This window comes from Janthinobacterium sp. GW822-FHT07H11 (genome assembly GCF_058798615.1).
Window position 1 is genome coordinate 685,151 of record NZ_CM179507.1, and the last position, 115,343, is coordinate 800,493.

General features: G+C 63.4%; 86 protein-coding genes, 4 tRNA genes and 2 riboswitches (2 of these 92 running past the window's edge). Of the genes, 55 read left to right on the forward strand and 35 right to left on the reverse strand.

Features of this window, described 5'->3' with window-relative positions; all coding sequences use genetic code 11:
* The 7 genes in view from AC3RCJ_RS03045 to AC3RCJ_RS03075 are tightly spaced (at most 58 nt apart) and all read left to right on the forward strand, a layout consistent with a single transcriptional unit that may run on beyond the window.
* A protein-coding gene (locus AC3RCJ_RS03045; RefSeq protein ID WP_492956968.1) for a type II secretion system protein M crosses the window boundary here: on the forward strand, nucleotides 1-179 show its end. Its footprint begins 355 nt before the window's first position; the window shows 179 of its 534 coding nt (coding positions 356-534); its start codon lies beyond the left edge, outside the window; the stop codon is at nucleotides 177-179.
* The gene (locus AC3RCJ_RS03050; RefSeq protein WP_492956967.1) at nucleotides 176-952 is read left to right on the forward strand and encodes a type II secretion system protein N; all 777 of its coding nucleotides are present in this window, start codon (nucleotides 176-178) and stop codon (nucleotides 950-952) included. The genes AC3RCJ_RS03045 and AC3RCJ_RS03050 overlap by 4 nt, the downstream gene beginning before the upstream one ends.
* Nucleotides 949-3,189 carry a type II secretion system secretin GspD gene (gene gspD, locus AC3RCJ_RS03055; protein WP_492956966.1) on the forward strand — a complete coding sequence of 747 codons (2,241 nt, stop codon included), beginning with the start codon at nucleotides 949-951 and terminating at the stop codon, nucleotides 3,187-3,189. Before AC3RCJ_RS03050 ends, gspD begins: the two co-directional genes overlap by 4 nt.
* 10 nt (nucleotides 3,190-3,199) lie before the next feature.
* A complete protein-coding gene (gene gspE, locus AC3RCJ_RS03060) occupies nucleotides 3,200-4,627 on the forward strand; it encodes a type II secretion system ATPase GspE (protein WP_492956965.1) in 1,428 nt (475 codons plus the stop codon).
* A gap of 10 nt (nucleotides 4,628-4,637) precedes the next feature.
* A complete protein-coding gene (gene gspF, locus AC3RCJ_RS03065; RefSeq protein ID WP_492956964.1) occupies nucleotides 4,638-5,858 on the forward strand; it encodes a type II secretion system inner membrane protein GspF in 1,221 nt (406 codons plus the stop codon).
* A 16-nt stretch (nucleotides 5,859-5,874) separates the two neighbouring features.
* Nucleotides 5,875-6,444, forward strand: a complete 570-nt coding sequence (locus AC3RCJ_RS03070) for a type II secretion system protein N (protein WP_492956963.1) — start codon at nucleotides 5,875-5,877, stop codon at nucleotides 6,442-6,444.
* 58 nt (nucleotides 6,445-6,502) lie between these two features.
* Complete coding sequence (locus AC3RCJ_RS03075) at nucleotides 6,503-8,752, forward strand: patatin-like phospholipase family protein (protein ID WP_492956962.1); 2,250 nt, start codon at nucleotides 6,503-6,505, stop codon at nucleotides 8,750-8,752.
* Here AC3RCJ_RS03075 and AC3RCJ_RS03080 read toward each other — a convergent pair.
* Nucleotides 8,725-9,510, reverse strand: coding sequence for a helix-turn-helix domain-containing protein (locus AC3RCJ_RS03080; protein WP_492956961.1), 786 nt, complete (start codon nucleotides 9,508-9,510; stop codon nucleotides 8,725-8,727). The genes AC3RCJ_RS03075 and AC3RCJ_RS03080 overlap by 28 nt on opposite strands.
* Nucleotides 9,511-9,678: 168 nt before the next feature.
* On the opposite strand from AC3RCJ_RS03080, the gene AC3RCJ_RS03085 reads away from it, so the two are divergent.
* Nucleotides 9,679-10,293: an outer membrane protein gene (locus AC3RCJ_RS03085; protein WP_492956960.1), complete on the forward strand. Its 615-nt coding sequence runs from the start codon at nucleotides 9,679-9,681 to the stop codon at nucleotides 10,291-10,293.
* A 152-nt stretch (nucleotides 10,294-10,445) separates the two neighbouring features.
* On the opposite strand, the gene AC3RCJ_RS03090 is transcribed toward AC3RCJ_RS03085, so the two are convergent.
* The 8 genes from AC3RCJ_RS03090 to AC3RCJ_RS03125 all read right to left on the reverse strand — a co-directional run bounded on the left by AC3RCJ_RS03090 (nucleotide 10,446) and on the right by AC3RCJ_RS03125 (nucleotide 17,955).
* Nucleotides 10,446-10,640: a hypothetical protein gene (locus tag AC3RCJ_RS03090; RefSeq protein WP_492956959.1), complete on the reverse strand. Its 195-nt coding sequence runs from the start codon at nucleotides 10,638-10,640 to the stop codon at nucleotides 10,446-10,448.
* Between the two features lie 18 nt (nucleotides 10,641-10,658).
* Nucleotides 10,659-12,011, reverse strand: coding sequence for an ATP-dependent protease ATPase subunit HslU (gene hslU, locus AC3RCJ_RS03095; protein ID WP_492956958.1), 1,353 nt, complete (start codon nucleotides 12,009-12,011; stop codon nucleotides 10,659-10,661).
* A 136-nt stretch (nucleotides 12,012-12,147) separates the two neighbouring features.
* A complete protein-coding gene (hslV, locus tag AC3RCJ_RS03100; protein ID WP_010394217.1) occupies nucleotides 12,148-12,684 on the reverse strand; it encodes an ATP-dependent protease subunit HslV in 537 nt (178 codons plus the stop codon).
* A 221-nt stretch (nucleotides 12,685-12,905) separates the two neighbouring features.
* On the reverse strand, nucleotides 12,906-13,358 hold the full coding sequence (gene dksA / locus AC3RCJ_RS03105; protein ID WP_492956957.1) for an RNA polymerase-binding protein DksA: 453 nt from the start codon (nucleotides 13,356-13,358) through the stop codon (nucleotides 12,906-12,908).
* Nucleotides 13,359-13,837: 479 nt separating this feature from the next.
* Complete coding sequence (locus tag AC3RCJ_RS03110) at nucleotides 13,838-14,944, reverse strand: CobW family GTP-binding protein (RefSeq protein WP_492956956.1); 1,107 nt, start codon at nucleotides 14,942-14,944, stop codon at nucleotides 13,838-13,840.
* 138 nt (nucleotides 14,945-15,082) lie between these two features.
* The gene (locus AC3RCJ_RS03115; protein WP_492956955.1) at nucleotides 15,083-16,030 is read right to left on the reverse strand and encodes a tyrosine recombinase XerC; all 948 of its coding nucleotides are present in this window, start codon (nucleotides 16,028-16,030) and stop codon (nucleotides 15,083-15,085) included.
* Between the two features lie 7 nt (nucleotides 16,031-16,037).
* A complete protein-coding gene (locus AC3RCJ_RS03120; protein WP_492956954.1) occupies nucleotides 16,038-16,715 on the reverse strand; it encodes a DUF484 family protein in 678 nt (225 codons plus the stop codon).
* A 157-nt stretch (nucleotides 16,716-16,872) separates the two neighbouring features.
* Nucleotides 16,873-17,955, reverse strand: a complete 1,083-nt coding sequence (locus AC3RCJ_RS03125; protein ID WP_492956953.1) for a porin — start codon at nucleotides 17,953-17,955, stop codon at nucleotides 16,873-16,875.
* A gap of 443 nt (nucleotides 17,956-18,398) precedes the next feature.
* On the opposite strand from AC3RCJ_RS03125, the gene AC3RCJ_RS03130 reads away from it, so the two are divergent.
* Entirely contained in the window at nucleotides 18,399-19,892 is a 1,494-nt protein-coding gene (locus AC3RCJ_RS03130; protein WP_492956952.1) for a tetratricopeptide repeat protein, read from the forward strand.
* Nucleotides 19,893-19,903: 11 nt separating this feature from the next.
* Here the strand turns inward: AC3RCJ_RS03130 and dapF are convergent, their stop codons facing one another.
* The 3 genes from dapF to AC3RCJ_RS03145 are packed head-to-tail and all read right to left on the reverse strand — an operon-like array spanning nucleotide 19,904 to nucleotide 22,523.
* Nucleotides 19,904-20,767 (reverse strand): diaminopimelate epimerase, encoded by an 864-nt coding sequence (dapF, locus tag AC3RCJ_RS03135; RefSeq protein WP_492956951.1) that lies wholly within the window; start codon nucleotides 20,765-20,767, stop codon nucleotides 19,904-19,906.
* 11 nt (nucleotides 20,768-20,778) lie between these two features.
* On the reverse strand, nucleotides 20,779-21,657 hold the full coding sequence (locus AC3RCJ_RS03140) for an LpxL/LpxP family acyltransferase (RefSeq protein WP_492956950.1): 879 nt from the start codon (nucleotides 21,655-21,657) through the stop codon (nucleotides 20,779-20,781).
* The gene (locus AC3RCJ_RS03145) at nucleotides 21,654-22,523 is read right to left on the reverse strand and encodes a lysophospholipid acyltransferase family protein (RefSeq protein ID WP_492956949.1); all 870 of its coding nucleotides are present in this window, start codon (nucleotides 22,521-22,523) and stop codon (nucleotides 21,654-21,656) included. The genes AC3RCJ_RS03140 and AC3RCJ_RS03145 overlap by 4 nt, the downstream gene beginning before the upstream one ends.
* Before the next feature lie 187 nt (nucleotides 22,524-22,710).
* On the opposite strand from AC3RCJ_RS03145, the gene metK reads away from it, so the two are divergent.
* From metK to metF, 4 genes are all read left to right on the forward strand, one after another.
* Nucleotides 22,711-23,877 (forward strand): methionine adenosyltransferase, encoded by a 1,167-nt coding sequence (gene metK, locus AC3RCJ_RS03150; RefSeq protein ID WP_034783537.1) that lies wholly within the window; start codon nucleotides 22,711-22,713, stop codon nucleotides 23,875-23,877.
* A 132-nt stretch (nucleotides 23,878-24,009) separates the two neighbouring features.
* A riboswitch (S-adenosyl-L-homocysteine riboswitch) is annotated at nucleotides 24,010-24,078 on the forward strand.
* 24 nt (nucleotides 24,079-24,102) lie between these two features.
* Nucleotides 24,103-25,527, forward strand: coding sequence for an adenosylhomocysteinase (gene ahcY / locus AC3RCJ_RS03155; protein ID WP_492956948.1), 1,425 nt, complete (start codon nucleotides 24,103-24,105; stop codon nucleotides 25,525-25,527).
* Between the two features lie 195 nt (nucleotides 25,528-25,722).
* Nucleotides 25,723-26,079, forward strand: a complete 357-nt coding sequence (locus AC3RCJ_RS03160; protein ID WP_492956947.1) for a phage holin family protein — start codon at nucleotides 25,723-25,725, stop codon at nucleotides 26,077-26,079.
* Complete coding sequence (gene metF / locus AC3RCJ_RS03165) at nucleotides 26,066-26,896, forward strand: methylenetetrahydrofolate reductase [NAD(P)H] (RefSeq protein ID WP_492956946.1); 831 nt, start codon at nucleotides 26,066-26,068, stop codon at nucleotides 26,894-26,896. Before AC3RCJ_RS03160 ends, metF begins: the two co-directional genes overlap by 14 nt.
* Before the next feature lie 19 nt (nucleotides 26,897-26,915).
* Here the strand turns inward: metF and AC3RCJ_RS03170 are convergent, their stop codons facing one another.
* Entirely contained in the window at nucleotides 26,916-27,518 is a 603-nt protein-coding gene (locus AC3RCJ_RS03170) for a 5-formyltetrahydrofolate cyclo-ligase (protein WP_492956945.1), read from the reverse strand.
* A gap of 65 nt (nucleotides 27,519-27,583) precedes the next feature.
* On the opposite strand from AC3RCJ_RS03170, the gene AC3RCJ_RS03175 reads away from it, so the two are divergent.
* The 4 genes from AC3RCJ_RS03175 (at nucleotide 27,584) to AC3RCJ_RS03190 (ending at nucleotide 32,173) form a co-directional block, all read left to right on the forward strand.
* Nucleotides 27,584-29,527 carry a lytic transglycosylase domain-containing protein gene (locus AC3RCJ_RS03175; protein ID WP_492956944.1) on the forward strand — a complete coding sequence of 648 codons (1,944 nt, stop codon included), beginning with the start codon at nucleotides 27,584-27,586 and terminating at the stop codon, nucleotides 29,525-29,527.
* A 32-nt stretch (nucleotides 29,528-29,559) separates the two neighbouring features.
* A complete protein-coding gene (locus AC3RCJ_RS03180) occupies nucleotides 29,560-30,276 on the forward strand; it encodes a glutathione S-transferase family protein (RefSeq protein WP_492956943.1) in 717 nt (238 codons plus the stop codon).
* Between the two features lie 12 nt (nucleotides 30,277-30,288).
* Nucleotides 30,289-31,386 carry a tRNA nucleotidyltransferase/poly(A) polymerase-related protein gene (locus AC3RCJ_RS03185; RefSeq protein WP_492956942.1) on the forward strand — a complete coding sequence of 366 codons (1,098 nt, stop codon included), beginning with the start codon at nucleotides 30,289-30,291 and terminating at the stop codon, nucleotides 31,384-31,386.
* Between the two features lie 85 nt (nucleotides 31,387-31,471).
* On the forward strand, nucleotides 31,472-32,173 hold the full coding sequence (locus AC3RCJ_RS03190) for a GNAT family N-acetyltransferase (protein ID WP_492956941.1): 702 nt from the start codon (nucleotides 31,472-31,474) through the stop codon (nucleotides 32,171-32,173).
* Here the strand turns inward: AC3RCJ_RS03190 and AC3RCJ_RS03195 are convergent, their stop codons facing one another.
* Entirely contained in the window at nucleotides 32,174-32,698 is a 525-nt protein-coding gene (locus AC3RCJ_RS03195) for an Lrp/AsnC family transcriptional regulator (RefSeq protein ID WP_034753092.1), read from the reverse strand. It abuts the gene before it with no gap.
* 125 nt (nucleotides 32,699-32,823) lie between these two features.
* Here AC3RCJ_RS03195 and hppD point away from each other — a divergent pair, with 125 nt between their 5' ends.
* From hppD to kefC, 10 genes are all read left to right on the forward strand, one after another.
* The gene (gene hppD, locus AC3RCJ_RS03200; protein ID WP_492956940.1) at nucleotides 32,824-33,951 is read left to right on the forward strand and encodes a 4-hydroxyphenylpyruvate dioxygenase; all 1,128 of its coding nucleotides are present in this window, start codon (nucleotides 32,824-32,826) and stop codon (nucleotides 33,949-33,951) included.
* Between the two features lie 299 nt (nucleotides 33,952-34,250).
* Nucleotides 34,251-37,847, forward strand: a complete 3,597-nt coding sequence (locus AC3RCJ_RS03205; RefSeq protein ID WP_492956939.1) for an indolepyruvate ferredoxin oxidoreductase family protein — start codon at nucleotides 34,251-34,253, stop codon at nucleotides 37,845-37,847.
* Between the two features lie 149 nt (nucleotides 37,848-37,996).
* Complete coding sequence (locus AC3RCJ_RS03210; RefSeq protein WP_492956938.1) at nucleotides 37,997-39,496, forward strand: S41 family peptidase; 1,500 nt, start codon at nucleotides 37,997-37,999, stop codon at nucleotides 39,494-39,496.
* Nucleotides 39,497-39,652: 156 nt separating this feature from the next.
* On the forward strand, nucleotides 39,653-42,373 hold the full coding sequence (locus AC3RCJ_RS03215) for a TonB-dependent receptor plug domain-containing protein (protein ID WP_492956937.1): 2,721 nt from the start codon (nucleotides 39,653-39,655) through the stop codon (nucleotides 42,371-42,373).
* A gap of 162 nt (nucleotides 42,374-42,535) precedes the next feature.
* Nucleotides 42,536-44,311 carry a M14 family metallopeptidase gene (locus AC3RCJ_RS03220; RefSeq protein WP_492956936.1) on the forward strand — a complete coding sequence of 592 codons (1,776 nt, stop codon included), beginning with the start codon at nucleotides 42,536-42,538 and terminating at the stop codon, nucleotides 44,309-44,311.
* A 97-nt stretch (nucleotides 44,312-44,408) separates the two neighbouring features.
* The gene (locus AC3RCJ_RS03225) at nucleotides 44,409-45,572 is read left to right on the forward strand and encodes an MGDG synthase family glycosyltransferase (RefSeq protein WP_492956935.1); all 1,164 of its coding nucleotides are present in this window, start codon (nucleotides 44,409-44,411) and stop codon (nucleotides 45,570-45,572) included.
* Nucleotides 45,569-46,054: a hypothetical protein gene (locus AC3RCJ_RS03230; protein ID WP_492956934.1), complete on the forward strand. Its 486-nt coding sequence runs from the start codon at nucleotides 45,569-45,571 to the stop codon at nucleotides 46,052-46,054. Before AC3RCJ_RS03225 ends, AC3RCJ_RS03230 begins: the two co-directional genes overlap by 4 nt.
* Nucleotides 46,051-46,635, forward strand: coding sequence for a dual specificity protein phosphatase family protein (locus tag AC3RCJ_RS03235; RefSeq protein WP_492956933.1), 585 nt, complete (start codon nucleotides 46,051-46,053; stop codon nucleotides 46,633-46,635). Before AC3RCJ_RS03230 ends, AC3RCJ_RS03235 begins: the two co-directional genes overlap by 4 nt.
* On the forward strand, nucleotides 46,632-47,216 hold the full coding sequence (locus tag AC3RCJ_RS03240; RefSeq protein ID WP_492956932.1) for an SRPBCC family protein: 585 nt from the start codon (nucleotides 46,632-46,634) through the stop codon (nucleotides 47,214-47,216). The genes AC3RCJ_RS03235 and AC3RCJ_RS03240 overlap by 4 nt, the downstream gene beginning before the upstream one ends.
* 84 nt (nucleotides 47,217-47,300) lie before the next feature.
* Entirely contained in the window at nucleotides 47,301-49,115 is a 1,815-nt protein-coding gene (gene kefC / locus AC3RCJ_RS03245) for a glutathione-regulated potassium-efflux system protein KefC (protein WP_492956931.1), read from the forward strand.
* Between the two features lie 96 nt (nucleotides 49,116-49,211).
* On the opposite strand, the gene pepF is transcribed toward kefC, so the two are convergent.
* Together pepF and AC3RCJ_RS03255 are read right to left on the reverse strand one after the other, a co-directional pair.
* Nucleotides 49,212-51,101 (reverse strand): oligoendopeptidase F, encoded by a 1,890-nt coding sequence (gene pepF, locus AC3RCJ_RS03250; protein ID WP_492956930.1) that lies wholly within the window; start codon nucleotides 51,099-51,101, stop codon nucleotides 49,212-49,214.
* 135 nt (nucleotides 51,102-51,236) lie between these two features.
* Nucleotides 51,237-52,577: an amidohydrolase gene (locus AC3RCJ_RS03255; protein WP_492956929.1), complete on the reverse strand. Its 1,341-nt coding sequence runs from the start codon at nucleotides 52,575-52,577 to the stop codon at nucleotides 51,237-51,239.
* A 184-nt stretch (nucleotides 52,578-52,761) separates the two neighbouring features.
* Here AC3RCJ_RS03255 and AC3RCJ_RS03260 point away from each other — a divergent pair, with 184 nt between their 5' ends.
* Nucleotides 52,762-54,459 (forward strand): methyl-accepting chemotaxis protein, encoded by a 1,698-nt coding sequence (locus AC3RCJ_RS03260; protein WP_492956928.1) that lies wholly within the window; start codon nucleotides 52,762-52,764, stop codon nucleotides 54,457-54,459.
* 49 nt (nucleotides 54,460-54,508) lie between these two features.
* Here the strand turns inward: AC3RCJ_RS03260 and ttcA are convergent, their stop codons facing one another.
* The 3 genes from ttcA to AC3RCJ_RS03275 form a co-directional block, all read right to left on the reverse strand.
* Nucleotides 54,509-55,471, reverse strand: coding sequence for a tRNA 2-thiocytidine(32) synthetase TtcA (gene ttcA / locus AC3RCJ_RS03265; RefSeq protein ID WP_492957023.1), 963 nt, complete (start codon nucleotides 55,469-55,471; stop codon nucleotides 54,509-54,511).
* A 5-nt stretch (nucleotides 55,472-55,476) separates the two neighbouring features.
* Nucleotides 55,477-55,875 carry a dihydroneopterin aldolase gene (locus AC3RCJ_RS03270; RefSeq protein ID WP_492956927.1) on the reverse strand — a complete coding sequence of 133 codons (399 nt, stop codon included), beginning with the start codon at nucleotides 55,873-55,875 and terminating at the stop codon, nucleotides 55,477-55,479.
* A 62-nt stretch (nucleotides 55,876-55,937) separates the two neighbouring features.
* On the reverse strand, nucleotides 55,938-56,726 hold the full coding sequence (locus AC3RCJ_RS03275) for an SDR family oxidoreductase (RefSeq protein ID WP_492956926.1): 789 nt from the start codon (nucleotides 56,724-56,726) through the stop codon (nucleotides 55,938-55,940).
* Between the two features lie 74 nt (nucleotides 56,727-56,800).
* Here AC3RCJ_RS03275 and AC3RCJ_RS03280 point away from each other — a divergent pair, with 74 nt between their 5' ends.
* The 17 genes from AC3RCJ_RS03280 (at nucleotide 56,801) to rpoC (ending at nucleotide 76,906) form a co-directional block, all read left to right on the forward strand.
* Complete coding sequence (locus AC3RCJ_RS03280) at nucleotides 56,801-57,952, forward strand: class I SAM-dependent methyltransferase (protein WP_492956925.1); 1,152 nt, start codon at nucleotides 56,801-56,803, stop codon at nucleotides 57,950-57,952.
* A 139-nt stretch (nucleotides 57,953-58,091) separates the two neighbouring features.
* Complete coding sequence (locus AC3RCJ_RS03285; RefSeq protein WP_492956924.1) at nucleotides 58,092-59,183, forward strand: J domain-containing protein; 1,092 nt, start codon at nucleotides 58,092-58,094, stop codon at nucleotides 59,181-59,183.
* Between the two features lie 62 nt (nucleotides 59,184-59,245).
* Complete coding sequence (locus AC3RCJ_RS03290; RefSeq protein WP_492956923.1) at nucleotides 59,246-60,841, forward strand: DUF3369 domain-containing protein; 1,596 nt, start codon at nucleotides 59,246-59,248, stop codon at nucleotides 60,839-60,841.
* Between the two features lie 125 nt (nucleotides 60,842-60,966).
* Nucleotides 60,967-62,613, forward strand: a complete 1,647-nt coding sequence (locus AC3RCJ_RS03295) for a response regulator (RefSeq protein WP_492956922.1) — start codon at nucleotides 60,967-60,969, stop codon at nucleotides 62,611-62,613.
* A gap of 233 nt (nucleotides 62,614-62,846) precedes the next feature.
* A tRNA-Tyr gene (locus AC3RCJ_RS03300) sits at nucleotides 62,847-62,931 on the forward strand.
* Nucleotides 62,932-62,987: 56 nt separating this feature from the next.
* Nucleotides 62,988-63,061, forward strand: a tRNA-Gly gene (locus tag AC3RCJ_RS03305).
* A gap of 43 nt (nucleotides 63,062-63,104) precedes the next feature.
* Nucleotides 63,105-63,179 (forward strand) — tRNA-Thr (locus AC3RCJ_RS03310).
* An 88-nt stretch (nucleotides 63,180-63,267) separates the two neighbouring features.
* Complete coding sequence (gene tuf / locus AC3RCJ_RS03315; RefSeq protein ID WP_101483553.1) at nucleotides 63,268-64,458, forward strand: elongation factor Tu; 1,191 nt, start codon at nucleotides 63,268-63,270, stop codon at nucleotides 64,456-64,458.
* Between the two features lie 66 nt (nucleotides 64,459-64,524).
* Nucleotides 64,525-64,600: transfer RNA gene (locus AC3RCJ_RS03320), tRNA-Trp, on the forward strand.
* 32 nt (nucleotides 64,601-64,632) lie between these two features.
* A complete protein-coding gene (secE, locus tag AC3RCJ_RS03325) occupies nucleotides 64,633-65,016 on the forward strand; it encodes a preprotein translocase subunit SecE (protein ID WP_492957022.1) in 384 nt (127 codons plus the stop codon).
* The gene (gene nusG / locus AC3RCJ_RS03330; RefSeq protein WP_492956921.1) at nucleotides 65,016-65,642 is read left to right on the forward strand and encodes a transcription termination/antitermination protein NusG; all 627 of its coding nucleotides are present in this window, start codon (nucleotides 65,016-65,018) and stop codon (nucleotides 65,640-65,642) included. The genes secE and nusG overlap by 1 nt, the downstream gene beginning before the upstream one ends.
* Before the next feature lie 116 nt (nucleotides 65,643-65,758).
* Entirely contained in the window at nucleotides 65,759-66,193 is a 435-nt protein-coding gene (gene rplK / locus AC3RCJ_RS03335; RefSeq protein WP_034753131.1) for a 50S ribosomal protein L11, read from the forward strand.
* Nucleotides 66,193-66,888, forward strand: coding sequence for a 50S ribosomal protein L1 (gene rplA, locus AC3RCJ_RS03340; RefSeq protein WP_492956920.1), 696 nt, complete (start codon nucleotides 66,193-66,195; stop codon nucleotides 66,886-66,888). The genes rplK and rplA overlap by 1 nt, the downstream gene beginning before the upstream one ends.
* 320 nt (nucleotides 66,889-67,208) lie before the next feature.
* Complete coding sequence (gene rplJ, locus AC3RCJ_RS03345; RefSeq protein ID WP_034753621.1) at nucleotides 67,209-67,748, forward strand: 50S ribosomal protein L10; 540 nt, start codon at nucleotides 67,209-67,211, stop codon at nucleotides 67,746-67,748.
* A 67-nt stretch (nucleotides 67,749-67,815) separates the two neighbouring features.
* Nucleotides 67,816-68,190: a 50S ribosomal protein L7/L12 gene (gene rplL / locus AC3RCJ_RS03350; protein ID WP_492956919.1), complete on the forward strand. Its 375-nt coding sequence runs from the start codon at nucleotides 67,816-67,818 to the stop codon at nucleotides 68,188-68,190.
* A gap of 258 nt (nucleotides 68,191-68,448) precedes the next feature.
* On the forward strand, nucleotides 68,449-72,555 hold the full coding sequence (rpoB, locus tag AC3RCJ_RS03355; RefSeq protein ID WP_076565138.1) for a DNA-directed RNA polymerase subunit beta: 4,107 nt from the start codon (nucleotides 68,449-68,451) through the stop codon (nucleotides 72,553-72,555).
* Between the two features lie 109 nt (nucleotides 72,556-72,664).
* Complete coding sequence (gene rpoC / locus AC3RCJ_RS03360; protein ID WP_034753138.1) at nucleotides 72,665-76,906, forward strand: DNA-directed RNA polymerase subunit beta'; 4,242 nt, start codon at nucleotides 72,665-72,667, stop codon at nucleotides 76,904-76,906.
* A 67-nt stretch (nucleotides 76,907-76,973) separates the two neighbouring features.
* Here the strand turns inward: rpoC and AC3RCJ_RS03365 are convergent, their stop codons facing one another.
* The gene (locus AC3RCJ_RS03365; protein WP_492956918.1) at nucleotides 76,974-78,431 is read right to left on the reverse strand and encodes an FAD-dependent oxidoreductase; all 1,458 of its coding nucleotides are present in this window, start codon (nucleotides 78,429-78,431) and stop codon (nucleotides 76,974-76,976) included.
* Nucleotides 78,432-78,532: 101 nt separating this feature from the next.
* On the opposite strand from AC3RCJ_RS03365, the gene AC3RCJ_RS03370 reads away from it, so the two are divergent.
* The 3 genes from AC3RCJ_RS03370 to AC3RCJ_RS03380 all read left to right on the forward strand — a co-directional run bounded on the left by AC3RCJ_RS03370 (nucleotide 78,533) and on the right by AC3RCJ_RS03380 (nucleotide 81,004).
* Nucleotides 78,533-79,147: a TetR/AcrR family transcriptional regulator C-terminal domain-containing protein gene (locus AC3RCJ_RS03370; protein WP_492965271.1), complete on the forward strand. Its 615-nt coding sequence runs from the start codon at nucleotides 78,533-78,535 to the stop codon at nucleotides 79,145-79,147.
* Nucleotides 79,148-79,395: 248 nt separating this feature from the next.
* On the forward strand, nucleotides 79,396-80,082 hold the full coding sequence (locus tag AC3RCJ_RS03375) for an ArsR family transcriptional regulator (RefSeq protein WP_492956916.1): 687 nt from the start codon (nucleotides 79,396-79,398) through the stop codon (nucleotides 80,080-80,082).
* 82 nt (nucleotides 80,083-80,164) lie between these two features.
* A complete protein-coding gene (locus AC3RCJ_RS03380; protein ID WP_492957021.1) occupies nucleotides 80,165-81,004 on the forward strand; it encodes an HDOD domain-containing protein in 840 nt (279 codons plus the stop codon).
* Nucleotides 81,005-81,075: 71 nt separating this feature from the next.
* Here the strand turns inward: AC3RCJ_RS03380 and AC3RCJ_RS03385 are convergent, their stop codons facing one another.
* The 4 genes from AC3RCJ_RS03385 to AC3RCJ_RS03400 all read right to left on the reverse strand — a co-directional run bounded on the left by AC3RCJ_RS03385 (nucleotide 81,076) and on the right by AC3RCJ_RS03400 (nucleotide 85,660).
* Nucleotides 81,076-82,896: a DUF885 domain-containing protein gene (locus AC3RCJ_RS03385; RefSeq protein ID WP_492956915.1), complete on the reverse strand. Its 1,821-nt coding sequence runs from the start codon at nucleotides 82,894-82,896 to the stop codon at nucleotides 81,076-81,078.
* Nucleotides 82,897-83,030: 134 nt separating this feature from the next.
* Nucleotides 83,031-84,134 carry a M48 family metallopeptidase gene (locus AC3RCJ_RS03390; protein ID WP_492956914.1) on the reverse strand — a complete coding sequence of 368 codons (1,104 nt, stop codon included), beginning with the start codon at nucleotides 84,132-84,134 and terminating at the stop codon, nucleotides 83,031-83,033.
* Entirely contained in the window at nucleotides 84,131-85,297 is a 1,167-nt protein-coding gene (locus AC3RCJ_RS03395) for an HPP family protein (RefSeq protein ID WP_492956913.1), read from the reverse strand. The genes AC3RCJ_RS03390 and AC3RCJ_RS03395 overlap by 4 nt, the downstream gene beginning before the upstream one ends.
* 66 nt (nucleotides 85,298-85,363) lie before the next feature.
* Nucleotides 85,364-85,660: a DUF3349 domain-containing protein gene (locus AC3RCJ_RS03400; RefSeq protein ID WP_492956912.1), complete on the reverse strand. Its 297-nt coding sequence runs from the start codon at nucleotides 85,658-85,660 to the stop codon at nucleotides 85,364-85,366.
* A gap of 148 nt (nucleotides 85,661-85,808) precedes the next feature.
* Between AC3RCJ_RS03400 and AC3RCJ_RS03405 the strand changes: the two genes are divergently transcribed.
* The gene (locus tag AC3RCJ_RS03405; protein ID WP_492956911.1) at nucleotides 85,809-86,312 is read left to right on the forward strand and encodes a thioredoxin family protein; all 504 of its coding nucleotides are present in this window, start codon (nucleotides 85,809-85,811) and stop codon (nucleotides 86,310-86,312) included.
* A gap of 62 nt (nucleotides 86,313-86,374) precedes the next feature.
* On the opposite strand, the gene AC3RCJ_RS03410 is transcribed toward AC3RCJ_RS03405, so the two are convergent.
* The gene (locus AC3RCJ_RS03410) at nucleotides 86,375-86,872 is read right to left on the reverse strand and encodes an Lrp/AsnC family transcriptional regulator (protein WP_492956910.1); all 498 of its coding nucleotides are present in this window, start codon (nucleotides 86,870-86,872) and stop codon (nucleotides 86,375-86,377) included.
* Nucleotides 86,873-87,034: 162 nt separating this feature from the next.
* Here AC3RCJ_RS03410 and AC3RCJ_RS03415 point away from each other — a divergent pair, with 162 nt between their 5' ends.
* The gene (locus AC3RCJ_RS03415; RefSeq protein WP_492956909.1) at nucleotides 87,035-89,068 is read left to right on the forward strand and encodes an aminotransferase class V-fold PLP-dependent enzyme; all 2,034 of its coding nucleotides are present in this window, start codon (nucleotides 87,035-87,037) and stop codon (nucleotides 89,066-89,068) included.
* Nucleotides 89,069-89,527: 459 nt separating this feature from the next.
* Nucleotides 89,528-98,098 (forward strand): glycoside hydrolase family 94 protein, encoded by an 8,571-nt coding sequence (locus AC3RCJ_RS03420; protein WP_492957020.1) that lies wholly within the window; start codon nucleotides 89,528-89,530, stop codon nucleotides 98,096-98,098.
* Here the strand turns inward: AC3RCJ_RS03420 and AC3RCJ_RS03425 are convergent.
* Together AC3RCJ_RS03425 and AC3RCJ_RS03430 are read right to left on the reverse strand one after the other, a co-directional pair.
* Complete coding sequence (locus AC3RCJ_RS03425) at nucleotides 98,095-98,328, reverse strand: hypothetical protein (protein ID WP_492956908.1); 234 nt, start codon at nucleotides 98,326-98,328, stop codon at nucleotides 98,095-98,097. The genes AC3RCJ_RS03420 and AC3RCJ_RS03425 overlap by 4 nt on opposite strands.
* Before the next feature lie 136 nt (nucleotides 98,329-98,464).
* Complete coding sequence (locus AC3RCJ_RS03430; RefSeq protein ID WP_492956907.1) at nucleotides 98,465-99,040, reverse strand: TMEM165/GDT1 family protein; 576 nt, start codon at nucleotides 99,038-99,040, stop codon at nucleotides 98,465-98,467.
* Nucleotides 99,041-99,048: 8 nt separating this feature from the next.
* Nucleotides 99,049-99,231, reverse strand: a riboswitch (yybP-ykoY riboswitch).
* A 143-nt stretch (nucleotides 99,232-99,374) separates the two neighbouring features.
* Here AC3RCJ_RS03430 and AC3RCJ_RS03435 point away from each other — a divergent pair.
* The 3 genes from AC3RCJ_RS03435 to AC3RCJ_RS03445 all read left to right on the forward strand — a co-directional run bounded on the left by AC3RCJ_RS03435 (nucleotide 99,375) and on the right by AC3RCJ_RS03445 (nucleotide 105,426).
* Nucleotides 99,375-101,789 (forward strand): M1 family aminopeptidase, encoded by a 2,415-nt coding sequence (locus tag AC3RCJ_RS03435; protein WP_492956906.1) that lies wholly within the window; start codon nucleotides 99,375-99,377, stop codon nucleotides 101,787-101,789.
* A gap of 117 nt (nucleotides 101,790-101,906) precedes the next feature.
* Nucleotides 101,907-103,766: a M1 family metallopeptidase gene (locus AC3RCJ_RS03440; RefSeq protein ID WP_492956905.1), complete on the forward strand. Its 1,860-nt coding sequence runs from the start codon at nucleotides 101,907-101,909 to the stop codon at nucleotides 103,764-103,766.
* A gap of 22 nt (nucleotides 103,767-103,788) precedes the next feature.
* On the forward strand, nucleotides 103,789-105,426 hold the full coding sequence (locus AC3RCJ_RS03445) for a serine hydrolase (protein ID WP_492956904.1): 1,638 nt from the start codon (nucleotides 103,789-103,791) through the stop codon (nucleotides 105,424-105,426).
* Between the two features lie 96 nt (nucleotides 105,427-105,522).
* Here AC3RCJ_RS03445 and AC3RCJ_RS03450 read toward each other — a convergent pair whose 3' ends face one another.
* The gene (locus AC3RCJ_RS03450; RefSeq protein WP_492956903.1) at nucleotides 105,523-106,350 is read right to left on the reverse strand and encodes a class I SAM-dependent methyltransferase; all 828 of its coding nucleotides are present in this window, start codon (nucleotides 106,348-106,350) and stop codon (nucleotides 105,523-105,525) included.
* An 86-nt stretch (nucleotides 106,351-106,436) separates the two neighbouring features.
* Nucleotides 106,437-107,096 (reverse strand): pyridoxamine 5'-phosphate oxidase family protein, encoded by a 660-nt coding sequence (locus AC3RCJ_RS03455; protein WP_492956902.1) that lies wholly within the window; start codon nucleotides 107,094-107,096, stop codon nucleotides 106,437-106,439.
* A gap of 109 nt (nucleotides 107,097-107,205) precedes the next feature.
* Here AC3RCJ_RS03455 and pdxR point away from each other — a divergent pair, with 109 nt between their 5' ends.
* A complete protein-coding gene (gene pdxR, locus AC3RCJ_RS03460) occupies nucleotides 107,206-108,678 on the forward strand; it encodes a MocR-like pyridoxine biosynthesis transcription factor PdxR (RefSeq protein ID WP_492956901.1) in 1,473 nt (490 codons plus the stop codon).
* Between the two features lie 10 nt (nucleotides 108,679-108,688).
* Here pdxR and AC3RCJ_RS03465 read toward each other — a convergent pair whose 3' ends face one another.
* The 6 genes from AC3RCJ_RS03465 to AC3RCJ_RS03490 all read right to left on the reverse strand — a co-directional run.
* A complete protein-coding gene (locus AC3RCJ_RS03465; protein ID WP_492956900.1) occupies nucleotides 108,689-109,468 on the reverse strand; it encodes a spermine/spermidine synthase domain-containing protein in 780 nt (259 codons plus the stop codon).
* A 58-nt stretch (nucleotides 109,469-109,526) separates the two neighbouring features.
* On the reverse strand, nucleotides 109,527-110,051 hold the full coding sequence (locus tag AC3RCJ_RS03470) for an FxDxF family PEP-CTERM protein (RefSeq protein ID WP_492956899.1): 525 nt from the start codon (nucleotides 110,049-110,051) through the stop codon (nucleotides 109,527-109,529).
* Nucleotides 110,052-110,287: 236 nt separating this feature from the next.
* A complete protein-coding gene (locus AC3RCJ_RS03475) occupies nucleotides 110,288-111,646 on the reverse strand; it encodes a sensor histidine kinase (protein WP_492956898.1) in 1,359 nt (452 codons plus the stop codon).
* Complete coding sequence (locus AC3RCJ_RS03480) at nucleotides 111,646-112,992, reverse strand: sigma-54-dependent transcriptional regulator (RefSeq protein WP_492956897.1); 1,347 nt, start codon at nucleotides 112,990-112,992, stop codon at nucleotides 111,646-111,648. Before AC3RCJ_RS03480 ends, AC3RCJ_RS03475 begins: the two co-directional genes overlap by 1 nt.
* A 46-nt stretch (nucleotides 112,993-113,038) precedes the next feature.
* Complete coding sequence (locus tag AC3RCJ_RS03485; protein WP_492956896.1) at nucleotides 113,039-114,274, reverse strand: ABC transporter permease; 1,236 nt, start codon at nucleotides 114,272-114,274, stop codon at nucleotides 113,039-113,041.
* A 29-nt stretch (nucleotides 114,275-114,303) separates the two neighbouring features.
* On the reverse strand, nucleotides 114,304-115,343 hold the 3' portion of the coding sequence (locus AC3RCJ_RS03490; protein WP_492956895.1) for an ABC transporter permease. It continues 271 nt past the right edge of the window; only the last 1,040 of its 1,311 coding nucleotides appear in the window; the start codon falls outside the window, past its right edge — the gene reads right to left on this strand; its stop codon occupies nucleotides 114,304-114,306.

Genomic DNA, 115,343 nt, shown 5'->3' on the forward strand with positions numbered 1-115,343 from the left:
GGGAATATGCGCGCGTGCAGCTGAACGGCGTGCCGTTCGCCAGCGTCATGCTGTGGCTGGACGGCTTGCGCCGCGAAGGCCGCATCGCGGTGCAGGAAGCGAAGATCACGGCGCAGGGCAAGGCGGGCCTGGTGGATGCCACCCTGAGCCTGCACCAGAGTCCGGGCGCGACGCGATGATGCGCCTGCTCGGATGGCTGCTGGCAATCCTGCTCAGCGTGTGCCTGACCCTGCTGGTGTTCTTCCCGGCCGGCTGGCTCGCTACCGTCGTGGAAAAGCAGACGGGCGGGCGTTTGACCTTGGGCGACGCGCAGGGTACCCTGTGGCGCGGCTCGGCCTTTATCGGCGGGGCGGCCAGCGCGAATGGCGCCGTGACGCCGCTGCTGCCCGGGCGTTTCAGCTGGCGCATTTCGCCCTCGGTGCTGTGGGCTGCGGTCGACGTGGAATTGCACAATCCGCAGGCGTTGTCGCAGCCGGTGAACCTGCGCGGCTCGTGGTCGCGCTGGCAGGTCAGCCCGGCCGCGCTGCTGCTGCCGGCCGACGGCCTCGGCGGTCTCGGCGCGCCGTTGAATACCGTGGCGCCGACGGGCAGCATGCGCCTGTCGTGGAGCACGCTGGAACTGGCATTGGAAAAACAGCAGTTTTCCGCCGTTGGCCGCACCACCTTGCAGATGACGGACATGGCCTCGCGCCTGTCGTCCTTGCGGCCGCTGGGCAGCTATGAACTCGATTTCGATTGGCAGGGGCAGCAGGCAGTATTGACCTTGCGCTCCATCAAGGGGCCGCTGCTGCTCGACGGCAGCGGCAGCCTGAACCAGGGGCGCATGCAGTTTTCCGGCCAGGCCCAGGCCGCAGCAGGATATGAAGAGACCTTGGCGAGTTTGTTGAATTTGCTGGGACAGCGCCGTAGCAATAGCGAAAAGAACATCATCGCCTTAGAGTTTAGACAATGAAAAAACCATCCGTGAGCCCAAATACTTCCTCCTTCTCGCTGCGCCGCCTGTCGGCCGCCGCCCTGCTGTGCTGTGCCGTGGCCGGCATGCCGGCGCCCGTCTGGGCCGCGCCCGGCGATGAAGCGGCGCTCAATTTCGTCGGCGCCGACATCGAATCGGTGATCAAGGCGGTGGGCCATTACACCAACATCAATTTCGTCATCGACCCGCGCGTCAAGGGCACGATCACGCTGGTGTCGGAAAAATCGATCAGCAAGACCCAGGCCTTCGCGCTGCTGGCCTCGGCCTTGCGCCTGCAGGGCTACGCGGTGGTCTCCGGCGACGGCTATGCCAAGGTGGTGCCGGAAGCGGACGCCAAGCTGCAATCCGTGCCGACCCAGGTGGGCAATGGCAGCAGCCAGGTGAAGGGCGACCAGATCGCCACCCAGGTGTTTTACCTGAACTACGAGTCGTCGGCCAACCTGCTGGCCGTGCTGCGGCCCCTGATTTCGCCGAACAACACGATCAACGCCAACCCGGGCAACAACTCGCTGGTGATCACCGATTACGCGGATAACCTCAAGCGCCTGGCGAAGATCATCGCCGCGCTCGACGTGCCCGCCTCGACGGACCTGGACGTGATTCCCGTGCGCTATGCCATCGCTTCGGACCTGGCCTCGATGGTGAACAAGCTGATGGAAGGCGGCGGCAGCGCCGCCGGCGCCACGGCCGACGCGGGCAAGGTGTCCGTGCTGGCCGACCCGCGCACCAATTCGCTGGTGCTGCGCGCGCCGTCGGCGGCGCGCGCCAACCTGGCCAAGTCGCTGATCTCGAAGCTGGACCAGCCCACCACGCAGCTGGGCAATGTGCACGTGGTGTACCTCAAGAATGCGGACGCCACCAAGCTGGCGCAGACCCTGCGCTCGGTGGTGACGTCGGACGGCACGGCGGCCACGGCGCAGCAGGGCAGCAACAACCTCGCCACGAACAACCAGCTCAGCCAGAACAACAGCGGCATGAACAGCACCGGCCTGGGCGGCGGCTCGCAAGGCGGCGGTACGGGCGGCGCTGCGCTGAACAATGCGCCGCAGCAACTGTCGTCGGGCGGCGCGGCCGGCTTCATCCAGGCCGACGCCTCGACGAATACCCTGATCCTGACGTGCAACGAAGCCGTCTACCGCAACCTGCGCGCCGTGATCGACCAGCTCGACGTGCGCCGCGCCCAGGTCTACATCGAGGCGCTGATCGTCGAAGTGACGTCGGCCAAGGCCTCCGAGTTCGGCGTGCAGTGGCTGGGACTGTCGGGCGACAGCAGCAGCAGCTACCGCGTGGGCGCGCTGCAGTCGTTCGCCAGCGGCACCGACAACAATATCGCCAAGCTGGCGCTGGGCGGCGGCAAGGTGCTGCCGACGGGCGGCCTGACCCTGGGCATCTTCAAGCAGATCAACGGCGCGCTGGGCCTGGGCGCCGTGGCGCATGCGCTGGAGTCGGACGGCAACGCGAATATCCTGTCGACGCCGAACCTGATCACCCTGGACAATGAGCTGGCGACCATCAAGGTGGGCCAGAACGTACCTATCCTGACGGGCCAGTACACGAGCACGGCCGGCACCAACACGAACCCGTTCCAGACCATCGACCGCAAGGAAGTGGGCCTGACCCTGAAGGTGCGCCCGCAGATTTCCGAAGGCGGCACCATCAAGCTGGGCATCTATCACGAGACCTCGAGCGTGGACAAATCCACGTCGACGGCCGTCAGCGGCATCACCATCAACAACCGCGTGATCGAGAACAATGTGCTGGCCGACGATGGCCAGATCATCGTGCTCGGTGGCCTGATCGAGGACAGCACGGGCGACAATGCGGAAAAAGTGCGCGGCCTGGGCGATATCCCCCTGTTGGGCAACCTGTTCAAGTACCAGACGCGCGAGCGCAAGAAAACGAATTTGATGATCTTCCTGCGCCCCGTCATCGTGCGCAACAAGGAGCAGAGCGGCAGCCTGGCGGCCGACCGCTACGACTACATGCGCTCGGCCGAGACGGCAGCCGTGCCGGCCACGGGCAATTTGATGCTGAAGGACCTCGGTACGCCCGTGCTGCCGGCCCTGCAGGATGGCCAGCCCGTGGGCGGCAGCATGGTGACGCGTCCCGTGCCGCCGGCGCCGGTGCCACCGCCAGGCGCGCCGGCCAACGCGGCCACGCCGCCGCAGTCGCTGCTGCAGCAGTATCAGCAACAGCCGCAGCAGCCGCAGAAGTGATGGGACAGTCATGAGCAATCTGCTTCCCTACGCCTACGCGCGCGATTTCGGCCTGCTGGCCCGGCCCGGCGCGCACGACGGCGCCCCGGTCGAGGTGCTGGTGGCCGCATCGACGGCACCGGCGGCCATTGCCGAAGTGTCGCGCCGTTTCGGCCAGATCCAGTTGACGGTGCTGCCGCGCCCCGAGCTCGACGCGGCCATTGCCGGCGCCTACGCGGGCGGCGGCGGCGATGCCTCGCAGATGGCCGATGAATTCGACGCCGACCTCGATCTCACCAAGCTGCTGCAGGACGTGCCGGCCATCGAGGACTTGCTCGAATCGTCCGACGACGCGCCCGTCATCCGCATGATCAACGCCTTGCTGACCCAGGCGCTGCGCGAAGGCGCGTCCGACATCCATATCGAGCCGTTCGAGCAGACCTCCGTCGTGCGCTTCCGCATCGACGGCAGCCTGCGCGACGTGGTGCGCCCCCGTAAAGCCATCCACGGTTCGCTGATCTCGCGCATCAAGATCATGGCGCAGCTCGACATCGCGGAAAAGCGCCTGCCGCAGGACGGCCGCATCACCCTGCGCGTGGGCGGCAAGCCCGTCGACGTGCGCGTCTCGACCCTGCCCACCGGGCATGGCGAACGGGCCGTCTTGCGCTTGCTGGACAAGGAAGCGGGCCGCCTCGACCTGCAGCACCTGGGCATGAGCGCGCCCATGCTGAAGCAGTTCGACGGCCTGATCACGCAGCCGCACGGCATCGTGCTCGTCACCGGTCCGACCGGCTCGGGCAAGACCACGACCCTGTACGCGGCGCTGTCGATGCTCAACGCCACCACCACGAATATCCTGACGGTGGAAGACCCGATCGAGTACGACCTGGCCGGCGTGGGCCAGACGCAGGTCAATCCGCGCATCGACATGACATTTGCCAAGGCGCTGCGGGCGATTTTGCGGCAAGATCCCGATGTGATCATGATCGGCGAGATCCGCGACCTGGAAACGGCGCAGATCGCCGTGCAGGCATCCTTAACGGGCCACCTGGTGCTGGCGACCCTGCACACGAACGACGCCTCGGCCGCCGTCACGCGCTTGCTCGACATGGGCATCGAACCGTTCCTGCTGTCGTCGTCGCTCTTGGGAGTGCTGGCGCAGCGGCTGGTGCGCAAGCTGTGCGGTTCCTGCAAGAGCTTCGATGGCCAAAGCGGATATTGGCAGGCGGTCGGCTGCGAGCAGTGCGGCCAGACCGGCTACCAGGGCCGCGTCGGCGTGTATGAACTGCTGCGCACGACGGAGCAGATCCGCGCGCAGATCCACAACCGCGCGTCGGAGGCGGACGTGCGCGCCGTCGCCCTGCAGGACGGCATGACGGGCATGCGCGAGGACGGCGAACGCTGGCTGCGCGACGGCACCACCACGCAGGCAGAATTGCTGCGCGTGACCAAAGACTAGGCCCGCCACCATGCCCGCATTCCGCTATGAAGCCGTCGACGCCCAGGGCGCCACCCGCAAGGGCGTGCTCAATGCCGACAGTCCCCGTTCCGCGCGCGCCGAGCTGCGCGTGCAAGGCCTGGTGCCGCTGGCCGTCGAACCGATCGCCGCGCAGGTCGACGCCGCCGGCGTGACCCGCCGGCGCGGCTTCGGCGAGCGCCTCTCAAACACCGAGCTGGCCCTGTTTACGCGCCAGCTGGCCAGTTTGCTCGAGGCGGGCCTGCCGCTGGAGCAGGCGTTTTCCGCCCTGCTGGAACAGGCCGAGCGGCCGTACTTGCGCGACCTGATCGCCTCGATCCGCTCGGAAGTGATCGGCGGCGCCGCGTTTTCCGACGTGCTGGCGCGCCACCCGCGCGATTTCGCCGAGATCTATCGGGCGCTGGTGGCGTCGGGCGAGCAGATCGGCCATTTGTCGCGCGTGCTCTCGCGCCTGGCCGACTACATCGAACGGCGCAACGCGCTGGTGCAGAAGGTCAAGCTGGCGTTTACGTATCCGGCCATCGTCACGGTGGTGGCGTTTTCCATCGTCATTTTCCTGCTCACCTATGTGGTGCCGCAGATCGTCTCTGTTTTTGCCAATACCAAGCAGAAGCTGCCCATGCTGACCGTGATCATGCTGGCGCTGTCGGACTTCGTGCGCCATTACGGCATCGTCGTGGCCGTGATCCTCGTCGGCGCCTGGTTCGCCTGGCGCCGCGCGCTGCAGCAGCCGGCCCTGAAACGGCGCTGGCATACCTGGCTGCTGACGGCGCCCCTGTACGGCAAGTTCGAACGCAGCCTGAACACGGCGCGCTTTGCCAGCACCCTGGCCATCACCACCGGGTCCGGCGTGCCTATCCTGCGCGCGCTCGACACCAGCCGCGATACGCTCACCAACGTGGCGATGCAGGAACTGGTGGCCGAGGCCAGCGGCGCCGTGCGCGAGGGCGTCAGCCTGGCGCGCGCGCTGTCGGCGCAAAAGCATTTTCCACCCATGCTGATCCACATGATACGCGCGGGCGAAATCACGGGCGAGCTGCCGGCCATGCTCGAGCGCGCCGCCAGCGCGCAGGAGCAGGACCTGGAACGCCGCACTCTGACGATTGCCGGCCTGCTGGAACCGGCCCTGATCCTGGCCATGGGCGTGGTGGTGCTGCTGATCGTGCTGGCCGTGCTGATGCCGATTATCGAAATCAATCAGCTCGTCCGATAAGAAACCCAAGGAAGCCATGAAGCGTTTGCCCCAATTTACAAGTTTGCTCGCCGTCGTGGCGCTGTCCGTGTCGCTGGCCTACTGGGCCATGCAGCTGTTCAAGGCGCCGCAGCGCCCCATCAATCCGCCTCCCGTGCCGGTGGTGCAGGATGCCAGCGTGGAGGCCGGCGCCTCGCTGTTCGGCGGCCAGGTCAGCGTGGCCACGGCCAGCAATTACCAGCTCAAGGGCGTGGTGGCGGCCGGCAATGGCCGCGGCAGCGTGGCCATCATTTCGACCGACGGCAAGCCCTCCGTGGCCTTGCCGGAAGGCGCCGAGGTGGCGCCCGGCGTGACGGTGCAGGAAGTGCATGCGCGCCACGTGCTGCTGCTGGACGGTGGCGTGAGCAAGCGCATCGACCTGGTGGCCGACGACAAGGCGCTGGCCCTGCCGGGGCAAGTGTCTGCCGCTCCGGCGCCAGCTGCCGCGCCCGCGCCGGCAACGAACCTGGTGCCGCCGCCGCTGCCGATGGAGCAGCAGCGCCCGGCCACCGTGATGCCGGCGCCGCCGCAGGTGACGACTGCCAGCGCGCCGTCACCGTCGCATTAACGCTGTTTTTATCGTGTTTTGCCGATGGTGCCGTGCCGCCATCGCCCCAGGAGTCTTCATGTTCTCGATCCGTGCCGTCCTGGCGGGCTGCGTGGCGGCGCTGTGCGCCTTGCCGCAAGCCGCCGTCGCTGACGTTCCCGTCGTCACGCCCCTCCCTGTTTCCGCCCCAGCGGTTCCCGCGCCCGCGCGTCCGCGCATCGCGCTGGTGCTGTCGGGCGGCGGCGCGCGCGGCCTCGCGCATATCGGCGTCTTGAAAGTGCTGCAGGAACTGCATGTGCCGATCGACATGGTGGTGGGCACCAGCATGGGCGGCGTGGTGGGCGGCGCGTATGCGGCCGGCGCTTCCGTGGCGGACCTGGAAAAGATGGCGCGCGAAACGAACTGGGCGCGCGTGGTGGCGGACCGGCCGCCGCGCGACGAACTGGCGTTCCGCCGCCGCGAGGAAGATTTATTGCTGCCGTCGCGCATCGAGTTCGGCACCAGCCGCAACGGCATTTCCACGCCGCCGGCCGCGGCCAGCAATGCGGCGCTGGAAATGGCCTTGAACCGGCTGCTGCCGGCCGGCATGCGCGACCGTCCCGCCAGCCAGCTGCCGCTGCCTTTCCGCTCGGTGGCCTCGGACCTGGTCAATGGCGAGCTGGTGGAGCTGGTCGATACGCCCCTGTTCCTGTCGATGCGCGCCTCGCTGGCCGTGCCGGGCGTGTTTGCGCCCGTGCGCGTGAACAACCGCCTGGTGGTCGACGGGGGCCTGGTGCGCAACCTGCCCGTCGACATGGCGCGCGCCATGGGCGCCGACATCATCATCGCCGTCAATGTGGGCACGCCGCTGGCGCCGGAAAAAGAGCTGGGCAGCGCCATCGGCGTGGCGCAGCAGATGCTGCAGATCCTCACCGAGCAGAACGTGCAGCGCTCGCTCAAGGAAATGCAGGCGCAGGATATCCTGGTGGCGCCGGACCTGACGGGCGTCAGCTTCCTCGACTTCGAAAACTATGCGCGCGCCATGCGCGCCGGCGAGCAGGCGGCGCAGGCCCTGGCCGCCCGCCTGGCGCCGCTGGCCCTGTCGCCGGAACAGTACGCGGCGCGCGAACAGCTGCGCCTGGCGGCGCCGGCCCTGCTGGACGTGGCCTTGCCGCTCACGCGCCTGGCCGTGGAGAGCGAGGGCGATATCAATCCGCGCATCCTGCAGGCGCAATCGGGCCTGCAGGAGGGGCAGAGCGTGAGCCAGGAAGACGTGCTCAAGGCGGCGGCCAGGCTGTATGGCCGTGGCGACGTGGCGCGCGTGGAAACGGAAGTGGTCGATGCCGGCGACCAGCGCGCCGTCACCATCAAGGCCGTCGAAGCGCCGTGGGCCAGCAGCCGTCTGCGCGTGGGCCTGGAAATGGCCAGCGATTTCAGGGACAGCAATACCTTTGCCCTGAAGCTGCTGCATGTGCGCTCGAATCTGAACAGCTGGGGCGGCGAATTGCGCAGCATGGTGCAGATCGGCACCGCGCGCAATTTCGGGGTGCAGTACTGGCAGCCGCTGGGCGCCGGCAACCCGTGGTATATCGCGCCATCGCTGCAGTACACTTCCCAGGCGGTCGACCTGTTCGACAAGGGCCGGCGCAATGCGCGCGTCGCTTACAGCGGCCAGGGCGCCAGCCTGGTGCTGGGGCGCCAGTTCGGTTACTGGGGCGATCTGCAGTTCGGCATCACGCGCAGCGAAGTCCAGGCCGACATCAGCATCCCCGCCGACCCGACCTACCCCAAGGAGCGGGCGCTGGGCACCAACCAGTTCGTCCAGTTCCGCGTCGACACGCTCGACTCGCCCGGCTTCCCCACGCGCGGCGTGCTGTTCGACGCCACCTGGACGCGCTCCGCGACCACCGGCACGGGTGAATCGGGCCTGGGGCGTTCCGCCGTCACGGGCCTGAAGGCTTTCGGCAGCGGCAACTGGGCCGGCCACGTGTACGGCGAATGGGCGCGCGCCCAGCGCGGCGAGGCGCCGCTCAGCCTGGGGGGCTTCTTGCGCCTGTCCGGCACGCAGTTCGAATCGGTGACGGGGCGCAGCGTGGCCCTGGCGCGCTTCGTGATGGCGCGCCGCATCGCTTCCCTGCCCAGCACCCTGGGCGGCGCCGTGCGGGCCGGGTTTTCGCTGGAAATGGGCGGCGGCTTCGATCAGAGCGAGCGCTGGAAGGCCAGCAAGTTTACGCAGGCCAGCAGTGCCTTCATCTCCGTCGATACGCGTTTCGGCCCCGTGTACGTGGCCTCGGGCGCGTCGAAGGGCGGCGAGAGCACGCTCTATCTGTTCCTGGGACCGGTCTGGTAAGGCGCCGCCGGGGCGGCCGAGGCCGTGCCGCGGCGCAGGGCCGTGAAAGCGGCAAATTCCCATGAGCGAAACCCCAGCAGCAGGGTAAAGCCGTCGCGCTCGGCGGGTGCCAGGCGCCGGTCGTTCTGGTGCAGGCGCGCCAGTTCCTCGGCCAGCTGGCGGATCTTCTGCACCAGCTCCTGTGCGCTCGACAGCGACAAGCGCGCCGGGATGCACATCAGGGTTTCGCCGGCGCCGTCAAAATGCCCGCTGAAATAATCGGCCACCACGTGTTCGCGGAAGTACTGCTGCACCGGGCCGTCGGCCAGCCAGTGGAAGGCGTTCGAGACGCGCAGGCTGTAGCGGTTCAGGGGCTTGAGTTCGATCAAGCCCAGGCGGTCCAGCTCGGCCAGGCAGACTATGCACTCGGCCTGCGTCAGCGCATACGTTTCCACCACCTGCTCCAGGCTCCAGTGGCCGAGGCAGCAGATCGCCACCAGCAGCAGGCGCGGATGCGCCACCAGCGACTTTTCCTGCACCAGGGTGAGCGTGTCGGCATGCGGCGTGATGTCGGCCGCGCCGCGCAGCACGTCTTCCATGGCGATGCCGGAAGCCTTGCAGATCAGGGCCAGGCGCGACAGCGACATGTCGTGCTGGCCAAACATGCGCTTGACGCTCGATTCGCTCATGGCGATGCGCTCGGCCAATACCTTATAAGTGATGCCGGCGGCGCGCAATTGGGTGCGCAGCACGCGTAAAACCAGTTCAGGCGAACTCACGATATATCCCTTTTTACAAGTCTGGTAGCGGATGACGGTACCGAATGTAGCCCTTAATGGCACTTTGCACAAGGTGATAGTACTTTGTGGCAAAAAAGATGACACTCCCGCTTGTGGCTCGCGCAGCGCGCTACAACCAGGCAATCCATCCACTTGTAGAGGTTATCCATGTTCCCATCTTTCCGTTTTTCCGCCGCGCTGCTGGCGCTGGCCAGCATCGCTCCCCTCCACGCTTCGGCGGCCGAAGCTGAACCGGGTCCCGTCTACGCGGGCGCCAGCTATGGCTTTCGCGCCAGTAGCGGCCTCGATTGCGTGTCCGGCCAGCGCGAGTGCGACAAAAGCAGCAAGCGCAATGGCAAGGCCTACGTGGGCTACAGTTTCGACGCGCTGCCGTTTCAGGGCGGCGTGGCCCTGCCTTCGATTGAGCTGGTGGGGTATCTGGGCGGCGAAGTCAAGTCCGGCTTCGATACCGGTGCGGGCAAAGTCGCCGGGCGCGGCAAGTTCACGGGCGCCGGCGTGCAGGGCGTGCTCGGCTACCAGTTCGACGCCTTCACCCTGAGCGGCCGCGCCGGCGTGGCCTACACGCAGGGCAAGGTCGACTACCTGGGCGGCGGTTCGGACAAGAAGAACAAGGCTGGCCTGATCTATGGTGTCGGTGCCGCGTATGCGCTGAACAAGAATTGGTCGCTGCACCTCGACTGGGACCGCGTGCCGGTCAAGTACAACAGCAAGCAGGACACCAAGGTCGACATGTTTTCGCTGGGCGCGTCCTACCGTTTCTAAGGGGATGCCGCCGCGGCAGAGAGTGGCCTGATGGCGGACGCCCCGGAACGGGGTGTCCGCGGGCGGCCTGAAATGCCCATGGCGGCGTTGCACGGCCTCGCCGTATTGCTCATACTGTCTTCGTCCATGCGCCTGGCCATGGACATTTCCGATCAGTCTTTGACGTCTACCTTCAGCAGCAATTTCGCCAGCAGGCGTTTTTCCTGCTGGCGCTGGCCGGAGACGGTCTTCCCGTGCGCCCCGGCGGCGCGCTGCAGGGCGGCAGTGGCGACCGGGTTGCGCGGTTTTTGCGAGGGTTCGACGCGGAACTGCATTTTCTGCCGCGTCGCCAATGCCTTGTTTGCCATCGGTTTCCCCCTTGCTTGCTACAGCACGTAGCGCGACAGGTCTTCGTTGACCGACAGCGCTTCCAGGCGTTCGTTGACGTAGGCGGCATCGATCACCAGCAGGTTTTCCGTCGTGCTGCTGCCTTCGCTGGCCGTAAACGACACTTCTTCCAGCAGTTTTTCCATCACCGTGTGCAGCCGGCGCGCGCCGATGTTTTCCGTGCGCTCGTTGACCGAATAGGCGATTTCCGCCAGGCGCGTGATGCCTTCCGGGGCGAATTGCAGTTTCAGGTTTTCCGTCGCCAGCAGGGCTTCGTACTGCATCGTCAGGCAGGCGTCGGTGCTCGTCAAAATGCGCTCGAAGTCCGAAATCGACAGCGATTCCAGTTCCACGCGGATGGGGAAACGCCCCTGCAGCTCGGGAATCAGGTCCGACGGCTTGGCCAGGTGGAAGGCGCCCGAGGCGATGAACAGGATGTGATCGGTGCGGATCATGCCATATTTCGTGTTGACGGTCGTGCCTTCGACCAGCGGCAGCAGGTCGCGCTGCACGCCGGCGCGCGAGACGTCGGCGCCGCCGGACTCCGAGCGCGAGGCGATCTTGTCGATCTCGTCGAGGAAGACGATGCCGTTCTGCTCGACGTTCTGGATGGCCTTCTGTTTCAGCTCATCCTCGTTGACCAGCTTGGCCGCTTCTTCCTCGACCAGCAATTTGAGCGCTTCGCGGATCTTGACCTTGCGCGCCTTCTTGCGCTGCCCGCCCACGCCCGAGAACATGGACTTGATCTGCTCCGTCATTTCTTCCATGCCCGGCGGCGCCATGATTTCCATTTGCGGGCCCGCCTCGGCCAGTTCCAGCTCGATTTCCTTGTCATCGAGCTCGCCCTGGCGCAAGCGCTTGCGGAAGGTCTGGCGCGTGCTGTCGCCGCTGCCCGTGTCCACGGCCGCCGGCGTGTTCGGCGTGAAGCCGAAGTCGCGCGCCGGCGGCACGAGGATGTCGATGATGCGGTCTTCGGCCGCGTCTTCGGCGCGCGCGCGCACTTTCTTCATTTCCAGCGCGCGCGTCTGCTTGATGCCGATGTCGATCAGGTCGCGGATGATGGTGTCGACGTCGCGGCCCACATAACCGACTTCGGTAAACTTGGTCGCTTCGATCTTGATGAACGGCGCCTCGGCCAGCTTGGCCAGGCGGCGCGCGATTTCCGTCTTGCCGACGCCCGTGGGGCCGATCATGAGGATGTTCTTGGGCGTGATTTCATGGCGCAGGGGCTCGGCCACCTGCTGGCGGCGCCAGCGGTTGCGCAGGGCGATGGCGACGGCGCGCTTGGCCTTGGCCTGGCCCACCACGTGCTTGTCGAGTTCGGTAACGATTTCCGACGGGGTCATGTTCATGATCATAGGTGGCTTTCTATCTTTCTTTTGCGTAGAGTGCCCGAAAAACGTTCAGGGCAAGGCGCTTGGCCGCAGGCAGTACGTTTTTGTACGCCCAGGCCAGGCAACGCAGCCATGGGCGTTTTCTCGGGGACTCTTAGTCCAAGGTTTCGATGATGTGTGACATATTGGTATAAATGCACAGCTCGGCGGCGATGGTCAGCGATTTCTTGACCACCTCGGCCGGCGACAAGTCCGTGTTTTCCTGCAGCGCCTTGGCGGCCGACTGGGCGTAGGTGCCGCCCGAGCCGATGGCGCCGATGCCGTCTTCCGGCTCCAGCACATCGCCATTGCCCGTGATGACCAGGGTCGACTCGCTGTCGGCCACCAGCAGCATCGCTTCCAGGCGGCGCAGCACGCGGTCGGTGCGCCAGTCCTTGGCCAATTCCACTGAGGCGCGCAGCAGGTTGCCCTGGTGTTTTTCCAGCTTGCCTTCGAAACGGTCGAGCAGGGTGAAGGCGTCGGCCGTGCCGCCGGCAAAGCCCACCAGGACCTTGCCTTGGTACAACTTACGCACCTTGCGGGCCGTGCCCTTCATGACAATGTTGCCGAGCGTTACTTGTCCATCGCCGCCCAGGGCGACCTGCTTGCCGCGCCGGACGCAGAGGATGGTGGTGCCGTGAAATTGTTCCATAGTGACCTCAAAAGATTCGTGCCGATGCGTGCAGCGTCATGCGCCTGCGCGCCCATGGCTCAAAAGTGGGGATGGAAAAGGCAATTGCAAGCGGCACTTGCCGCGGCCGCGCCTGCTTCAGTGTAGCCGGCGCGGGACGAAAAAAAAGCACGCAAGCGAAGTTGTGTGCTTTTTTATCGCCATCGCGGGGCCGCCGGGGCGGCCGCGCAAGGGGAGGGGGATCAGTCGCCGTACAGTTTTTGCTTCAGTTCGCGCCGTTGCTGGGCTTCCAGCGACAGGGTGGCGGTTGGACGGGCGATCAGGCGCGGGATGCCGATAGGCTCGCCCGTTTCTTCGCACCAGCCATAGTCGCCGGCGTCGATGCTGGCGATCGATTGCTGTACTTTTTTCAGCAATTTGCGTTCGCGGTCGCGCGTGCGCAGTTCCAGCGCATGCTCTTCCTCGATGGTGGCGCGGTCGGCAGGGTCCGGTACCAGCACGGTTTCACGCAAGTGTTCCGTGGTTTCGCCCGCGTTTTTCAGCAGGTCTTTTTCCAGCTGCTGCAGGCGCGCCTTGAAGAATGCCAGCTGCGCCGGATTCATATAGTCATCTTCGCCCATGGCGCGAATTTGCTCTTCGCTGATGAGAGGGATGTCTTGGTTGGCGGCCGGGGTCGATTTATTAGTTTTGGTCATAACTTCGCTTACCTTCGATACGACAGAGTTTTCAAATTGATCAGTTGATGCGGCGGTGCCGAGCAACTGTACAGGTTCCGCTTGGCATTGCTGTCCCGCTGTACTGCGTGCGACCTTGGCTGGCCGGCGGAAGCCAGGACTACCGGCCGGATGTGGTGCCATGTTGATAACTTTTTACCGCTCTATGCCAGTCGCGCTCGCGGCGTCGACCTGCGTGTTGGGTGGATCGCTTGCATGCCTGGCATGCGGCCAGCGGCAGTTTGCCAGCATTTCATGACAGGCGAACGACATGGGCCGTTTTCGTCGCTGATTTTGGCACGCTTTGCTTTATATTGCCATCCCGATTTGTTGACTAGCCGATCAGAGGCGGCCACTTGTTGGTTTATGCCAGCAAGATTGTCATCAGACAGCGGGAAAGCGCGCTTAACTTTCCCTTTTGTTTCATGTCTGCAACGGGTTCCTTGCAAAACCCGGCTAGTTTATACCAAACATTGTTCGAGTCCGCGAATAAAAATGTCTTTTGGTAGATTCTTGCCAATAAACACCATTTTGCTGCCGCGTACCTCGTTTTCGCCCCATTTGGCGCCCAGGTCGCTGCCCATCAGCTGGTGCACGCCCTGGAACACGACCTTGCGCTCGGCGCCCTGCATCAGCAGCACGCCCTTGTAGCGCAGCATGCGCGGACCGTACACCTGCACCAGGCCGCCGAGGAACTCGTCGAGCTTGGCGCTGTCGAACGGTTGCGTACTCTTGAACACAAAGGCGGCGATGTCGTCGCTGTGCTGCGCATGGTGGTGGTCCGCGTGGCCGCAATCGGTGGCGCAGGCGTCGCTGTGCTCATGCGCGTGTTCATGCTGGTGTGCATGGGTGTGGTCGTGGCCGTGCGCATCGTCGTGCGCCTTGTCGTGGTCATGCACGTGCGCCGTTTCCGTGGCCAGGAAATCCGGGTCCAGTTCCAGTTTTTCATTCAGGTTGAAGCCGCGGATGTCGAGCACCTCGGCCAGCGGCGCGCGGCCGAAATCGACCTTGGCGATGGGCGCGCGCGGATTGATGCGCTTCAGGCGGCGCGTCAGCACGGCCACCTCGTCTTCACTGACGAGGTCGGTTTTTGACAGCAGCAGCTTGTCGGCGAAGCCCACTTGCCGCTGCGCCTCTTCGTACTCGTCGAGTTGCTTCATGGCATGGCGTGCATCGACCACGGTGAGGATGGCGTCGAGCATGTAGTGGCTGCCCACTTCTTCGTCGACAAAGAAGGTTTGCGCCACGGGGCCGGGATTGGCCAGGCCCGTCGTTTCGATGACGACGCGGTCGAACGCCAGCAGGCCGGCGTCGCGCTTGCGCGCCAGTTCCGTCAAGCCCACGATCAGGTCGCCGCGCACGGTGCAGCAGATGCAGCCATTGTTCATCTCGATGATGTGCTCGTTGCTATCCTGTACCAGGATGTCATTGTCGATGTTTTCCTGGCCAAACTCGTTCTCGATCACGGCGATGCGCATGCCATGGTCTTCCTGCAGTATGCGGTTGAGCAGGGTGGTCTTGCCGGCGCCGAGGAAGCCGGTGAGGATGGTGGTGGGAATCAGTGCCATGGGAATGCCTATGCTGTAGTCGGTGGTGCTGCCGCGCAAGCGGGCGAATCCGGACGATTATGCCGGAATTTTGCAAATGCTTGCAAATGCGCGCCGATCCGCTTGATATGGATCAGGCCGGCCAACTGGCGCGGCTGTCTACTTGAACTTGGCGCGCGGGTGGGCCTGGTCGTACACATGCGCCAGGTGCTGGAAATCGAGGGCCGTGTAGACCTGGGTCGAGGTGATGCTGGAGTGGCCCAGCATTTCCTGCACGGCGCGCAAGTCGCCCGACGATTGCAGCAGGTGCGAGGCAAACGAGTGGCGCAGCACATGCGGGTGTACGTTGGCGGGAATTTCCGTGGCCAGCGCATGCGCCTTCAGGCGCAGCTGCAGCACGCGGGGCGAGATGCGCGTGCCGCGCGTGCTTAAAAACAAGGCAGCGCTGCCATCGGCCGCCGGCGGGCGCACGGCCAGCCAGGCAGTCAAGGCCACGAGGGCCGCCTTGCCGACAGGCACCTTGCGCATCTTGCTGCCCTTGCCCGTGACGATGACTTCGAAGCTGGCCATGTCGAGCCAGCCCAGCGAGGCGGGCTGGCCGTTCTCGGCCTTGCAGTAATGGGTGTCCAGGCTGGTCAGTTCGGAGACGCGCAAGCCGCTCGAGTACAGCAGCTCGAACATGGCGCGGTTGCACAGCTGTTCCGGCTCGGCGGCGCCCTGCTGGTGTTGCGCCGGTGCCACGAGGCGGACGGCATCGTCCACCGACAGGGCTTTTGGCAAGGTCTTGGCCCGTTTCGGCGCGCGGATGCCGTCGACGGGGTTGGCGTCGAGTGCCGTTTCACCGCTGAGCCAGTTGAAAAAGCCGCGCCAGGACGACAGCTTGCGCGCGATCGAGCGCGGGTCGAGGCCGCCAGCGTGCAGCTTGGCCGTGTAGCGACGTACTTCGTTGTGGGCAAGAACGGTCCAGGGCGTATTGCCGCTCAGTTCCAGCAGTTCGCGCAGGTCGCGTCCGTAGGCCGCGACCGTGTGCGGCGACAGCTTGCGCTGCGTGGCCAGCTGCGCCAGGTAGGCGTCCAGCCATTCGGCCTTGCCGCGCGCCTCGCCCATGGCCGGCTCAGGCCGGCGTGCCGGCACGCAGCGCGGCCAGCGCGGCGCTGGCCGTGGCGCCGATATGCACGAGGAAGTCGGTACCCATGCTGGAGGTAAAGCGTTCGCTGTCGGGCGAGCCGAGCACCAGCAAGCCGAAGGTGCCCGTGGTGCCCGGAGCGCGCAGGGCGATCATGACGGTCGAGTCGATTTTATCCGCCTGCAGCCAGTGCACGGCTTCGAAATCGCGGTTGCTGCCGCAGTACGGCGCCTGCAGGCTGTTGGCGAACATGCGCACGTCGGCCGTGACGTCTTCCGTGAACCAGCCATTGGCGTGCTCGGGCGCCAGTTGCCACAGGCGCAGGCTGACATACGGTACATTGAAATTGCTTTGCAGCGCATCGACCAGCACGCGCGGCATGCTGGCAACGTCGCGCACTTGCAGCATGGCCTGGTTCCAGCCATGGAATTTATTGGCGATATCGCCATTTTCCTCGGCCACGCGGCTCAGATTGGACATGCGCAATTCCAGCGCCTTGTATTTGTCGCGCATCACTTCCATCTGCCGCTCCTGCAGCGAGATGGTGCGTCCCGTCAGCGGGCTGCTCAGCTTGACCTCACCGAGCAGAGCGGTATGCTCTTCGAAGAAATTCGGGTGGTCGCTCAGGTACTGGGCGACGGTGCTGGAGTCGAGGGTGGCGGTCATTGATGGATTCGGTCAGTAGAAAGGTGAACGCCTGATTCTAACCGAGAGTGCGCTGCAAGGCGGAGCAAAAGCGTGCGCCCATGAAAAAAGCGGCATGGTTGCCCATGCCGCCTTGCATTCCTTGCTCAGCAATCACCCGCGGAGGGTGAGCGGGGCCTTAGAAATTGTGGTGTACGCCGATGCCCACGTAGTTGGTGGTGGTCGATGCATTGTAGTTGTTCGTGTTGGCCGCTTTTTTGTTCGAAATGTCTGCGTAGACATACGTGCGTTTCGACAGATTGTAATCGTAGCCCAGCGAAGCTTGCTTGGTCTTGACCGTGCCATCCGGCGTTTTCTGGCCGTAGCCGGCGCGGATCTTGCCTGGGCCGACGTCATAGTTGGCGCCGATCAGCCATGCCTTGGTATCGGTATTGATGATCTTGTAGTTGCCATCATCCTGATGCTGATACGACGCCATCAGTTTCAATTCGGCGATCGGATTGAACGATGCGGCAACCGACCACAGCTTGGCTTGCACGCCGTTGCGCTCGTAGGCGGCCATGGCGGCAAACTGGGCGTTGGTATAGGTGGCCGATACCGAGTATGGATTCGACGCTGGCACCGCGTTTGCCGGCACGGCATAGTTGCCGCTTGGATTCGTACGTATGGCCACGTTAGCAGGCGTTGGCTGGTTTAAGCCGATGCCGCCGAAGCCATTGGCTTCCTTGGCCGCGACGGTGGCGTTGAACTGGAAGCCGCCGATGACGGGCGAGTTGTAGAACACGGCGTTCGAGAAGCGGTTACGCGAGTTGCCGGCTGCGCTCAGCGGATCGCTGGTGTAACCGGCGACCGTGATGTCGGTCTGGAAACCGGCTTGCGTAGGCATGCCCGACCATGGTTCGAACGCGGTGCTCGATTCCTGGAAGGCGGTCAGGCCACGGCCCAGGCGCACGGTACCGAAGTCGCCTTGCAGGCCGACGCGGCTTTGGCCCTGGAACAGCGGACGGGTGTTGTTTTCCAGCGTGCCGGTGTCGGATTCATAGCGAATTTCCAGTTGGAAAATAGCTTTCAAGCCATTGCCCAGATCTTCCGTGCCCTTGAAACCCAGCTTGTTGTTGTCGCGCTTGGTGACCTTGGTGGTGTCACCAGTCGCTTTGCCCAGACCGGCATCGACCGTGCCGTAGATTTGGACGGACGACTGCGCTTGTGCGGTTGCGGCAAATGCGCCGAAGAGTGCGAGGGCAACGAGTGATTTTTTCATGTCTTATTCCCTATTAAAAGTGAGTTCCGTCAGAGATCCGAGCAGATTGAAAGGCGCCAATTGCCGCGTTTCGATGAATGAACCTTAATTCGTCGGCGCGCCAGGCGTGCGGGATTGGTCAAATATGCGTGAAAAGATTGGTGGAAAGCGCGATAAATCCGTGGCCCTGTTGTATTTTTGTAACGCGGACTTTCTTCCCCCGATGGCAACGACGATGCACTTTCCGCCTCTCCTTCCCCGTACGCGACGAGGAATATTGGCGCGGTATCGGCAAGGCATTGTTGCGTTTGATCAAGTTCCTGAGCCACCTTTGGCGGTTTTATGGTGCAGGGACGGTACACTATGGGACGGCTTGCACCGAGATGGACACCCTTGCGGGATGGACGCCGCTGCGAACCTGGAGACCCATACTATTAGAATCATTGACTCAATATCGAGAATCGATGGCAAATCGCGAAATACTAGGATTGATCAAGGGCGCGCGCGCGGGCGACGTGGCTTGCCAGCTGGCGCTGGGACGGGTGTACCTGTTCGGCCATGGCGTGCCGCAGAGCTTGCCGACCGCCCTGCATTGGCTGGCGCGGGCAGCGCAGGAAGACAGCGAGGAAGCCTGTATGCTGATCGGCATGCATGTGCCTTTCGAGGTGGCGCAGCCCGCTGCCAAGGCGCTGATCCCGTATTACGAGCAGGCGTTCGATGCGGGCCTGGAACAGGCCGGGCTGGTAATGGCCCAACTGGTGCTGGGCAATACGGGCAACAGCTGCGAAACCTTGCGCGCCAAGGCCAGGCTGGCGCTGGAGGCGGCGGCGCGTGCCGGCCTGCCCGATGCGCAATGGCTGCTGTCGCGGCAGGAGGGATGGTCCGCCGCGGCGGAGCCGGTTGATGCGCAAGCCGCGGCGGGCGGCATGCCGCCCCTGTATGCGTGGCTGGAACAGGCATGGGCGACGGGCGACCATGCCGGGTATTTGTCGCACGGCCTGCCGCTGGCGCGCGAACTGTTGCAGCGCCAGGCAGCCAATGGTGCGCGCACCATCGCTCTCGACGCGCAGCAGGTCATGCTGCTGTCGCGTTGTGCCCAGGCACTGGCGCCTGCCGGAGGCGCCGAAGGCTGGCAATGCTGTGAATTGGCGGCGCATGGCGGCGACCGCACGGCGCAACTGGAGCTGGGGCTCGGCTATGCACGCATGGATGCGCATGGCCAGCGCTTGGCCGCGCGCAATGGCGCCGCCAACTTCAAGCGTGCCGTGCGCTGGCTGACGCAGGCGGGCGAACAGGGCCTGGCCGAAGCCTGGTTCGTGCTGTCGCGTATTTATACCAAACCTGAATTTTCCCAGCGCAATGTGGTGGAAGCCCATTCCTGCCTGGAGCGGGCGGCCGATCTCGGCCATGGTCCGGCCCAGCTCGAGTGCGGCATGCATGCGTGGCGTAACCGCCGCGAAGGCATCAATAGCGACGTGCGCGCCGCCTACTGGCTGTTGCAGGCGCAGGCGCAAGGCAGTCCCGAAGCGGAGGCGGTGCTGGCGAAGATTGCGCCGCGCGGCGAACCCTGCGACTGGGGCCAGTGGGCGGCCGCGCAAGCGGGAGCGCTGCTGCGCCAACTGGACCAGAATCATCCCTTGCTGGCGGCACGGCTGGAACTGGCGCGCTGTTTCCACCTGTCGCGTGCCGAGGCGCTGCTGCTCGATGTGCCTGCGGCAGACCAGGGGCACTGCTTGCTGATCGATATCAGTGCCACGCATGGCCGCGGCAAACGGCGGCTGGTGCTGATCCGCACGGCGCAGGAACGGCAAGTGCTTGACCAGGTGGTGCGCCTGTTCGAACGCGTCGATTGCAGCGTGGCTGGTCCGGAAGGCAACTATCGGCAACGCCTGTACCGCCTGAAGTGCTACCTGGCCGAACTCGGCGTGCCGCAGGAACAGCAGTTCCTGGCGGCCTGAGCTTCACCGGCTTACAGCTCGATCGTGCCTTCGAACACTGTCACGGCCGGGCCCGTCATCAGCACGGGCTGGCCTTCGCCTTGCCAGGCGATCGACAGTTCGCCGCCGCGCGCGCTGATGCGCACGGGCGAATCGAGCAAGCCGCGGCGTATGCCGGCCACGGCGGCGGCGCAGGCGCCCGTGCCGCAGGCCAGGGTTTCGCCCGCGCCCCGTTCATACACGCGCAGCTTGACATGGTGGCGGTCCAGCACCTGCATGTAGCCGGCGTTGACCCTGCGCGGAAAGCGCGCGTGGCGTTCGATCAGCGGTCCCGACGCTTCCAGGTCTTGCGCATCGACATCGTCCACCACCTGCACGGCATGCGGATTGCCCATCGAGACGACGGACACCAGCACCGTGGCGGCCTGGCCCGGCAGTGCCAGGTCCAGCGGCCACACGGTGTCGCCGCCTTCGGCCACGCCGGCCAGGCCGCTGGCGTCGAATGGCACCAGTTGCGGTTCCAGCACGGGCGCGCCCATGTCGACCGTGATGCTGCCGTCCGCCTCCAGGCGCGGCGAGATGATGCCTGCCATGGTTTCCACGCTGATGGCGGCCTGGTCCGACAAGCCTTTTTCGCTGACGAACTTGACGAAGGCGCGCGCGCCGTTGCCGCATTGCTCCACTTCGCCGCCATCGTTGTTATAGATACGGTAGCGGAAGTCGCAGCCGGGCAGGCGCGCCTTTTCCACCACGAGGATCTGGTCGGCGCCGATGCCGAAACGGCGGTCGGCCAGGCGCTGCCACTGGGCCGGCGTGAAATCGATATGCTGGTTGATGGCGTCGATGACGATGAAATCGTTGCCGGCGCCATGCATCTTGGTAAAGTGGAGTTTCATGCTTTGCCGTATCACTTGTGCTGGTTGGAATAGAACGACGCTTCGCCCTGCGGGCGCGTCTTGAAGCGCTTGTGCGTCCAGAAATACTCGGCCGGTGCTTCACGCACGCGTTCCTCGATGAATTCGTTCATGCGGCGCGTGGCGGCCGTGATGTCGTCGCCCGGATAATCGTCCCAGGCCGGGTAATAGGTCACCTTCCAGCCCTGGTAGTTGGGCAAAAAGGTGGCGATGACGGGAATCACCTGCGCCCTGGCAGCCAGCGCCAGGCGCGCCGTGGCCGTCAGGGTGGCGGCCGGCACGCCGAAGAAGGGCACGAATTCCGCATCCTTTTCGCCGAAATCCATGTCCGGCAGCATAAAGTAGGGCAAGCCGTCGCGCAGCGCGCGCAGAATCGTCTTGATGCCATCCTGGCGCGTAAACAGCTTGGGCGGCTTGAAGCGCGAACGGCCGTTGCGCAAGGCCTGGTCGAAGGCGGGGCTTTTTTGCTGCACGTACATCGACGAGGCGGAGATTTCCATGGCCGTGGCGGCGCCGGCCACGTCGAGGCAGACGAAGTGCGGGCACAGCAAAATGGTGGGCCTGGCCGCGATCTGCTGGCCCGGGAAGGCGGGCACTTTTTTGATCAGGCGGTTCAATCGCGCTTCGGACGCCCACCACAGGATGCCGCGTTCCCACACGCTGCGCGAATACGCCTGGAAATGCTGGCGCGCCAGGGCCACGCGTTGCTGTTCCGTCAGTTCCGGCATGCACAGGCGCAGATTCGTCAGGGCGATGTCGCGCCGCTTGCGCATGACGATGAACAGCACGCTGCCCACGCCCACGCCGAAGCGGCCGAGGATGGGCAAGGGCAACCAGTGCAGCAGCCACATGAAGGCGATCAGCAGTCTCATGCCTGCTCCCCGGCAGCCTCGGGCGTGGCCGGCGTGGGCGGCGGCGCGCCGCGCGGCACCTTGTAGCGGTTGTAGCTCCACAGGTATTGCGCCGGGCTGCGCGCGATCAGTTGTTCCATGGCCGCGTTGATGGTGCGCGCCTGTTCGGCCGAGGTGCTGGCTAGCGACGCGGTGAACGGCACGAAGTGGACAACGTAGCCGCGCCCGCCCGGCAGGCGCTCGGCGTAGGTGATGATGACTTCGGCGCCGCCCATCTGCGCCAGCTTGGCGGGCAGGGTCATGGTGTAGGCGGGACGGCCGAAGAAATCGGCCCACACGCCTTCGCCTTCCTGCGGCACCTGGTCTGGCAGCAGGCCGATCGGTTGTCCCTTTTTCAGGCATTTGGCGAAGATGCGCACGCCCGACATATTGGCCGGCGCCAGCATCAGGTTTTCGCGCGCGCGGGCGCCTTCGATCAGCGGTTTCAGGGCGGCGCGCTTGGGCGGACGGTACATCACGGTGAGCGGCGTGCGCAACGCGATCTGCTGGGCGACGATTTCAAAGCAGCCCAGGTGCGGTGTCAGGAAGACAATGCCGCGGCCGTGCTGCAGCGCCTTTTCCACCAGTTCCCAGTTTTCCACGGTGGCATGGCGCGCCACGCGCTCGGCCGGCGCGCACCAGATGAAGGGCAGTTCCAGCACGCTCTTGCCCGCTTCGGCCACGGCCGCGTGCAAGTGTTGCGAAAACCCCGCACCCTGCATGTTCTCGCGCATGCGGCGCCGGTAGGACGGGGAAATGGCGTAAATCACCCAGCCGAGCGCAGCGCCCAGGCCGTGCAGGACGGGCAACGGGAAGATGGATAAGAAGCGGAAAATAGGGACTAGCATGAATGATCAGTTTCGACGAATGGCGTGTTGCAGTGCCAAAATTTTTTAAGAAGCGTAAAATACCACGTTGTAGTGCCCGCTGAGTTAATAGACAACTTGCGAAGCGGAATATAAATATCGCTAAAGCGTCGCAGGCAAATTCCTCTTTACTGCGACAGAACATTCACATAGTAAACAGGAGCTTGCAATGTCAAACGACTATCTCTTCACTTCCGAATCCGTCTCGGAAGGCCATCCCGACAAGGTTGCCGATCAAATTTCCGACGCCATCCTTGACGCCATCCTGACCCAGGACCCAGCAGCCCGCGTGGCTGCCGAAACCCTGTGCAACACCGGCCTGGTGGTGCTGGCTGGCGAAATTACCACGCACGCCAATGTGGATTATATTCAAGTTGCGCGCGAGACCATCAAACGCATCGGTTACGACAATACCGAGTATGGCATCGATTACAAGGGTTGCGCCGTGCTGGTGGCCTACGACAAGCAGTCGCCGGACATCGCGCAAGGCGTCGATGAAGGCGCGGGGATTGACCTGGATCAAGGCGCTGGCGACCAGGGCCTGATGTTCGGCTACGCCTGCGATGAAACGGCCGAGCTGATGCCCGCCGCCATCCACTACGCGCACCGCCTGGTCGAGCGCCAGTCGCAGCTGCGCAAGGATGGCCGTTTGCCTTGGCTGCGTCCGGATGCCAAATCGCAAGTGACCCTGCGCTACGTCGATGGCCGTCCCGTCGGCGTGCACACGGTGGTGCTGTCGACCCAGCATGCGCCGGAAATCTCGCACAAGCAGATCGAAGAAGCCGTCATCGAAGAAATCATCAAGCCCATCCTGCCGCGCGAATGGCTGACGGAGACCAAATTCCTCGTCAACCCGACGGGCCGTTTCGTCATCGGCGGTCCGCAAGGCGATTGCGGCTTGACCGGGCGCAAGATCATCGTCGACACCTACGGTGGCGCGGCCCCGCACGGCGGCGGCGCGTTCTCGGGCAAGGACCCGTCGAAAGTCGACCGTTCGGCAGCCTACGCGGCCCGCTACGTGGCGAAAAACATCGTCGCCGCCGGCCTGGCGCGCCAATGCCAGGTGCAGGTCAGCTACGCCATCGGCGTGGCCAAGCCGATCAACATCACCGTCTACACGGAAGGCACGGGCGTGATTCCCGACGCGGAAATCGCCAAGCTGGTGCTGGCACACTTTGATTTGCGTCCGAAGGGCATCGTGCAAATGCTGGACCTGCTGCGCCCGATCTACCAGAAGAGCGCGGCCTACGGCCATTTCGGCCGCGAAGAGCCGGAATTCACGTGGGAGCGCACCGACAAGGTCGCCCTGCTGCGCGACGCCGCCGGCCTGAAGTAATCGAGCCAGCTTGCTCAATGAGCGCCCCGGCCAACTGGCCGCGGGCGCTTTTTTCATGGCCGGCTGGATGTTGTAACGTAGCAAGTATGGCGAATTTGGCTGGCGCAGCGGCCTTGACGCTGTTAAAATCCACTGTCCGAGGAGCGTTGCGACGAAGAAATTCGCCAGGCTCGGAATATCCTGCAACCGCGCTCACGTACCTTTTTCAACTGAAAGGAGGGCGTGATGAACGCCGTACTCAAATCGCAACACGACTACACCATCGCCGATATCACTCTGGCCGCATGGGGCGACAAAGAAATCAAGATTGCTGAAACGGAAATGCCTGGCCTGATGGCCATCCGCGAGGAATTCGCGGCAGCGCAGCCATTGAAGGGCGCGCGCATCACCGGTTCCATCCACATGACCATCCAGACCGCCGTGCTGATCCAGACCCTGGAAGCACTGGGCGCGCAAGTGCGTTGGGCATCGTGCAACATTTACTCCACGCAAGATCATGCGGCCGCCGCCATCGCCGCCGCCGGCACGCCCGTGTTCGCCGTCAAGGGCGAGTCGCTCGACGACTACTGGGAATACACGCACCGCATCTTCGAATGGCCGGATGCGGATGGCAAGGCTGTCTATTCGAACATGATCCTCGACGATGGCGGCGACGCCACCCTGCTGCTGCACCTGGGCGTGCGCGCGGAAACCGACCTGTCGGTGCTGGCCAACCCCGGTTCGGAAGAAGAAATCTGCCTGTTCAACTCGATCAAGAAGCACTTGCTGGCCGATCCGACCTGGTACTCGAAGCGCCTGCCGGAAATCCTCGGCGTGACGGAAGAAACGACGACCGGCGTGCATCGTTTGTATCAAATGCACAAGGAAGGCAAGCTGGCTTTCCCTGCGATCAACGTGAACGATTCCGTCACGAAATCGAAATTCGACAACCTGTATGGCTGCCGCGAGTCCCTGGTCGACGGCATCAAGCGCGCCACCGACGTGATGATCGCCGGCAAAGTGGCCGTCATCGCCGGCTACGGTGACGTGGGCAAAGGCTCGGCGCAAGCCATGCGCGCCCTGTCGGCACAAGTGTGGGTGACGGAAGTCGACCCGATCTGCGCACTGCAGGCGGCGATGGAAGGCTACCGCGTGGTGACCATGGATTACGCGTGCGAACACGGCGACATCTTCGTCACCTGCACCGGCAACTATCATATCCTCACGCACGATCACCTGACGCGCATGAAAGACCAGGCCATCGTCTGCAACATTGGTCACTTTGACAATGAAATCGACGTTGCTTCGTTGAAGCAATACGAGTGGGAAAATATCAAGCCGCAAGTCGACCACATCATCTTCCCGTCGGGCCGCCGCATCATCCTGCTGGCCGAAGGCCGTCTGGTCAACCTCGGTTGCGGCACGGGCCATCCGTCGTACGTGATGAGTTCGTCGTTCGCCAACCAGACGATCGCCCAGATCGAGCTGTACGCGAACACGGCCAACTACCCGGTCGGCGTGTACACCCTGCCGAAACACCTCGATGAAAAAGTCGCCCGTTTGCAACTCAAAAAGTTGAATGCGCAGCTGACGGAACTGACGCAAGAGCAAGCCGACTACATCGGCGTGCGCACGGAAGGTCCATACAAGCCAGAGCACTACCGCTATTAATCGGTTGCTTGCCTCGGGAACCTACTGCGCGGCGCGGGGCGCGGCCGGCGATGCTCGCTGTACCTTCGTACAGCTGCGCCTCTCGGCCACGTCGCGCATCCGCTCGCTACGGTTCGCGAGGCAAGGAGGCACACTTGTGTAATCTGAAAAGTCCGGCCATCGCCGGTCTATTCTCATTTTTGACAGGCTAGAGAAATGCGCTTGCTACTGATTTGGTTTATCAATGCGGCAGCCCTGTTTGCCGTCCCTTACCTGATGCACTCGGTGACGATGAGCAGCGGCTGGACGGCGCTGCTGGCCGCCGCCGTGCTGGGGCTGGTCAATGCGCTGATCCGTCCTTTGCTGATCCTCTTGACCCTGCCCGTGACGTTTCTGTCGCTGGGCCTGTTCATCTTGATCATCAACGGCTTCCTGTTCTGGCTGGTGGCGCAGGTGATCGATGGTTTCCATGTGGCCAGTTTTTGGTCGGCCGTCGGTGGTGCCATTTTGTACAGCATCATTTCCTGGGCCTTGTCGACCTTACTTTTGAGTAAAGACGATGGAAAAGCATAACTTCAGTATTGAGTTTTTCCCGCCGAAAACCCCGGAAGGGGCGGAAAAGCTGCGCGCCACGCGCGCCAAGCTGTCTGAATTGCATCCGAAGTATTTCTCGGTGACGTTCGGCGCGGGCGGCACCACGCAGCAGGGCACGCTGGACACCGTGCGCGAGATCCTGGCGGCCGGCGAACAGGCCGCACCGCACCTGTCTTGCGTCGGTGGTTCGCGCGCATCGATCCGCGCCGTGCTGGCCGACTTCAAGGCGGCCGGCGTGAGCCGCATCGTGGCCTTGCGCGGCGACTTGCCGAGCGGCTACGGCGCCTCGGGCGAGTTCCGCTATGCTAACGAGCTGGTGGAATTCATCCGTGCCGAGACGGGCGACCATTTCCATATCGAAGTGGCCGCCTATCCGGAAGTGCATCCGCAAGCCCGTTCGCCGCAGGACGACCTGAACGCGTTCGCGCGCAAGGTGCAGGCCGGCGCCGATGCGGCCATCACCCAGTACTTCTACAATGCCGACGCGTATTTCCAGTTTGTCGAGCAGACGCAGAAGATCGGCATCAACGTGCCCATCGTGGCCGGCATCATGCCGATCACGAACTACACGCAGCTGATGCGCTTTTCGGACATGTGCGGCGCGGAAATTCCACGCTGGGTGCGTTTGAAACTGGCCAGCTTTGGCGACGACAGCGCGTCCATCAAGGCGTTTGGCCTGGACGTGGTGACGGGCTTGTGCGAACGCCTGCTGGAAGGCGGCGCGCCCGGTTTGCATTTTTATAGCATGAACCAGGCGGCGCCCACGACGGCCTTGTGGCAGCGTTTGGTGAAGTAAACCCTCGGGCTTACAGCGCCTAACAGTAAAGATCGCCCTCGGTCACGATGTGATCGAGGGCGATGTCGTATTCGCCGTTCGGAAAACTTGCCGCCAGGCAGGCATAGGCGATACCGAGCGTGCGCGGACGGGGCGTTTGCGCCAGGGTGCGGTCGTAATAGCCGCCGCCATAGCCGAGGCGAAAACGTTCCATATTAAAACCCAGGCAGGGCACGAGCAGGGTGGCGGGCGCCGGGCGCAGGCGCAATTGGGCCGGCACGGCCACGCCCATGCCATCCTTGACCATCGCTTCGCCCGGCGTCCAGTCGGAAAATGCCAGCGGCGCATGCTTTTCCAGCACCACCGGCAAGGACAATGCCACGCCGCGCGCGGCCAGTTGCGCATATGCGTCGTGCAAGTCCGGTTCGCCGTGCAGGGGCCAGTACACGCCCAGTTCCTTGACGTTTTCCTGCGCGCACCAGTCCAGCAGGCGCTGCGCGATGGCCGCATCCCATTGCGCGCGCGTGGCGTCGGGCAGGGCGCGGCGGGCCGCCAGCAGGGCCTTGCGCAAGCCGGCTTTGTCCTGTGGCGCAATGGGTGGCCGTGTAGCCGGATCGCATGTTATTCTAGGGTCGCTATTCATATCACCATCAAGTTAAATTTGAGAGTCGTACATTGATTTCCCCACTGAAATGGATTGCCGGCACGATGCTGTGTGCTGCATCGGCCTTCACCCCCCTGATGACGCTGGCGCAGATCGCCGCTCCTACCCCTGCCGCACCCGACACGCGCAGCGAGGACGATGCCTTCCTGCTGCTGCGCGACGCCGCGCGCAAGGATGACGTCGAGAAGGCTGATTTTTATGCCAGCCGCCTGAGCAATTACCAGGTGCCGTCGTATGTTGACTATTATCGGCTGAAACCGCGCATCAAACAGCTGAGCGAGGCGCAATTTCGCGATTACCTGAACCGCTACAAGGGCAGCGCCATCGCCGACCGTTTCCGCAACGACTGGCTGCTGGAACTGGGCCGCAAGCGCGACTGGGTCGTGTTCGATGAGCAATATCCGCAATTCGCCCTCGACGACGACACCCAGCTCAAGTGCTATGCGCTGATGTCGCGCGCGGCCAAGGGCCAGAACGTGGCGCCCGAGGCGCGCACGCTGCTGGTCTCGCCGCCCGGCTATGGCGAAGCGTGCGGCAGCCTGATCGCCGTATTGGCGCAAAACGGCCAGTTCGACGCGAATGATTTGTGGGCGCAGATCCGCCTGGCGGGCCAGACCAACGCCACGGGTCCGGCGCGCCGCATCGCACTGCTGCTGGGCGCCTCCGACGCGAAGATGGCGCAAGCCATCGACTTGCCGGCGCTGATGCTGGCCAAGGGACCGGGCCCCAGCCGCGCCGACCACGAGATGTACCTGGTGGCCGTAGGCCGCATGGCGAAAAGCACCTTGAAACTGGGCGTGGTGGCCCTGCAAAAGGCGAGCGCGCAGCTGACGCCGCAGGAACAGGCCATCGGCTGGTCCAACCTGGCCTTGCAGGCTTCGTATTCGCTGGCGCCGGAAGCGTTCGACTACTGGCAAAAATCGAATGGCGCACCGTTGACCCTGGAGCAGATGCAGTGGAAAACGCGCATTGCCTTGCGCGAAGGCAACTGGCCCGTGGTGAAGTCCAGCATCCAGGCCATGCCGGCCTCCTTGCGCGCCGACCCCACCTGGGTTTACTGGCTGGCGCGCGCGCAGCAGGCGGAAACGCCGGGCCGCCCGAACGCGCAAGCCGACGCCCTGTACCGCACGATTGCCGAGCAATCCAATTTCTATGGTTTGCTGGCCAATGAAGAGCTGGGCAACCACCTGGTCTTGCCGCCGCCGGGCCAGCCCGTCACGCCGACGGAAATCGCCGCCATGGCCGCCAACCCGGGCCTGCAGCGGGCCTTGAAATTTTTCAATATGCGCTTGCGCTTCGAAGGCACGCGCGAGTGGAACTGGGAATTGCGTTCGATGACGGACAGGCAACATCTTGCCGCCGCGGAATTTGCGCGCCAGAACAATGTGCTCGACCGCATGGTCAACACCTCGGACCGCACGCGCCTGGAAGTGGACTATACGCAGCGCTACCCGACCCCGCACGACGATGTCATGCATCCGGCCACGCAAACCCTGGGCCTCGATAAAGCCTGGGTGTATGGCTTGATCCGCCAGGAATCGCGCTTCATCATGGATGCGCAGTCGCATGTGGGCGCGTCCGGTTTGATGCAGGTCATGCCGTCGACGGCCCGTTATGTCGCCAAGAAGATCGGCCTCACCGATTTCGTCACGGAAACCTTGAGCGACGTGCGCACCAACGTCTTGCTGGGCACGAATTACCTGAACATGGTGCTTGGCGGCCTGGACGGTTCGCAAGTGCTGGCCAGCGCCGCCTACAATGCGGGTCCGGGGCGCTTGCGCATCTGGCGCGCCACCATGACGCGGCCGCTGGAAGGCGCCGTCTTCGCCGAGATCATTCCCTACACGGAAACGCGCGGCTACGTGAAAAACGTGATGGCCAACGCCACGTATTACGCGGCCCTGTTCGAGAAAAGCCCGCAGTCGCTGAAGGCGCGCCTGGGCACCGTGGGACCGAAAAACAGCGCCATCGCGGCCGACCTGCCGTAAACTCAACCATCCGTTCAACCTGATAGCCGACCATGCAAACGACCATCCTTGACCCCAGTCTGACACAAGCCCTGGCTAGCGCGCGCGAGCCAGGTTTGACCCTGATCATCGGCAACAAGAATTACTCGTCCTGGTCGATGCGGCCATGGGTGGCCATGACGGCCTTCGGCATCCCGTTCCAGGAAGTGCGCGTGCTGCTCGACCAGCAGGACACGGCGACGAAGATCGCCGAATATTCGGCCTGCGGCCGGGTGCCCGTGCTGCTGGCCGGCGAGATGACGATCTGGGACAGCCTGGCCATCTGCGAATATCTGGCCGAGCAGTTTCCCGACAAACATATGTGGCCGCAGGACGTGGCGGCGCGCGCCATGGCGCGCTGTGTCTGCGCGGAAATGCATTCGGGCTTCACCGGCTTGCGCACGGACATGACGATGAATATCAAGGCGAACTTGCCGGGGCGGGGCCGCACGGCCGCCGCGCAGGCCGACATCGGCCGCATCAGCGAAATCTGGGAAGAGTGTTTATCCCGCTTTGGCCACCACCAGTTCCTGTTTGGCGAGTTTTCCATCGCCGATGCGTATTTTGCCCCCGTCGTCATGCGTTTCCGCACGTATGGCGTGTCGCTGGCGCCGGCGCTGAACGCCTACTGCGAGCGCGTGCAGGCGCACCCGGCCGTGGCCCGCTGGCTCACGGAAGCGCTGGCGGAGACGGAAGTTGCTGCCAAGCACGACGCGGAACTGCCCGATTAAGAAAAGAGCGTTATGAAGATATACACGGTCGGTGGCGCGGTGCGCGACCAACTGCTGGGCTTGCCCGTGAAAGACCACGACCACGTCGTCGTGGGTGCCACGCCCGAGGACATGCTGCGCCAGGGCTTCCGCCCCGTCGGCAAGGATTTTCCCGTGTTTTTGCACCCGAAGACGCAGGAAGAATACGCGCTGGCCCGCACGGAACGCAAGACGGCGCCCGGCTACCGGGGTTTTGTCTTCCATGCGGCGCCCGATGTCACCCTGGAAGACGACCTCGTGCGCCGCGATCTGACCATCAACGCCATCGCGCAAGCCGAGGATGGGACGTTGACCGACCCCTTCGGCGGCGTCGCCGATATCGGGAACAAGATCTTCCGCCACGTCTCCGATGCCTTTGGCGAAGACCCCGTGCGCATCCTGCGCCTGGCCCGCTTTGCCGCCCGTTTCGACGCTTTTACGGTGGCGCCCGCCACCATGGCGCTGATGCGCCAGATGGTGGCCAACGGCGAAGTCGACGCCCTGGTGGCCGAGCGCGTGTGGCAGGAAGTGGCCAAGGGGCTGATGGAAAGCCATCCATCGCGCATGCTGACGGTGCTGCACGAGTGCGGCGCGCTGGCGCGCATCATGGGCGAAATTACCATCAGCGAGCGCTTGCTGCAGGTCGTCGACCATGCGGCCGCGCAAGGGCTGGACTTGCCCGTGCGCTTCGCCGCCTTGATGCTGCATTTGAGCAAGGATGCCATCGAGCAGCTGAGCGAGCGCCTGCGCGTGCCCAACGAGTGCCGCGAGCTGGCCGTCATGGCGGCGCGCGAGCTGGACAAGATCAACGGCGCGCTGGCGTTGAGCGCCGAGGCCATCGTCGCCTTGTGCGAGCGCTGCGATGGCTTGCGCAAGCCGCAGCGCTTCGTGCAACTGCTGCAGGCGGTGGCCTGCGACGGACTGGTCGCCGGCGATTTTCTCCAGGCGGCGCGGCTGCAGGGCGGGCTGGACGCGGCGCGCGGCGTGAATGCGGGCGCGCTGGCGCAGGGCTGTACGGAGCCGAAACGCATCCCGGAAGTTATCCATGCGGCGCGGGTGGCCGCCGTGCAGTCTTTCCTGGCCCGGGCTTGAACGGCGGGATTAGGCTACAATACGGCAAATGCTGCACTGCACAATATCGGCCTGACGTGCCGCAGCACCGCCTCCAGGAGTCGACGTGACCTTACCCAAGCTATTTCACAACCCGTTCCGCCGCTGGCTCAGCCGTAGCGGCGATGGCCGCCCGAGCGTGCTGGTCAAGCAGCTGCACGAGCGCGACCGGCGCCGCATGCTGAAGCATTTCCTGTCGCTCGAGCGCAGCGACCGCCTGCTGCGCTTCGGCAGCGCCTTGCCCGATGAACTCGTGGCGCAATACGTGCAAAAGATGGATTTTTCGCGCGACATGGTCTATGGCGTCTATAACAGCCTGTTCAAGCTGGTGGGCGTGGGGCATCTGGCGTTCGCGCCCAAGGACCAGTCGCCGGCGAAAAGCGTGGTGACGGACAAGGAGCAGGTGGCCGAATTCGGCGTGTCGGTGTCGAAATCGATGCGCGGCATGGGCGTGGGTTCGAAGCTGTTCGAGCGGGCGGCGATTCACTGTCGCAACAACGATGTCGATACCCTGTACATGCACTGTTTGTCGTCCAACAAGACGATGATGCATATTGCCAAGAAGGCGGGCATGGAAATCCAGCGCGACTATGGCGAAGCGGATGCTTATCTGAAACTGTTGCCGCCAAATCCCTCCAGCATGCTGCAGGAAGCCGTGCAGGAGCAGTTCGCCATGTTCGACTACACGTTCAAGGCCAACGCGCGCGCCGCCTATAAGCTGTTCGAGCGCTTGCCCGGGCGCAAGAAGCCCGCGCCGCCGGCCGAGTGATTACAGCAGCGGCAGGGCCGTCGTATCCTTGATGCGCTGCAAGGCGAAGCTCGATTTGACGTCCAGCACGGCCGGGTGGCGCAGCAGGGTCGCCATCATGAAGCGCGAGAAATGTTCCATGTCTTCCACGTGCACGCGCAGCAGGTAATCCATCTCGCCCGTCATCGCATAGCAGGCCACCACTTCCGGCCATTGCGCCACGGCCACGGCGAAGTCGGCGCGCGGCGAGGTATTCGTCACCAGATTCGGCGCCAGCACGCGGGCCGTGCTGTGGGCGGTGGCGTCGCTGTGCTTTTCCAGCCGCACATTCACGTAGGCGAGCAAGCCCAGGCCGATCTTTTCCGGGTCCAGCAGAGCCACGTACTGGCGGATCACGCCCGCTTCTTCCAGCCGTTTGACGCGGCGCAAGCATGGCGACGGCGACAGGCTGACCTGCTCGGCCACGTCCTGGTTCGACAGGCGGCCATCGGCCTGCAGGACGGCGAGGATCTTGCGATCCGTTTTATCCAGCGTAATTTTGCTCATGCTTCCTCCGGTGGTTCTTGTTTCACGCAATATTATTGCGCAAATCATGATTGTTCGGGAGATCTTTGGCATTTAATGCCCGTGACCCACGCCTATACTGTGCGCTACTTCTTGGAGGAGACATCATGCAATTTCAGCCTTGGGATAACCCGATGGGTACCGATGGTTTCGAGTTCGTCGAGTATGCAGCACCAGACCCAAAAGCATTGGGCAAGCTGTTCGAGAACATGGGCTTCACGGCCATCGCGCGCCACCGCCACAAGGATGTCACCCTGTACCGTCAGGGCGACATCAATTTCATCATCAATGCCGAACAAGATTCGTTCGCGCAGCGTTTTGCCCGCCATCACGGCCCGTCCGTGTGCGCCATCGCCATCCGTGTCGACGACGCGGCCTTCGTGTATCGCCGCGCGCTGGAGCTGGGCGCCTGGGGTTTCGACAATAAAACCGGCCCGATGGAGCTGAATATCCCCGCCATCAAGGGCGTGGGCGATTCGCTGCTGTACTTCGTCGACCGCTGGCGCGGCAAGGGCGCCGACAAGGAAGGCGCGGCCGCGCCGGGCGGCATCGGCGACATCAGCATCTATGACGTCGATTTCGTCGCCATTCCGGGCGCCGTCGCCAATCCGGTCGGCCATGGCCTGACCTACATCGACCACCTGACGCACAATGTGCACCGCGGCCGCATGAAGGAATGGGCGAGCTTCTATGAAAGCCTGTTCAACTTCCGCGAAGTGCGCTATTTCGACATCGAAGGCAAGTTGACGGGGCTCAAATCGAAGGCCATGACTTCGCCGTGCGGCAAGATCCGCATTCCGATCAATGAATCGTCGGATGACAAGTCGCAGATCGCCGAATACCTGGACCAGTACCATGGCGAAGGCATCCAGCACATCGCCCTGGGCACGGACAATATCTATGCGTCCGTGCAAGGCATGCGCGATACGGGTATCGATTTCCAGGATACGATTGAAACTTACTATGAGCTGGTCAACCGCCGCCTGCCGAACCACGGCGAGCAGCTGGAAGAACTGCGCCGCCTGCGCATCCTGATCGATGGCCACAGCACGGAAAACGAACGCGAACTGCTGCTGCAAATCTTTACGCAGACGGTGATCGGCCCGATCTTCTTCGAGATCATCCAGCGCAAGGGCGACCAGGGCTTCGGCGAAGGCAATTTCCGCGCGCTGTTCGAGTCGATCGAGCTGGACCAGATCAAGCGCGGCGTGCTGAAAGATACGAACGCGGCGTAAGCCGATTCATGCCCGGGATGTCGGATTACGCTGCGCTAATCCGACCTACAGCTGGGGCCAGTAATGTAGGTCGGGTTAGCCAGAATGGCGTAACCCGACATGCCCGTAAAAAGAAGCACTAAAAAGCAGCAAAAAGGTAAAACACGGGAGTGCAGCGCAGCAAAGAACTGCGCGCCTTCCTGTGGTAGTCTACGACAAACAAGTCATTTTTCCGCACCGGCATTACCCACAAGGTACAGCCGGTACGTGTGAGTTCAACCGACCTGCACGCGTAGCACAGAGAATAATGGAGACAAGTAATGAATGCAGCTATCAAGGGCTCGAGTCTTGAGCCGGGCGCGCACGCGTCCGAAATTTCCCTGAACGACAAATACACGCTCGAGCGTGGCCGCGCCTTCATGACGGGCACGCAAGCGCTGATCCGCCTGCCCATGCTGCAGCGCGAGCGCGACCTGAAAGCTGGCCTGAATACGGCCGGCTACATCACCGGTTACCGCGGTTCGCCTGTGACGTCCGTCGACATGACGGCGATCAAGGCAAAAAAGTACCTCGATGAACACCACGTCAAGTTCCACCCGGGCCTGAACGAAGACCTGGCCGCCACGGCCGTCTGGGGCACGCAGCAAACGAATCTGTTCGAAGACGCGAAATACGACGGCGTGTTCGGCATGTGGTACGGCAAGGGCCCCGGCGTCGACCGCTGCGGCGACGTCTTCAAGCACGCCAATAACGCCGGTTCCGCCAAGCATGGCGGCGTGCTGGTGCTGGCCGGCGACGACCATGCGGCCAAATCCTCGTCCACGGCGCACCAGTCCGACCATATCCTGAACGCTTGCGGCATCCCCGTGCTGTACCCGTCGTCGGTGCAGGAATACATCGATTACGGCTTGCATGCCTGGGCCATGAGCCGCTACACGGGGCTATGGGTGTCGATGAAATGCGTGACCGACATCATCGAATCGGGCGCCGCCGTCGATTTCGACCCGGACCGCGTGCAGATCACCCTGCCGACCGACTTCGAGATGCCGGCCGGCGGCCTGAACATCCGCTGGCCCGACACGGTGCTGGAACAAGAAGTCCGCATGAACAGCTACAAATGGTATGCGGCGCTGGCGTATGCGCGTGCCAACAAGCTCAACAAGATCATCTGGGACAGCCCGAAGGCGCGCATCGGCATCATCACGGCCGGCAAATCGTATCTGGACACGCGCCAGGCGCTGGCCGACCTGGGCATCGACGAGCAGACGGCGTCCGACATCGGCATCCGCCTGTACAAGATCGGCATGACCTGGCCGCTGGAAGCGGACGGCGTGCATGAATTTGCCAAGGGCCTCGACGAGATCCTCGTGGTGGAAGAAAAGCGGCAAATCCTCGAATACGCGCTGAAGGAAGAACTGTACAACCTGAAGGACGGCGAGCGTCCGCGCGTGGTCGGCAAGTTCGACGACACGGGCGAATGGAGCAACCAGAAGGGCACGGGACACGGCGACTGGCTGCTGCCGGCCACGTATGAGCTGAACCCGGCCATGATCGCACGGGCCATCGCCAGCCGCATTTCGCGCTACTACGCGGGCCACCCGGTCGAGCAGCGCGTGAAGGAACGCATCGCCTACCTGGAAGCCAAGGAGAATGTGCTGAAGGCGATCAGCGCGAAACCCGATCCGCAAAAGGACCGCACGCCGTTCTTCTGCTCCGGCTGCCCGCACAACAGCTCGACCAAGGTGCCGGAAGGCTCGCGCGCGCTGGCCGGCATCGGCTGCCACTACATGGTGCTGTGGATGGACCGCGAAACGTCGACTTTTACCCACATGGGCGCCGAAGGCGTCACCTGGGTGGGGCAGGCGCCGTTCACGAATGAAAAGCACGTATTTACCAACCTTGGCGACGGCACGTATTTCCACTCGGGCATCCTGGCCATCCGCGCCGCCGTCTCGGCCAAGGTGAATATCACCTACAAGATTTTGTTCAACGATGCGGTGGCCATGACGGGCGGCCAGGAATTCGATGGTCCATTGTCTCCGGCGATTATCTCTCGCCAGATCGCCGCCGAAGGCGTCGGCCCGATCATCGTCGTCACCGACGAACCGGAAAAATACCCGTCCGATTACGCCTGGGCCGAAGGCGTCACCGTGCGCCACCGCTCGGAACTGATGGACGTGCAGCGCGAACTGCGCGACATGCCCGGCGTGTCGGCCATGATCTATGACCAGACCTGCGCCTCGGAAAAACGCCGCCGCCGCAAGCGCAATGAATACCCGGACCCGGCCAAGCGCGCCGTCATCAACGAAGCCGTCTGCGAAGGCTGCGGCGACTGTTCCGTGCAATCGAACTGCCTGTCGGTGGAACCGCTGGAAACGGAACTGGGGCGCAAGCGCCAGATCAACCAGTCGTCCTGCAACAAGGATTTCTCGTGCACGACGGGTTTCTGCCCGAGTTTCGTGACGGTGGAAGGCGGCGGCCTGAAAAAGCCGAAAAAAGCAGCCGCCGCCGACAAGGACGCGCCAGCCGCGCCGGCCTTGCCGACGCCAAGCATTCCCTCGACGGCCGAGCCCTTCGGCATCCTGGTCACCGGCATCGGCGGCACGGGCGTCGTCACCGTCGGCCAGATCCTGGCCATGGCGGCCCACGTGGAAGGCAAGGGCTGTTCCGTGCTCGACATGAGCGGCCTGGCGCAAAAGGGCGGCCCGGTCATGTCACACGTGCGCCTGGCGGACCGCCAGGAAGACATCCACTCGACGCGCGTCGGCACCGGTGCGGCCGACCTCGTGATCGGCTGCGATTTGATCGTCACGGCCAGCCGCGACGCCCTGTCGCGCATGGGGGAAGGGCGCAGCTGGGCCATGATCAACTCGACCAGCTCGTCGACGGCCGCCTTCGTGAAGAATCCGGACTGGCAGTTCCCCGGCGCCTCCGCGCGCATGGAAATCGAAAAGGCCTGCGGCAGCGACCACGTGGACTTCATCGACGCGGGCCAGATCGCCACGGCGCTGATGGGCGACTCCATCGCCACGAACATGTTCATGCTTGGCTACGCCTGGCAAAAGGGCAAGGTGCCCCTGAGCGAAGCGGCCATCATGAAGGCCATCGACTTGAACAACGTCTCGGTGGCATTCAACAAGGCCGCCTTCAACTGGGGCCGCGCCGGCGCCCACGACACGGCCAGCCTGGTGCGCATGACCACGCCAGCGAAGGTGGTGGAATTCAAGCGCATCGACACGCTCGACGACATCATCGAAAAACGGGTCGCCCTGCTGACGGCTTACCAGGACCGCGCGTATGCGCAGCAGTACCTGGATTTCGTCGGCCAGGTGCGCGCCGCCGAAAGCGCCCTGAACGGCCCGCACCTGCGCCTGACGGAAGCCGTGGCCCGCTACTTCTACAAGCTGATGGCCTACAAGGACGAGTATGAAGTGGCGCGCCTGTACACGGACGGCGCCTTCCAGGCGAAGATCGCATCCATGTTCGAAGGCGACATCAAGCTCAAGTTCCACCTGGCGCCGCCCATCATGGCGAAAACGGATGCCCAGGGCCATCTGATCAAGAAGGAATATGGCCCCTGGATGCTGAAGGCCTTCGGCGTGCTGGCCAAAATGAAAGGCTTGCGCGGCACGGCCTTCGACGTGTTCGGCCATACGGCCGAGCGCAAGATGGAGCGCGCGCTGATACTCGAGTACCGCGCGACGGTGGGCGGCTTGCTGCCGAAACTGACGACGGCCAAGCTGGCGCAAGCCGTGGCCATTGCCAGCATCCCGGAAGACATCCGCGGCTATGGCCACGTGAAGGAGCGTCATTTGAAGGCGGCGAAAGAGAAGGAAGCGAGCTTGCTGATCGCCTTCAACGCCCCGGCGCCGCTGCCGGTGGCGGCTGCGGTGCCCGTGGCGGCGACGGTCGCATGATGTTGCGCTGACAGCCGCGTGTTGCGGATGTGAAAAAATGGCGCCTGCGGGCGCCATTTTTTCATGCTTTTTTTTATATCGTAATGAGCAACTGTTTCTTTGAAAACGCACTATAATTTCCTGATAGTTTCTTTATGGAAAAGATTGTGATGACTACGCGTTATTTACCCGCCTATGTGACCGTGATGGCGGCCCCCCTGCTCATGCTGCTCAGTGCCTGCGGCGGCGGGGGCGGCGGGAGTAGCGCGGCGCCGGTGCCGGACAGCGGCGGCAATGCCCTGATCGTCGCCGCGTCCAGCGTGCAGAACCTGTGCGAAAAGCCGCGCAGCGGCAATGCCGTGGACCGGCAAGGCAGCTTGCTCAACGAGCAGACCTGGGTGCGCAGCTGGATCGACGAGACCTATCTGTGGTACCAGGAAGTGCCGACGACGTACCTGCCGCAGAATTTCGCCACGCCGATCGCCTATTTCGACGTGCTCAAGACGCCGGCGAGCACGGCCTCGGGCAAGCCCAAGGACCAGTTCCATTTCACCTACACGACGGCAGAATGGGAAGCATCGCTGAAAGGCGTCGAATTCGGGTATGGCATGCTGCTGGCCTTGACGCGCAACACCACGCCGCGCAACGCGGTGGTGGCGATCGTCGAACCGGGTTCGCCGGCGGACCTGGCCGGCCTGCGCCGGGGCGACGTGCTGCAAACGGTGGACGGGGTGGACTTCGTCCATGCCAGCGGCCAGGCCAATATCGACATCCTCAACGGCGGCCTGTCCCCTGCCGCGCAAGTGAGCCACCGGCTGGAGTTCAGCCGTGGCGGCCAGCCCGTCAGCGCGATCCTGATGCCGCTCGATGTGAGCACGGCGGCGGTGCAGAATCAGCGCGTGATCGACACGCCCACGGGCAAGGTGGGCTACCTGACCTTCAATTCGCATAACAATGTCGCGGAACGCCAGCTGATCGAGGCGATCCGGCAATTCCAGAGCGCCGGCATCAGCGACCTGGTGCTCGACGTGCGCTACAACGGCGGCGGCTTGCTCGATATCGCCAGCGAACTGGCGTACATGATCGCCGGGCCGCAGACGACAGGCAAGACCTTCGAGCAACTGGTCTTCAATGACAAGATGAAGGCGGCCGCGCCATCGCCATTCCTGTCGCGCAGCGTGGGCTTCGCCGCGGCCAATCCCGTCAGTGCGGGCATGGCCTTGCCGACGCTGGGACTCAAGCGCGTCACCGTGCTGACCACCGGCGGTACCTGCTCCGCCAGTGAATCGATCATCAACGGCTTGCGCGGCGCGGATGTCGAGGTCAATCAGATCGGCGGCACCACGTGCGGCAAGCCTTATGGCTTTTATCCCACGCCGAACTGCGGCACCACGTATTTCGCCATCCAGTTCAAGGGCGTCAATGCCAAGGGCTTTGGCGACTATGCCGATGGACTGGCACCCACGTGCAGCGTGCCCGACGACTACCAGCATGCGCTCGGCGATACCGGCGAAGCCATGCTGGCGGCCGCCTTGCAGTACCGCGCCAGCGGCAGCTGTGGGCCGGCCACGGGCGCGCTGCGGCTGCTGGGCATGGTGGAAAGCCCCGCCGACGTCGCCGTGCGCCTGTTACGGCCGCAATACAAGGAAATTGCAGTAAGGCAGCCGTAACGCGGGGCTTCCTGCCGCAAGCCGCGCCGTTGCCGCGACCCTGCAGGGATATTTCCATATAACAATAATGATATATGGAAAGACGAATCCATTCGTTCTGTAATTGCTGGCATTTTGATATCTTTCACCCTCTCCCTAACCTTGAGAAGCGCAAAGATGCCTATACAATTCAAGTTATCACCGCTCACCGTCGCCGTACTGGCCATCCTGGGCGGTTCCGCATGGCAGGTGCACGCGCAAACGCAGGCGCCCGCCGCGGACGATCAGCCGGCGGCCACCCCGCATGCGGTGGTTGTGACCGGTTCGCGGATTCCCCGCGCCAGCCTGGAGGGGCCATCGTCCGTCACCATCCTGACGGGCGATGAAATCACCAAGCAAGGGTACAAGAATGTCTTCGATGCGCTGACCAACCAGGTACAGAACAGCGGCTTCACGCAAGGCGAGGATTTCGGCAATACGTTCACGCCATCGGCCAATACCATCAGCCTGCGTGGCCTGGGTCCGAATCACACGCTGATCCTGTTGAACGGCCGCCGCCTGGCCGACTTCCCGGTCGCCTATGAAGGCACGGTCAACTTCACCAACCTGGCGAATATCCCGTCGAGCATCGTCGACCGCATCGAGATTCTCAACGGCGGCGCCTCGGCCATCTATGGTTCCGACGCGATCGCCGGCGTGGTCAACGTGATCCTGAAAAAGCAGGCGGAAGGCTTCGACATCAACGTCAAGGCGGGCGGCACCACGCGCGGCGGCGCCGGCAACCAGCGCGTGCAGCTGACGGGGGGCGGCAATTTCGACAAGCTGCACACGCTGTTCAGCGTGGAATTGAGCCAGCGCGATCCGCTGTCCAGCCTGCAGCGCGACTTCATGGCCACCCGCTCGGGCACGCCGACGAATATCGCGTCGCGCCGCGTGGTGCAAGCGGGCACCTCGGGCACCTATGTGGACCTGGGCGACACCTGCAACCAGTTCGGCGACCTGTTCGGCGGCAGCGTCGTCAAGTACCAGGCGAAGAATGGCAGCTATTGCGCCAGCCCGAAAGTGGGACCCACCTACTGGACCACGCAGACCAAGAACCAGAGCCAGAACGTGTTCGGCAGCGCCAACTATGAACTGTCGCCGGAAACGACCTTGTTCGCCGATTTCCTGATCGGCAAGAATTCGACCGAGAACAATACGCGCGGTCCCACATGGACGTCGTCGTCGACCGGCAGCAGCTATTTCCGCAACCAGAACACCAATCGCTACGAAGCGTGGACGCGCTATATCTCGCCCGAGGAAATGGGCGGCGTGGAGCGCTACAACCGCAAGTGGGACGACCTGGCGACGGCCATCTCGCTGGGCGCCAAGGGCCGCATTCCGGGCACGGCGTGGCAGTATGAAGCGAACTACAATGCCTCGCTGTACAAGAGCGAAAGCCATACGCCGCGCGCGCTGGCCAATATCGACAGCTTCTTCCTCGGTCCGAAACTGGGCGTGGACGCGAATGGCGTGCCGATCTACGCACCGGACCCGGCGCGCCTGTCGCGCCGCGTGACGGCGGCCGAATTCGACAGCATCACCGGCAATTCCGACAGCGACGACAAGGCGTGGACGAATACCCTGAGCCTGGCCACCAACGGCGACCTGTTCCAGTTGCCGGCCGGCGTGGCGAAGGTCGCCACCATCGCCGAAGTGGGCAAGCAGGGCTTCAGCAACGTGCCCGACGCGCGCCTGAACGCAGGCTACTTCAACGTCGCCACCAAGTCCGACATCACGGCCGGCACGCGCACCCGCTATGCGCTGGGGGCGGAAGTGAACCTGCCGCTGCATGAAAAGCTGACCGGCACCCTGGCCGGCCGCTATGACCGCTACAGTTTTGCCGGCCGCCACGAGGGCAAGTTCACCTACAACGGCGGCCTGGAACTGCGGCCCGCGCCGGAACTGCTGTTCCGCGCCAACTACGCCACCAGCTTCCGCGCACCGGACATGAACTACATCTACAAGGCGCGTGGCACAGGTTACTACTCGAGCACCACCGACTACTACCGCTGCGGCGTCGCCGGGCAGGCCATCGATGATTGCGACTACGCGAACAAATCGCCGGGCGCCGACTATGTGCAGAACGGCAGCAAGGATCTGCAGTCGGAGAAGGGCAAGTCGTTCGGCGTGGGCGCCGTCTGGTCGCCGACATCCAATTTCGACGTCTCGGTCGACTACTGGAATATCAAGATCGACGACCTGGTAACCAACCTGAGCTCCGACAAGATACTGCGCGATGAAGCCGATTGCCGCCTGGGCAAGACTGACATCAATTCGCCGACCTGCGTCGATACCCTGGGCCGCGTCGAGCGCTTTGCCGCGAATGCGCTGAACCGTGCCGGCGAGATCAAGACCATCACCGTCAATCCGATCAACGCGGCCAAGCAGAGCAGCAGCGGCATCGACATCAGCGTCAAGTATTTGCTGCGCACGACGGACTATGGCCGCTTCGCCTTCAAGGCCAACTACGCCAAGGTGCTGAGCAATAAATCGCAGCAATTCATCGGCGACGAAGAGATCGACGAACTCAAATCGCTGAACAATTCGGATTGGCGCGACAAGCTCAACCTGAGCGTGAACTGGAGCGCTGGCGACTGGTCGAACACCTTGCTGGTCAGCCGCTACAGCAAGATCCCGAACGCCGCCGGCAAGGCCTATCTGACGCCGACGGCGCTGGCCAATATCAGCACCGTGTACCGCATCAACGACCGCGCCACCTTGTCGCTGATCGTCAACAACGTGTTCGACAAGATCAAGCGCGACGACAGCGGCGGCTGGCCTTACTACCCGGTGGGCAGCTACAGCCCGCAGGGCCGCCAGGGCTGGGTTGAATTCAACTACCATTTTGGCAGCTGATTTCACCGAGCAGCCAACCTGAGGTCAGACCCGCCGGGCCTGACGCCGGCACCGCAGCCGGGACAGCCAACGCTGTCCCGGTTTTTTTATTTTCCGCCGCAGTTTTACGCGTGCCGTCCCCCTATAATTGCCCGCTTGTTCTCTCTCGATGGAGCCTTTCCGATGCTACGCCACGCCCTGCTATCCACCGCCTTGTTGTCCACCTTTGCCCTGCCTGCGTACGCCGCCTCGCCGTTGACCACGGTGGCCGAGCGTTCCGCCTTCCTGCAGACGGGCCGCTATGCGGAAGTGGAAGTCCTGTGCCGCCAGTTCCAGGCGCGCTATCCGAAGCAGGTGCGCTGCGTGGAATTTGGCCGCACGCCGGAAAACCGCCCCATGCTGGCGCTGATTGTCTCCAATTCGGGCGCGCTGACGCCGGCCGAGGCGGCGCGCCGCAAGCTGCCGGTGCTGCTGGTGCAGGGCGGCATCCATGCGGGCGAGATCGACGGCAAGGATGCCGGTTTCCTGGCCTTGCGCGAAGTATTGGAGGGCAAGGCGGCGCCCGGCGCGCTGGATAAACAGGTGCTGCTGTTCGTCCCGGTCTTCAATGTCGATGGCCACGAGCGCTTCGGCCAGTGGAATCGTCCGAACCAGCGGGGGCCGGTGGAAATGGGCTGGCGCAGCACGGCGCAAAACTACAACCTGAACCGCGATTACATGAAGGCCGATACGCCCGAGATGCAGCACATGCTGGCGCTGGTGAACGCCTGGGACCCGCTGGCCTATGTCGACCTGCACGTGACCGATGGCGCCCAGTTCGAACCCGATATCTCGATCCAGGTCGAACCCGTGCATGCGGGCGATGCGCCGCTGCGCGTGGCCGGCACGGCGCTGCGCGATAATGTCCTGGCCGACCTGGCGCGGCAGGGTTCGGACCCGAAGCCGTTCTATATCTCGTTTGCCGAGGAGGACAATCCGCAATCGGGCTTTGTCGACTCGGCGCCGAACCCGCGTTTTTCACACGGCTATTTCCTGCTGCGCAACCGCTTCGGCATGCTGGTGGAAACCCACTCGTGGAAGGACTATCCGACCCGCGTGCGCATCACGCGCAACACCATCGTGTCCCTGCTGTCGCAAGTGGCGCAGCATGGCGCGCAGTGGCGGCAGATTGCGCTCGAGGCGGACGAGCGCGCGGCGCAGCTGGCCGGCACCACCTTGCCGCTCACCTACAAGACCACGGACAAGAGCCACATGGTCGCGTTCCGCGGCTATGCCTACACGCGTACGCCGTCCGAGGTGTCGGGCGCGCTGATGACGCGCTACGACGACACCACGCCGCAGATCTGGACCGTGCCCCTGCGCGACGAGATCGTGCCCGACCTGCAGCAGGCCGTGCCGAAGGCGGGCTACCTGGTGCCCGCCGCGCAGGCGCCGATGGTGGCGGCCAAGCTGCGCCAGCATGGCGTGTCCTACCAGGTGCTGGCTGCCGCCTGGGGCCAGCAGTCTGTGCAAGCGTTCCGTGCCACGCAGGTGAAATTCGGCGCGCAGTCGTTCGAGGGCCGCCAGACGGCGGCCGTGCACGGCGAATGGCATGACGAGGCGCGCGTGATCGGCGCCGGGACGCTGTACGTGCCCGTCAGCCAGGCCAAGGCGCGCCTGGTGGTGGCCCTGTTCGAGCCGCGCGCGCCCGATTCCCTGCTGGCCTGGGGCAGCTTCAATACGGCTTTCGAGCGCAAGGAATACATGGAAGACTACGTGGCCGAGGACGTGGCGCGCGCGCAGCTGGCAGCCGACCCGGCGCTGGCGGCGCAGTTCCGGCAGAAGCTGGCCGATGACCCGGCATTTGCCAAAAGCCCGCAGGCGCGCCTGGAGTTCTTCGCCCGCCGCCATGCCTCGTGGGACGAGCGCCTGAACCTGTACCCGGTGCTGCGCACGGATGTCGCGCCGGCGCTGAAGTAAGGGAAGCCGCGCGCCTTGCTAATTTACAATGTGCGCGGCGCGGAAAATGGTATTGTGCCTGTTTTCCCGATCAGGGCTTTCAGTGGAACACCAGCGCATGCCGCAGCAAACACCGAAAAAAATTCTGCTCCTGAGCGTCTCGGCCGGCGCCGGCCATATGCGCGCAGCGCAAGCCATCGAGGCATATGCGGCGCGCGATGACGGCGCCGGCCCTGCGGCGCTGGCCAGCCATCTCGACGTGATGGATTTCGTCACGCCCGCCTTCCGCAAGCTGTACACGGATTTCTATATCAAGCTGGTCAACAAGGCGCCGGCGCTGTGGGGCTATCTGTATCACGCCACCCACGATGCGCCGCGCGACAGCTCGATGCAGCGATTGCGCCGCGCCGTCGAGCGCCTCAATACGCGCGCACTGATGGCGCAGATCGCCGCCTTCCAGCCCGATGCCATCATCTGCACGCATTTCCTGCCGGCCGAACTGCTGTCGCGCGCGCTGCGCCAGCAGCAACTGGCCTGCCCGGTGTGGGTACAGGTCACCGATTTCGACCTGCACCGCATGTGGGTACACGAACAGATGCAGGGCTATTTCGCCGCCACCGAGGAAGTGGCGTTCCGCATGCGCCATGAAGGCATCCCCGCCGAGCGCATCCACGTGACGGGTATCCCCGTCATGCCCGCGTTCGCGCAGGTGCCCGATCGCGTGTGCTGCGCGCAGGCGTTTGGCCTCGACCCGCGGCGCACGACGATTTTGCTGATGGGCGGCGGAGCGGGACTGGGCAGCCTTGAAACGGTGGCCGCGCGCCTGCTGGCGCTGCCCGGCGACTTCCAGCTGATCGTGCTGGCGGGGAAAAATGCCGCCGCGCTGGCGGCGCTGCAGGCACTGGCCGGCCGCTATCCGGGCCGCCTGCTGGCGCAAGGCTTTACCAGCGAAGTCGAGCGCCTGATGGCCTGCGCCGACCTGGTGATCACCAAGCCGGGCGGGCTGACCACCTCGGAATGCCTGGCCCTGGGCTTGCCCATGATCGTCAATGCGCCGATTCCCGGGCAGGAAGAGCGCAATGCCGACTATCTGCTGGAGCAGGGCGTGGCCCTGAAGGCATTCGATGCCGTCACGCTCGAATACCGCGTGCGCCTGTTGCTCGAGTATCCGCAGCAGTTGCAAGCGATGCGCGCGAAAGCACTGGCCCTGGGCCGTCCGCGCGCCGCCGTCGACGTGCTGGCGCAGGTATTGGCGCCGGGCGTGGCGCCGGAGCCGGCGTGACGGGCGCCGCCGTGGCAAAACCCTGGCAGATCGCCCTGACGCTGGCCTGGGTGGCCCTGCTGGGACTATTCTTCGCCCAGGTGGAAATCCAGATCGAAGGGGCGGCTGGCTGGGCCGCGAACCTGCCCACCTGGCGCATCGAAAGCCATTGGCTGCTCGATATCTTCTGGGGCGGGCGGCCGATGACCGGCTACCATGCCTGGGTGTTTCCCTTCATTGCCCTGTTCTTCCATTTCCCCATGCTCTTCCTGGCGCAATGGTCGCCGCGTCTCGAGTGCCGCGCCATCGGCTGCATCATGCTGTTCTGGATCATCGAAGATTATCTGTGGTTCGTGCTCAATCCCGCCTATGGCGTGGCGCATTTCAATCCGGCCCACATCGCCTGGCACAAGCACTGGCTGTGGTGGGCGCCGACCGACTACTGGGTATCGCTGCTGCTCGCTGGCGTGCTGCTGTGGTTTTCATACAAAAGGAAGTCATGACCTTATCGCCCTTGCCGCATCTTTTGCTGCTATTTCTGGCCCTGGCGGCCGGTTCCGCCGGCGCGCAGGCGCCCGGGGCGGCCGAGCGCAATGCCGAATGGGCGACGCCGCTGCCGCACGTGTCCAACCTGCACCAGGTCACCCCCGTCCTGTACCGCAGCGCAAAGCTCGACAGCGCCGACGTGGCCCAGTTGCAGACGCTGGGCGTGAAGACGGTGATCAGCCTGCGCTCCTTCCACTCCGACACGCAGGTGCTCGATGGCAGCGGCATCCGCGCCGTCCGCATTCCCATCAATACCTGGGCCATCCGCGACAAGCATGTGATAGCGACCATGCGCAGCATCCGCGCCGCCGAACAGCAGGGACCCGTGCTGCTGCACTGCCTGCACGGCGCCGACCGCACGGGCATGATGGCCGCCATGTACCGCATGCTGTACCAGGGCTGGCCGCGCGAGAAGGCGATCGACGAGTTGAAGAACGGCGGTTACGGCTATCACGCCGTGTGGAAGAATATCGAAAGCTACCTCAAGCGCGTCGACGTGGCGGCGCTGCGCGCGCAGATCGAACAGGAAAAACCATGAAGACCCTGCTGTTCGCACTGGCCGCCTGTTCCGCCTGTTATCCGCTGGCCACCCTGGCTGCCACGCCTGCGCTCGATGTGCGCGATGTCAGCAAAGCCGGTATGCCCGGCAAGACCTTTGCCGCGACGACCAGCATGCCGGCCAGCGTGGCCACCGTCTGCGCGGCCATCCAGGATTTCGCCGGCTATCCGCAGTTCATGCCGAACGTGGACAAGATCAAGGTGACGGCCGCCGGCGGCGGCGCCTCGCTGGTCGACGTCACGCTCAAGCTGCCGATGGGGAAAATCAAGCAATACCGCCTGAGAATGACGCCCAAGGTGCTCGACGCCAGCTGCAGCCTGGCCTGGAAGCTGGTGCCGATGGAGGGACTGAAGGTGGAGGACACCATCGCCGACACCAGCGGCTACTGGCAGCTGTCGCCGGATCCGCTCGATGCGGGCGCTGCCGCCGTCAGGTACCAGGTGTATACGGATCCGGGCCCCGTGCCGATGGGCCTGGGCTGGATCGTCGACAGCATGAGCCGCGACAGCATCCCGACAATGTTCGACGCGCTGCGGGCGCGGGTGGCCGCGCGCAAATAGCCGGCGTGGCGCGGCAGCCACTTCACGCCGGCGCGCCACTTCAGGCATGATGTCGTTTCATCCACACATCCGCTCGGAATCCGCATGGAACACCACAGTTTTCTCGTCAACATACTGTTTTATCTGGTGGCCGCCATCATCATGGTGCCGCTGGCCAAGCGCCTGGGCATGGGCGCCGTGCTCGGCTACCTGGTGGCCGGCGTCGTCATCGGGCCGTGGGGCCTGGGCCTGATCAAGAATGTCGAGGTGATCCTCAGCTTTTCCGAATTCGGCGTGGTGCTGCTGCTGTTCCTGATCGGCCTGGAACTGGAACCGAAGCGCCTGTGGCTGCTGCGCCGGCCCATCTTCGGCTGGGGCGGGGCGCAGGTGGCCGTCGTCAGCGCCGGGCTGTGCGCCGTGGCCATGGCCTGCGGCGTGGACTGGCGCACGGCGCTGGTGGGTGCATTGGGGCTGTCGCTGTCGTCGACGGCCATCGTGCTGGCCACCCTGGGCGAACGCAAGCTGATGAGTACGCCGGCCGGTTCCGCCGGCTTTTCCATCCTGCTGTTCCAGGATATCGCCGCCATTCCCATGATCGCGCTGGTGCCGCTGCTGGGCGGACTCGTCACGCATGGCGGCGAACCGGGCTGGCTGCGCGTGGCCAAGCTGGCCGCCGTGCTGGCCGCCCTGGTGATCGGCGGGCGTTTTCTGGTCAACCCCATCCTGCGCTTCATCGCCAAGACGGACTTGCGCGAAATCTTCACGGCCTTTGCCCTGCTGCTGGTGGTCGCCATCTGCGTGCTGATGGAATCGGTGGGCCTGTCGATGGCGCTGGGCACCTTCATGGCGGGCGTGCTGCTGGCCGATTCCGAATACCGGCATGAGCTCATTTCCGACCTGGAACCGTTCAAGGGGCTGTTATTGGGCCTGTTCTTCATCGCCGTCGGCATGTCCGTCGATTTCGGCGTGCTGCGCGCCCAGCCCTTGCTGATCCTGGCCCTGGTGGCCGGCCTGCTGGTGGTGAAAATCGGCTTGCTGTATGTGTTGTCGAAGTTTTTCGATATCCCGCGCGGCCAGCAGCTGTTCTTTGCGCTGCTGCTGTCGCAAGGGGGCGAATTCGCCTTCGTCGTGTTTGCCGCCGCCGAGGCCGCGCATGTGTTTGCGCCGCAGACGGCCGCGCTGCTGGTCGTGGTGGTGACCCTGTCGATGGTGGCCACGCCCTTGCTGCTGCTTGCGCACGACAAATTCGTCGCGCCGCGCCTGCAGGGCGACAAGAAGCGCCGCCCCGACGACCATATCGAGGCGCAGGACAATCCCATCGTCATTGCCGGCTTTGGCCGCTTCGGCCAGATCATCGGCCGCCTGCTGGCGGCCAACAAGATCGGCGTGACGGTGCTCGATCACGATCCGGACCAGATCGAGCTGCTGCGCAAGTTCGGTTTTAAAGTGTTTTATGGCGACGCCACGCGCGTGGACCTGCTGGTGGCGGCCGGCATCGAGAAGGCGAAGGCGCTGGTGATCGCCATCGACAATGTGGACGACAGCCTGGCCCTGGTCGACGCCGTGCGCCTGCGCCTGCCCGAGCTGACGATTTTGGCGCGCGCGCGCAACGTCACGCATTACTATGAATTGATGAAGCGGGGCGTGACCCTGATCGAACGCGAGACGTTTGCCGCGGCCCTGCTGCTGGGCGAGCAGACCTTGCAGCAGGTGGGCTTCAGCGCGGAGCGGGCGCAGCGCGCGGCCGGCATCTTCGGCCGGCATAACCTGAAAACTTTGCTGGAAGTGGCGCCGCACTTCCAGGACCAGCAAAAAGTCATGTCCCTCACGCGCCAGGCGCGCGAGGAGCTGGAAGACATGTTCGAGAGCGATGCGGCGGCATTTGCCTCGGAGCAAGCAGAAAATGGTAGATCGGATTAGCGCGCAAGCGCGTAATCCGACAACATTGTTGGCGCTGAACGTGGTGCTGTCGGCTTACGCGCTTTGCGCTAAGCCGACCTACGTTTGGCCTCAGCTTTATTTGCCCCGTTTGCTCTCAATCGCCTCGATCTGGTCCATGATGCCGTTCATGCGCGCCACCAGCGCCTGGTACGGTTTCGGCGAGGCCAGGTCGACGCCGGCCGCCTTCACCAGATCGTAGGGGTAGGCCGAGCCGCCCGCGCTGAGCATCTTCAGGTAGGCCGCCAGCGCGCCCGGTTCCTTGTCGAGGATGCGCTGCGCGAAGTCCTGCGCCGCCGCGATCGAGGTGGCGTACTGGAACACATAGAAGCCGTGATAGAAATGCGGCACGTACGCCCATTCCAGCGCGTGAGCGGGGTCTATCTTCATGATGCCCTGCGCTTCGCCGTGGTAGCGCTTGAGGATATCGGCATAGATGGCCGTTATCTGCTCGCCCGTCAGCGATTCCCCCTTGTCCACCTTGCCGTGGATGGCCGCCTCGAATTCGGCGAACATGGATTGGCGGAAGAAGGTGCCGCGCAGGTTTTCCAGCGCCGCGCCCAGGTACAGCAGGCGCTCGTCATCATCCTTGGCCTGTTTCAGGCGCGCGTCGAGCAGCAGCGCCTCGTTCGTCGTCGAGGCGATTTCCGCGACAAAGATGCTGTAGGGCGCATAGATCGATGGCTGCGCCTTGTTGGCCAGCACCGAATGCATGGCGTGGCCCCATTCGTGCGTCAGGGTGCTGACGGCTTCGTAGTTGTCCGTGTAGTTCAGCAGCACATACGGGTGGGCGTCGTACGCGTCGCCATTCATGTAGGCGCCCGCCACCTTGCGCGCGCGCGGATACACATCCATCCAGCGCGCGTCCACGGCGGCAGTGAGCGCCTTGACATAGTCGGGGCCCAGCGGCGCGGCGGAGGCTAGCATCATCTGCTTGCCTTCGGCCAGCGGGAAGGTGCGCCTGCTCTTGAGCAGCGAGGCGTAGATATCGTGGTAGCCCAGGTCCGCAATGCCCAGCATGCGCGCGCGCAGCTTGAAATAGCGGTGCAGGGTGGGCAGGTTGGCGTTGGTCTGCGCGATCAGGGTCTGGTAGACGGCCGGCGGCAGGTGGTCGGCATCGAGCGCGGCGCTCTGCGAATCGGGGTAGTGGCGCACTTTCGCATACGCGGCATCCGTCTTCAGCTGGCCGTACAGGGTTTCGCCAAACGTGCGCTCGTATTCCTTCCACTTGCCGAAGAAGGCGTCGAATACCAGCTTGCGGTCGGCGCGGTTGTCGCTGCCGCGGTACTTGGTGTAGGCGGCCTGGTCGAGGCGTACCTCCTTGCCGTCCGATAGTTTCACGGTGGGCCACGGGATTTCCGCATTGGCCAGGGTACGGTAGACGCTGGCGGCCGAGCTTGTTGCCAGGCCGAATTGCGCCACCAGCTGCTCGCCGGCAGAGTCCAGCGTATGCGGCGCGCTGCGCAGCATGTTATTCAATTGAAAGCGGTACAGCTGCAAGCCCTTGTCTTTCGCCAGCAGGGCCTCGATGCGCCTGGCGCCCAGGGCCAGGATTTCCGGCTGCAGGAAAGTGGTGGCCTGGTTGAATTCATTGCCCAGCAGGGCGGCGCGCTGGTTCAGCTGATTGCCCTTGCTGTCGCCCGTGTCCTGGTCGTAGTACTGCGCCGCATAGGTGGTGAGCGTGTTGACGCGCTTGCGCGCGTCCGCATACAGGTCCAGGCAGCTTTTCAGGCGGGCCGGCGAGACGCCCAGCTGGCCCTGGCAGCCGGCCAGCTGGCGCAACTGCGCCGTCAGCCGGTTCGCATCGCTATCGAAATCGGCGTCGCTCTTGTACAGGGTGGTCAGATCCCAGCGGTCGGCGCTGTTGTCCGCCTGCGCCATGACAGGGGCGGCGGCAAAGGCGGTGGAGAGGGCAAAGCTGAGGGCCAGCAGGGTCAGTACGGGGCGTTTGAGCGCGGTTGTCGTCATACAGTGTCCGTTCATGGTCTGGTTGCAAGGGACGCCGGCACGGGCGTGGCGGCAGACACCGAGCTTACTGCAGCAGGGAGGCGAAGGAAAGCATTTCGACGCGCGGGGAGGCCAGCCTCCCCGTGGATGCGGCGCTTACTTCTTCTTGCCCAGCAAGTCGAGCAGGATCGACGTTTCCGCCGTGATCGCCGCCTTGATGGTCGGCTGGTACTCGGGCGCCCACTGCGGCGAGTGCGGGCCGGGCAGCGGCTTGCCGCTGGCCTTGGCCGCCGCCAGCTTGCCTGGTTCCACCGCGCCGATATGCAGCAGCACGGCCTTCACGCCGGCCTGGCCGTAGTTGGCGAAGTCTTCCGATGTCATCTTGGCCGGCATTTCCGTCACGTTGGCTGCGCCCATCGATTTTTGCAAGGTGGACACCATGCGCAGGGTCAGGTCCGGATCGTTGTAGACGGCGTCCGTGCCGGGACGGATTTCCACCAGCGGTTCCTTCGGCGCGCCGGCGGCAAACGCCTCGCCCTTGACTTCCCGCGCGATGCTGGCCAGCACGCGCTTGCGCACGGCATCCTTGAAGGTGCGCACCGTCAGCTGCATGCTGACCTGGTCGGGCACGATGTTGGCCTGCGTGCCGCCGTGGATGCTGCCCACCGTGATGACGACGGGGTCCATCGGATTGTTTTCGCGCGAGACCAGGGTTTGCAGTGCCAGCACGATGCGCGCCGCCATCACGACGGGGTCGCGCGTGTCGTGCGGCGCGGCGCCGTGGCCGCCCTGGCCGTACACGGTGATGCCGATGGTGTCGGCGGCGGCGCGGAAGTAGCCGGCGTGGTAGCCGACGGTGCCCGCTGGCAGCGTCGCTTCATCGTGGAAGGACAGGGCGTAGTCCGGTTTCGGGAAGCGCGTGAACAGGCCATCCTTGAGCATGGCGGCGGCGCCCAGCAGCGGTTCCTCGGCCGGCTGGCCCACCAGCATCAGGGTGCCGCTCCATTGCTGGCGGTTGTCGGCCATCAGCTTGGCGCTGCCATACCAGGCCGACATGTGCACGTCGTGGCCGCAGGCATGCATGACCGGCACGCTTTCGCCGGCGGCGTTCTTCGTCACGGCGCTGCTGGCAAACGGCAGGCCGGTCTTTTCCAGCACGGGCAGGGCGTCGATTTCCGTGCGCAGCATGACGACGGGGCCGGGGCCGTTGCGCAGGATGGCGACGACGCCCGTGCCGCCGACACCGGTGGTCACGTCAAAACCGAGGGCCTTGACCTTCTCGGCCAGCTTCTTTGCCGTCTCGACTTCCTGGAACGCCAGTTCCGGGTGGCGGTGCAGGTCCAGGTACAGGCTTTCCACGGCCGGATAGTTGGCGTTCAGCTGCGCGGCGATGGCCGGCGGCAGGGCGGCCGCCTGGGCGCTGCCGGCACAGGCGAGGGCGGCGGCAAAGGCGATGTTGTGGACGTGGGAGGCAGGGAGCAAGACAGGCGATTTCATGGTTTTCTTTGAGAGGCAGGCGACGCGCGCATGCTGTTGCTGAGATATTTTTTAACTTAACAGAAACATTTCTTAAAATCAACAAAACATCTGCATATATTTCAACAATGTATAATCTGCAATATAAATAATTCCGCAAGGAATTAAAAATATCCTTAACGCATGACTTTAGAGAAAAGACACCATGGGTTTTATCGCAAATATCAAGATCGGCAAGCGCCTCGGCATCGGCTTTGTATTGATCTTGGCAATGACCGTCCTGATTGCCGCCGTCGGCGTGTGGCGTTTGAATGAAGTGGCGACCTCGACGCGCGCCATGATGGCCGAACCGCTGACCAAGGAACGCCTGATTACCGACTGGTATGGCTTGAATTTCGCGTCGATCCGCCGCACGGCCGCCATCGTCAAGAGCAGCGACCCGGCGCTGGGAGCGTATTTCAAGGAAGACTCGGCCGCGTCCGTAAAGAAGGCGGCCGAATTGCTCAAGCAGATCGAGCCGCTGATCGCAGGCGAGCGGGAAAAAGCCCTGTTCGCCAAGATCCTCGAGCAGCGCAAGGTCTACAGCGCCTCGCGCGACGGTGCCGTCAAGGCCAAGGCCGATGGCGACGTGGAAGGCGCGGCGGCCATCCTCGACAGCGCGTTTAGCCCGGCCGCCAAGGTCTACCAGGATTTGCTGCAGGAACTGGTGACGATGCAGCGCGAAAGCATCGATGCGACGGCCAAGCGGATCGACGCTTCCGCCGTGCATGACACCACCGTCATCAGCCTGCTGACCGTGTTCGCCGTGGCCTTCGGCGTGTTGTGCTCGTGGCTGCTGACGACGGGCATCACGCGTCCGCTGCGCCAGGCGCTGGCGCTGGCCGAAACGGTGGCCGCCGGCGACCTCACGCAGACCGTCACCACGACGGCGAAAGATGAAACGGGCGCGCTGCTGACGGCCCTGGGTAATATGAACAACAACCTGGTCGACATCGTCAGCCGGGTGCGCAGCGGCACGGACAGCATCGCCACGGCCTCGTCTGAAATCGCCGCCGGCAACCTGGACCTGTCGTCGCGCACGGAACAGCAGGCCGGTTCGCTGGAAGAAACGGCCTCGTCGATGGAAGAGCTGACCAGCACCGTCAGGCAGAATGCCGACAATGCGCGCCAGGCCAACCAGCTGGCGATCACGGCGGCCGGCATCGCCAGCCGCGGCGGCTCGGTGGTGGCGGAAGTGGTGGCGACCATGGGTTCGATCAACGAATCGTCGCGCAAGATCGTCGACATCATCAGCGTGATCGACGGCATCGCCTTTCAGACCAACATCCTGGCGCTCAATGCGGCCGTGGAAGCGGCACGGGCCGGCGAGCAGGGGCGCGGTTTCGCGGTCGTGGCCGGCGAAGTGCGCAACCTGGCGCAAAGGTCTAGCCAGGCGGCCAAGGAAATCAAGGGCCTGATCGACGATTCCGTCAGCAAGGTGGGCGCGGGCGCCAAGCTGGTCGACCAGGCGGGCACGACGATGGATGAAGTGGTGTCCAGCGTCAGGCGCGTGACCGATATCATCGGCGAGATTTCCAGTGCCAGCCAGGAACAGACGCACGGTATCGGGCAAGTCAACCAGGCGATTACCCAGATGGACCAGGTGACCCAGCAGAATGCGGCGCTGGTGGAAGAGGCTGCGGCCGCGGCCGGTTCGCTGCAAGAGCAGGCGCATGGCCTGGCGCAAGTGGTCAGCGTGTTCAAGCTGCGCGAACAGCCAGGCTTGCTGCGCCGTCCGGCGCCACGGCCGGCAGCCGCACGTCCCGCGCCGGCGCCGCGTGTTGCCGCGCCCAGCATCGCCGTCAAGGCGCAGCCGCCGGCACCCGCGAAAGCGCTGGCCGGCGACGACTGGGAAGAGTTTTAATGTGAGGCAGGCGATGGCGCCATCGCGATGATGACGCCGTGCATGGAGGTCAGCCTTGTTGCAGCGGAATGGTGCCGAAGGTGGTCGGCGTCGAGCATGGCTCTTCGTCGAAGGCGATGTCGCCCATGGGATTGGCCACGCCGTCCGCCTTCAAATCCTTGAAACCGAACAGTTTCGGGTCCATCAGGTGCGATGGCGCCACGTTCGACAGGGCCGAGAAGATGCTTTCCACGCGGCCCGGGAATTTCTTGTCCCATTCGCGCATCAGGCCCTTGATCTGCTTGCGCTGCAGGTTTTCCTGCGAACCGCACAAATCGCAGGGAATGATGGGGAAGCCCTTGACTTCCGCATAGCGCTGCGTGTCTTCTTCCTTCACGTAGGCCATCGGGCGAATGACGATGTGCTTGCCGTCATCCGATTGCAGCTTGGCCGGCATGCCTTTCAATTTGCCCCCGAAGAACATATTCAGGAAGAATGTTTCCAGAATGTCATCGCGGTGGTGGCCCAGGGCGATCTTGTTGGCGCCCAGCTCGTCTGCCACGCGGTACAGGATGCCGCGGCGCAGGCGCGAGCACAGCGAGCAGGTGGTCTTGCCTTCCGGGATCAGGCGCTTGACGATGCTGTAGGTATCCTGGTTTTCGATGTGGAAGGCCACGCCCAGTTCCGTCAGGTAGGCGGGCAGGATTTCCGGCGGGAAATTCGGCTGCTTCTGGTCCAGGTTGACGGCGACGATATCGAAGTGAATCGGCGCGCGTTCGCGCAAGGTCATCAGGATGTCCAGCAAGGCATAGCTGTCCTTGCCGCCCGACAGGCACACCATCACCTTGTCGCCGTCTTCGATCATATTGAAGTCGCCAATGGCTTGCCCCACCAGGCGGCACAGGCGCTTGTGCAGCTTGTTGTTTTCCAGGGCGATCTTTTCCGCCTTCTTGCGCGCCAGTTTCTGCGCTTCCACGTTGGCCGGGAATTCCACGGCCGTTGTCGCCGTTTCCAGCACGGCGGTGTTGCTCATGTTGTTCATGCTTCATCCTTGATCTTGAATACTTCCACGCCCACGCCTTCGCAGTCGGGATACACGTCCGGTTTCATGCTCGACACGCGCGCGGCGCGCACGCGCGGGTGCGCCAGCATGGCGTCGAGCACATCGTCGACCAGGCTTTCCTGCAGCTGCACGTGGCCTTGCGCCATGCGCTTGGCGATGGTTTCGCGCATGAAGTCGTAATCGACCACTTCTTCCAGCTGGTCATCCTTGGGCGTCGACAGGGCCAGGGGAATGTACAGGTCGACGTTGATGAGGACGCGCTGCTCGCCCTTTTTCTCGAAGTCGTAGACGCCGATGTTGATGAGGACTTCGTAATTGCGCAGGAACAGCCGGCGGCAATCGGCCAGGCGAGGGTGGGACAGGGCGGACGACATAGTTTTACCTTTTAGGGGATGCTGGAATGCTAATGTGTATTGGTATTCGGTCGGATTGCTGATTATTTGGTCAAAAACATGACGTCGCGCGGCAGGCCGATCAAGTGCTGGCCGCCATCGACCAGCAAGGTCGTGCCCGTCAGCGCGCGTGCGCCAGCCACGTAACAAACGCAGTCGGCCACATCCTCGGGCGTGCTGGAACGACCCAGCGGCGTGTTTTCATGCGCCTTGGCAAAGTTCGCTGCCGTTTGCTCGCCGGAGACCATGGTGATGCCGGGGGCGATGCCCACCACGCGCACTTTCGGCGCCAGCGCCTGGGCCAGCATGGTGGTCGCCGACAGCAGCGCCGCCTTGGACAGGGTGTATGACAAAAAATCAGGATTGAGATTGTACAGTTTTTGATCGAGCAAGTTGATGACCACGGCTTGCCCGCCTGCCGGGGTGGCCTGGTACAGCGCTTGCGCCAGCAGGATGGGGGCGGCCAGGTTGGCATGCATGTGGGCGTCGAGCGCGGCGACGGAAAAATCGCCGGCATTGTCGTATTCAAACAACGATGCGTTGTTCACCACGCAAGTGATCGTTCCCAGCGCCGCCTGCGCCTGCGGCAGCAACTGGCGCACGGCGTCTTCCTGCGCCAGGTCGCAGGGGAACGCTTGCGCGCGGCGGCCCAGCGCCGTGATCTCGGCCACCAGGCTGAGCGCTTCATCGCGCGAGTCGCGGTAGTGCACGGCGATATCCCAGCCGTCGCGCGCCAGGCCCAGCGCGATGGCGCGGCCGATGCGGCGTGCCGCGCCCGTGACGAGGGCGACGCGGGGTGTGCTGTCGAATGGCGTTGTGCTTGCTTCTGTCATGTCTTTGCTATGGTTGAGATATTCGGTGGACGCCGCACTGGCGGCATGCGCCGCCGATTCGCTACAATGCGGGAATGTCCCTACCCGCACCCGATAGCGACGCGCTGGCCGCGTCCCATGCCTTGCAGCACCAGATTGCCGCCGAAATCGCGCGCAATGACGGCGCCATTCCCTTTGTCCGCTTCATGGAGCTGGCGCTGTATGCGCCCGACCTCGGCTATTACAGCGGCGGCGCCGCCAAGCTGGGCAAGGATGGCGATTTTACAACCGCGCCGGAGATTTCGCCCCTGTTCGGTGCCACCCTGGCCCACGTGGCAGCCGCTATTATGGCGCAAACGGCCCCGCGCATCCTCGAATTCGGCGCCGGCACGGGCAAGCTGGCCGTTGACATCCTGACGGAAGCGGCCAGCGCCGGCATTCATATAGAACAGTATGCAATCGTCGAATTGTCCGGCGAGTTGCGCGCGCGCCAGGAACTGGCACTGGCCGCCTTCCCGCAAGTGGTGTGGCTCGACGGTTTTCCTGACAGTTTTGAAGGCGCCGTGTTCGGCAATGAAGTGCTCGACGCCATGCCCGTCAACCTGATCAGCAAGACGCCTGACGGCTGGTGCGAGCTCGACGTCAGCATTGCCGATGGCCAGTTTGTCTTCGTCGAGCGGCCCGCCGATGCCGCGGTGGCGGCGCAGATCGCCGCCCAGGTGCCTGGTGCGGATGATTTGCCGGTCGGCTATGTCAGCGAGATCCATGGCGTCGCCTGCGGCTTCATGCGCTCGCTGGCGCGCATGCTGACCGCGGGCAAGGGCGGCGCGGCGGTACTCTTCGACTACGGTTTTCCCGGCCACGAATACTATCTTGGCCAGCGCGCCACGGGCACCCTGATGTGCCATTACCGCCACCATGCGCACGCGGAGCCGTTTTATCTGCCCGGCCTGCAGGACATCACGGCCCACGTGGACTTCACGGCCATGGCCGTGGCGGCGCAGGATGCGGGACTCGACGTGCTTGGCTACATGAGCCAGGCGACCTTCCTGCTGGGCGCCGGCATCGGCGACTTGCTGTTGCGCACGGATCCCGCACAGGCCAAAGCCTATCTGCCGCAGGCCAGCGCCGTGCAAAAGCTGCTGTCGCCGGCCGAGATGGGCGAACTGTTCAAGGTGCTGGCCGTGGGCCACCGGGTGACGTTGCCGGAGACCTTGTTGTCGGGTGACCGCAGCCACCGGCTGTAATGTCAAGGCGGGGCAGCCCCGCCCCGCAATTTCCTGTCCGCCGGTGGTTATTATCTTGTCATATCGTATATGATGACCGACACAGCACGGTTCCATCCTGCAAGAACCCGTCGCCGCGCACCGATTTCAAGATAGAACGATGGGAAAGATACATACACACTATGACAACCTGAAGGTGGCGCGCCTGGCGCCGCAGGAAGTCATACGTGCCGCGTACAAGGCCCTCAGCCAGAAATATCATCCAGACAAGAATCCCGGCGACGAAAAGGCGGCCCGCATCATGGCCATCCTCAACAGCGCCTATGGCACCTTGTCCGATCCGCAGCGGCGCCGCGAACACGACGAGTGGATCGCCGCCGAGGAGTGGGAAATCGAATGGCTGGAAAGCACCCACCAGGAAGACGGCAGGCACAAGGATGGCCGGCAGAAGGGCCAGGCCCAGCAGCATGAGCAGGCGTGGGCACAGGATGTGCCGCCAGCGAGCGGCGCGCCGCGGCGCAAGGTCCTGGCCATCTGGCGCAACTGGCGGTGGTGGCTGAGCCTGGGGCTGTGTTTGCTGCTGGGCTGGCTGGGCGCCTTCCTGATGATCGATACGTCGCAGCCGATGCCGGCCGCACTGGCCTCGGCCTGGAGCGGCTTGGCGCGCGATGGCGCCAAGCCGCATGCGGCAGCATCGGCCGATGGCGCGGGCGCCTTGCTGCCGCCGTCGAAGGGCGAGGCGGTGGCGGTCGACAGCTGGGCCGTGGGCAAGCCGTATGCGCCCGAGCCGCAGCAGGCGCGGGCGCCCGAGATCCGCATGCTGGCCGTATCCCAGCTGAGCATGAAAGCCAGCCCGTCCCCGTGCGATGCCGGCGGCAGCCAGCCGCAGGCGCTGGTAGCGCCGAATGGCGAGCCATGGCCCGTGCAATCGGGCTACGTGGAGGGCTTCCCGATCAGTAACAAGGGCGAGGAGCTGGCGCTGACGCTCGACAACAGCGCCAATGCGGTGCCCGTGTTCGTCAAGCTGTATGACCTGGAGCGGCGTTCGAACGTGCGCTATCTGTTCGTGCTGGCACACGACAAGCTGACGGTGGAACAGCTGAGCGCGGGAAAGTATGAAGTGCGATACCAGATGGTGGAGCCAGCTCCGGATGGCTGTGGCGGCAAGAACAAGAGCGGCGCGCCATCACCGGCGGCAAACCCGCCCGTTGGCGAGAGCGCCACGCAGAATCCTGTTGTAAGCAGCATCTAATCTGATTATGCTTGACAGGCATCAAACGGCTTTCACATCGAATCTATCCATTAGGAGTATCCATGACCGACCTCAAAGCCGATGCAGATGATAACTGGCTGCTCGACGAGGATGAGCCGGTAGCCGCCCCTGCCGGGTTGGCCGCGCCTGACCAGCGCCTGTGGCGCGTGCTGATCGTCGACGATGATGTCGACGTGCATGCGGTGACGCGGCTGGCGCTGCGCAACGTCAGTTTCAAGGGGCGTGAACTGGAACTGTTTTCCGCCTACAGCGGCCGCGAAGCGTATGACATCCTGCGCGACACGCCTGATATCGCGCTGGTGCTGCTCGATGTGGTGATGGAAACGGATGACGCCGGCCTGATCCTGGCCAAGCGCATCCGCGCCGACCTGAACAATTCCATCGTGCGCGTCGTGCTGCGCACGGGCCAGCCGGGCCAGGCGCCCGAGCAGCGCGTGATCATCGAATACGATATCAACGATTACAAGGCGAAGACCGAACTGACCACGCAAAAGCTGTTTACCACCGTGATCTCGGCCTTGCGTGCCTACGAGAGCCTGATGATGCTCGAGCGCAGCCGTATCGGCCTGGGCAAGATCCTCGCCGGCGCCACCAATCTGTACCAGGTCCACTCGCTGCGCGAATTCGCTTCCGGCGTGCTGAACCAGGTCAGCGCCATCCTCGACGTGGGCGCGGACGGCGTGCTGTGCCTGATGCAGGGCGGCGCCGGGCGGCCTGAGGTGGTCGCCGCCACCGGCACCTATGCCATGCTGGCCGAGTCGGAAGCCATGCCGGCCGACCATGCGCTCACCGCCACCATCGACAAGGCCTTCGCCGAGAAGCGCAGCCAGTTCGAACACCCGGCGAACGTGCTGTTCATCCATACGGAAGGCAACCGCGAGCTGGCCATTTCCGTCACGCCGCCGTGGCCGCTGGCGCAGATCCAGCGCGACCTGCTGGAAGTGTTTTGCCAGCGTATCGCGGCCGCTTTCGACAATCTGTACATGTTTGGCCAGCTGCGCAAGGCGCAGGAGGCGACCGTGGTGGCGCTGGCCGACCTGGCCGAGTTTCGCGACAGCGACACGGGCGGCCATGTGCGGCGCGTGCAGCAGCTGTCGGATGCGATCGCCCGGCGCATGCAGCAGCGCGGCGTGTATCCGGACGAACTGACACCGCAGCTGCTCGACATGATCGGCCTGGCCAGCATCCTGCACGACGTGGGCAAGGTGGCCACGCCGGATGCCGTGCTGCTCAAGCCGGGCCGGCATACGGACGAGGAGCGGGCGCAGATGCAGCTGCATGCCGGCGTCGGCCGCACCATCCTCGAGCGGGCGGCGAACATGGTCGACGGCGTCAGCTACCTGACGTATGGCGCGCAGATCGCCGGCGGCCACCACGAGCATTTCGATGGCGCCGGCTATCCCAACGGCCTCAGCGGGCGCGACATTCCCGTGGCCGCGCGCATCGTGGCCGTGGTCGACGTCTTCGACGCCTTGCTGCACGAGCGGCCGTACAAGGAGCCGTGGCCGTATCCGCAGGTACGCGAATATATCGAACAGCGCAGCGGCAGCCAGTTCGATCCGGAAGTGGTGGCCGCGCTGCAGGACCTGATCGACCACGAGCCGCAACTGTGGCATCCGGAGCACGCTGCCGCCTGAGCCGCCAGCCGGTTTCGGCGCCGTGCCATTCCCTTGTGCGCGGCGCCGTCATATACTCGGCAGCCTCATGCAGGCTGGCGCCGTGCACCAGTGTGGCGCGCCGCTGAGTTTTCGGACATCACGACATGAAAGAACTCCAGGGCCTCAGCGCACTGATCATCGAGCCGCATCCGGGCATGCGCGCCAGCCTGCACAATATGCTCAACCTGTGCGGCCTGGCCAAGATCGATGACGCAGCCAGCTCGGGCCAGGCGATCCGCATGCTGGGCAGCAAGTCCTATGACCTGATCCTGTGCGAATACGACCTCGAAGGCGGGCAGGATGGCCAGCAGATGCTGGAAGACTTGCGCCACCATAAGCTCATGCACGCCTCGACCATGTTTTTCATGGTCACGGGCGAGGGCAGCTTCGCCAAGGTGGTCAGTGCCGTCGAGCTGCTGCCAACCGACTACATCCTGAAACCGTTCACGGCTGACCGCATGCTCGAACGCATCGGCCGCGCGCTCGACAAGCGCAATGCCTTCGTGCCCGTGTATGCGCTGATCGACGTGGGCAACGAGCGCGCGGCGATTGCCGCCTGTGTCGAGGGCGCCAGCTTGTACCCGCGCTATGCCAGCGATTTCTTGCGCCTGCGCGCCGAACTGCACCTGCTGCTGGGCGAGGCGGCCGACGCCGAACCGATCTACGCGGCGCTGTACGACGCCAAGGCCATCGGCTGGGCGCGCCTGGGGCAGGCCAAGACCCTGTTCCTGCGCGGCGACTATGCGGCGGCCCGGCAGGTGCTGGAAAGCTTACTGGAAAATAACAAGCGCTTCCTGGATGCATATGACTGGCTGGCGCGCACGCACCTGGCGCTGGGCCAGCCGCAACTGGCGCAGGCGGCGCTCAGCGAGGCGGTGGCCCTGTCGCCGCACGCCGTGCGCCGGCTGCGCCGCCTGGGCGAGGCGGCGCTGGCGGCCGACGATGTGGACATGGCGGAAAAGGCCATGAAGCTGGTGGTCAGCAAGGCCAGGTATTCCGAATTCCGCGATCCGGAAGACCATGTGCGCCTGGTGCAGACCCTGGTGCGCAAGGGCGACCCGCTGCAGGCCGGCGCCGTGATCCGCGACCTCGACAAGACCATGGGCGGGCAACAGCACGTGGAACTGTGCAGTGCGCTGTGCGGCGCCATGCTGCATGCGCATACGGGCAACCAGGCGCGCCTGCAGGCGTCGCTCGATGCGGCGCTGCTGGCGAACCGCCAAGGTCCCGGCGGCTCGAATGCGCTGAAGATGGAACTGGCGCGCCATTGCCTGGCGCATGGACGCGAGGATGGCGCCGCCGAAGTGATGCGTGAAGTCATGCGCAATGCGCCCGACAGCGCGGCCATGACGCGCGCCATGGCCGTCTTCGAGCAGGCGGGACGCGAGGAGTTGGCCAAGGCAATGGCACGCCAGAGCCGCCAGGAAGTGGCCGAGATGGTGGCGGCGGGCGCGGCCAGGGCGGGCGAAGGCGACTTCCGCGGTGCCGTCGAGCTGATGAGCGAGGCCGTCACGCGCTTGCCCGACAATCCGCAAGTGGTGTTCAATGCGGCCGTGGCCGTGCTGAAATGCCTGGAGCACGGCGGCTGGGACGAGCGCCTGGGCCGGCAGGCGCTGGTCTTTATTGCCGGCGTGCGCCGCCTGGACCCGCGCAACCCCAAATTGCCTGTGCTGTCAGGCCTGCATCAGCAGATATTGCGTAAATATAAGCCCCATGGAATGTCCTGGATGCATCCCCCTGATGCCCTGTGAGCAGGGGCACTATGGCGTAAATGACGGAAAAATGCGGGGTGCCGGCTGGGTGGTGAAAAAAAATACGAAAAAAGACGACTATTTCGTGCCAACCCTTGCACATTCTCAAATCGGCAGCTTATAATCACGCCCCGAAGCAGCCAACTTCTTCTTTATAAGCAAATGCAGCAGTCAGGCATCAGTAAATAAGGTTGACAGTTGTGAGTAGATGCTTCATACTCTGCGGTTCCCGCGGAGGGGTGGCCGAGTGGTTAAAGGCGACAGACTGTAAATCTGTTCTCTATGAGTACGCTGGTTCGAATCCAGCCCCCTCCACCAAGTTTTTGCAAGGAAAACTGGGTAGTAGCAAGTGAAGATGATGTGAACGATACCTCGCGGGTGTAGCTCAATGGTAGAGCAGAAGCCTTCCAAGCTTACGACGAGGGTTCGATTCCCTTCACCCGCTCCAGTTTCCGTTCAGATGCTTGATGCATCGCATGCAACAAATTACAGCCCTTGTAGCTCAGTGGTAGAGCACTCCCTTGGTAAGGGAGAGGCCACGTGTTCGATCCACGTCAAGGGCACCAGAATTCGCAGCAGGCAGCACAGAAGCAATCCAAACCAGACCGTCGGGCGTGTGCCTGAGCAATCTAATCAAATCATTAGGAGTTCAAAATGGCAAAAGGTAAATTCGAACGGACCAAGCCGCACGTCAACGTCGGCACCATCGGCCACGTCGACCACGGTAAAACCACGCTGACCGCTGCAATCGCAACGGTTCTGTCGAAAAAATTCGGCGGCGAAGCCAAAGCATACGACCAGATCGATGCGGCACCAGAAGAAAAAGCGCGCGGTATCACGATCAACACCGCCCACGTCGAGTACGAAACGGCTACCCGTCACTACGCTCACGTTGACTGCCCAGGCCACGCCGACTACATCAAGAACATGATTACCGGTGCCGCGCAGATGGACGGCGCGATCCTGGTGTGCTCCGCAGCTGACGGCCCAATGCCACAGACCCGCGAACACATCCTGCTGGCCCGCCAAGTTGGCGTTCCATACATCATCGTGTTCCTGAACAAGTGCGACCTGGTCGACGACGCAGAGCTGCTGGAACTGGTTGAAATGGAAGTGCGCGAGCTGTTGTCGAAGTACGAATTCCCAGGCGACGACCTGCCTATCATCAAAGGTTCGGCACGTATGGCGCTGGAAGGCAAAGAAGGCGAAATGGGCGTGGACGCAGTGCTGCGTCTGGCCGATGCGCTGGATGCCTACATCCCGACGCCAGAGCGCGCAGTTGACGGTGCGTTCCTGATGCCAGTGGAAGACGTGTTCTCGATCTCGGGTCGCGGTACCGTTGTGACCGGTCGTATCGAGCGCGGCATTGTCAAGGTCGGCGAAGAGATCGAAATCGTCGGTATCACCGATACCGTCAAAACGACTTGCACCGGCGTGGAAATGTTCCGCAAGCTGCTGGACCAAGGTCAAGCAGGCGACAACGTTGGTCTGCTGCTGCGCGGCACCAAGCGTGAGGACGTGCAACGTGGTCAGGTTCTGGCCAAGCCAGGTTCGATCAAGCCGCATGCGCACTTCACCGGCGAGATCTATGTGCTGTCGAAAGACGAAGGCGGCCGTCATACGCCATTCTTCAACAACTATCGTCCACAGTTCTACTTCCGTACGACGGACGTGACTGGTTCGATCGAGTTGCCAGCAGACAAAGAAATGGTCATGCCAGGCGATAACGTGTCGATCACCGTCAAGCTGATCAACCCGATCGCGATGGAAGAAGGCCTGCGCTTCGCTATCCGTGAAGGCGGCCGTACCGTCGGCGCCGGCGTGGTTGCAAAAATCCTCGCATAAGGAAATGTTATGCTTCCACCCGGGGCGTCCTGGGTGGTAGAATAGCACTCCTCGAAAGTTTTACGTAGGGACGTAGCTCAATTGGCAGAGCGTCGGTCTCCAAAACCGAAGGTTGGGGGTTCGATGCCCTCCGTCCCTGCCACCGTCAAGGTGCAGGGCACCGAAAGTAGAAAAATGTCAAATCAATCCGTGCAAACCGTTAGCACGTCGAGTGACAAGATAAAAGTCGCGCTGGCAATAGTGGCTGCGATTGCAGGAGTAGTCGGGTTTTATTACCTGGCAGGCCAACCAGCTCTGGTGCGTGCAAGCGCGCTTGTGGCTGGTTTGGTTATTGCTGTTGCGCTCTTGTGGATCTCGACGACCGGCCGTGAATTCCTGAATTTCGCCAAAGAAGCTGTGCGCGAGACCAAGAAAGTCGTCTGGCCTACCCGCAAAGAAGCCACGCAGATTACTGCGATTGTGTTTGCCTTTGTGCTGGTAATGGCGATTTTTCTGTGGGGCACGGATAAATTGCTTGAGTTTTTGTTGTATGACGTAATTCTTGGTTGGAAAAAATAATGAGCGAACATGTGCAAGATGATGCGGCGGGCGAACCCGTGCCGGGCGATGCTCCGGTAGCAGATGCTGGCGCAGCGCTGAGCGTGCCAGTGAGCAGCAAGCGCTGGTATGTCGTGCACGCTTACTCCGGCATGGAAAAGAGCGTCATGCGCGCCTTGACCGAGCGCATCGAGCGCGCGGGCATGCAAGACCAGTTCGGCCAGATCCTGGTGCCGATCGAAGAAGTGGTCGAAGTCAAGAATGGTGTGAAGTCGGTCACCGAACGTCGTTTCTTCCCAGGCTATGTGCTGGTTGAAATGGAAATGACGGACGAGACCTGGCACTTGGTCAAGAATACCAGCAAGGTCACCGGCTTTATCGGTGGCAAGTCGAACAAGCCGACGCCGATCCCAGCGCGCGAAATCGACAAGATCATGCAGCAAATGCAAGAGGGCATCGAAAAGCCCCGTCCAAAAACCTTGTACGAGGTGGGCGAGCAAGTGCGTATCAAGGATGGTCCGTTCACCGATTTCAACGGCAATGTCGAAGAAGTCAATTACGAGAAATCCAAGGTACGTGTTTCGGTCACCATTTTCGGCCGCGCTACCCCGGTAGAGCTCGAATTCGGCCAGGTCGAAAAAGTTTAAGTCTGTATCAAGCGCCACCAGGAGCGTTGCAGTTATCTCAGCAAAATCCGGTCAGAGGAGCCCCGCCAGGGTAGGATCGGCGGGGCGCTACTACTCAATCCAAGATAGGAGCCATCATGGCAAAGAAAATCATTGGTTTTATCAAGCTGCAAGTGCCAGCTGGTAAAGCAAACCCATCCCCACCAATCGGTCCAGCTCTGGGTCAACGTGGTCTGAACATCATGGAATTCTGCAAGGCCTTCAATGCACAGACCCAAGGTCTGGAGCCAGGCATGCCGATTCCAGTCGTGATCACCGCGTTTGCGGACAAGTCCTTCACGTTCGTGATGAAGACGCCTCCAGCAACCTACCTGATCAAAAAAGCTGCTGCGATCACCAAAGGTTCGCCGAAGCCACATACCGACAAAGTCGGTACGCTGACCCGCGCACAAGCTGAAGAAATCGCTAAATTGAAAACCCCTGATCTGACCGCTGCCGACATGGATGCTGCTGTACGCACCATCGCTGGTTCCGCTCGTTCGATTGGTATCACGGTGGAAGGTGTTGTATAATGGCTAAGTTATCCAAACGTATCAAGGCTTTTAAAGCCAAAGTCGACCGCACCAAAGCGTACGGTTTCGACAACGCTGTCGCTCTGATCAAAGAGTGCGCAACGGCCAAGTTCAATGAATCGATCGACGTATCGGTACAACTGGGCGTAGATCCTAAGAAATCCGACCAAGTGGTGCGCGGCTCCGTCGTGCTGCCAGCTGGTACCGGCAAAACCGTACGCGTGGCAGTCTTCGCGTCGGGCGAAAAAGCGGAAGCTGCCAAGGCAGCCGGCGCCGACATCGTTGGTATGGAAGACCTGGCTGAGCAGATCAAAGCCGGCGACATGCCTTTCGACATCGTTATCGCTTCGCCAGATACCATGCGTATCGTTGGTACCCTGGGCCAGATCCTGGGCCCACGTGGCCTGATGCCTAACCCGAAAGTCGGCACTGTTACCCCTGACGTCGCTACCGCCGTGAAAAACGCGAAAGCCGGTCAAGTGCAGTACCGTACCGACAAATCCGGTATCATCCACGCTACCATCGGCCGTAAATCGTTCGCTGACGCAGATCTGAAGTCGAATCTGGTCGCACTGATCGACGCCCTGAACAAAGCCAAGCCAGCATCGAGCAAGGGCGTGTACGTGCGCAAAGTCTCGCTGTCGTCGACCATGGGCGCTGGCGTCCGTGTTGACCAGGCTAGCCTGGCAGCTTAAGTAACAGAATCAAGTCCTGTAGCGCCTTCGGGCGCTGCGGGCGCATCTTTGGGCTGTCGGTGCGGTGTTCGCATCGTGCCGGCAGACAATCAAAGACCGTTGGGCCGACTGCGATCGCACATGCAGAAGGTTAATAGGCTTGCCGGCAACGGCAAGTGCCCAACGCAGATGGTGTACCCGAACAAGTTTTGTAGTCCTCATGCTGCGTGAATCCATCCGCTCAGTTTAGTACTTCTTGACTTCGGACGCCGTGTTCGAACCGATGCAAGGCGCTCAACCACTCGGTTGTGATTGCCGAACATCATTTAAGGAGGTTGACCGTGAGTCTCAATCTGAATGACAAAAAGGCCGTCGTCGCCGAAGTTTCCGCACAAGTAGCAAATGCGCAAACGATCGTCGTGGCCGAATATCGTGGCATCCAGGTTGGTCACTTGACGCAACTGCGTGCTAAAGCGCGTGCCCAAGGCGTGTACCTGCGTGTGTTGAAAAACACTCTGGCTCGTCGCTCCGTTGAAGGTACCGCATTCGCCAGCCTGGCAGATGCCATGACCGGCCCGTTGATCTACTCGATCTCGGCCGATGCCGTTGCAGCAGCTAAAGTCATCGCTGACTTCGCTAAAACCAACGACAAACTGGTCATCAAAGCAGGTAACTACGCAGGCAAGCCGCTGGATACAGCTGCTGTCACCGCGTTGGCGAGCATTCCTAGCCGTGAAGTCCTCATTTCGCAGTTGTTGGGCGTTATGCTGGCTCCGGTTTCGGGCTTTGCACGTGGTCTGGCTGCCCTGGCAGCGAAAAAAGGCGAAGGCGCCGAAGCTCCTGCAGAAGCAGCAGCAGAAGAAGCCCCAGCAGCCGCTTAATTGCGCGCGCTTTTTTCTCTCAGTACCAATCTGATGTAACTAACGTAATAAATTTAGGAGTTTCAAAATGGCAATTAGCAAAGACGATATCCTGGAAGCAGTTAGCGCCATGTCCGTAATGGACCTGAACGACCTGGTTAAAGCATTCGAAGAAAAATTCGGCGTGTCCGCAGCAGCTATGGCTGCTCCAGCAGCCGGCGGCGCAGCTGCTGGTGCAGTTGCTGAAGAGCAAACCGAGTTCAACGTTGTTCTGGACACCTTCGGCGCAAACAAAGTTGGCGTCATTAAAGCAGTTCGCGAAATCACCGGCCTGGGCTTGAAAGAAGCTAAAGACCTGGTCGATGGCGCACCAAAAACTGTGAAAGAAGGCGTTTCGAAAGCTGACGCTGAAGCTGCACAGAAGAAACTGGTAGAAGCCGGCGCAACCGCTTCGATCAAGTAATATCTGTACCGGCGGCAGTTAGCGCCCGAGTCAAAGTCTGAGGTTTCCCCTCGCAAGGGGGGAAATCCGACTTTGGCTCCTTTGTCGTCCGCATCGTATTCGTAACATATTTGTAGCCTATTTGTCGCAGTTTTGTTCGATTCAAGCCGGAAAGCAGAGCCTTGAGGTTTCGTCTGTGTCACACGCAGCCGCGAATGTTGCAAACGAGCACTTGCAAAACCTGAATTTTCTATCCTTTCTGTCACTCACGGAGTGTCCATGCACTACTCATTTACTGAGAAGAAACGCATTCGCAAATCATTCGCGAAGCGCGCCAACGTTCACCACGTTCCGTTCCTGCTGGCGACCCAGCTCGAGTCTTATCATAGCTTCTTGCAAGAGGACATAGCACCGTCCGGCCGCAAGAATGATGGCCTGCAGTCGGCTTTCACCTCGATTTTCCCTATCGTGTCGCACAATGGTTTTGCGCGTCTCGAATTCTTGTCGTACGTCCTGGGCGATCCTGCCTTTGACGTCAAAGAATGTCAACAACGTGGCCTGACGTTCGCGTCGCCACTGCGTGCGAAAGTGCGCCTGGTGATCCTGGATAAGGAATCGCCAACCAAGCCAGTCGTCAAAGAAATGAAAGAGCAAGAAGTCTACATGGGCGAATTGCCGCTCATGACGACCACCGGCTCTTTCGTGATCAACGGCACTGAGCGCGTTATCGTTTCCCAGTTGCACCGTTCGCCGGGCGTATTTTTCGAGCACGACCGCGGCAAGACTCACTCGTCCGGTAAACTGCTGTTCTCCGCGCGTATCATTCCTTACCGCGGTTCGTGGCTGGACTTCGAGTTCGACCCGAAAGACATCCTGTTCTTCCGCGTCGACCGTCGCCGCAAGATGCCCGTGACGATTTTGCTCAAAGCAATCGGTATGTCGCATGAGCAAATCCTGGCCAACTTCTTTGTCTTCGACAATTTCAACCTGCGCTCCGAAGGCGCGGAAATGGAATTCGTTTCCGAGCGTCTGCGCGGCGAAGTGGCGCGTTTCGACATCGTCGACAAGTCGGGCAAGACCCTGGTCCTGAAAGACAAGCGTATCAACGCCAAGCACGTGCGTGATATCGAAGCTGCCGGCATCAAGCACATTTCCGTACCAGAAGACTACCTGCTGGGCCGCGTATTGGCGAAGAATATCGTCGATGGCGATACCGGTGAAGTCGTCGCTTCCGCGAACGACGAGCTGACGGAAGACCTGCTGGGCCGCCTGCGCGATGCCAATGTGTCCGAAATCCAGACCTTGTATACCAACGACCTGGACCAGGGCGCCTACATCTCGCAAACCCTACGTATCGACGACACCGCCGACCAGATGGCTGCGAAAGTGGCGATCTACCGCATGATGCGTCCAGGCGAACCGCCAACGGAAGACTCCGTTGAAGCGCTGTTCAATGGCCTGTTCTACAACTCGGACCGCTACGACCTGTCGGCCGTGGGCCGCATGAAGTTCAATCGCCGCATTGGCCGCGATGAACTGACTGGCGCCATGACACTGTCGAATGAAGACGTGCTGGCCGTGATCAAGATCCTGGTGGAACTGCGCAATGGCCGCGGCGAAGTCGACGATATCGATCACCTGGGCAACCGTCGCGTACGTTGCGTGGGCGAATTGGCCGAGAATCAATTCCGCGCCGGCCTGGTGCGTGTTGAGCGTGCCGTCAAGGAACGCCTCGGCCAAGCCGAAGCGGACAACCTGATGCCGCACGACCTGATCAACTCGAAGCCGATTTCGGCCGCGATTCGCGAGTTCTTCGGTTCGTCCCAGTTGTCGCAGTTTATGGACCAAACCAATCCTCTGTCGGAAATTACCCACAAGCGCCGCGTATCGGCCCTGGGACCCGGCGGTCTGACACGCGAACGCGCCGGCTTTGAAGTGCGCGACGTGCATCCGACCCACTACGGCCGCGTCTGCCCGATCGAGACACCGGAAGGTCCGAACATTGGTCTGATCAACTCGCTGGCTCTGTATGCCCGCCTGAATGAATACGGCTTCCTGGAAACCCCGTACCGCAAGGTCGAAGGCTCCAAGATTACCGATCAGATCGACTACCTGTCCGCCATCGAAGAAGGCCGCTACATCATCGCCCAGGCGAATGCGACCATCAACGACGAAGGCATGCTGTCCGATGAACTGGTCTCGGCCCGTGAAGCCGGCGAAACCATCCTGGTTTCCCCGGAGCGCATCCAGTACATGGACGTGGCACCAGGCCAGATCGTTTCCGTCGCTGCCTCGCTGATTCCGTTCCTCGAACACGATGATGCGAACCGTGCATTGATGGGCGCCAACATGCAACGCCAGGCCGTGCCTTGCTTGCGTCCGGAAAAAGCGCTGGTCGGTACCGGTATCGAGCGCACCGTTGCGGTCGACTCGGGCACCACCGTGCAAGCCTTGCGTGGCGGTATCGTCGATTACATCGATGCGGGCCGTGTCGTGATTCGCGTCAATGATGACGAAGCGCAAGCTGGTGAAGTCGGCGTCGACATCTACAACCTGATCAAGTACACCCGTTCGAACCAGAACACCAACATCAACCAGCGTCCTATCGTGCAAGTGGGCGACCGTGTTGCCAAGCGCGACGTGATCGCCGACGGCGCATCGACCGACCTTGGTGAATTGGCGCTGGGCCAGAACATGACCGTGGCCTTCATGCCATGGAATGGTCTGAACTTCGAAGATTCGATCCTGATCTCGGAAAACGTCGTCAAGGACGACCGCTACACCTCGATTCACATCGAAGAGTTGTCGGTGGTGGCCCGTGACACGAAACTGGGCGCGGAAGAAATTACGCGCGACATCTCGAACCTGGCTGAAAACCAGCTGGCACGTCTGGATGAATCCGGTATCGTCTACATCGGCGCGGAAGTGCAAGCAGGCGACACCCTGGTCGGTAAAGTGACGCCAAAAGGCGAAACCCAGCTGACCCCGGAAGAGAAGCTGCTGCGCGCGATCTTCGGCGAAAAAGCCTCGGACGTGAAAGATACCTCGCTGCGCGTGCCTTCGGGCATGATCGGTACCGTGATCGACGTGCAAGTCTTCACCCGTGAAGGCATCGTGCGCGACAAGCGTGCCCAGCAAATTATCGATGACGAACTGAAACGCTTCCGTCTGGATCTGAATGACCAGATGCGTATCGTCGAAGGCGATGCCTTCCAGCGTCTGGAAAAAATGCTGATCGGCAAAGTCGTCAACGGCGGCCCGAAAAAGCTGGCCAAAGGCGCCAAGATCACCAAGGAATACCTGGCCGATCTGGACAAATACCACTGGTTCGACATCCGCCCTGCGGACGACGATGCCGCGGTAGCGCTGGAAGCGATCAAGGAATCGATCAACGAGAAGCGTCACCAGTTCGATCTGGCCTTCGAAGAGAAGCGCAAGAAACTGACGCAAGGCGATGAGCTGCAACCAGGCGTGCAAAAAATGGTCAAGGTCTACCTGGCCGTGAAACGCCGCCTGCAGTCGGGCGACAAGATGGCAGGTCGCCACGGTAACAAGGGTGTGGTTTCCCGTATTGTTCCTGTGGAAGACATGCCATACATGGCCGACGGCACGCCAGCTGACGTTGTACTGAACCCGCTGGGCGTTCCTTCGCGGATGAACGTTGGTCAGATTCTCGAGACGCACTTGGGCTGGGCTGCCAAGGGTCTGGGTATCCGCATCGGCGAAATGCTGAAGGCGCAAACCAAGGTCGAGCAAGTACGCAAGTACCTGACGACGATCTACAACGACAACGGCCGCGCGGAAGAGCTGGATAACTTCGACGACGAAGAGATCATGAAGCTGGCGGAAAACCTGAAAAAAGGTGTTCCGTTCGCCACGCCAGTGTTCGACGGCGCGAATGAAGAAGAGATCCGCCGCATGCTGGACCTGGCGTATCCGGACGACATCGCCAAGAACCTGGGCATGACCGCGTCGAAAAACCAGGTGACCATGTATGACGGTCGCACCGGTGAAGCGTTCGAGCGCAAGGTCACGGTTGGCGTCATGCACATGCTGAAACTGCATCACTTGGTCGATGACAAGATGCATGCGCGTTCGACCGGTCCTTACTCGCTGGTAACGCAGCAGCCGCTGGGTGGTAAAGCCCAGTTCGGTGGTCAGCGTTTCGGTGAGATGGAAGTCTGGGCACTGGAAGCGTATGGCGCGTCGTATGTCTTGCAAGAGATGTTGACCGTCAAGTCCGATGACGTGAATGGCCGTACCAAAGTGTACGAGAACCTGGTCAAGGGCGACCACGTGATCGACGCCGGCATGCCGGAATCGTTCAACGTGCTGGTCAAGGAAATCCGTTCGCTGGGTATCGATATCGACCTCGAACGCAACTAAAAGACAGCCACCTGTCATTTGGTTTGGGAAACACAAAGCCCGGCTGGGAAACCATGCCGGGCAATGTAGTCTCAGGAATATAGAAATTTAATCACCTCTGGAGTGATACATGAAAGCACTGCTCGATCTATTCAAGCAAGTACAGACCAACGAGACCTTCGATGCAATCAAGATCGGTCTTGCTTCGCCTGAGAAAATCCGTTCGTGGTCCTACGGCGAAGTCAAAAAGCCGGAAACCATCAACTACCGTACCTTCAAGCCTGAGCGCGACGGCCTGTTCTGCGCCAAGATCTTTGGCCCGATCAAGGACTATGAATGCCTGTGCGGCAAGTACAAGCGCCTGAAGCACCGCGGCGTGATCTGCGAAAAGTGCGGCGTCGAAGTCACGCTGGCCAAGGTGCGCCGCGAGCGCATGGGCCACATCGAGCTGGCCTCGCCGACCGCGCACATCTGGTTCCTGAAGTCGCTGCCGTCGCGTCTGGGCATGGTCCTGGACATGACCCTGCGGGACATCGAACGCGTGCTGTACTTTGAAGCATACGTCGTAACCGACCCGGGCATGACCCCGCTGAAGAAGTGCCAGATCATGTCGGAAGACGACTACGCCGCCAAGTACGAAGAGTACGGCGACGACTTCACCGCCTTCATGGGCGCCGAAGGTATCCGTGAACTGCTGCGCTCGATCGACATCCACCGCGATGCCGAAACCCTGCGCGTGGAACTGAAGGAATCGAAATCCGAAGCCAAGATCAAGAAATACGCCAAACGCCTTAAGGTGTTAGAGGCGTTCCAGCGTTCGGGCATCAAGCCCGACTGGATGATCATGGAAGTGCTGCCAGTGCTGCCGCCGGAACTGCGTCCGCTGGTACCGCTGGACGGCGGCCGTTTCGCGACCTCGGATCTGAACGATCTGTATCGCCGCGTCATCAACCGTAACAACCGTCTGAAACGCCTGATGGAGCTGCGCGCTCCAGAGATCATCACGCGCAACGAAAAGCGCATGCTGCAAGAAGCGGTCGATTCGCTGCTGGACAACGGCCGTCGCGGCAAAGCGATGACCGGCGCCAACAAGCGTCCGCTGAAGTCCTTGGCCGAGATGATCAAGGGCAAGGGCGGCCGTTTCCGTCAAAACTTGCTGGGCAAACGCGTCGATTACTCCGGTCGTTCGGTCATCGTCGTGGGCCCGCAATTGAAACTGCATCAGTGCGGCTTGCCGAAACTGATGGCGCTGGAACTGTTCAAGCCATTCATTTTCAATAAACTGGAACTGATGGGTCTGGCGACCACGATCAAGGCCGCGAAAAAGCTGGTCGAGATCCAGGAACCGGTCGTGTGGGACATCCTGGAAGACGTGATCCGTGAACATCCGATCATGTTGAACCGCGCACCAACCTTGCACCGTCTGGGTATCCAGGCGTTCGAGCCAGTCCTGATTGAAGGCAAGGCCATCCAGCTGCACCCGCTCGTCTGCGCCGCATTCAACGCCGACTTTGACGGTGACCAAATGGCGGTCCACGTTCCTCTGTCGATCGAAGCGCAGATGGAAGCACGCACGCTGATGCTGGCATCGAACAACATCCTGTTCCCATCGAACGGCGAACCGTCGATCGTGCCTTCCCAGGATATCGTGCTCGGTCTGTACTACGCGACCCGCGAAGCGATCAATGCGAAGAACGAAGGGATGATGTTCCCTGACGTGTCGGAAGTGATCCGCGCCTACGACAACAAGGAAGTCGAACTGACGACCCGCGTCACCGTGCGTATTACCGAATACCCGAAAAACGCCGAAACGGGCGAATTCGAAAAAACGGTGACCCGCTACGAAACGACGATCGGCCGTGCGATCCTGTCGGAAATTCTGCCGAAAGGCCTGCCGTTCTCCGTCTTGAACCGCGCGCTGAAAAAGAAAGAAATTTCCAAGCTGATCAACACCTCGTTCCGCAAGTGCGGCCTGCGCGCCACCGTGGTGTTCGCAGACAAACTGATGCAATCGGGTTTCCGCCTGGCGACACGCGCCGGTATCTCGATCTGCGTCGACGACATGCTGGTACCGCCGCAAAAAGTTACCCTGATCGCGACGGCCGAGTCGGAAGTCAAGCAGATCGAACAGCAATACGCCTCGGGTCTCGTGACCGCCGGCGAGCGTTACAACAAGGTCGTCGATATCTGGGGCAAGACCTCGGATGAAGTCGGCAAGGCCATGATGGACCAGCTCAAAGTCGAAGACGTGATCCGCCGCGACGGCACCAAGTCGACGCAGGAATCGTTCAACGCCATTTACATGATGGCCGACTCCGGCGCGCGCGGTTCCGCAGCCCAGATTCGCCAGTTGGCCGGTATGCGTGGTCTGATGGCCAAACCGGATGGCTCGATTATCGAAACGCCGATTACCGCGAACTTCCGCGAAGGTCTGAACGTTTTGCAGTACTTCATTTCGACCCACGGTGCGCGTAAAGGTCTGGCCGATACGGCGCTGAAAACGGCGAACTCCGGTTACCTGACGCGTCGTCTGGTTGACGTGACGCAAGACTTGGTGGTGATCGAGGACGATTGCGGCACCATGAACGGCGCCGTCATGAAGGCACTGGTCGAAGGTGGTGAAGTCATCGAACCGTTGCGTGACCGTATCCTCGGCCGCGTGGTGGTGCATGACGTCGTCAATCCTGAAACCCAGGAAACGCTGTACGAAGCCGGCACCCTGATGGACGAAGACATGGTCGAAGAGATCGAGCGTCTGTCCATCGATGAAGTCAAGGTCCGCACGCCACTGACTTGCGACACGCGCTTCGGCCTGTGCGCCAAGTGCTATGGCCGCGATCTGGGCCGCGGCATGCTGGTCAACGCCGGCGAAGCCGTCGGTGTGGTGGCAGCGCAGTCGATTGGTGAACCTGGTACCCAGCTGACCATGCGTACGTTCCACATTGGTGGCGCGGCATCGCGTGCGGCAGTGGCATCGTCGGTGGAAGCGAAGTCGAACGGTACCATCCGCTTCACGGCAACCATGCGTTACGTGACGAACGGCAAGGGCGCGCAAATCGTCATTTCCCGTTCCGGCGAAGTGCTGATTACCGACGACCACGGCCGTGAGCGTGAGCGTCATAAAGTACCGTACGGTGCGACCCTGATCGTCAAGGACGGCATGGTCATCAAGGCCGGTACGGCCCTGGCAACGTGGGATCCGCTGACCCGTCCGATCATTACCGAATACGCCGGTCAAGTGCGTTTCGAGAACGTCGAGGAAGGCGTCACCGTGGCCCGTCAGGTCGACGAAGTGACCGGTCTGTCCACCCTGGTGGCGATCGATGCGAAACGTCGCGGTTCGCTGACCAAGACCCTGCGTCCGCAAGTCAAGCTGATCAACGACGCGAACGAAGAAGTCAAGATCGCCGGCACCGAGCACTCGGTGGCGATCGGCTTCCAGGTCGGCGCGCTGATCATGGTCAAGGACGGTCAACAGGTATCGGTGGGTGAAGTGCTGGCACGTATCCCGACCGAATCGCAAAAAACGCGCGATATTACCGGTGGTCTGCCACGCGTTGCGGAACTGTTCGAAGCGCGCTCGCCGAAAGATGCCGGCATGTTGGCGGAAGTCACGGGTACGGTTGCGTTCGGTAAAGAAACCAAGGGCAAGCAGCGTCTGGAAATCACGGACATGGACGGCAACAAGCATGAGTTCTTGATCACCAAGGACAAACAAGTGCTGGTGCATGACGGCCAAGTCGTGAACAAGGGCGAGATGATCGTGGACGGCCCGGCCGATCCGCAAGACATCCTGCGCCTGCTGGGTATCGAAGCGCTGGCACGTTACATCGTTGACGAAGTGCAAGACGTGTACCGTCTGCAAGGCGTGAAGATCAATGACAAGCACATCGAAGTGATCGTGCGTCAGATGCTGCGCCGCGTGCAGATCGTCAATGCCGGCGACACCAACTACATCGTTGGCGAGCAGGTAGAGCGTTCGGAACTGCTGGACGAGAACGATCGCATGGCCGTTGAGAACAAGATTCCAGCGACCTACGAAAACGTCTTGTTGGGTATTACCAAGGCATCGCTGTCGACCGATTCGTTCATCTCGGCCGCATCGTTCCAGGAAACCACCCGCGTGCTGACCGAAGCGGCGATCATGGGCAAGCGCGATGGTCTGCGCGGCCTGAAAGAGAACGTCATCGTCGGCCGCCTGATTCCTGGCGGTACGGGCCTGGCCTTCCACCGCGCACGCAAAGAGAAAGAAGCGTGGGAAGTGGAAGAGCGTCAAGCACTGCTGCTGGCCGAGAAAGCCTCGATGGCCGGCGAAGCTGCCGAAGCGCTGCAGGACATCGAGACCCAGCAACACCACGGCGACGAAGCGTAATCCACGCTGCTAGCTGACAAGAACGGCACCTTCGGGTGCCGTTTTTTTTCGTCTTGAGATAAGTCAATCAGAGCGCGTGGTCTGCGTAGCCATCGGGCCGGATCAGCAGGCTCTTGATGCCGGCCAGTTGCGGGCAGCCGGGTTTGATCGTCAACGCAGTGAGCCAGGCCGCATCGAAACGATACGGCTGTGCCGCGCGGGCTACATCGCCAACGGCCAGTTGCAGCCATTTTCCTGCGTGCAGTAGTTCATGGATGCTCACGGCCGTGCCGTCGGCCAGGCGCAGCAGCCAGTCGGGTACGCGCCGGCCGATCCAGTCTGCGTTGCCGGTGCCGGTGCCGGCGCCGGCGTCCGAGGCCAGCGGCACGGGATAGCGCAGGCCAAAGCCGGACAACTCGCCGGCCAGCGCGCGGTTCACCTCCGGCTGCGCCAGCATGTCGCTGACGGTGGCGCGCAGGGCCAAGGTATGCTCGTCAAAACGCGTCAGCATGGCCGTTTGCGCGAGCGTATTGTGCTGCAAGGACACGCCAACCGGATGACGCTCGGCATGGTAGCTGTCGAGCAGGCTATCCGCTGCATATCCCTTGAGCACGCCTGCCAGCTTCCAACCCAGGTTCATCGCGTCCTGCATGCCCACGTTCATGCCCTGGCCACCAGCCGGCATGTGGATGTGGGCGGCATCACCGGCCAGAAAGACGCGGCCCCGGCGATAGTGCCGGGCCAGCCGTGTTTCGTCGCTGAAGCGCGACAGCCAACTGGCGTCATGCAGGCCGAAATCGTGGTCCGCGATGGCCGTGCTGGCCTGCGACAATTCCTCCACGCTGGCCGCTTGCGCCGCTACGGCTTGCGAACGACGCGCCTTCATGGCAATGACGCGGTAGCGGCCTTTTCCCAGCGGCACGATCATCAGGCTGCCTGCCGCATTCGTCAGCGACAGCATGGGCGACGCGGGCGGATGCCGCAGCAGCACGTCACCCATCAGCATGCTGCAGGTGGCGGCCACGCCGTCAAACGCGATGCCCGCCTGCTGGCGGACCAGGCTGCGGCCACCGTCGGCGCCGACCAGGTAGGGCGCGCGCAGGCAGAACGGGACGCCATCGCGCATGCCTGCCACCGTCACGCCGTTCTCATCCTGCTGCGTCTGTTCCACGAGCGCGCCGCGCACGATGGCCACGCCATCTTCCAGCAGTTGCTCCTCCAGCAGACGTTCCGTGGTGCTTTGCGGCAGCAGCAAGGTATAGGGGTGGGGCGAGTCGAAGCCGGAAAAATCGAGCCGGGTATCGAGGCCTGCGTAATGGCCGCTGGAAAGGGACTTGCCCAGTGCGACAAAGCGCTGGTCCAGGCCCCGCAAGCCCAGCATTTCCAGGGTGCGGCCATGGATGCTCAGTGCGCGCGACTGTGCGCTGGGCTCCCGCCGCCGCTCCAGGATGGTCACGCGGATGCCCGCCAGGCGCAGTTCGCAGGCCAGGGTCAGGCCCACGGGGCCGGCGCCCACGATGATGACTTCGGTATCACTATTGTTCATGCTGCCCTCAATCTAACATTGTTAGTCTGTGTAAAATGGTAAACTAACGACGTTAGAGTTTCAAGGAAAATGAGAAGAAAATGAAAATTCAACGCGAAGCCGTGGTAGCCAAGGCGCTCGATTTGCTGGACGAAGTGGGTATCGAAGGCTTGACCATGCGCCGCCTGGCCGACGCGATGGGCATCAAGGCCGCTTCGCTGTATTGGCATTTCTCAAACAAGCAGGCCTTACTCGATGGCATGGCCGACGTGCTGATCGAAGACGTGGCAAGGACGGTCGATGTCGATGCCAGCTGGGAAGGGCAATTGCGCCAGGTAGCGGCACAAATGCGCGCGGCATTATCGGCACGCCGTGATGGCGTGCGCGTGTTTGGCGGCACCTACGTGATATCGGAAAATGTGTTTCGGGTTGCCGAAGCATTAATCGGTCCCATGCGTTCAGCGGGAGCATCGGAAAAGCTGGCCAGCTGGAGCGCATTTACATTGTTATATTATGTGCTTGGCTTTGTCATGGAAGCGCAGGGTGCGGGACCGGGCAGCGCAGCTATGCATGCATTATCGGATCGGCGCGCCGATTTTGCCGCCCAGGCCGCAGACCGTTATCCACATGTACTTGCATCCATGGATGCGATTTTCGATACACAAATTGATGCACGTTTTGACGCGGGGCTCGATTTGATTATCATCGGCTTGCATGCGAAGATCAAGACGGGCTAAAACGCCATAGTATTGACGGTATTAACTCGGCCTGGCACGCGCCTATCTTTATTGCCGAGTTAATTTAATGCATTTGCGCATATTCTTAACTCGTCCCCCCCTTTATCTTGCCTGTCTTGCAGTGAGCGCTCACATTGTTTTCTTGCCATGCGCACCTTGCATGGCCGCCGCATTGCCGTGCCCTGTCAGGATGGCAGGGGGCATGGAGCGGCGCCGCTGCCTGCGTGAAGGAGCGTTGCGCAAATGCCTTGCTGCCTGCGGGCTGCACCAATTATCAGTTTATTCATGCTAAGATTTGGCGCATGATTGCCCAAGCCCTGTTTACTCCCGCCCAGCAGAAACTGCTGGGATTGCTGTTTGTTCGCGTGAATGAAGGCTTCCACTTGAACGAGATCATGCGCCTGACCGGCCTCGGTAGTGCATCGGCGCAACGCGAACTGCGCCGCCTGCATGATGCCGGCCTGCTGACCTCCGAACGCATCGGTAATGTGCGGCGTTTCTGGCCGAACAAGGAAAGCCTCGTGTATCCCGAATTGAGTGGCCTGGTACAGAAGACTTTCGGCCTCGTCGGCGTGCTCAGCACGACCCTGGCGCCATTGCGCAGGCAGCTGCACCTGGCGTTTGTCTACGGCGCCACGGCGAAAGGGCAGGATGCACCGGGCAGCGCCATTGATTTGCTGCTGGTGGGAGACGAGGCCAATTATGGCGATTTATTGACGCGACTTGTGCCCGCCGAGCGAACCTTGCGGCGTAAAATCAATCCCAACTTATATACCTTGGCCGATTATCAGCGGCGCCTGCGCGAAGGCCAGCCATTCCTGTTGCAGGTATTACAGCAGCCCAAGCTGTTTGTCATTGGCGACGAACTGACAGTAAAGGAGTTGGCAATACAGGATGGGCAGCGGCAAGCGCAAGGCATTCCCTCCGTTCTTTAAACGCAGGGACTGGGAATATCAGTTTCTGATATAAAGCGTAGATGAATTGCTGGAATAATATCTGAGGCGGGTCTATCGTATGATGAATAAACTGCAGGCATTTGGCTTGATCGTATCCCAGGCGGTACGCGGAGAATTAACTTTCCCCACCAGTGTTAATTCCGCATTGCAATTACAATTGGCCTTGGCCGAACCGGACTGCCATATCGACCATGCCATCAAGCTGGTATTGGCAGAGCCTTTGCTGGCGGCGCGCACGGTGGCCCTGGCCAACTCGGCTGTCTACAGCCGCGGCGATGCGCCGCCCGTGACCAGCGTGCGCGCCGCCGTCATGCGCATGGGCTACCGCAATCTGTATTCGCTGGTGGCGGCCATGGTGGTGCGCCAGTTTGGCAGCAAGATCATCGATCCCGTGCTGCGCCAGAAGGCGGCCCAGTTGTGGGAGCACACGGCAAACGTGGCAGCGCTGGCGCACGTGATCGCCCGCCGGGTCACGCATGTCGATCCCGACACCGCGCTGTTTACGGGCATCGTGCATGAAGTGGGCGGTTTTTACCTGCTGTCGCGGGCCGACGAATTCCCCGGCCTGCTCGACGACGATGCGGATCACTGGATGGAATCGGCGGAGGAAATCATTTCCCGCGAAGTCATGAAGAAGTTGCTGATTCCGCAAGCCGTCAGCGAAGCCATCGAAGGCTTGCGTGATGGCTTGCTCTCGATTCCGCCCGACTCGCTGCTCGACACCTTGCTGCTGGCCAAGCAATTGTCGCCCGTCCCTTCGCCATTGCAAGCCACCTTCGTCGAAATGCTCACGCCGTCCGACTCCGTGATCGACTTCATCATCGACAATGAGACGCTGCAAAGCATCCTCGCGGAATCGGCCGAGGAAGTGCGCTCGATGAGCGCGGCACTGCTGGTATAAGCGCCAACGCGGCAAGTAAAAAACGGCGACCCCCGTGAAGGTGCCGCCGTCCTGTATGCGCATGTCGTTTTTTATTTCTGCTGCGCTATCCAGCGGTCGACCTTGGCTTCGAGCAGTTTCAGGGGCAGGGTGCCGTCGCCGAGCACCACTTCATGGAATTTCTGCAGGCTGAACTTGTCGCCCAGCGCCTGTTGCGCGCGCTGGCGCAGTTCGACGATTTTCAGCGCGCCGATCTTGTAGCCCAGCGCCTGGCCCGGCCAGGCCATGTAGCGTTCCGTCTCGCTCCTCGCCACGGCGTCGTAGCCCAGGGTGTCGCGCATGTACTTGATCGTCTGCTCGCGCGTCCATCCCTTGGCGTGCAAGCCCGTGTCGACCACCAGGCGCACGGCGCGCAGCATTTCGTCGTTCAGGTGGCCAAAGTACTGGGCCGGGTCGTCGAACAGGCCCATTTCCTTGCCCAGCGTTTCCGCGTACAGGGCCCAGCCTTCCGTGAAGGCATTGTTGCCGCCGAATCGGCGGAAGTTTGGCAAGTCCATCTCTTGCACCAGTGCCAGGTGGAAATGGTGGCCGGGCTTGCCTTCGTGCAGGAACAAGGTGGTCATGCCCGTGTCGCCATACAGTGTCGGATCGGTGACGACGGACCAGAACACGCCGGGGCGCGAACCGTCGGCGGCGGGGGCCGTGTAGTGGTCGGCGGCCGTGTCGCGGCTCAGTTCAGGCTCCAGGCGCAAGTCCAGCGGCGCCTTTGGCGTCAGCGTGAACAGGGCCGGCAATTTGCTGTCGAGCAGCACGTTCAGCTTGCGGTAGACGTCGAGTACTTCCTGTTCCGTCTTGAATGGGCGGTACTTTGCCTGTTCCGAGACCCATACGGGCAGGCCGGCGGCCGGGCCGGTGTAGCCCATCTTCGGTCCCACGATCGCATATTGTTCCTGGATGCGCGCTACTTCCTTCAAGCCGATGGCGTGGATCTGTTCCGGTTTCAAATCCGTGGTGGTGCTGGACGCCACGCGCGCCTGGTACCAGGCCGCGCCGTCGGGCAGGGCGCTCCAGCCGCTGCTCGTGCGGCCGGCCGGCAGGTAATCGCGTTCCATGAACGTGGCCAGCCGCTGCAGCGCCGGCATCAGCTTGGCCTCGATGATGACGGTATAGGTTTGCGTCAGGCGCTCCTTGTCGGCCGCCGAAAAGCCGGCGGGCAGGTTCTTGATCGGCGTGTAATAGACGCTGTCCTGCGGCGTGGCGCTGACAAGTTTCTTGAATTGCGGCAGCGCCGATTCGATCAGTGGCTTGGGCAGCACGATGCCTTGCTGCATGCCGACGCGCATGTTGGCGATGGCCTGGTCTATCCACGCCGGCAATTGACCGATACGGCTCAGGTAAGCATTGTATTGCTTGACGCTCGTCAGGGGCTGCGACGCTTCGCCACCCGCGTAGTTGGCCAGGGTGACGGGCATGCTGTCCATCTGGTTCAAGGGCAGCAGGTATTCGGGGAAACGCTCGAGCGAGAGGGCCGAGGCCAGTTCATAGTCGAGGATGTCGTAATTGATCTGGTCCTGGTGCGACAGTTGCTGGCGCGCGATGGCGCGCAGGGTCTTCTGGTACTGGCGGTACAGGGTGAACTGTTTGGCGCGCGCGGCGGGCACGATGGCTGCACCGAGCTGGTCGTCAAAACGGTTGTCGCCGCTTTCGGTGGCATTGATCGGCTCGAAACGGGCCAGCGCATCGTAATACTGGTCGGCCACGACTTGCAATTGCTGCCTGGCCTGCGGCGCACTGACAGCGGGCGCGATGGCCGCCTTGGCGGCGGGCTGGGCTGCTTGCGTCAGCGGCGCATGGGCGAGTAACAGGGAGACGGCCAGGGTGCCGAGGGTGCCGGCGGCAAAACGATGCTTCATGCGCGATATCCTTTGTAAGGAGAATGAACGGAGGCGTAGCGAGGTCGGGGTAGCCGCTCGCGGGGGGAACAGCCGGGGCGTAAGCATACGCGATTGCCCGCGGCGTTTGGATAAATTGTGTGGATGAAATGTTGCTATTTTGCCGGGAGCGGCAGGGCCGCTTTCATGCCTTGCCAGTGACTGCTGGTCAATGCGCGGCAGGCCGGGCAGGGCGTGGCCGCGATCAAGGCGCGCAGGTTCTGCGCGCGCGCCGCCGTTTGCGGATGCGAGGAAATCCAGCGGGGCGCGCTGGCCTTGTGCTGTTCCTGTGAATCCAGTTTCTGGAAGAAGGACAGCATGCCGTCCGGACGGATCTGCGCGCGCTGCAGGGTATGCAGGCCGAGCCGGTCCGCCTCTTCTTCCATGTCGCGGCTGAAATACAGGGTGCCGGCCTGGTGCGCCAGCATGGCGGCCACGGCACTGATGTCGCCGATGGTCAGGCCCACCAGCGCACCCCAGCCCAGGCTGCTGATCATTTGCCGCAGCGAATGGCGCTGCTCCACGTGCTGCACTTCATGCGCGAGCACGCCGGCCACTTCGCCCGGATCGGACGCCTGGCGCAGCAAGCCCGTATGGACGACGATGATGCCGCCCGGCATGGCAAAGGCGTTGACGCTGTCATCTTGCTTGACCAGCCAGCGGTACTGGTAGCGCGAACCGGCCGTCAGGCGCTGGCCGATGTCCTGCACCGTTTGCTGCGCCGCACCATTTTCGATGAGGCCGCCCTGCGCGCGTATTTGTGCCAGGGCCAGTTCACCCAGTTGCCTTTCCGTCGCCAGGGGAATCAGCCCGGCCAATGCGCCGATGGCATTGCCACCTTGCCACCACAGCAGGGCCGTGGCGACGACAGCCGCGCCCGTCAAGCCGGCCAGCCAGCCCGAGACCTGCCGCCGGTTGCGCCCGCGCTCGCGCCACAGGCGCTGCAGCGGCGGTTGCAGCGCAGCCGGCGCTTCTTTTAACACGATGGCGATGTCGTCCGCTGTCAGCGGTTTGAGCGACGCCTGCCGGCCCTGCGCATCGAGCCAGTTCAGGAACAGTTCCGGGCCGTCGACACCGCCCACGCTGACGACCAGTTGCGCGATATCAATGCTGGAGCCGGGCGTATCGATGACCAGCTGCGCGCCAAAAAAATACGCGCTGACGGCGGTCCCTGCGGAGCCGCCGACGGGACCGGTCAGCAGCGCCTGGAACGGCGTCATGCGGCGGCCTCGGCAAACCGGCTTTCGTACAGGGCCGCCATCAGGTCGGACTGGCTGATGATGCCGGCCAGGCGCTCTTCATCGTCGAGGATGGGAATATGGTGGTAGCCGGCGTCGGCCATCAGGGGCACGAGATCGATGATGGGTGTGCCCAGGCGGGCCGTGTGCGGCGCCGGCGTCATCAGCTGGCCCACCACCTCGGGCTTGTCGCCGTGGGACAGGCCGCTGCGCTGCAGCAGGCCGCGCAGGCGCTGGCGCATGCCCTGGTAATCGTCGAGGCCGCCATGGCGCAGGAAATCCGTCTGTGTGATGATGCCGATCACCCGGCGCGCCCGGTTCAGCACGGGCAGGGCGCCCACATCGTGCTCGCGCATGGTGCGCCAGGCAACATCGAGCGGCGTGCCGAATTCCACGCTGAGCACGTCCTTCGACATGATGTCGGCGCAGGTGACGACGCCGAAGCGGCGCTGGTAGGCGCGCATTTCCGTCTGCAGGAAGATCGCCTGCAAGTCGTCGCGGCTGATGTCGAGCACTTCGCTGTGCTGGCGCAGCACGGCATCGAGGTCGTCCGGCGAAAAGCCCAGGCGCGTGCTGGGCACCGCATCGCTGGTGGCGTGCGGATGGGGATGGGCCAGCTGCTGCGTGTGCGGGTAGCGGCGTCCCGTCAGGTTGTTGTACAGCACGGCGCAGGCGACCAGGATGGCCGAATTGAACAGCACGGTGATGAAGACGAATTCAAAGCCGGCCGCATGTACGCTGGCGCCGCCGACGACGGTGGTCAGCGCCACGGCGCCGCCCGGCGGATGCAGGCAGCGCAGGGCGAACATGGCGCCGATGGCCAGGCAAGCGGCCAGCGCCGCCACGCCCACGCTGGGGCCCAGCCATTTGACGCAGGCCACGCCCACCAGGCCGGAGACCACATTGCCGCCCACCACCGACCACGGCTGCGCCAGCGGGCTGGCGGGCAGGCAGAACAGCAGCACGGCCGAGGCACCCATGGGCGCGATCAAGTACACGCTGGCGCTATTCGGGGCCAGCAGGAAATGGCAGACCAGGCCCGTCAGCAGCAAGCCGCAGATGGCGCCCGCGCACGCGCGCAGCTGTTCGCGGCGGCTGCCGTTGTTCGGTTGTGGCAGCCAGCGTGCCAGGAAAGAAGTCGTCATGGTGGGAGGGACGTTGCTCAAGCTGAGCCGGGCATTATCCCACGCAGTCCGCTTCGCTGCAGGCGGCTAGTCTGCCGTGCAGATTGCCGTCCAGCCATGCGGCTCGAGCACGGCCTTTTGCGCGGCGATGGCGGCGGCGGGCGGCGGCGTGCTCGCGGCGACGTACAGCTCGTTCAATACCCGCGCGGCATCCTTGCCCGTGACGTCGGCGATCAGGTCGGCCAGGTTCCGGTCTGAAAAGTGTGCATACAACAGGGCCAGCAGGGGCATATAGGCAGCCTCGGGAATGCCGCCTGGATAGGCGCGGCGCAGCATGCGCGCCGCGCCGGACAGCGATGGGTGCAGTGGATTGGGGGTGCGCATGCGTTCTCCTCGTGGTCGCTTATGCGTTTTCCGCATAAGCACAGTGCGAATTAATTGTAGATATTTCTTTAGAGCAGGCATATTCTAGACAGTCACGCCCGCTGGCGCTCGTTCAGCCGGCCTCACGATTGTCTACCAGGAGTCTTGCATGCGCCTACCCGTCCTTCTCGCCAGCCTGCTGTTCGCGGGCGCCGCCGTTGCCGCCGCGCCCACGCCAGGCGCGCCAGCGGCCGCCACGCCGCACCTTCCCTACAGCGCCACGGCCGATGCCAAGGCCGATGTGGCGCAGGCCCTGGCCGATGCCAGGGCGGCCCGCGTGCCCGTGCTGCTGATCTTTGGCGCCAACTGGTGCGAGGATTGCCGCGCGCTCGATCAGGCCTTGAAGGAAGGTAAGAATGCGCAACTGATGCGGCAGGAATTCAAGGTCGTGAAGGTCGACGTGGGCAACTTCGACCATAACCTTGATGTGGCGCATGCCTATGGCAACCCGCTCAAGAAAGGCATTCCGGCTGCCGTGCTGGTGTCGAGCGACACCAACGAGGTGCTGTACGCCACCAAGGGCGGCGAACTGGCGAACGCGCGCCGCATGAGCGAGAGCGGCATCTATGATTTCTTCAAGCACGCCGCGACCCTGAAAAAGCCGGCCATTTAATTGGCTGGCATGGCCTGCGGCTGCACACCCTTTCCATTCGCGCCCGGCGCGATGAGAAGCGATCAGGCAGGCAAGCCGTGGGCGATCAATTCCAGCGGCAGTTCCGTGCTGCACTTGATCTGCTCCATGGAAAAGGCGGACGACACGCCCGTCAGCTGCACGGCCTTGATGAGCTTTTTATAGAACGTGTCATAGCCCTTGATGTCGGTGGTGACGACTTTCAGCAGGTAGTCGATGTCGCCGCTCATGCGGTGGAATTCCTGCACCTCGGGCAGCACGATGACGGCGGCGGCAAAGCGGCGCAGCCATTTTTCGTCATGCTGGCCGGTGCGCACGCTGACGAACACCGTCACCGGCAAGCCTACTTTTTGCCGGTTGACGATGGCCACGCGGCCCTCGATATACCCTTCTTCCTCCAGCCGCTTGACTCTTTTCCAGCAGGGCGTGCTGGACAGGCCTATTCTTTCGCTGAGGGCGGCGATCGACAGGGTGCCGTCCTGCTGCAGGGCGGCCAGGATCGCGCAGTCGAATTTGTCGAGCGCGGCGCTTGGTGAATTCATTTTATGATTTTCCATTTTGTAGCATGTATGTGCTACATATTACCGTGTTTGCAGTGACTTTTGGCATATCTTCACGGGCGCCCGCGGGTAGACTGTCAACATGTTCAAGCCGCGCTCGCCGCTCCTTTATCGCCGCCTTTATAGATTGCCCAGACTGCCATCATGAAAGAAATCTACCTCGACAGCAATGCCACCACCTGCGTGCTGCCGGCCGCTGTCGCCGCCGCCAAGCAAGCCATGGAACAGGGTTACGGCAACCCCAGCAGCACCCACGCCACGGGCTTGCAGGCCAAGGCCATGATGGATGGCGTGCGCCAGCGGGCCAGGCGCCTGCTGGGCACGGGCGACGGGCGCCTGATGTTCAACAGCGGCGCCACCGAAGGCATCCAGACGGCCGTGCTGTCGGCTCTGTGTGCGCTGCGCGAACGGCGCGACGCTGGCAAGCGCATCGGCAGCCTGCTGCTGTATGGCGCGACCGAGCACAAGGCCGTGCCGGAGAGCCTGGCGCACTGGAACCGCCTGCTGGGCCTGAACCTGGAAGTGCGCAAGTTGCCCGTCGATGCGCAGGGGCGCCACGATCTGCAGGCGCTCGGCGCGCTGATCGGCGAGACGGCCATGCTGTGCACGATGGCGGCGAATAATGAAACGGGCGTCATCAGCGACCTGTCGGCCATCGCGCAACTGCTGCGCGAGCGTGGCGCCGATGCCTACTGGATGGTCGATTGCGTGCAGGCGCTGGGCAAGCTGCAGCTGAACCTGGCCGCCACGCGCATCGATTACGCGCCGTTTTCCGGTCACAAGCTGTATGCGCCCAAGGGCATCGGCATGCTGTACGTGCGCGCCGGTGCACCGTTCACGCCGCTGATGATGGGCGGCGGGCAGGAAACGGGCTTGCGCTCGGGCACGGAAAACATGGCCGGCATCGCTGCGCTGGGCGCCGTCCTGGCGGCACTGGAAGATGGCCAGACCTTCCGCGACCAGGCGGCACTGGCGGCGTTCCGCGCGCGCCTGGTAGCCAGCCTGGAGCAGGCCTTCCCTGGCATCGTCTTCAATATGCCATTCGAGCTGTCGCTGCCGACCACGCTCAATTTTTCCGTGCCGGGGCTGTCGTCGAAAGAGCTGCTGGACCTGTTCGATGCGGCGCGCGTGCGCGTCAGCTCGGGCAGCGCCTGTTCCGCCGCCAAGGCCCTGCCCAGCTATGTACTGGAAGCGATGCATGTGCCGCAATGGCGCGCCAGCTCCGCCATCCGCCTGTCGTTCGGCCCGCTGATTGACGCGGCCACCATCGCGGCCGCCTGCGCGCGCATCGAGCGCTGCGGCGAGGCGCTGCGCAGCAGCTGTTTGCTGCCGTCGGCGCTGGCGCCATCGCCGCATGACGGCGTGATTCAGCTCAGCGTCGATGGCCAGTGCACCTGGCTGCTCAGCGACGCGGCCAGCGCCAGTTGCGTCGTCATCGATCCTGTCGCCGCGCTGCTGCCGCGCCTGGCCGCCTTCATCCGCTGCCAGCACTACACGCTTGCCGCCGTCGTGCAGACGGCGCCACCGGCGGACGGCGGCGCGGCGCGCCTGGAATTGCTGCGGGAACTGGGCATCGAACAGGTGGGCCACATCGATAGCGATGACGGTCTGGATCTGGGCCGGCAGCGGCTGCGCCGCGTCGACTGCGGCGACGCCCACGCGTATCTGCTGGAGCGGCGCTTCGCCTTTGTCGGCGCCCTGGCGCCGCAGGCCGTCGCCACCTTGCTGGCGGATGGCCTGGTGACGCCCGATACCGTGCTGTGCGCATCGGGCGACGACAACCGCATTTGCAGTACCGTGCGCGCCCTGCAGCAGGACGCCGACCTGGCGCCAGCGGCCGAGCTGCAACTGGACGCCGGCGGTTTGCCGGCATTCCTGCGTCAGCATCCCGACGCCATCCTCGTCGACGTGCGCGAGGCGTATGAACACGCGGCTTGCGCCGGCACCGTCTTCGACGCTTGCGAAGTGCGCAGCGTGCCCCTGAGTCGCCTGGCGGGACAGGTCGGCGCGTGGCTGCGGGAACCGCAGCGTCCGCTGGTATTTTTCTGCCGCAGCGGCAACCGCAGCGCGCGCGCGGCCGCCTGCCTGCGCCGCCTCGGCCATGCGGCGGCGTGGCAACTCACCGGCGGCATGGCGATGGCCGAAGCGACGCGCCATCGGCTGGCGATCGCCGCCTGAGCAAGCCGGTGCTACCCTGGCTATAGTTTCCTGTTTGAAATTTGCATCGCGCGCCAGGCGGCGCGGTGCAAGCCATTAATTTCCCCTTGGCATTTTTCCGCCCGCCACCGCGCGGATTTCCTCGCTGACACACCCCCAAAGCGCCTGGTATGTACGCTAGCGCACGGTCTTGTGCGCAACGCGCACCTACGATGAAGTTCAGAAAATCTCCCCATACCTGAGATTCATCGCAACGCTCCGGCGCTTCGCTGACCGTCTTCGCCAGTGCCCGTTCCTGTCCTGATGCGGCCTGGAAGATGGTGGCTGCCGGCGGCATGCGCGCACCTAGCGAGGCCCAAGTTGAAAGAGTACACAGCAGTAGTGGCGGAACAGATCAAGGAACGGATTTCCAAATTCAAGGAAGTCCTCCGCGGCGATCCCCGCGCCGCAGACACCTTCGACGCCGCGCGCGACGATGCCTTGCCCCTGCGTTCGGAGTTATTCAGTGCCATGCAGATGGCGGCCCACGGCAAGAACGTGGCGGCCGGCCACGCGGTGGGCAAGCATCACGGCAGAGACCGCTTGCTGGCGCGCCTGGCCGACAATGCGGCCCTGATCACGGCCACCGTCAATGAGCTGACGGCCACGGTGAAGAGCGGGCGCCAGGTCACGCCCGCCTCGGAATGGCTGCTTGATAATTTCTACCTGATCGAAGAGCAGATCCGCACCACGCGGCGCCACCTGCCGAAGAACTACAGCAAGGAATTGCCGCGCCTGACGTCGGGTTTTGACGCGGGCTGTCCGCGCGTGTACAAGATTGCGCTGGAAATCATCTCGCACGGCGACGGCCGGGTCGACCTGGAAAACCTGTGCCATTTCGTCGAAGCGTACCAGGACGTGGCCACGCTTACCCTGGGCGAACTGTGGGCCGTGCCCATCATGCTGCGCCTGGCCCTGATCGAAAACCTGCGCCGCGTGGCCGCGCGCGTGGCCGACGACCGCATGCAGCGCGACCTGGCCAATACCTGGGCCGACCAGATGACGGACATCGCCGAACGCAATCCAAGTGGCCTGATCCTGCTGGTGGCCGACATGGCGCGCTCGAATCCGCCGATCACCAGTGCCTTCGTGGCCGAGTTGTCGCGTCGCCTGCAGGGGCAAAGCCCGTCGCTGACCCTGGCCCTGACGTGGCTCACGCACAAGCTGGCCGAATCGGGCCTCAGCATCGAACAGCAGATCCAGTCCGAGATCGGGCAGCAGGCGGCCGACCAGGTATCGATCGCCAACAGCATCGGCAGCCTGCGCTTTCTCGGCACCATGGACTGGCAGGAATTCGTCGAGACCATGAGCGTGGTCGAACAGACCTTGCGCCTGGATCCATCCGGCACCTATGGCCTGATGGATTTCGCCACGCGCGACAGTTATCGCCATGCCATCGAGCGCATCGCCCGCAGCAGCGCGCGCAGCGAGGTGGACGTGGCCGAGATGGCGGTGCAGCTGGCGCAGACGCACGGCAACGGCACTGACGCGCGCCGCGGCCACATCGGCTTCTACCTGGTCGGGCGGGGCGTGCTGGTGCTGGAAAAGCTGGCCGGCGCCAAGCTGCCCTTCGTCGTGGCGCTGCAGCATACGGCGCGCGCCGCGCCGCTGGCGGTTTACCTGGGAGCGATTTCCTTCGTCACGCTGGCCGCCAGCGCGCTGTTGCTCGAACGGGCCGTGCGCCATGGCGTGCAGGGCTGGCTGCTGGCATTGCTGGGCGTGCTGGCGCTGCTGGGCAGCAGCCAGCTGGCGGTGGCCCTGGTGAATTGGCTGGCAACGCTGATGACATCGCCGCATCCGCTGCCGCGCATGGATTACCAGTCCGGCATTCCGTCGGACGCGCGCGGCATCGTGGTGGTGCCGACGCTGATCTACAGCAAGGAAAACATCGCGGCCCTGTGCGAGGCGCTGGAAGTGCGCTACCTGGCCAACCGCGATGCCAACCTGCGTTTCTGCCTGCTCACCGATTTTGTCGACGCGCCCACGCAAACCCTGCCGGGCGACGATGCCTTGCTGCGCCAGGCGCAGGACGCCATCCGCGCGCTGAATGACAAATATCGCGTGGAAGGCACTGAGTTCAAGGAGAACGGCGATCCGGCCGGGCGCGAAGAGCTGGGCCACGTGGGACCGTTCCTGTTGCTGCACCGTCCGCGCCTGTGGAATTCGCAGCAGAATGCGTGGATGGGACAGGAGCGCAAGCGCGGTAAATTGTCCGACCTGAACGCCTTCCTGCGCGGCGGCGCGCGTGACAAGTTTTCGCTGGTCGAAGGCGAGCTGCGTGGCCTGCGCACGATCAAGTACGTGATCACGCTCGACACCGATACGCAGCTGCCGCGCGATGCGGCGCGCCAGTTCATCGCCACCATGATGCACCCGCTGAACCTGCCTGTGCTCGACGCGGCCGGCACGCGCGTGGTGGCCGGCTACGGCATCCTGCAGCCGCGCGTGGCCGTCGCGCTGCCCAGCGCGAACGCCTCGCGCTACGAGCTGCTGTGCGGCGGCGAGCCGGGCATCGACCCGTACACGCGCACCGTCTCGGACCTGTACCAGGACGTGTTTTACGAAGGCTCGTTCATCGGCAAGGGCATCTATGATCTGGACATGTTCGAGCGCGTGCTGGGCCAGCGCCTGCCCGACAATAAAATCCTCAGCCACGATTTGCTCGAAGGCTGCTACCTGCGCGCCGGTTTGCTCAGCGACTCGCAGCTGTACGAGGAATATCCGGCCCGCTATGACGCCGACGTGAGCCGCCGCCAGCGCTGGATACGCGGCGACTGGCAATTGATCGGCTGGCTGCTGGGCAGGGTGCCGGGCCGCGCCGGCAAGCGCGAGCGCAATCCGCTGTCCATGCTGTCGCGCTGGAAGCTGTTCGACAACCTGCGCCGCAGCGTTGTGGCGCCGGCCACCACCGCGTCGCTGCTGCTGGCGTGGGGCTTCCTGCCGCACGTGGCCTTCTGGAGCGCGGCCATCCTCGCCATCATTTTCCTGCCGCCCGTGGTCTCGGCCCTGTATGACTTGCTGCGCAAGCCGCGCGATACCCTGTGGCGCCAGCACCTGGCCGCCTTCGAGCGGCGCTGCGGCGTGCAGTTTTCGCATGCCATGCTGACCCTGGTCTTCCTGCCGTACGAGGCCTGGATCAGCCTGGACGCCATCGTGCGCACCTTGTGGCGGCTGGGCGTGTCGCATAAACACTTGCTCGACTGGCGTGCCTCGAACCTGCATGCCTCGTCGGGCGCGCAGGCCGACAGCTGGCGCGCCATGTGGTGCTCGCCGGCGCTGGCGCTGGCCACCTTTGCCGCCTTGCTGAGCTGGCGCCCCGAGGCCTTGCCGGCTGCCGCCGTGGTGCTGCTGCTGTGGCTGGGCGCGCCGGCCATCGCCTGGTGGATCAGCCGCCCCATCGAGCGGGCCGTGGCGCGCCTGTCGGCCGAGCAGGGGCGCTTCCTGCATGGCGTGGCGCGCAAGACCTGGGCGTATTTCGACACCTTCGTCGGACCGGACGACCACTGGCTGCCGCCCGATAACATGCAGGAGCATCCGAACCTGGTGGTGGCGCACCGCACCTCGCCGACGAATATCGGCCTGGCATTGCTGGCCAACCTGACGGCCTACGATTTCGGCTACCTGACCCTGGGCCAGCTGATCGAGCGCAGCCGCGCCACCCTGCACAGCATGGGCGAGCTGGAACGCTTCCAGGGCCACTTCTATAACTGGTACGACACGCAGACGCTCAAGGCGCTGCAGCCGATGTACATTTCCACGGTCGACAGCGGCAACCTGGCCGGCCACTTGCTGACCTTGCAGCCGGGCCTGGTGGAGCTGTATGACGCGCCGATCATCGGTGCGCAGATCGTGCAGGGCATTCGCACGACGGCACAGGTACTGCAGGAATTCATCGCCGCCGAAGGTCAGGGCGAGGCCATGCGCGACAGCATGGCCTTGCTGCAGGCAGCGGCAACGCCCGCCAGCCTGGCCGAATGGCATGCCTACCTGAGTGGCGCGAATGGCGCGGCCGATGCGCTGCTGTCGCTGACCCTGCAAAGCGAGGATGGCGAGCTGTCGATGTGGACGGGCGCCCTGGCGCGCCAGTGCCGCGCGGCGCTGGCGGAACTGCTGCAGCTGGCGCCATGGGCGGCGCAAGCGGGCGTCGATGCGGCGTGGCTGCAGGTGCCGACCCTGCGCACGCTGGCGAACTTGGAAGTCCCTGAAGGCACGCCGGCCGCGCTGGCGGCGCTGCTGCTGCAGGGCCGCGAACAGGCGGGCCGCCATATGCGCGACATTGCCCATGCGGCGGGCCAGGCGCGCGATTTTGCGCAGATCGAATATGCGTTCCTGTACAACCCGTCGACAAAATTGCTGGCCATCGGCTACAACGTCAGCGAACGGCGCCTCGACGCCAGCTACTACGATTTGCTCGCTTCCGAAGTGCGCCTGGCCAGCTTCATCGCCATCGCCCAGGGCCAGCTGCCGCAGGAGCACTGGTTCGCCCTGGGCCGCCAGCTGTGCATGGTGGCGGGCCAGCCCGTGCTGCTGTCGTGGAGCGGCTCGATGTTTGAATACCTGATGCCGCTCCTGGTGATGCCGAACTACCCGAATACCCTGCTCGATCAAACGTATCATTCCGTGATCGAGGCGCAGATCGACTACGGCCGCCAGCGCGACGTGCCCTGGGGAATTTCCGAGTCCGGCTACAACACCGTCGACGCCAGCCTGAATTACCAGTACCGCGCGTTTGGCGTGCCGGGACTGGGCTTGAAACGGGGCCTGGCCGACGATCTCGTGGTGGCGCCGTATGCCAGCATGATGGGCCTGATGGTGCAGCCGGAAGCGTCGTGCCTGAACCTGCAGCGCATGCAGGCGGCCGGCTACATGGGCCGTTACGGCTTCTTCGAGGCCATCGATTTCACCACGGCGCGCCTGCCGCGCGGGCAGGCCAGCGCGGTCATCCGCTCCTTCATGGTGCATCACCAGGGCATGGGTTTCCTGGCCCTCAGCTACCTGCTGCACGACCGTCCGATGCAGCGCCGTTTCGAGTCCGATCCGCTGCTGCAATCGGCCTTGTTGGTGCTGCAGGAGCGTACGCCGCAGGCCGGCGCGTTCTACTCGAACACGGCCGAACTGGCGGAGCTGCGCAGCGGTGCGCCGGAACAGGCCATGCCGATGCGCATCCTGACCCAGGCCAACAGCGCCGTACCGGAAACGCAGTTGCTGTCGAATGGCCGCTACCACGTCATGGTGAGCAATGCCGGTGGCAGCTACAGCCGCTGGAAAGACTTGTCCGTGACGCGCTGGCGCGAGGACAGCACGCGCGACAACTGGGGCAATTTCTGCTACCTGCGCGATCTCGATGACGGCGAAGTCTGGTCCACCATGTACCAGCCGACATTGGTCGAGCCGAAGAAGTACGAGGTGATCTTTTCGGAAGGGCGGGCCGAGTTCCGCCGCGCCGACCACGGGCTGGACCTGTACACGGAAATCGTCGTTTCGCCGGAAGACGACATCGAAATCCGCCGCACGCGCATCAGCAATAATTCGAACCGCCAGCGGCGCATCGAGATCACCAGCTTTGCCGAAGTGGTGATGGCGCCGGCGGCGGCCGACGCGGCCCATCCCGCCTTCAGCAAGTTGTTCGTGCAAACGGAAATCCTGGCGCACGAAAATGCGATTCTATGCACGCGCCGGCCCCGTTCGAAGGATGAACAGATGCCGTGGCTGCTGCATGTGATGACCGTGCACGATATCGAGCACTATGCGGTGTCATTCGAGACGGACCGCGCGTGCTTCATCGGCCGCGGCAACACGGCGCAGCTGCCGCAGGCGCTGCAGCAGAGCGGTCCTTTGAAAGGCGGCCACGGCTCCGTGCTGGACCCCGTAGTGGCCATCCGTTATGTCATCACGCTCGCACCCGACCAGGCCATTACCGTCGACAGCGTCATTGGCATGGCGGAGCAGCGCGATGCGGCGCTGCACCTGATCGATAAATACCAGGACCGTCACCTGGCCGACCGCGTGTTCGAGCTGGCCTGGACGCACAGTCAGGTGGTGCTGCGCCAGCTCAATGCCAGCGAGGCCGATGCGCAGCTGTATGCGCGCCTGGCCAATGCGGTGATCTATCCGAACGCCGCGCTGCGCGCCGAAGCGGGCATCCTGATCAAGAACCAGCGAGGCCAGTCCGGCCTGTGGGCGTATGCCATTTCCGGCGACCTGCCCATCGTGCTGCTGCAGATACGCGATGCGGCCAATATCGAACTGGCGCGCCAGATGGTGCAGGCGCACGCCTACTGGCGCCTGAAAGGACTGATAGTCGACCTGGTGATCTGGTACGAGGACCAGTCGGGTTACCGCCAGCTGCTGCACGACCAGATCATGGGGCTGATCGCCTCGGGTATCGATGCGCAGGCGATCGACCGCCCGGGCGGCATCTTCGTGCGCCTGGCCGAGCAGATCGCCAATGAAGACCGTATCTTGCTGCAGTCGGTGGCGCGCGCCATCATCAGCGACCTGCGCGGCACCCTGGCCGAGCAGGTCAAGCGGCCGCCCAGCCCCGTGCTGCGCATGCCGCCGCTGCTGCAGGATCCGGGCCGCGAACCGGCCAGCGTGCCGCACCGCGCCGCGCCGCGCACGCTGATTCTGGAAAATGGCCTGGGCGGCTTTACGCCCGATGGCCGCGAATATGTCATTACCTCCGGCGAGGATAAGAACACGCCGGCGCCATGGTCGAACGTGCTGGCCAACGCGCAATTCGGCAGCGTGGTCTCCGAAGCCGGCCAAGCCTATACCTGGAGCGAGAATGCGCATGAATTCCGCCTCACGCCATGGCAGAACGACCCGGTTTCCGACCTCTCCGGCGAAGCGTTTTACGTGCGCGACGAGCAGAGCGGCCAGTTCTGGTCGCCGTCGGCCCTGCCGGCGCGCGGCAGCGGCGACTACGTGACGCGCCACGGCTTCGGCTACAGCGTCTTCGAGCACAGCGAGGGCGGCATCGCCACCGAATTGTGCACCTATGTGGCGCTCGATGCCGCCGTCAAGTACTCGGTGATCAAGGTGCGCAATGACAGCGGCGTGCCACGCCGCCTGTCCGTCACCGGTTACGTGGAATGGGTGCTGGCCGACCTGCGCGCCAAGTCCGGCATGCATGTGGCGACGGAAGTCGATACCATCAGTGGCGCGCTGTTTGCGCGCAATAACTACAACACGGAGTTTTCTGGCCGGGTCGGCTTTTTCAACACCGACGCCAGCATCCGCTCGATCACCTGCGACCGCAACGAGTTCATAGGCCGCAACGGCAGCCTGGCGCAGCCGGCTGCCTTGCGCCGCGTGCGCCTGTCCGGCAAGGCGGGCACGGGACTCGATCCCTGCGCGGCGATCCAGGTGCCGTTTGAACTGCAGCCGGGGCAGGAGCGCGAAGTCGTCTTCATCCTCGGCGTGGGCGGACGCCGCAATGCCGACGCCAGCACCATGGTGCAGCGCCATGCGGGCAAGGAAGCTGCCCGCATGGCGCTCGACGCGGTACGCGCGTACTGGGAAACCACCCTGGGCGCCGTGCGCATCGAGACGCCCGATCCGTCGCTGGACGTGATCGCCAACGGCTGGCTGATGTACCAGACCATCGCCTGCCGTTTGTGGGCACGCAGCGGCTATTACCAGTCCGGCGGCGCCTACGGTTTCCGCGACCAGCTGCAAGATGCGATGGCGATGATCCACACGGCGCCGCAATTGCTGCGCAAGCACCTGCTGCTGTGCGCGGCGCACCAGTTTGTCGAGGGCGACGTGCAGCACTGGTGGCATCCGCCGTCGGATCGCGGCGTGCGCACGCACTGCTCCGACGACTACCTGTGGCTGCCGCTGGCCGCTTGCCGCTATGTGACCGCCACGGGCGACCTCAACGTGCTGTCGGAAGTGACGCCCTTCATCGAGGGGCGGGCCGTCAAGCCGGAAGAGGATTCCTACTATGACCTGCCGGTGCGTTCGGGCGAATCGGCCGATCTGTACGAACACTGCGTGCGCGCCATCCGCCATGGCTTGCGCATGGGCGTGCACGGCTTGCCGCTGATCGGTTCCTGCGACTGGAATGACGGCATGGACAAGGTGGGCGAACACGGCAAGGGCGAGAGCGTCTGGCTGGCCTTCTTCCTGTGCGAAGTGCTGCAGCGCTTCGCCGAGGTGGCGACGCTGCGCGGCGACGCGGCGTTCGCCCAGTTTTGCCGCGATGAAGCCGTGAAGCTGGCGGCCAACGTCGAGGAACATGCATGGGATGGCGAGTGGTACCGGCGCGCGTACTTCGACGATGGCACGCCATTGGGTTCGCACAGCAACGAGGAATGCCAGATCGATTCGATTTCGCAAAGCTGGGGCGTGCTGTCGGGAGCGGCCAACAAGGAGCGTGTCGCCGGCGCCATGCGCCAGGTCGATGCGCGCCTGGTGCGCCGCGATTCAGGTGTGATCCAGCTGCTCGATCCGCCGTTCGACAAGTCGGACCTGAATCCTGGCTACATCCGCGGCTATGTGCCGGGCGTGCGCGAGAACGGCGGCCAGTACACGCATGCCGCCATCTGGACGGCGATGGCGTTTGCCCGTCTGGGCGATGGCGAAAAGGCGTGGGAACTGCTGCGCATGATCAATCCCGTACGCCATGGCATTGATGCGCAGGCGGTGGCGCGCTACAAGGTCGAACCGTACGTGGTGACGGCCGACGTGTATGCAGTGGCGCCGCACGTGGGGCGCGGCGGCTGGAGCTGGTACACGGGATCATCGGGCTGGCTGTACCGGCTGGTCGTCGAGTCCCTGCTGGGACTGACGCGCGAAGCGGATGTGCTGCGCCTGGCGCCGTGCATGCCTGCCGAGTGGAGCAGTTTCAAGCTGCATTACCGGCATGGCGCCAGCAGCTATGCGATCACGGTCGAAAAGGCGCAGGGCCGGCCGGCCGGCCTGTCGCTCGATGGCGTGGCCGTGAGCGGCGAGAGCATCGTCCTGCGCGACGAGGGCCGCGAATATGGGGTGCTGTTGCTGCTCTAAGCCAGTTGGCATTGCCACTTGTCGTGGGTGGGGCGGCGCCTGCCGGCCAGCAGGATCAGGCCGGCGCCGAGCAGCAGCAGGTCGCGCTTGCGGACTTCGGGTGGCGCGCTGGCCACGGCCTTCGCCGCCGTAGCAGCGCGTGGCACGGCCGCCGCCGTGGCGCATGGCGGCAGGCTGGCGCAGGCGGCCAGGAACAGCGCCGCCATTGCCACTTTCTCATTCAATTGCATACATTCCTTAAAAACGCGGCGGCCTGTGAAGCGCCGGCCGTCGCGCGATGTTCGTGTCGGCGACATTGTAATTATTTACATGAAAATTGTAAATGAACAATTTTTGCGCCGGCAGCAGAAAGCGCTGAAGCCGGTCTCAAAAGCCCAGGCGCGCGCCGGCGCCGAGCAGGGTGGCGATGCCCAGCACGGCAAACACGAGGGCCGCGATGCCATGTACGAGGGGCAGCGAGACGCGGTTGGCGATCTTGTCGCCCAGGTAGACGGCGGGGACATTGGCCAGCATCATGCCGCAGGTGGTGCCCAGCACGACGGAAACAATGTCGTGGTAGCGGGCTGCCAGCGCGACTGTGGCCACCTGCGTCTTGTCGCCCATTTCCGCCATGAAGAAGGCGATCAGGGTGGTCAGGAAGACGCCATACCTGGCCAGCTTGGTATCATCTTCATCGATCTTGTCGGGGATCAGGGTCCAGGCGGCCATCGCCAGGAACGATACGCCCAGTACCCAGCGCAGCACGTCGGGGCCCAGCATGCTGGTGATCCAGGCGCCGACGGCGGCGGCAAACGCGTGGTTGGCGATGGTGGCGACGAAAATCGCCAGCACGATGGGCAAAGGCTTGCGGAATTTGGCGGCGAGCAGGAAAGCCAGGAGCTGGGTTTTGTCGCCGATTTCGGCGAGACCGACGATGCCGGTGGAGATGAGGAATGCTTCCATGAGATTGCAAGAGGTACGCGGGCCGGACGAATTAACCAATGATCCAGGGGCGACTCCGGCCCATGCGGCCGCCCCCGATCAATGGTCTCGTCAAGTTCTTCAACCACCTGCACCATGGCCTGCGGGCCAATCATGTTGATACAGGTTCCCGCGGCAGGACCGCGGGACGACTACTCCCCAATGTTCGAGGCGCATCATACGCCAATGCCCGCGCCCGCGCCAGTGTCCCGGCGGCCACGGCGGGCTTTGTTGTGGGTCGCCGACAACAGTGGTCGTTTTGCAAACAGCTGACTTAGAATGCAGTTCTCTCGCCAACTTCCAGATGGATTGCGCCATGCGTTTGCCGGTCTCCCTTCGCCTGCTTGTCCAGCACTGTTACCTGCTTGTTTCCCTGTCTTTCAGCATGCCGGCGCTGTGCGCCGGCGCCGCGCCATTCGACGACAAGTTTCGCCAGCTCGAGGAACTGCTGCCCACGCCGAACGCCTACCGCACCGCTTCCGGCGCGCCCGGCCACGCCTACTGGCAGCAGCGCGCCGATTACGTGATCCGCGCCACCCTCGATGAAGCGCGGCGCGAGATCACCGCCAGCGAACAGATCACCTACCATAACCGCTCGCCGGACAGCTTGCAGTATCTGTGGCTGCAGCTGGACCAGAATGGCTTGCGCAGGGACGCCGACCAGCGCCGCGTACTGAGCGCGCCGTCGCGCCAGGCCTGGCTCAGCGGCAGCGAAGAGGAAGCGCTGAAGTTCGAGGATTTGCGCGCCATCGATGCGGGCCGCGAATTCGATGGCGGCTTCAAGCTCGGCAGCGTGAAATCGGCCAGCGGCAAGCCGCTGCATTATGTGGTCAACCAGACCATGTTGCGCATCGACTTGCCGGTGGCGCTGGCGCCTGGCCAGAGCATCAGCTTCGGCATCGACTGGTCGTATAAAATCAATGACCAGAAAGTGCTGGTCGAGCGCTCCGGCTATGAATACTTCGAGGACGACAGGAACACCATCTTCCAGGTGGCACAGTGGTTTCCCCGCATGGCCGCCTATTACGATGCCGTCGGCTGGCAGCACAAGCAGTATCTGGGGTCGGGCGAATTCGCGCTGGAATTCGGCGACTACGAGCTGTACCTGACGGTGCCGGCCGACCATGTGGTGGCCGCCACGGGCGAGCTGCAGAACGCTTCCTCCGTCCTCGGCGCGCTGCAACGCGAACGCCTGGCGAAGGCAAGGAACAGCGCGGCACCGGTGCTGGTGATCACGCCAGAGGAAGCGCTGGCGGCCGAGAAGGGGCAGAGCACGGCGACGAAGACCTGGCACTTCAAGGCGGCCAATGTGCGCGATGTGGCGTGGGCATCGAGCCGCAAGTTCATCTGGGACGCGCAGGGACTCGACAGCGGCGGCAAACGGGTGATGGCGATGTCGTATTATCCGAACGAGGGCAACCCGCTGTGGCAGCAGTACAGCACGCGCGCTGTCATTCACGCCATCGAACAGTACAACAAGTACAGCTTCGACTATCCGTATCCGAATGCCATTTCCGTCAACGGCGCCGTGGCCGGCATGGAGTATCCGATGATTGCGTTCAATGGCGGGCGTCCCGTGAAGGACAAGAAGACGGGGGAACTCACGTATTCGAAGACGGCCAAATATGACCTGATCGGCGTGATCATCCATGAAGTGGGGCACAATTATTTCCCCATGATCGTCAATTCGGACGAGCGCCAGTGGGCCTGGATGGACGAGGGCATCAATTCCTTCCTGCAGTACCTGGCAGAGCAGGCGTGGGAAGAGCATTTCCCATCCTGGAATGGCGAGCCGCGCAAGATTGTCGACTACATGCGCAGCCAGAACCAGGTACCGATCATGACCAATCCCGAGTCCGTGCTGCAGCTGTCGCCGAATGCCTACGACAAGCCGGCCACGGCGCTCAATATCCTGCGCGAGACCATCCTCGGACGGGAACTGTTCGACTTCGCCTTCAGGCAGTACGCGCTGCGCTGGAAGTTCAAGCGTCCCACGCCGGCCGACTTCTTTCGCACCATGGAAGACGCTTCCGGCACGGACCTGGACTGGTTCTGGCGCGGCTGGTTCTATACCACCGACGCGGTCGACATCAGCATCGACGGCATCAGCGAATACGGCGTGAGCACGAAGAATCCGGAAGTCGAGAAAGCGTGGAAGAAGGCGCAGAAGGACGCGCAACCCATGTCGATCTCGGAGCAGCGCAACAGGGCACTGCCGAAGAAGGTCGATCTGGACCCTGCGCTGAAGGATTTCTATAACCGGCACGACGACTTCACGGTCACCAACAAGGACCGCAACAGCTATGCGGAAGAGCAGGAAACGCTGGAGCCGTGGGAGAGAAAGCTGCTGGAGCAGCGCAACATGGGCAAGCATCTGTACCTGGTCGACTTTTCGAATCTCGGCGGCCTGGTGATGCCGCTGATCCTGGAGATCGAGCTGGCCGGCGGCAGGAAGATCATCGAGCGCGTGCCGGCCGAGGTATGGCGCTATTCGCCGCACAAGATCAGCAAGGTCATCGTCACCGACGAGCCGATGGTGGGACTGGTGCAGGACCCGTACTGGGAGACGGCCGATATCGACACCAGCAACAACGCCTGGCCGAGAAAAATCACGCCATCGCGCCTGGAGTTGTTCAAGCTGGATCGGGACAAGAACAATCTGATGAAGGACTGGAATACGCCGCTGAAGGCGCCCGCGAGCAGGGCGGGGGCCGGGGTCGAGGCAAAATAGGAAACAGCGCCGGCCAGTCCGGCGCTTTTTCCGCCAGGCGTGCGCCGGAAGTGCTATTCTGCGCGACGCCCCGGCGCACACTCGCCGGCGCTTTCGCAAATCATTCAAAAGACGACCATGCAAACTTTGACCTTCCTGCGCGCGCTCGGCTGCGCCTTCCTCTGCCAGGTGACCCTGGCCGCGCACGCCGATCCCCTCAGCTATGCGCGCTACGACCAGGTGCGCACGCGCGACCTGCAGCTGGACCTGAAAGCCGACTTCAAGCAAAAGACCCTCTCCGGCTACGCCGAGCTGTCCCTGAACTGGATCGACCCGGCCGCGCACACGCTGGTGCTCGATACGCGCGACCTGTCGATCGCCAAGGTGCAGGTGCAGGACAAGCGCGGCGCATGGAAGATGGCGCCCTACCAGCTGGACAAGGCCGACCCCGAAAAGGGCCAGGCCTTGCGCATTAGCACCACGGGCCAGCCTGAAAAAGTGCGCGTTTATTACCACACGGCGCCGGGCGCCATCGCGCTGCAGTGGCTCACGCCGCAGCAGACCATGTCGGGCAAGCTGCCATTCATGTTCAGCCAGTCGCAAAGCATCAACGCCCGTTCATGGGTGCCGTCGCAGGATACGCCGGCCGTGCGCTTCACCTACAGCGCGCGCATCGATGCGCCAGCGGGCATGCGCGTCGTCATGAGCGCCGAGAATGACGAGAAGGCGACCGGCAAGGGCGGCTGGAAATTCAGGATGCCGCAGCCGATTCCATCGTACCTGCTGGCCATTGCCATCGGCGAACTGGAAGTGCGCAAGCTCGGTCCCCGCTCGGCAGTGTATGCCGAACCGCCGCGCATCAAGGCCGCCGAATACGAGCTGGCCGATACGGAAAAAATGATCCAGGCGGCCGAAGCGCTGTATGGTCCGTATCGCTGGGGGCGCTACGACATGATCGTGCTGCCGCCATCGTTCCCCTACGGCGGCATGGAAAACCCGCGCCTGACCTTCCTCACGCCGACCATGATCGCGGGCGACCGCAGCCTGGTCGACCTGATCGCGCATGAACTGGCCCACTCGTGGTCGGGCAACCTGGTCACCAACGCCTCGTGGAAGCACATGTGGCTCAACGAAGGCTTTACCACCTATGTCACCACGCGCATCGTCGAGCAGCTGTATGGCAGCGAGGTGGCGCAGATGGGCGTGCAGGTCGACCAGGAAGAACTGGCCGCCTCGTTCAAGGAACTGCCGGCCGCGAAAACGGCGCTGGTCACGCGCGATGCGGATGCCAACCCGGCGGAAACGTACACGGACGATGGCATCATTTATCCGAAGGGCGCCTGGTTCCTGGCGACCATGGAGCGGCGCGCCGGCCGCGCCGTGTTCGATCCCTTCCTGCGCGGCTGGTTCGACCAGCATGCGTTCCAGAGCGTGACGACGGAGCAGTTCATCGCCTACCTGCGCAAGAACCTGCTGGCGCAGCATCCGGACGTGATGCCCGAAGCGGAGCTCGACGAATGGCTGTATGGCACCGGCGCGCCGGCCAGCGCGCAGCGCGTCGTCTCGCCGCGCCTGGCGCTGCTCGACCAGCACCGCGACGCCTGGCTCAAAGGCGAGCTGTCCACCAAAGACCTGGGCATGGACAAGTGGATCGCCATCGAGTCGATGCACTTCCTGAACGACATCAACAACAAGGCCAGCGCGGCGCAATTGCGTGAGCTGGACCAGGTGTACGGCGTGGGCAAGAGCGGCAACAATGAGGTGGCTTACCGCTTCTACCTGGCCTCCGTGAACGCCGGTTACGACGTGCGCCAGCCCTTGCAGGCTTTCCTGCTGAGCGTGGGCCGCCAGAAGTTCGTCGTGCCCCTGTACAGCGCCTTGATGAAGACGCCGCAAGGCCATGCCTGGGCCAAGGACGTGTATGCGCAGGCGCGCGCACGCTACCACCCGGTGACGCAGGAGAGCGTCGATAAATTGATGGCCGCGCAAGCGCATTGAACTTTCTTTGGACATCCTGACCATGCATACCATGAACCGCCTCGCCGCCGCCATCGTGCTGGCGTTTTCCGGCGTGACCGTGCCGGCGCTGGCATTTGACGCCGCCCCTGTGATTGCCGCTGCACCGGCGCCCGCGCCGGCCTTTGACCTGGACCGCGACGTCGCCAGCGCCCTGAAAACCTTCGACGTGCCGGGCATGGCGATCGCCATCGTCAAGGATGGCAAGGTCGTCGCCGCCAAGGGATTCGGCGTGCGCAAGCTGGGAGAGCCGGCACCAGTCGATGCGAAAACCCTGTTCGAAGTGGCCTCCAATTCGAAGGGCTTCACGGCCGCCGCGCTGGCCATGCTGGTCGATGAGGGCAAGCTGGCCTGGGACGATCCCGTCACCAGGCATTTGCCGGGCTTCCAGATGCACGACTCCTACGTGACGGGCGCCATGACCATCCGCGACCTGCTGACGCACCGCAGCGGCCTGGGGCTGGGTGCCGGCGACCTGCTGTGGTGGCCCACCACCACCTTCAGCACCGACGAGATCATCGAGAAGCTGCGCTACATCCGTCCGGCCACGAGTTTCCGTAACAGCTATGCCTACGATAACCTGCTGTACATCGTGGCTGGCAAGATCATCGCCGACAAGGCGGGGAAAAGCTGGGGCGAGGCCATGCATGAGCGCATCCTGGCGCCGCTGGGCATGACGGGCACCACCACCAGCCTGCTTGAAAACGCGGGTAATCCCGATGTCGCCCATGCACACAGCAAGATCGACGGCAAGATCGCGGCCGTCAAATCGATGCCGGTGCCGAATGCCGTGGGTGCCGTCGGCATCAACACGAATGCGGAAGATATCGCCAAGTGGATGATGGTGCTGCTCGACGGCGGCAAGATCGCCGGCGTGAAGGACAAGGATGGCAAGGATGTGCGCCTGTTCAGCGAAAAGCAGGCCAATGAGATGTGGACGGCGCAAACGCCGATGAAGATCGGCGAGCCGAAGCCGGCGCTGGCCGCCACAAAACCGAACTTCAGCGCGTATGGCCTGGGCTTCCAGCTGCGCGACTACAAGGGCATGAAAGTGGCCATGCACGGCGGCGCGCTGCAGGGCTTTTATTCGCGCGTGGTGATGGTGCCGGAAGCGAAACTGGGCGTGGCCATTCTCACCAATGCGGAAAATGGCGGTTCGATGACGGCGCTGCAATGGCGCATCCTCGACCATTATTTGCAGGCGGCGCCGTCCGACTGGCTGGCGCTGGTGGCCAAGGTGGAGCAGGACCAGCACGCCGACGAAGTCAAGAAGCAGGGCAAGGCGGCGGGCGCGCGCGCGGCGAAATCGCGGCCTTCGCTGCCGCTGGCGGCATATGATGGCGAATACGAGGATGCGTGGTACGGCAAGGTGGTCATCAAGCAGGACGGCCGCAAGCACATGCTCAGCTTCACGCGTACGCCGGACCTGACGGGCGAGCTGGAGCACTGGCAGCACGATACCTTCATCGTGCGCTGGAAGGAGCGCAACTTCAATGCCGACGCCTACGTGACGTTTTCGCTCAATCCGGACGGCAGCATCGACAGGGTCAAGATGGCGCCCGTCTCGGCCGAAACGGATTTCAGCTACGACTTCCAGGACTTGAGCCTGGTGCCGGTGAAGGCGAAGGAAACAAAGAAATAAAGCGGTAGGTCGGGTTAGCGCGGCGCTTAACCCGACGCCATCACCGGCGCCAACGATGTTGTCGGATTACGCGCGGCGTTGCCGCGCTAAGCCGGCCTACTTGACGAACTTCAAGGTCATGCGGTCGCTCTCGCCGATGGCCGTGTATCTGGCGCGGTCGACATCCTTGTTGGCATAGGTGGGCGGCAGTGCCCACACGCCGCCCTGGTGGTCGGCATGGTCTTTCGGATTGGCGTTGATGTCGGATCTGGCCGCCAATTTGAAACCTGCGCCTTCGGCCAGCTTGATCACATACGCTTCGTGCATGTAGCCGCTGCTGGCCGTGGCATCTTGCACCTTGCTGGCCGGCAGGCGGTGCTCGACGACGCCGAACACGCCGCCCGGTTTCAGGCTGTCATACACTTCCTTGAACAAGGTCTGCATGCCTGCCTCGCCGATCGGTATCCAGTTATGGATATTGCGGAAGGTGAGCACCATGTCGGCCGTGCCTTTCGGCGCGATGCGATAGGTGGCGGGCGGTGCGAAGGCGCCGATTTCCACCTTGTCGAAGGCGGCCGGATTGGCATCGAGTTTTTGCTGGAAGCGTGCGGCTCCCTTGCGCGCGCCTTCGCTGCTGGACTGCGGATCATTGCCGGCGGCAATCAGCTTGCCATGTTCGCGCAGATAGGGGGCGAGAATCTCCGTGTACCAGCCGCCGCCGGGTGCCAGTTCGACTACCGTCATGTCGGGCCGGATGCCGAAAAAGGCCAGCGTTTCATACGGGTGGCGGGCGCTGTCGCGCGTTACGTTGGCCGGCGTGCGTGCGCTGCCGGCAAGGGCCGCCTTCAGGGCCGCATCGGGCGTGCCGGCGGCCAGTGTGGCACCGCTGCCGCCGCAGGCCAGCATTGCCATCAGGGCTGTGGCCAGGGATACTCGCTTGATCATCATCTGCTCCATTCATGGGTGGGTCGATTGCTGCGCAGGTCTCCCCTGCGCATCAACGCCGATCATCGGACAAGCACGCGGGCCGGTCAAGCGGATTCAGTGCTCCATGCGGCAGCATAGGCCGGCATCTCGCTGGTGTTTTGCGCATCGGCGATGGCCGCGCCCCGGCCGTGCGTAAATGGCAGCTCGCCCGTCCAGACGACATGCGCCATGTCGCCCGCGTCGTCCAGCGGCCCGCCGCGGCGCTGCTTGACGGCGCATTCGTCGAGGGCGATGCGCAGCACGGTGGTAGCCGCGTATTCCTTCGGGCTGCCGCCGCGCACCTGGGCCAGGCGCCCCGGCGCCAGCTTGTGCATCAATGCATCCATCGCCGCATGCTGCTGGCCGATGTCGGTGATCTTTTCAAACTGTCCATAGATCATCGCCGAGCGATAGTTCATCGTGTGGTTGAAGGCGGAGCGGGCCAATACCAGGCCGTCGAGATGCGTGACCGTCACGCAGACCTCGGTGCCATGCAACAGCTGCTTGAGCATGCGGCTGCCGTTCGAGCCATGAATGTGCAGGTAGTCGCCGATGCGCCAGCAGGCGGTGGGAATGCAGTGGCTGCCCTGGTCGTCGCGGAAGGCGATATGGCACAGATAGGCGGCATCGACGATGGCGTGCAGGGTGGCCTGCTCGTAGCTGGCCAGTTCGGCGACGCGGCGCACGCGCGTACGCGCGCTGGGCGGGAGAGGGGTGGCGGTCATGGCAATACTCCTGTGGGATGAATGTACGGAGGCCGCACTATAATCGTTGACTGGCCCTGAAAAAAGATCCAGAACATACTAATATTTTAGAGCCACAAAGAGGGGGTACATGGATTACAACTTGCTGCTGGCAACGTTCGAGCGCGCGCACCACGAACGCGGCTGGCCGCGCCAGCGCCTGTTGCATGAATGCCTGCGCGCGGCCATCCGTGGCGGCCAGCTGGCGCCCGGCACCAGGCTGGCCGCCACGCGCGTGCTGGCCTCCGAACTGGGCGTGGCGCGCAATACGGTGTTATATGCATATGAGCAGCTGGCCAGCGAAGGCTTCGTCCTGCCGGACCGGCGCGGCACCGTGGTCGCCGGCAGTGCCGGCGCGGGCATGCCGCTACCGGCATCGGGCACGAGCGATGGCCTGTCGCGCCGCGCCAGGCAGCTGCGCGGCGTTGCAGGGCAGGATAGCTGCGCCACGGTGGTGCTTCCCGCCGATGCCATGGGCGCGTTTGCGCCCGGCGTGCCGGCGCTCGACGAATTCCCGCTGGCGCAGTGGCGGCGCATGCTGGACCGCGCCTGGCGCTCGCTGTCGCCGCGCCAGCTCAATTACGGCGATGCGGCCGGCGAGCCGCAGCTGCGCATGGCCATTGCCGACCATTTGCGCGCCGCCCGCGGCGTCGTCTGCGATGCGGGGCAGGTGTTCATCACGGATGGCACGCAGAGCAGCCTGGACGTGTGCCTGCGCGCATTTGCCGACCAGGGCGAGACCTTGTGGCTGGAGCACCCCGGCTATGGCGGGGCGCTGGCGGCCGGGCGCGCCGCCGGCCTGCGGGTGGTCGGCATACCCGTCGATGGCGACGGCATGGCGCCCGACGATGGCGACTGGCGCGAGACGCCGCCGCGCCTGATCTACACGACGCCATCGCACCAGTATCCGACCGGCAGCGTGCTCAGTCCAGCGCGCCGCATGGCGCTGCTCGAGCGCGCCCGCGCCACCGGTGCCCTGATCATCGAGGACGACTATGACAGCGAATTTCGCCACGGAGGTCCGCCGCTGGCGGCGATGCAGGGGCTGGTGGCCGACGCGCCCGTGATTTACCTGGGCACCTTCAGCAAGACCATGTTTCCGGCCTTGCGCATCGCCTTCATCGTGGTGCCGGCCGTGCTGGCGGCCGCATTCGGGCAGATGCAGGCGCAGGGCGCCGTGCGCGGGCGGGTGGCGGAGCAGCTGGCGCTGGCCGAATTCCTGCGCAGCGGCCTGTTTGCGCGGCATGTGCGGCGCATGCGTCGCCTGTACCGACAGCGCCGCGATGCGCTGAGCGAGGCGCTGGCGCGCCATGCGTGTGCCGGCGCCAGCGTGCACGGCGGCTCGGCCGGCATGCACCTGGCGCTGCGTTTTGACGATCCGGCATGGGATGACCAGGCACTGAGCCGGCGCGCGGCGGATGCCGGCATCGTGGCGCTGGCACTGAGCGCGCATGCGACCGGCGAGCGCGCCGGCTGGCGTGGATTCCTGCTCGGCTATGCGCAGCTGCCGGCCGATCACATGGATGGCCTGGCGCGCCGCCTGGGCGCGCTGCTGCCGGCGTGACCAGGGGAGTTTATTGCTGGTCCAGCATCCATTGCTTCAAGCCGTTGACCCAGTTCTTGGCGGGCAGATTGAACTGTTTCTTGATGATCGCGGCGCGTTCGTACAACTCGCTGAAGTCGAGCGACGGCGATTTCTTGAACGCCACCACGACGATGTTTTCATCCTCCACTTCCGGCACCCAGACGACGGCGTCGAACACCAGCTCCATCGCCTGCAGGTTCTTGTCGTAGTTGGGGAAGTCGCCAAAGACGTTGGTGCACATGATGCCGTCGTCCGTCAGGCAGTCGAAGCAGGCCTGGTAGAACTCGGGCGTGTCGAGCACGGGGCCGCGTGCCTCTTCGTCGTACAGGTCGACCTGCAGCACGTCGACGCTGGCGTGGTTGGCGCGGTCGAGCACGAAATCGAGCGCATTCATTTCGCGTACGTCGAGCCGCGCGTCATTCGGCGGCAGCGCGAACTGGGCGCCGCAGATGGCGATCACGTTCGGATTGAGTTCGATGGCCGCCACCGTGGCTTCGGGGAAGCGGCGGTAGCTGAACTTGGTCAGCGCGGCGCTGCCCAGGCCCAGCTGCACGATGCGCTTGGGTTGGGTCTTGAACAGCATCCACATCATCATCATCTGCACGTATTCGAGTTCGATGGCGTCGGGTTTGTCGAGGCGCATGGCGCCCTGCACCCACTTGGTACCCAGGTGCATGTAGCGGATGCCGCGGTGCTCGGTAATGGTGGCCGGCGGGTGGCCAGGATGGCTGAAGGCGGTGTTGCCGTTGGGGCTAAAGTCGGTCGTCATGGCGACAGTTTAGCAGCCGCCAATAAAAAAGACGCCGTGGCGTCTTTGGGAAAGGGATTCAAGATTGCTTGCGGCGCCGTGCCAGGAAGCCCAGCACGCCCAGGCCGGCCAGCAGCATGCCGTAGGTTTCCGGTTCGGGAACGGGAGCCAGGTTCAGGTTGAAGTTGCCGCCATAGCTACCGCCCTTGGTGTTGCCGATCACGGTCAGGACCAGCGGGCCGTTGAACAGGATGGTGCTGGGCGCCAGGATTTGGCCCTGGCTATAGCCGAAGGGGGTGGAGCCGCCAAAGCCCGTCAGGTTGATGCCATTGAGGTTGGCGCTGGTAAAGCTGATGGAGGAGCTGTCCGAGCCCGTGACGGACAGGTTGGCAAGGAAGGCCTGTGCGGTCGAACCGAAGCTCGCACTGGGGGTGAACGTGAAGGTATCCGTGAAGTTGCCGAGGGGACTGGGTACGGAGTTGAAGCCGCTGGTCCACAGATTGCCTGAAGTATTGACAAGGTTGACAGTGTAGGCAGCGGCGCTGGCGCTACCGATGGATGCCGCGCTCAGGACTGCCGCTACGATGAGTGATTTTAGTTTCATGTTGATCCCCGCGAAAAGACGATTAATATTCAAAAAAACCGTACCGCGTTGATAAATTATCGCCAACACTTTTTATTGTCAACGAGCTATTTTTTTATCGTCGTGCCCGCTTAAATAGTTTATGGCTACTACAAGGGCGTAAACTGTTTTCAATTGTAAAATCTAAAACACTAGTTATTGATTTTGCACAAGAAATAACATGGTATTTTGTGATCTAAAAATCGTTGCGCTGGAATCTAATTTCTCTCCGGTAAGGGAAGGATCAGCGTGACGGTCAAGCCGCCGCCATCGCGGTTGGCAAGCGTGATGCGCCCGCCATGCGCTTCGGCGATTTCGCGCGCCAGGGCCAGGCCCAGGCCGGTGCCGCTGCGTTTGGTGGAGTAGAACGGTACCAGCGCGTTTTCCAGCACGGTGCCGCTCATGCCGGGTCCGCGGTCGCGCACTTCGATGCGCACTTGCCCCTGGCCCTGGCTGACCAGCAAGCCGATATGCTGCGCTTGGGAGCCGGATTCCAGCGCATTCTTGAGCAGGTTCAGCAGCGCCTGCTGCATTTGCGCCGCGTCGAACACGGCCGCCTGCGCAGGCGGCGGGGCGTCGAGTGTGAAGATGGCTTGCGCAGCCAGGCTGTCGAGGAACGGCTGCCATGCGCAACTGGCCAGGCGTGGCGCGGGCAGCTTGGCAAAGCGGGCGTAGCCGAGGATGAACGATTCCAGGTGGCGCGTGCGCTCCTCGATGGTGGCAAGGATTTGCGGCAGGCGCCCGGTCTGTCCGCGGCGTACCAGTTCCGCGCCGGAATGGGCCAGCGAAGCGAGCGGTGCCAGCGAATTGTTCAGTTCATGGCTGATGACGCGGATGACCTTTTTCCAGGTCTGCACTTCCTGGCGGCGCAACTCCAGGGTCAGCTGGCGCAAGAGCAGCAGTTCGTGCTGGCGGCCGTTCAAACTGAAGCGTCGCCGCGCCAGGTGGTACACCTCTTCCTGCTCCCCGTCGCCGCTGGTGAACAGGCCGTCGCCCGGGCGCGCCAGCGCCTCGGCCAGCGCCACCGATGCCTGTTCCACGATGTCGGCCAGGTGCTGGCCTTCCAGGCGCCGTCCCTGGTGCAGCAACTGGCGCGCGGCCAGGTTGGCGTAGACGATGGCACGGCCCTCGGCCACCAGCAGCATGGCCACCGGCGTGTTTTGTACCATGGTGTCGAGCAGCAGTTCGCGCTGCACCAGATCCAGGCGCTGCTTGCGCAGCACGTCGCCGAGCGCATTGTGGGCCGCCACCAGGTCGGCCAGTTCATCGTTCTGCGGCCAGCGCAGGCTGAAGGCGAAGTCGCCATCCTGGTAGCTGGCGACCGTGCCGCTCAAGGCGCGAAATAGCGACAGCATCGCCTGCAGCTGGGCGCGGATGGTGATGATGGCGATCGGCAGGATGCACAGCAGGGACAGGCCCATGACCAGCCATGGCTGGCCGGGCAGGAAGTGCGCGAGCAACAGGGCGATGCCGATGCCCAGCGCGAGCAGCGTGACGATCAGCGCTGTCCAGCGCGTCAGCAAGGACAGGCGCATGCCCGGTGCTTGCGCGGGCTGGGCTCGGGCGGGCGACGGCATCAGGGGCGCGCGATGCCCAGGCGTTCCATGCGCCGGTACAGCGCCTGGCGCGACAGGCCCAGCTCCTGCGCCGCCTGCGCCACCACCCCCTGCGCACGCGCCAGCGCGGCGATCACGCTGTCGCGGTCAGGCTCCGTGGCGCTGCCGTCAGGCGCTGCGCGCGCTGTCGTCGCCAGTGGCAGTCCCAGTTCCGCCGCGTGGATCTCGCGGCCGGGCGTCAGCAGGCTGGCGCGCTGCATGACGTTTTTCAGCTCGCGCACGTTGCCGGGCCAGCCATGCGCCAGCAGGGTTGCCTGCGCCTGCGCGTCGAGCGTCTTGTCGCTGCCCAGGAAATGCCGCGCCAGCACGAGAATGTCGGCCGGGCGCCGGGCCAGCGGCGGCAGGCGCAGTTCGATCACGTTCAGGCGGTAGAACAGGTCTTCGCGGAAGGTGCCGGCGCGTATCATGGCCGGCAGGTCGGCATTGCTGGCGCTGATGACGCGCACCTTCACCTGGCGCTCGCGGTTCGAGCCGAGGCGCTCGAAGCGCCCCGTTTCCAGCACGCGCAGCAGTTTCATTTGTCCCGCCAGCGGCAGGTTGCCGATTTCGTCGAGGAACAGGGTGCCGCCGTCGGCCGCGTCGAACTTGCCATCGCGCGCGCGCGTGATGCCGGTATAGGCACCCGCCTCGGCGCCGAACAGTTCCGCCTCGATCAGCTCGACCGGCACGGCGCCGCAATTGAGCACCACGAAGGGGCCGCTGGCGACTTGCGAATTGGCTTGCACGATGGCGGCGATGCGTTCCTTGCCGCTGCCGTTCGGCCCCGAAATGAGCACGGGCACGTCGGCGCGCGCCACCTGGCAGGCCAGGTGCACCACGCGCTCGGTGGCGGGGTCTTGCCAGACCATGCCGCGCAAATCGAAGCCGTTTTCCAGCTCGTGGCGCTGGCGCTGGTCCTGCAGCACGCGCGCGCGCAGCGCGCGGTTGGCCTGTCCCAGTTCCAGCAGGTTTTGCACGCTGGCGATCAGGCGCCGGTCGTCCCATGGCTTGGCCAGGTAGTCGGCTGCGCCGGACTTGATCAGGTCGACGGCCGCGTCGAGCTGCGTCCAGGCTGTCAGCAGGATCACGGGCAGGTCGGGATGGCGCGCGCGGATGGCGTGGAACAGCGCGCCGCCTTCCTCGCCCGAGGTGGTATCGGCCGTGAAGTTCATGTCCTGGATCACCAGGTCGACAGGATGCCGCGCCAGCAGCGCCAGGCCTTCCTCGGGCGAGGCGGCGCGCAGCGCGTCGATCTCGTGCAGCGAGAACAGCACGTCGAGCGCGATGGCCACGGCGGCGTTGTCGTCAATAATCAGTACGGTAGGCATGTGCGCAGCATAACATCGTCATGCCCGCCCTGGCAGCGACAATGTGTCACGTGCTGCGCGTGGCCGTGGCCGGGGAAATGCTGGCAGCGCGCCAGGCCGGGCCATACACGGCGGTCAGGCCCAGCAGCCAGAACAGCAGCGCGCCTCCCAGCAGATAGGGCAGGGGCAGGCGGGCCATTTCCAGCTGGCTCACCAGCAGCTGGTTCAGTGCCAGGGCCAGCACCACGCCGGCAGCCACGCCCACGCTGGTGATCATGAAATTTTCTGTCAGGAAGTAGCGCAGGATGTCGACGCGCCGGGCGCCCAAGGCACGCCGCACGCCGATCTGCTTGCGCCGTTGCGTCACCCACAGGCTGGCGATGCCGACGATGCCGCTGGCTGTCACCAGCAGCAGCAGGGCCGAGACCGTGATCAGCATCCACGACATCGCGCGGTCGGCGCGGTAGCGCGTGTCGCGGTCTTCATCGAGCGTGCGCAGGCGCACGATCAGCTTGTCCGGTGTGGCTGCGCGGATGGCCTGCTCGGCTTCTTTCATCACGCGGTCGCGCTGACCGGCTTCGGCACGGATGCTCAGCAGGGTATCGCCGTCGCCCGTCAGGCGCACGGGAAACAGGATCGAATATTCGCCGCGCTCGCCCACTTCCGCACCCTGGGTCTGCAGCCGTTCGATGACGCCGACGACCTGCAATTTCTCTGCGCCTTCGCCGGTGCCCATGAACATGGGCATGCTCAGCGCGCTGCCGCCGCCAGGGTGCATTTTTTCTGCCAGCGCCCGCGTGATGATGACTTGCGGTGGTGATTCTTGTGTCACGTTCTGGTCAACTTCCGTAATTTCGGCGGGCGTAAAATCGCGCCCTTCCACCAGTTTCAAGCCCCATGTCTTGATCAGCGAGTCGGGTGTGAGATACACGGCGGCATTGGCAGAGGTGTTTTCCTGTGTGCGATTGACTGCAAAGCCGCTGCTGCTGCCATTGCGCGACAACGGCACCTGGCTCACCTGCGCTACCGAGACGACGCCCGGCACGGCGCGCGCGGCGGCGGCCAGGCGTTTTTGCAGAGCCAGTTCTTCATTGTGGCCCTGCTGGCGCAAGTTGCGCACCAGCAGGTGGAAGACATCGCTTTCTGCGGCCACACCGCTGGGGCGCGCCGCCACCTCCTGGCGCACGTTGACGATATGCAGGGCATTGGCCAGGATGGCCAGGCTCAAGGCTACCTGCACGGCAACCAGGATGGCGCCGGTTTTGCTGCGCATCAGCGCAGACAGGATGGGTCGGATTTCCATGGTGTCCTATTCGTGTGCGGAGTGTGCGGTTATTGGGATTTGAGCTGGAGGGCCGGCGTCACCTGGCAGGCGCGCCAGGTCGGCAGCAGGCCGGCCAGGATCGCCGCAGCCACCGAGATGACGAAGGTCATGGCCAGCATCACCCAGTCCATGTGCGCGGCGACGGTCAGCTGCTTCGACTGCATGCCGATCAGTGCCAGCGCGCCGAAGGACAGCAGCAGTCCCAGCACGCCGCCGGCAAGGCCGATGACGGTGGTCTCGATGAGGAACTGGCGGAAGATGTCGCTGCGCGAGGCGCCCAGCGCGCGGCGGATGCCCACTTCGGAGGCGCGCACGGAAAACTTGGCCAGCAGCAGGCCGATGGTGTTGACCAGGCACAGGGCCAGGAAGCCAAAGGCCAGCCAGGCCGACAGCTTGTTGTCGTTGCCGACCACGCGCAGGTGGGCCATCCATTCGTCGATGGTGAACAGCTGGTTGGGGGCATTGCGCTTCAGGCGGCCCAGCTTGCGCTGTTCCTGCGCATAGTTGTCGAGGTAGTTCTGCAGCTCGGCGCGCTGGCCGTCGCTGGCCATCTCGAACCAGAACTGCATCCACGTGCATTCCGAATCGAGTGTGCCCTGATAGCCAGGCTCGCGGTTGCCACTGCAGCTCATGCTGCCATTATGACTCGTCTGATGGCGTATCGCGCTGGTAAACGGGATGAAGTAACTGTCTTCGCTGCCGAAGGCGCCGCTGCCGATGATGCGGTGGATGCGCGGCACGGGCTCCCATTTGTCGAGCACACCCGTAATCTGGTACTGGAAACCCATGAGTGTCATGCGCTGGCCAACCGGGTTGCTGTCGCCGTACAGCTTTTCCGCCAGCTTGCGCGACAGGACGATGACATCGGCGCCGGCGGCATCGTCGGCCGCGCTCCAGGGCTGGCCGTACCGGAACGGCGTCTCGAACATGGGGAAGAAGTCGCGGTAAGCGGCCAGGCCCTGCGAGCTGAAGGCGCCGATGTCCTTGCGCTGCGGCTCGATGGCGCCGCCCACGCCATACATGACGCTGCGGCGTTCGCCCAGTTTGC

Bases quoted from the DNA above. Each gene is read 5' to 3' on its own strand.
- AC3RCJ_RS03205 (WP_492956939.1), top strand. From the start codon at position 34,251: ATGAATGCAGCTATCAAGGGCTCGAGTCTTGAGCCGGGCGCGCACGCG.
- secE (WP_492957022.1), top strand. From the start codon at position 64,633: ATGTCAAATCAATCCGTGCAAACCGTTAGCACGTCGAGTGACAAGATA.
- AC3RCJ_RS03225 (WP_492956935.1), top strand. From the start codon at position 44,409: ATGCCGCAGCAAACACCGAAAAAAATTCTGCTCCTGAGCGTCTCGGCC.
- hppD (WP_492956940.1), top strand. From the start codon at position 32,824: ATGCAATTTCAGCCTTGGGATAACCCGATGGGTACCGATGGTTTCGAG.
- AC3RCJ_RS03445 (WP_492956904.1), top strand. From the start codon at position 103,789: ATGCATACCATGAACCGCCTCGCCGCCGCCATCGTGCTGGCGTTTTCC.
- hslU (WP_492956958.1), bottom strand. From the start codon at position 12,011: ATGAACATGACCCCGTCGGAAATCGTTACCGAACTCGACAAGCACGTG.
- AC3RCJ_RS03285 (WP_492956924.1), top strand. From the start codon at position 58,092: ATGGGAAAGATACATACACACTATGACAACCTGAAGGTGGCGCGCCTG.
- AC3RCJ_RS03235 (WP_492956933.1), top strand. From the start codon at position 46,051: ATGACCTTATCGCCCTTGCCGCATCTTTTGCTGCTATTTCTGGCCCTG.
- AC3RCJ_RS03400 (WP_492956912.1), bottom strand. From the start codon at position 85,660: ATGCGCACCCCCAATCCACTGCACCCATCGCTGTCCGGCGCGGCGCGC.
- AC3RCJ_RS03435 (WP_492956906.1), top strand. From the start codon at position 99,375: ATGCGTTTGCCGGTCTCCCTTCGCCTGCTTGTCCAGCACTGTTACCTG.
- AC3RCJ_RS03075 (WP_492956962.1), top strand. From the start codon at position 6,503: ATGTTCTCGATCCGTGCCGTCCTGGCGGGCTGCGTGGCGGCGCTGTGC.
- AC3RCJ_RS03390 (WP_492956914.1), bottom strand. From the start codon at position 84,134: ATGACGCCGTTCCAGGCGCTGCTGACCGGTCCCGTCGGCGGCTCCGCA.
- dapF (WP_492956951.1), bottom strand. From the start codon at position 20,767: ATGAAACTCCACTTTACCAAGATGCATGGCGCCGGCAACGATTTCATC.
- AC3RCJ_RS03275 (WP_492956926.1), bottom strand. From the start codon at position 56,726: ATGACAGAAGCAAGCACAACGCCATTCGACAGCACACCCCGCGTCGCC.
- AC3RCJ_RS03450 (WP_492956903.1), bottom strand. From the start codon at position 106,350: ATGATCAAGCGAGTATCCCTGGCCACAGCCCTGATGGCAATGCTGGCC.
- rplK (WP_034753131.1), top strand. From the start codon at position 65,759: ATGGCAAAGAAAATCATTGGTTTTATCAAGCTGCAAGTGCCAGCTGGT.
- AC3RCJ_RS03140 (WP_492956950.1), bottom strand. From the start codon at position 21,657: ATGAGACTGCTGATCGCCTTCATGTGGCTGCTGCACTGGTTGCCCTTG.
- AC3RCJ_RS03115 (WP_492956955.1), bottom strand. From the start codon at position 16,030: ATGGGCGAGGCGCGCGGCAAGGCCGAATGGCTGGACGCCTACCTGGCG.
- AC3RCJ_RS03120 (WP_492956954.1), bottom strand. From the start codon at position 16,715: ATGACCGCCACCCTCGACTCCAGCACCGTCGCCCAGTACCTGAGCGAC.
- AC3RCJ_RS03180 (WP_492956943.1), top strand. From the start codon at position 29,560: ATGCAAACGACCATCCTTGACCCCAGTCTGACACAAGCCCTGGCTAGC.
- AC3RCJ_RS03185 (WP_492956942.1), top strand. From the start codon at position 30,289: ATGAAGATATACACGGTCGGTGGCGCGGTGCGCGACCAACTGCTGGGC.
- rpoB (WP_076565138.1), top strand. From the start codon at position 68,449: ATGCACTACTCATTTACTGAGAAGAAACGCATTCGCAAATCATTCGCG.
- AC3RCJ_RS03210 (WP_492956938.1), top strand. From the start codon at position 37,997: ATGACTACGCGTTATTTACCCGCCTATGTGACCGTGATGGCGGCCCCC.
- AC3RCJ_RS03240 (WP_492956932.1), top strand. From the start codon at position 46,632: ATGAAGACCCTGCTGTTCGCACTGGCCGCCTGTTCCGCCTGTTATCCG.
- metF (WP_492956946.1), top strand. From the start codon at position 26,066: ATGGAAAAGCATAACTTCAGTATTGAGTTTTTCCCGCCGAAAACCCCG.
- AC3RCJ_RS03260 (WP_492956928.1), top strand. From the start codon at position 52,762: ATGGGTTTTATCGCAAATATCAAGATCGGCAAGCGCCTCGGCATCGGC.
- AC3RCJ_RS03050 (WP_492956967.1), top strand. From the start codon at position 176: ATGATGCGCCTGCTCGGATGGCTGCTGGCAATCCTGCTCAGCGTGTGC.
- AC3RCJ_RS03170 (WP_492956945.1), bottom strand. From the start codon at position 27,518: ATGAATAGCGACCCTAGAATAACATGCGATCCGGCTACACGGCCACCC.
- AC3RCJ_RS03380 (WP_492957021.1), top strand. From the start codon at position 80,165: ATGAATAAACTGCAGGCATTTGGCTTGATCGTATCCCAGGCGGTACGC.
- AC3RCJ_RS03395 (WP_492956913.1), bottom strand. From the start codon at position 85,297: ATGACGACTTCTTTCCTGGCACGCTGGCTGCCACAACCGAACAACGGC.
- AC3RCJ_RS03280 (WP_492956925.1), top strand. From the start codon at position 56,801: ATGTCCCTACCCGCACCCGATAGCGACGCGCTGGCCGCGTCCCATGCC.
- AC3RCJ_RS03220 (WP_492956936.1), top strand. From the start codon at position 42,536: ATGCTACGCCACGCCCTGCTATCCACCGCCTTGTTGTCCACCTTTGCC.
- kefC (WP_492956931.1), top strand. From the start codon at position 47,301: ATGGAACACCACAGTTTTCTCGTCAACATACTGTTTTATCTGGTGGCC.
- pdxR (WP_492956901.1), top strand. From the start codon at position 107,206: ATGGATTACAACTTGCTGCTGGCAACGTTCGAGCGCGCGCACCACGAA.
- AC3RCJ_RS03090 (WP_492956959.1), bottom strand. From the start codon at position 10,640: ATGGCAAACAAGGCATTGGCGACGCGGCAGAAAATGCAGTTCCGCGTC.
- ttcA (WP_492957023.1), bottom strand. From the start codon at position 55,471: ATGAGCAACACCGCCGTGCTGGAAACGGCGACAACGGCCGTGGAATTC.
- AC3RCJ_RS03290 (WP_492956923.1), top strand. From the start codon at position 59,246: ATGACCGACCTCAAAGCCGATGCAGATGATAACTGGCTGCTCGACGAG.
- nusG (WP_492956921.1), top strand. From the start codon at position 65,016: ATGAGCGAACATGTGCAAGATGATGCGGCGGGCGAACCCGTGCCGGGC.
- rplA (WP_492956920.1), top strand. From the start codon at position 66,193: ATGGCTAAGTTATCCAAACGTATCAAGGCTTTTAAAGCCAAAGTCGAC.
- AC3RCJ_RS03480 (WP_492956897.1), bottom strand. From the start codon at position 112,992: ATGCCTACCGTACTGATTATTGACGACAACGCCGCCGTGGCCATCGCG.
- AC3RCJ_RS03160 (WP_492956947.1), top strand. From the start codon at position 25,723: ATGCGCTTGCTACTGATTTGGTTTATCAATGCGGCAGCCCTGTTTGCC.
- AC3RCJ_RS03385 (WP_492956915.1), bottom strand. From the start codon at position 82,896: ATGAAGCATCGTTTTGCCGCCGGCACCCTCGGCACCCTGGCCGTCTCC.
- AC3RCJ_RS03410 (WP_492956910.1), bottom strand. From the start codon at position 86,872: ATGAATTCACCAAGCGCCGCGCTCGACAAATTCGACTGCGCGATCCTG.
- ahcY (WP_492956948.1), top strand. From the start codon at position 24,103: ATGAACGCCGTACTCAAATCGCAACACGACTACACCATCGCCGATATC.
- dksA (WP_492956957.1), bottom strand. From the start codon at position 13,358: ATGACCAAAACTAATAAATCGACCCCGGCCGCCAACCAAGACATCCCT.
- AC3RCJ_RS03365 (WP_492956918.1), bottom strand. From the start codon at position 78,431: ATGAACAATAGTGATACCGAAGTCATCATCGTGGGCGCCGGCCCCGTG.
- AC3RCJ_RS03440 (WP_492956905.1), top strand. From the start codon at position 101,907: ATGCAAACTTTGACCTTCCTGCGCGCGCTCGGCTGCGCCTTCCTCTGC.
- AC3RCJ_RS03270 (WP_492956927.1), bottom strand. From the start codon at position 55,875: ATGTCGTCCGCCCTGTCCCACCCTCGCCTGGCCGATTGCCGCCGGCTG.
- AC3RCJ_RS03175 (WP_492956944.1), top strand. From the start codon at position 27,584: ATGCTGTGTGCTGCATCGGCCTTCACCCCCCTGATGACGCTGGCGCAG.
- rplL (WP_492956919.1), top strand. From the start codon at position 67,816: ATGGCAATTAGCAAAGACGATATCCTGGAAGCAGTTAGCGCCATGTCC.
- metK (WP_034783537.1), top strand. From the start codon at position 22,711: ATGTCAAACGACTATCTCTTCACTTCCGAATCCGTCTCGGAAGGCCAT.
- gspE (WP_492956965.1), top strand. From the start codon at position 3,200: ATGAGCAATCTGCTTCCCTACGCCTACGCGCGCGATTTCGGCCTGCTG.
- AC3RCJ_RS03470 (WP_492956899.1), bottom strand. From the start codon at position 110,051: ATGAAACTAAAATCACTCATCGTAGCGGCAGTCCTGAGCGCGGCATCC.
- AC3RCJ_RS03415 (WP_492956909.1), top strand. From the start codon at position 87,035: ATGAAAGAAATCTACCTCGACAGCAATGCCACCACCTGCGTGCTGCCG.
- AC3RCJ_RS03430 (WP_492956907.1), bottom strand. From the start codon at position 99,040: ATGGAAGCATTCCTCATCTCCACCGGCATCGTCGGTCTCGCCGAAATC.
- AC3RCJ_RS03465 (WP_492956900.1), bottom strand. From the start codon at position 109,468: ATGACGACCGACTTTAGCCCCAACGGCAACACCGCCTTCAGCCATCCT.
- gspF (WP_492956964.1), top strand. From the start codon at position 4,638: ATGCCCGCATTCCGCTATGAAGCCGTCGACGCCCAGGGCGCCACCCGC.
- AC3RCJ_RS03255 (WP_492956929.1), bottom strand. From the start codon at position 52,577: ATGAAATCGCCTGTCTTGCTCCCTGCCTCCCACGTCCACAACATCGCC.
- pepF (WP_492956930.1), bottom strand. From the start codon at position 51,101: ATGACGACAACCGCGCTCAAACGCCCCGTACTGACCCTGCTGGCCCTC.
- AC3RCJ_RS03070 (WP_492956963.1), top strand. From the start codon at position 5,875: ATGAAGCGTTTGCCCCAATTTACAAGTTTGCTCGCCGTCGTGGCGCTG.
- rpoC (WP_034753138.1), top strand. From the start codon at position 72,665: ATGAAAGCACTGCTCGATCTATTCAAGCAAGTACAGACCAACGAGACC.
- AC3RCJ_RS03295 (WP_492956922.1), top strand. From the start codon at position 60,967: ATGAAAGAACTCCAGGGCCTCAGCGCACTGATCATCGAGCCGCATCCG.
- tuf (WP_101483553.1), top strand. From the start codon at position 63,268: ATGGCAAAAGGTAAATTCGAACGGACCAAGCCGCACGTCAACGTCGGC.
- hslV (WP_010394217.1), bottom strand. From the start codon at position 12,684: ATGGAACAATTTCACGGCACCACCATCCTCTGCGTCCGGCGCGGCAAG.
- AC3RCJ_RS03405 (WP_492956911.1), top strand. From the start codon at position 85,809: ATGCGCCTACCCGTCCTTCTCGCCAGCCTGCTGTTCGCGGGCGCCGCC.
- AC3RCJ_RS03085 (WP_492956960.1), top strand. From the start codon at position 9,679: ATGTTCCCATCTTTCCGTTTTTCCGCCGCGCTGCTGGCGCTGGCCAGC.
- AC3RCJ_RS03195 (WP_034753092.1), bottom strand. From the start codon at position 32,698: ATGAGCAAAATTACGCTGGATAAAACGGATCGCAAGATCCTCGCCGTC.
- AC3RCJ_RS03145 (WP_492956949.1), bottom strand. From the start codon at position 22,523: ATGCTAGTCCCTATTTTCCGCTTCTTATCCATCTTCCCGTTGCCCGTC.
- AC3RCJ_RS03425 (WP_492956908.1), bottom strand. From the start codon at position 98,328: ATGCAATTGAATGAGAAAGTGGCAATGGCGGCGCTGTTCCTGGCCGCC.
- AC3RCJ_RS03475 (WP_492956898.1), bottom strand. From the start codon at position 111,646: ATGCCGTCGCCCGCCCGAGCCCAGCCCGCGCAAGCACCGGGCATGCGC.
- gspD (WP_492956966.1), top strand. From the start codon at position 949: ATGAAAAAACCATCCGTGAGCCCAAATACTTCCTCCTTCTCGCTGCGC.
- AC3RCJ_RS03455 (WP_492956902.1), bottom strand. From the start codon at position 107,096: ATGACCGCCACCCCTCTCCCGCCCAGCGCGCGTACGCGCGTGCGCCGC.
- AC3RCJ_RS03125 (WP_492956953.1), bottom strand. From the start codon at position 17,955: ATGAAAAAATCACTCGTTGCCCTCGCACTCTTCGGCGCATTTGCCGCA.
- AC3RCJ_RS03485 (WP_492956896.1), bottom strand. From the start codon at position 114,274: ATGGAAATCCGACCCATCCTGTCTGCGCTGATGCGCAGCAAAACCGGC.
- AC3RCJ_RS03215 (WP_492956937.1), top strand. From the start codon at position 39,653: ATGCCTATACAATTCAAGTTATCACCGCTCACCGTCGCCGTACTGGCC.
- AC3RCJ_RS03130 (WP_492956952.1), top strand. From the start codon at position 18,399: ATGGCAAATCGCGAAATACTAGGATTGATCAAGGGCGCGCGCGCGGGC.
- AC3RCJ_RS03110 (WP_492956956.1), bottom strand. From the start codon at position 14,944: ATGGCACTGATTCCCACCACCATCCTCACCGGCTTCCTCGGCGCCGGC.